General features: G+C 69.3%; 66 protein-coding genes, 1 tRNA gene and 1 pseudogene (1 of these 68 cut by a window edge). 29 read left to right on the forward strand and 39 right to left on the reverse strand.

What is annotated here, in order from left to right; translation table 11 throughout:
- Positions 1-4,119 carry the 5' portion of an Ig-like domain-containing alpha-2-macroglobulin family protein gene (locus KEG38_RS31740; RefSeq protein ID WP_272423685.1) on the reverse strand. The gene continues 1,620 nt to the left of window position 1, outside the view, so 4,119 of the gene's 5,739 nt are visible here — the first part of the coding sequence; it begins with the start codon at positions 4,117-4,119; its stop codon lies off the left edge, out of view.
- A gap of 224 nt (positions 4,120-4,343) precedes the next feature.
- On the opposite strand from KEG38_RS31740, the gene KEG38_RS31745 reads away from it, so the two are divergent.
- The 4 genes from KEG38_RS31745 to KEG38_RS31760 are packed head-to-tail and all read left to right on the forward strand — an operon-like array spanning position 4,344 to position 9,113.
- Positions 4,344-5,438: an ABC transporter ATP-binding protein gene (locus KEG38_RS31745; protein WP_276073773.1), complete on the forward strand. Its 1,095-nt coding sequence runs from the start codon at positions 4,344-4,346 to the stop codon at positions 5,436-5,438.
- Positions 5,435-6,157 (forward strand): ABC transporter permease, encoded by a 723-nt coding sequence (locus tag KEG38_RS31750; RefSeq protein ID WP_272423686.1) that lies wholly within the window; start codon positions 5,435-5,437, stop codon positions 6,155-6,157. Before KEG38_RS31745 ends, KEG38_RS31750 begins: the two co-directional genes overlap by 4 nt.
- Positions 6,148-8,106, forward strand: coding sequence for a Gldg family protein (locus KEG38_RS31755; RefSeq protein WP_272423688.1), 1,959 nt, complete (start codon positions 6,148-6,150; stop codon positions 8,104-8,106). Before KEG38_RS31750 ends, KEG38_RS31755 begins: the two co-directional genes overlap by 10 nt.
- Positions 8,103-9,113: a DUF4340 domain-containing protein gene (locus tag KEG38_RS31760; protein WP_272423690.1), complete on the forward strand. Its 1,011-nt coding sequence runs from the start codon at positions 8,103-8,105 to the stop codon at positions 9,111-9,113. Before KEG38_RS31755 ends, KEG38_RS31760 begins: the two co-directional genes overlap by 4 nt.
- Before the next feature lie 136 nt (positions 9,114-9,249).
- Here the strand turns inward: KEG38_RS31760 and xerD are convergent, their stop codons facing one another.
- Positions 9,250-10,140 carry a site-specific tyrosine recombinase XerD gene (gene xerD, locus KEG38_RS31765; protein WP_272423691.1) on the reverse strand — a complete coding sequence of 297 codons (891 nt, stop codon included), beginning with the start codon at positions 10,138-10,140 and terminating at the stop codon, positions 9,250-9,252.
- A 176-nt stretch (positions 10,141-10,316) separates the two neighbouring features.
- Between xerD and KEG38_RS31770 the strand changes: the two genes are divergently transcribed.
- The gene (locus tag KEG38_RS31770) at positions 10,317-11,237 is read left to right on the forward strand and encodes an N-formylglutamate amidohydrolase (protein ID WP_272423692.1); all 921 of its coding nucleotides are present in this window, start codon (positions 10,317-10,319) and stop codon (positions 11,235-11,237) included.
- A gap of 133 nt (positions 11,238-11,370) precedes the next feature.
- On the forward strand, positions 11,371-12,507 hold the full coding sequence (locus KEG38_RS31775) for a hypothetical protein (RefSeq protein WP_272423694.1): 1,137 nt from the start codon (positions 11,371-11,373) through the stop codon (positions 12,505-12,507).
- Positions 12,508-12,878: 371 nt separating this feature from the next.
- On the opposite strand, the gene KEG38_RS31780 is transcribed toward KEG38_RS31775, so the two are convergent.
- Together KEG38_RS31780 and KEG38_RS31785 are read right to left on the reverse strand one after the other, a co-directional pair.
- On the reverse strand, positions 12,879-13,928 hold the full coding sequence (locus tag KEG38_RS31780; protein ID WP_272423696.1) for a hypothetical protein: 1,050 nt from the start codon (positions 13,926-13,928) through the stop codon (positions 12,879-12,881).
- Positions 13,925-15,043, reverse strand: coding sequence for a bifunctional chorismate mutase/prephenate dehydratase (locus tag KEG38_RS31785; protein ID WP_272423697.1), 1,119 nt, complete (start codon positions 15,041-15,043; stop codon positions 13,925-13,927). Before KEG38_RS31785 ends, KEG38_RS31780 begins: the two co-directional genes overlap by 4 nt.
- A gap of 124 nt (positions 15,044-15,167) precedes the next feature.
- On the opposite strand from KEG38_RS31785, the gene KEG38_RS31790 reads away from it, so the two are divergent.
- Positions 15,168-15,320, forward strand: coding sequence for a hypothetical protein (locus KEG38_RS31790; protein ID WP_272423777.1), 153 nt, complete (start codon positions 15,168-15,170; stop codon positions 15,318-15,320).
- 26 nt (positions 15,321-15,346) lie between these two features.
- On the opposite strand, the pseudogene KEG38_RS56115 reads toward KEG38_RS31790, so the two are convergent.
- Positions 15,347-15,712: pseudogene (locus KEG38_RS56115) on the reverse strand (FmdB family zinc ribbon protein); the annotation flags it as partial.
- A 41-nt stretch (positions 15,713-15,753) separates the two neighbouring features.
- Here KEG38_RS56115 and smc point away from each other — a divergent pair.
- On the forward strand, positions 15,754-19,359 hold the full coding sequence (smc, locus tag KEG38_RS31800) for a chromosome segregation protein SMC (protein ID WP_272423699.1): 3,606 nt from the start codon (positions 15,754-15,756) through the stop codon (positions 19,357-19,359).
- Between the two features lie 326 nt (positions 19,360-19,685).
- On the opposite strand, the gene KEG38_RS31805 is transcribed toward smc, so the two are convergent.
- Complete coding sequence (locus KEG38_RS31805) at positions 19,686-20,717, reverse strand: DUF933 domain-containing protein (protein WP_272423701.1); 1,032 nt, start codon at positions 20,715-20,717, stop codon at positions 19,686-19,688.
- A gap of 72 nt (positions 20,718-20,789) precedes the next feature.
- Between KEG38_RS31805 and KEG38_RS31810 the strand changes: the two genes are divergently transcribed.
- On the forward strand, positions 20,790-21,266 hold the full coding sequence (locus KEG38_RS31810) for an acyl-CoA thioesterase (RefSeq protein ID WP_272423702.1): 477 nt from the start codon (positions 20,790-20,792) through the stop codon (positions 21,264-21,266).
- Here KEG38_RS31810 and KEG38_RS31815 read toward each other — a convergent pair.
- From KEG38_RS31815 to KEG38_RS31865, 11 genes are all read right to left on the reverse strand, one after another.
- Positions 21,229-22,680 (reverse strand): class I adenylate-forming enzyme family protein, encoded by a 1,452-nt coding sequence (locus KEG38_RS31815; protein ID WP_272423704.1) that lies wholly within the window; start codon positions 22,678-22,680, stop codon positions 21,229-21,231. The two genes, KEG38_RS31810 and KEG38_RS31815, sit on opposite strands and share 38 nt — an antisense overlap.
- Positions 22,662-23,735 carry an enolase C-terminal domain-like protein gene (locus KEG38_RS31820; RefSeq protein ID WP_272423705.1) on the reverse strand — a complete coding sequence of 358 codons (1,074 nt, stop codon included), beginning with the start codon at positions 23,733-23,735 and terminating at the stop codon, positions 22,662-22,664. The genes KEG38_RS31815 and KEG38_RS31820 overlap by 19 nt, the downstream gene beginning before the upstream one ends.
- Before the next feature lies 1 nt (position 23,736).
- The gene (locus KEG38_RS31825; protein ID WP_272423706.1) at positions 23,737-24,687 is read right to left on the reverse strand and encodes a 1,4-dihydroxy-2-naphthoate polyprenyltransferase; all 951 of its coding nucleotides are present in this window, start codon (positions 24,685-24,687) and stop codon (positions 23,737-23,739) included.
- Positions 24,684-26,471 (reverse strand): 2-succinyl-5-enolpyruvyl-6-hydroxy-3-cyclohexene-1-carboxylic-acid synthase, encoded by a 1,788-nt coding sequence (menD, locus tag KEG38_RS31830; RefSeq protein ID WP_272423708.1) that lies wholly within the window; start codon positions 26,469-26,471, stop codon positions 24,684-24,686. The genes KEG38_RS31825 and menD overlap by 4 nt, the downstream gene beginning before the upstream one ends.
- Positions 26,468-27,877, reverse strand: coding sequence for an isochorismate synthase (locus tag KEG38_RS31835; protein WP_272423709.1), 1,410 nt, complete (start codon positions 27,875-27,877; stop codon positions 26,468-26,470). The genes menD and KEG38_RS31835 overlap by 4 nt, the downstream gene beginning before the upstream one ends.
- Positions 27,878-28,618, reverse strand: a complete 741-nt coding sequence (ubiE, locus tag KEG38_RS31840) for a bifunctional demethylmenaquinone methyltransferase/2-methoxy-6-polyprenyl-1,4-benzoquinol methylase UbiE (protein WP_272423711.1) — start codon at positions 28,616-28,618, stop codon at positions 27,878-27,880.
- Positions 28,615-29,823 (reverse strand): hydroxymethylglutaryl-CoA reductase, degradative, encoded by a 1,209-nt coding sequence (locus tag KEG38_RS31845; protein ID WP_272423712.1) that lies wholly within the window; start codon positions 29,821-29,823, stop codon positions 28,615-28,617. Before KEG38_RS31845 ends, ubiE begins: the two co-directional genes overlap by 4 nt.
- The gene (gene aroF / locus KEG38_RS31850; protein ID WP_272423713.1) at positions 29,820-30,809 is read right to left on the reverse strand and encodes a 3-deoxy-7-phosphoheptulonate synthase; all 990 of its coding nucleotides are present in this window, start codon (positions 30,807-30,809) and stop codon (positions 29,820-29,822) included. The genes KEG38_RS31845 and aroF overlap by 4 nt, the downstream gene beginning before the upstream one ends.
- 5 nt (positions 30,810-30,814) lie before the next feature.
- Positions 30,815-31,885, reverse strand: coding sequence for a polyprenyl synthetase family protein (locus KEG38_RS31855; RefSeq protein ID WP_272423714.1), 1,071 nt, complete (start codon positions 31,883-31,885; stop codon positions 30,815-30,817).
- A 62-nt stretch (positions 31,886-31,947) separates the two neighbouring features.
- Complete coding sequence (locus tag KEG38_RS31860) at positions 31,948-32,517, reverse strand: GbsR/MarR family transcriptional regulator (protein WP_272423716.1); 570 nt, start codon at positions 32,515-32,517, stop codon at positions 31,948-31,950.
- Between the two features lie 226 nt (positions 32,518-32,743).
- Positions 32,744-34,492: a phosphoenolpyruvate carboxykinase (GTP) gene (locus KEG38_RS31865; RefSeq protein WP_272423718.1), complete on the reverse strand. Its 1,749-nt coding sequence runs from the start codon at positions 34,490-34,492 to the stop codon at positions 32,744-32,746.
- Between the two features lie 139 nt (positions 34,493-34,631).
- Between KEG38_RS31865 and KEG38_RS31870 the strand changes: the two genes are divergently transcribed.
- Positions 34,632-35,492, forward strand: a complete 861-nt coding sequence (locus KEG38_RS31870; protein WP_272423719.1) for a metallophosphoesterase — start codon at positions 34,632-34,634, stop codon at positions 35,490-35,492.
- On the opposite strand, the gene KEG38_RS31875 is transcribed toward KEG38_RS31870, so the two are convergent.
- Genes KEG38_RS31875 through KEG38_RS31895 form a run of 5 tightly spaced genes read right to left on the reverse strand, consistent with a single transcriptional unit; the run spans position 35,489 to position 42,698 of the window.
- Positions 35,489-37,465: an FTR1 family protein gene (locus KEG38_RS31875; RefSeq protein WP_272423720.1), complete on the reverse strand. Its 1,977-nt coding sequence runs from the start codon at positions 37,463-37,465 to the stop codon at positions 35,489-35,491. The two genes, KEG38_RS31870 and KEG38_RS31875, sit on opposite strands and share 4 nt — an antisense overlap.
- A 44-nt stretch (positions 37,466-37,509) precedes the next feature.
- On the reverse strand, positions 37,510-38,460 hold the full coding sequence (locus tag KEG38_RS31880) for a GNAT family N-acetyltransferase (protein WP_272423721.1): 951 nt from the start codon (positions 38,458-38,460) through the stop codon (positions 37,510-37,512).
- Entirely contained in the window at positions 38,457-39,650 is a 1,194-nt protein-coding gene (locus KEG38_RS31885) for an aminotransferase class V-fold PLP-dependent enzyme (RefSeq protein ID WP_272423722.1), read from the reverse strand. Before KEG38_RS31885 ends, KEG38_RS31880 begins: the two co-directional genes overlap by 4 nt.
- Before the next feature lie 16 nt (positions 39,651-39,666).
- Positions 39,667-40,896 carry a hypothetical protein gene (locus KEG38_RS31890; RefSeq protein WP_272423723.1) on the reverse strand — a complete coding sequence of 410 codons (1,230 nt, stop codon included), beginning with the start codon at positions 40,894-40,896 and terminating at the stop codon, positions 39,667-39,669.
- Between the two features lie 56 nt (positions 40,897-40,952).
- Positions 40,953-42,698, reverse strand: coding sequence for a M14 family metallopeptidase (locus tag KEG38_RS31895; RefSeq protein ID WP_272423725.1), 1,746 nt, complete (start codon positions 42,696-42,698; stop codon positions 40,953-40,955).
- Positions 42,699-42,821: 123 nt separating this feature from the next.
- On the opposite strand from KEG38_RS31895, the gene KEG38_RS31900 reads away from it, so the two are divergent.
- Positions 42,822-46,268 carry a serine/threonine-protein kinase gene (locus KEG38_RS31900; RefSeq protein ID WP_272423727.1) on the forward strand — a complete coding sequence of 1,149 codons (3,447 nt, stop codon included), beginning with the start codon at positions 42,822-42,824 and terminating at the stop codon, positions 46,266-46,268.
- A gap of 350 nt (positions 46,269-46,618) precedes the next feature.
- Here the strand turns inward: KEG38_RS31900 and KEG38_RS31905 are convergent, their stop codons facing one another.
- The 4 genes from KEG38_RS31905 to KEG38_RS31920 all read right to left on the reverse strand — a co-directional run bounded on the left by KEG38_RS31905 (position 46,619) and on the right by KEG38_RS31920 (position 53,711).
- Positions 46,619-48,907, reverse strand: a complete 2,289-nt coding sequence (locus KEG38_RS31905) for an Rv1355c family protein (protein ID WP_272423728.1) — start codon at positions 48,905-48,907, stop codon at positions 46,619-46,621.
- The gene (locus KEG38_RS31910) at positions 48,904-51,636 is read right to left on the reverse strand and encodes a hypothetical protein (RefSeq protein ID WP_272423730.1); all 2,733 of its coding nucleotides are present in this window, start codon (positions 51,634-51,636) and stop codon (positions 48,904-48,906) included. The genes KEG38_RS31905 and KEG38_RS31910 overlap by 4 nt, the downstream gene beginning before the upstream one ends.
- 448 nt (positions 51,637-52,084) lie before the next feature.
- A complete protein-coding gene (locus KEG38_RS31915; RefSeq protein WP_272423731.1) occupies positions 52,085-52,549 on the reverse strand; it encodes a hypothetical protein in 465 nt (154 codons plus the stop codon).
- Between the two features lie 163 nt (positions 52,550-52,712).
- Positions 52,713-53,711, reverse strand: a complete 999-nt coding sequence (locus KEG38_RS31920) for an RNA polymerase sigma factor (RefSeq protein WP_272423732.1) — start codon at positions 53,709-53,711, stop codon at positions 52,713-52,715.
- Positions 53,712-53,827: 116 nt separating this feature from the next.
- Between KEG38_RS31920 and KEG38_RS31925 the strand changes: the two genes are divergently transcribed.
- The 3 genes from KEG38_RS31925 to KEG38_RS31935 are packed head-to-tail and all read left to right on the forward strand — an operon-like array spanning position 53,828 to position 55,667.
- On the forward strand, positions 53,828-54,367 hold the full coding sequence (locus tag KEG38_RS31925; protein ID WP_272423734.1) for a L,D-transpeptidase family protein: 540 nt from the start codon (positions 53,828-53,830) through the stop codon (positions 54,365-54,367).
- Positions 54,368-54,414: 47 nt separating this feature from the next.
- Entirely contained in the window at positions 54,415-54,864 is a 450-nt protein-coding gene (locus tag KEG38_RS31930; RefSeq protein WP_272423735.1) for an EVE domain-containing protein, read from the forward strand.
- Positions 54,865-54,896: 32 nt separating this feature from the next.
- Positions 54,897-55,667 (forward strand): hypothetical protein, encoded by a 771-nt coding sequence (locus tag KEG38_RS31935; RefSeq protein ID WP_272423736.1) that lies wholly within the window; start codon positions 54,897-54,899, stop codon positions 55,665-55,667.
- Between the two features lie 345 nt (positions 55,668-56,012).
- On the opposite strand, the gene KEG38_RS31940 is transcribed toward KEG38_RS31935, so the two are convergent.
- A complete protein-coding gene (locus tag KEG38_RS31940; protein WP_272423737.1) occupies positions 56,013-56,831 on the reverse strand; it encodes a fatty acid desaturase in 819 nt (272 codons plus the stop codon).
- 86 nt (positions 56,832-56,917) lie between these two features.
- Here KEG38_RS31940 and KEG38_RS31945 point away from each other — a divergent pair, with 86 nt between their 5' ends.
- The 7 genes from KEG38_RS31945 (at position 56,918) to KEG38_RS31975 (ending at position 65,890) form a co-directional block, all read left to right on the forward strand.
- Positions 56,918-57,868: a fatty acid desaturase gene (locus tag KEG38_RS31945; RefSeq protein ID WP_272423738.1), complete on the forward strand. Its 951-nt coding sequence runs from the start codon at positions 56,918-56,920 to the stop codon at positions 57,866-57,868.
- A 4-nt stretch (positions 57,869-57,872) separates the two neighbouring features.
- Positions 57,873-58,724 carry a hypothetical protein gene (locus KEG38_RS31950; protein WP_272423739.1) on the forward strand — a complete coding sequence of 284 codons (852 nt, stop codon included), beginning with the start codon at positions 57,873-57,875 and terminating at the stop codon, positions 58,722-58,724.
- 61 nt (positions 58,725-58,785) lie between these two features.
- Positions 58,786-59,871 carry a 3-oxoacyl-[acyl-carrier-protein] synthase III C-terminal domain-containing protein gene (locus KEG38_RS31955; RefSeq protein WP_272423740.1) on the forward strand — a complete coding sequence of 362 codons (1,086 nt, stop codon included), beginning with the start codon at positions 58,786-58,788 and terminating at the stop codon, positions 59,869-59,871.
- Positions 59,868-60,974 carry an NAD(P)/FAD-dependent oxidoreductase gene (locus KEG38_RS31960; RefSeq protein ID WP_272423743.1) on the forward strand — a complete coding sequence of 369 codons (1,107 nt, stop codon included), beginning with the start codon at positions 59,868-59,870 and terminating at the stop codon, positions 60,972-60,974. Before KEG38_RS31955 ends, KEG38_RS31960 begins: the two co-directional genes overlap by 4 nt.
- 884 nt (positions 60,975-61,858) lie before the next feature.
- Entirely contained in the window at positions 61,859-62,626 is a 768-nt protein-coding gene (locus KEG38_RS31965) for a hypothetical protein (protein ID WP_272423744.1), read from the forward strand.
- Positions 62,627-62,955: 329 nt separating this feature from the next.
- A complete protein-coding gene (locus KEG38_RS31970) occupies positions 62,956-65,415 on the forward strand; it encodes an efflux RND transporter permease subunit (protein ID WP_272423746.1) in 2,460 nt (819 codons plus the stop codon).
- Between the two features lie 43 nt (positions 65,416-65,458).
- Entirely contained in the window at positions 65,459-65,890 is a 432-nt protein-coding gene (locus tag KEG38_RS31975; RefSeq protein ID WP_272423748.1) for a hypothetical protein, read from the forward strand.
- 321 nt (positions 65,891-66,211) lie between these two features.
- On the opposite strand, the gene KEG38_RS31980 is transcribed toward KEG38_RS31975, so the two are convergent.
- The 6 genes from KEG38_RS31980 to KEG38_RS32005 form a co-directional block, all read right to left on the reverse strand.
- Complete coding sequence (locus KEG38_RS31980) at positions 66,212-67,816, reverse strand: DUF1501 domain-containing protein (RefSeq protein ID WP_272423749.1); 1,605 nt, start codon at positions 67,814-67,816, stop codon at positions 66,212-66,214.
- Between the two features lie 9 nt (positions 67,817-67,825).
- Positions 67,826-68,836, reverse strand: coding sequence for a hypothetical protein (locus tag KEG38_RS31985; protein ID WP_272423750.1), 1,011 nt, complete (start codon positions 68,834-68,836; stop codon positions 67,826-67,828).
- 1 nt (position 68,837) lies between these two features.
- Positions 68,838-70,610, reverse strand: coding sequence for a hypothetical protein (locus KEG38_RS31990; protein WP_272423751.1), 1,773 nt, complete (start codon positions 70,608-70,610; stop codon positions 68,838-68,840).
- Positions 70,611-70,683: 73 nt separating this feature from the next.
- Positions 70,684-71,796: an EB domain-containing protein gene (locus KEG38_RS31995; protein WP_272423752.1), complete on the reverse strand. Its 1,113-nt coding sequence runs from the start codon at positions 71,794-71,796 to the stop codon at positions 70,684-70,686.
- Positions 71,797-71,809: 13 nt separating this feature from the next.
- Complete coding sequence (locus KEG38_RS32000) at positions 71,810-72,769, reverse strand: SUMF1/EgtB/PvdO family nonheme iron enzyme (protein ID WP_272423753.1); 960 nt, start codon at positions 72,767-72,769, stop codon at positions 71,810-71,812.
- Complete coding sequence (locus tag KEG38_RS32005) at positions 72,766-73,755, reverse strand: hypothetical protein (protein ID WP_272423754.1); 990 nt, start codon at positions 73,753-73,755, stop codon at positions 72,766-72,768. Before KEG38_RS32005 ends, KEG38_RS32000 begins: the two co-directional genes overlap by 4 nt.
- 241 nt (positions 73,756-73,996) lie before the next feature.
- On the opposite strand from KEG38_RS32005, the gene KEG38_RS32010 reads away from it, so the two are divergent.
- From KEG38_RS32010 to KEG38_RS32035, 6 genes are all read left to right on the forward strand, one after another.
- Positions 73,997-74,257, forward strand: a complete 261-nt coding sequence (locus tag KEG38_RS32010; RefSeq protein ID WP_272423755.1) for a hypothetical protein — start codon at positions 73,997-73,999, stop codon at positions 74,255-74,257.
- A gap of 109 nt (positions 74,258-74,366) precedes the next feature.
- Positions 74,367-75,221: an MNIO family bufferin maturase gene (gene bufB / locus KEG38_RS32015; protein WP_272423756.1), complete on the forward strand. Its 855-nt coding sequence runs from the start codon at positions 74,367-74,369 to the stop codon at positions 75,219-75,221.
- Complete coding sequence (locus KEG38_RS32020; protein WP_272423757.1) at positions 75,211-76,053, forward strand: HvfC/BufC family peptide modification chaperone; 843 nt, start codon at positions 75,211-75,213, stop codon at positions 76,051-76,053. The genes bufB and KEG38_RS32020 overlap by 11 nt, the downstream gene beginning before the upstream one ends.
- 59 nt (positions 76,054-76,112) lie before the next feature.
- Positions 76,113-76,547, forward strand: coding sequence for a secondary thiamine-phosphate synthase enzyme YjbQ (locus tag KEG38_RS32025; RefSeq protein ID WP_272423758.1), 435 nt, complete (start codon positions 76,113-76,115; stop codon positions 76,545-76,547).
- Positions 76,544-76,963: a hypothetical protein gene (locus tag KEG38_RS32030; protein ID WP_272423759.1), complete on the forward strand. Its 420-nt coding sequence runs from the start codon at positions 76,544-76,546 to the stop codon at positions 76,961-76,963. Before KEG38_RS32025 ends, KEG38_RS32030 begins: the two co-directional genes overlap by 4 nt.
- Positions 76,960-77,667: a lysophospholipid acyltransferase family protein gene (locus tag KEG38_RS32035; RefSeq protein ID WP_272423760.1), complete on the forward strand. Its 708-nt coding sequence runs from the start codon at positions 76,960-76,962 to the stop codon at positions 77,665-77,667. The genes KEG38_RS32030 and KEG38_RS32035 overlap by 4 nt, the downstream gene beginning before the upstream one ends.
- 9 nt (positions 77,668-77,676) lie before the next feature.
- Here the strand turns inward: KEG38_RS32035 and KEG38_RS32040 are convergent, their stop codons facing one another.
- On the reverse strand, positions 77,677-78,585 hold the full coding sequence (locus KEG38_RS32040; RefSeq protein ID WP_272423761.1) for an SGNH/GDSL hydrolase family protein: 909 nt from the start codon (positions 78,583-78,585) through the stop codon (positions 77,677-77,679).
- A gap of 96 nt (positions 78,586-78,681) precedes the next feature.
- Here KEG38_RS32040 and KEG38_RS32045 point away from each other — a divergent pair, with 96 nt between their 5' ends.
- Positions 78,682-80,112, forward strand: a complete 1,431-nt coding sequence (locus tag KEG38_RS32045) for a site-2 protease family protein (protein WP_272423763.1) — start codon at positions 78,682-78,684, stop codon at positions 80,110-80,112.
- Between the two features lie 370 nt (positions 80,113-80,482).
- On the opposite strand, the gene dut is transcribed toward KEG38_RS32045, so the two are convergent.
- Both dut and KEG38_RS32055 read right to left on the reverse strand, forming a co-directional pair.
- Positions 80,483-80,920: a dUTP diphosphatase gene (gene dut, locus KEG38_RS32050; protein WP_272423764.1), complete on the reverse strand. Its 438-nt coding sequence runs from the start codon at positions 80,918-80,920 to the stop codon at positions 80,483-80,485.
- Between the two features lie 14 nt (positions 80,921-80,934).
- Positions 80,935-81,714, reverse strand: a complete 780-nt coding sequence (locus KEG38_RS32055; protein WP_272423765.1) for a S1 RNA-binding domain-containing protein — start codon at positions 81,712-81,714, stop codon at positions 80,935-80,937.
- A gap of 217 nt (positions 81,715-81,931) precedes the next feature.
- On the opposite strand from KEG38_RS32055, the gene KEG38_RS32060 reads away from it, so the two are divergent.
- A tRNA-Lys gene (locus tag KEG38_RS32060) sits at positions 81,932-82,007 on the forward strand.
- Positions 82,008-82,012: 5 nt separating this feature from the next.
- Here the strand turns inward: KEG38_RS32060 and KEG38_RS32065 are convergent.
- The 3 genes from KEG38_RS32065 to KEG38_RS32075 all read right to left on the reverse strand — a co-directional run.
- Complete coding sequence (locus tag KEG38_RS32065) at positions 82,013-83,170, reverse strand: tyrosine-type recombinase/integrase (RefSeq protein WP_272423767.1); 1,158 nt, start codon at positions 83,168-83,170, stop codon at positions 82,013-82,015.
- Complete coding sequence (locus tag KEG38_RS56120; RefSeq protein ID WP_272423769.1) at positions 83,167-83,484, reverse strand: helix-turn-helix domain-containing protein; 318 nt, start codon at positions 83,482-83,484, stop codon at positions 83,167-83,169. The genes KEG38_RS32065 and KEG38_RS56120 overlap by 4 nt, the downstream gene beginning before the upstream one ends.
- 796 nt (positions 83,485-84,280) lie before the next feature.
- The coding region (locus KEG38_RS32075) for a hypothetical protein (protein WP_272423771.1) at positions 84,281-86,417 on the reverse strand (2,137 nt) is incomplete at its 5' end.

Raw genomic sequence — 86,417 nt, forward strand, 5'->3', positions numbered from 1 at the left:
GAGATCCCCGAGCTTCTCGGCGATCTCCGTGGTCGTGTCGCCGTAGAGCGCGACAGCCTCGGGCGAGAGCGGAACGCGGACGTCGCGCTCGACCTCGACGGCATCCTCCAGGGGCTTTCCCGACTCGGTCGCGCGCACGACGAAGCCGATCTTCGCCTTGCCAGCCTTCGGCGCCGCGACCGGGAAGCGGACCTCAACGGGCGTGCCGGGCGCGAGGTCGATCGTGCGCTTCGTATCGCCGGAGAGCGTGAGGCCTTCGAGCTTGAGCTCGACCGTGGCCGTGGTCTTGCCGATGCCCTTCGAGCTCACGACGACGGACGCGTCGAGGGCGTCGCCGGCGCGCAAGAAACGCGGCAAGGCCGGGCGCGCCATGAGCGGGCGGCTCGCGACGACGCGGTTTTCCGCGAAGCCGAAGCGATCGTCCTCAGCCGCGGTGACGGCCATGAGGCGGTAGGTCGTGAGCGTGTCCGGGAGGCGGAATTTTACCTTGGCGCGGCCCGCGTCGTCCGTGATGATCGAGGGGACGAACGTGGCGCTCGCGCGGAAGTCACGCCGCACGGAGGTGCCGCCGCCGCCGTCGCCGCCGTCGAGGCCCTTGTCGGTGCCGAGATCGCCGTACGGTCGGAAGACGCGGGCGAGCGCGGCGCGCACCTCGAGCGAGGTGACGCGCAGGGGGCGCGGGGCGCCGAAGACGCCGATCGGATCGGGCGTCTTGTACCCGACGAGCGAGAGCACGCCCTCGTCGACCGCGTAAAACGTGACCTCGGCGCGCGCAGGTTTGCCCGCGTGATCCCGCACGACGACGTCGACCTCGACGTTCTCGCCGGGCCGCGCCTCCGTCTTGTTCGGCGTGAGCGCGATCTTGAGCCTGCGCTTCTCGGGGTTCACGAGCAGCGGCGCGTACCCCATGCGGAACGCGGGCGCGCCGACGTCGGGATCCTTCACGTTCGTCGGCGCGGGCTTGGTGCGGCCGCGGACGAGCAGGACCGAGACGAACGCATTCGGGCGCAGATCCTCGGTGACCGGGATCTCGATGGTCGGCATCGCACCGGCGAGCTTGACGCGGCGCTGCGAGAGGATGCCGGCGCGCTCGACCGTCACGAGCGCCTCGGCCGCGGTGAACGGCGATTTCACGAGGAAGCGCGCCTTGTCGCCGACCTCGTAGCTCTCCTTGTCGGCGACGAGCTCGACGACGAGCCGATCGCTGTCGCCGAAGCCGCCACCGCCCGAGCCGCCGAAGACGTAGAGCGGCTCCGCAGCGCCGACGGGATTCTTTCGGGTGTCGACCGCGGTCGCGTGGACGATGTGGTAGCCGGACGCGGCAGGCGTGAGCTTGCACGAGACGGGTCTGTCGCCGGCCGTGGTCGTGACCGTGCAGCTCTCGACGACGCGATCGACGACCTCGGCCACGGTGTGCGCGAGGCCGCCGGAGGTCGCTTGCCGCGCGACGTTCCACGTGCGCGACACGAGCTCGATCTTGATCGGGACGCCCGCGACGCGCGCGCCCTTGGGATCCACGGCGAAGACCTCGGGATTGATGGGTTTGCCCGCGTCGACGAAGAGGTCTGCGCCCGTGCGGAGCGCGACGTAAAACTCGGCCGGATGCACGAGGGCCGTGGTGCTGCCCGCGATGTACTGGCGCGAGACGTCGCTCACGTCGGCCTCGGCCGTCACGCGCTCGGGGCCGCGCTGGCCCGGGAGCGCGAGCTTTGCCTCGATCGAAGCCGTGCCCTTGGCGTCGAGCTTCGTCGTGCTGCTCTGGATCTCGCCTTCCCGCGTGGTTTCGTCGGCGGTGTCCGCGTGGAACGTCTCCTCGTCGACGGTAAAACCGTCGGTGTTCGGCGGGCGGAACTCGGCTTCACCGCGGGTCACGACGACCCGCGCATCCGCGCCGGCCATGGGCGCGCCGTAGAGGTAATCGCCGCGCGCGATCCACTTGCCCTTGTCGCCGCGCACGTAGCTCGGCTTGTCGCTCTCGACCGAGACCGCGAACTCGGCGGGCCGATACTCGGCGACCTCGAAGTCGCCGCTCACGTCAGCCCAGCCCGGATCTCCTTCCTGCACCGTGGCGCGGACCGAGTACGTGCCGAGCCGGCCGGCGCGCGGGACGACGACGTCGATCGCCGTGGTGCCGAAGGGCGAGAGCGTCTCGGTGCGCGAGGCGATCTCGTCGCCGTCGGGGCCCTCGATCTTGATCTCCACGGGCAGGCCGACGGGCGTGACGGTGCCGGGGTTGCCCTCCTTGCGGAAGATGCCCTTGATGTGGACGGTGTCGCCGGGCCGGTAGATGCCGCGATCCGTGAACACGAGGCCGAACGGCCGATCGGGGCCGGGATCGACCTGCACGTCGAAGCGCCAGCTGCTGAGCGTGTCGTTCAGATGCTTGTAGGTCCAATCATTGCCGTCCTTGACGAGGATGACGGCGCGCTCGGCGCCCGCGCTGCCGCGGGCCCAGACGTTCGGCGGCAGCGTGATGAAGCCACTGTCGTCCGAGCGGAACGGGCCGATGGGTGACTCGCCGGGCTTCTGGATCGTGACCTCGGCGCCCTTGACCGGCGCCGCCGACGAGAGGCGGCTGATCCAGAGCAGCGAGCCACGCGCGGAGAGTTTTCCGGTGACCGCGAGGTCACTGACCTTGACGACCGCGGTGTTCGTGACCGCGCGCTGGTGGTTCGAGCCGGGCCAGCCGATGTACCGAATGCCGAGCGCGAGCGCGCCGCGCGCGTCCTTGCCGCCGAGCGCCTCCTCGGTCTTCACGGCGTGCCGCGAGGGCTTGTTGAGCGGCGCGTTCGAGGCGAGCTTCGAGACCTTCGCGCCGGGCAGCTTCAAGATGTCTTCGTACGAGGGCGCGCGGCCCGCGCCGTACTCGTCGTCCTGCAAGTGGATCGCATCGTCCGGCGAGAGCGGCGCGACGACGAGCTCGAGATCGTTCGTGTTGATGGAGTCGATCGGGATCTCGCGCCGCGCCGCGGGCTCGAAGACGCTGCCGTGGAGGCCGATGTCAGCCTTGGGCCAGAGGTCGTCGAAGGCCACGTTGGCGCGGTAGTCGGCCGCGAGCTTCTGTCCGTGCTCGTCGGTGAGCCCTTTCGCGACGGTGACCTTGACGCTCTTGCCCGGCGTGAACGCGCCGTAGACCGTGACGCCGGTCGTGACGTGATCGTCGTCGAGCCACGAGGGCCAGGTGACGTCGATCTTCGGCTCGAAGCGGACGGCCTTCTTCAGCTCGGCGAGCTTGACGGGCGTCGTGAGGTAGATCCCGATGCCGCCGTCGGACGCGCATTTTCCGTGCGGCGTGTCGTGATCACACGGGAGCTCCTTCACGGCGAGCGGGCCGTACGTGCGGAACTCGAACCGCTCTTCCTTCTCGGATCGGAGGCTGCCCTCTTTGCCCGCGAGGCCCTTCACTTCGAGCACGACTTCGCTGTCGAGCGGGAGCGGCGCGCGCGGGATGACCTCGACGAGCTGCTCGTTCTGCGGATCGGGGCGCTTGACGGTGAACGCCCACTTGTCATGACGCTCGCCCGCCGTGACCTTGAGCGCCTTTTCGAGCTCGCGATCGTCGATCGGTTGGTTGAAGCGCAGCGTGAACTTCGTGTCGGGCCGCAGATCTTCGCGGCCGACTTCGGGCTCGACCGAGGTGACCTCGGGCCGCGCCGTCGTGAAGCGCAGCTCGAAAGGTTTTTCCAGGGTGGATCCATCGAGTGCCTTCGTGCCGGCCGGGACCGTGACCACGAACGCGGTGGCGCGCGGCAGGCGCTTCTCCGGCACGAACGAGAGCGCGTTCGTCCCGACCCAGGCCCATCGGCCGGGCACCGCGGGCGTGAGCGACGCCGGCGGCGCGCTCTCGTCCCCCGCGAGCTCGAGCGGCCGCATGGGGCGGTTGAAGACGAGGCTCACTTCGGGCGGGTCGATCGTGTCCCCGCGCGGCGTTCCGAACACGACGGCGAAGGCTCCCCGCGTGTCGACCGTGGCCGCGCCGTCGGCGGCGCCGGGCACGAGGGTGCCGCGAGGCGCGACCTCGGGTGGGCGGTTTCCCTGCAGGCACGCCATGCCGAGGGCCATCGCGGTGACCGCGAGGAATGCGTTGCGGGGACCTGGAAACATGGCTCGCGCCGTCATGGCGCGGCTCCTTCTCGCGGGCCCGCCTCGGCCGCAAGGCCGATGAGCGGGATCGCGTGGAAACGCTGAACCTCCCGAGGGATCCCCCCGAGCCGCGAGGCGCGCCCCCCGGTCCCCAGCTGCCCAGGGCGTTCGAGTCCTGCTCGACGTCGGATCCCGACGAGGTCGGGAATCATGGGCCCAAGCTTCTGTTATAAGGGCGCCGTCGCCGGGAAACCCGGCGCATGACGAAGGCTTTTGCCGTGATCGAAATCGTCGACCTTTACAAATACTACGGGGAGAGGAGAGCGGTCGGACCGCTCTCGTTCTCCATCGAAGCCGGCGAGATCGTGGGCTTGCTCGGGCTCAACGGCGCCGGAAAGACCACCACGCTCCGCATCCTCGCTTGTGATCTGCTCCCCTCGTCGGGCTCCGTCCGCGTGAACGGGCTCGACGTCGTGGAGAGCCCACACGAGGTGCGATCGCTGATCGGCTACCTGCCGGACACACCTCCGCTCTACGGCGAGATGACGGTCCGCGCCTACCTGCACTTCGCCGCGCGGCTGCGAGGCCTGTCGAAGGCGTCCGCGGACAAACGCGTGCCCGAGGTGCTCGAGGCGACGGCGCTCGCCGAAGTGCAAGACCAGCTCATCGCGTCCCTGTCGCACGGCTACAAGCAACGTGTCGGCATCGCCCAGGCCATCGTGCACGGGCCGAAGCTGCTCGTGCTGGACGAGCCCATCAGTGGCCTCGACCCTGTGCAGATCGTGGAGATGCGTGAGCTGCTCCGCAGCCTCAAGGGCGAGCACACGATCCTTTTGTCCTCCCACATTCTCTCCGAGATCAGCGAGACGTGTGATCGCCTCCTCGTGATCCGCGACGGCCAGATCGCCGCGACGGGCACCGAGGCCGAGCTCAGCGCGAAGCTGCTCAAGAACCAGCGCATCGACGTGACGGTGCGCGGAGACGAGGAGAAGGCCAAGGAAGCCGTGAGCGGCGTGCCGGGCGTGGTGTCGGTCGAGGCGATCGACGCGACGGAGGGCGGCGAGGGCGTGAGCGCGCTCAGGATCGAGTCCGAGGGCGACGCGCGCGAGGCGGTGTGCCACGCGATCGTGACGGCCGGGATCGGGCTCCTCGAGGTGCGTCGCGGCGAGCGGGAGCTCGAGAGCGTGTTCCTGGAGCTCGCGGGCGCAGAGACGACGGACGGCGGCTCCGGGGCCGCGCCGAAGAAGAAGCGGGCCGGCAAGAGGGGCGCGAAGAAGGCGCGCACCATGGCCGGCGAGGGTGATGCCGGGGCGAAGGACGCCGCGGCGGAAAAAGAGGACGGGAGCGGGACATGAGAAATGCTCTGCTCGTCGCAGGGAGAGAGATCGGCTCGTACGGGCGATCCCTGCTCGGCTGGGCCATCGGGGCCGCGGCGCTGCTCGTCGAGGGCGTGTGGTTCAGCGCGAACGGCCTGTCCGGATCGCGCATGTCGGCCGACGTGTTGCGCGAGTTCTTCAACGGCGCGAGCGGCGTCACGATGATCGTGGCGGTGCTCATGTCGATCCCGCTGCTCGCGGGGGAACGGGAGCGCGGGACGCTCGTCTTGCTCAACACGGCGCCGATCCGGGACGTCGAGATCATCGTGGGCAAGTACCTCGCGGCGCTCGCGATGGTCGCGCTCATCACGCTGGTCAGCGTCTACATGCCGCTGCTCATCTTCGTGAACGGCAAGGTGAGCCTCGGGCACGTGGCCGTGGGCTACACGGGCATCGTGCTGCTCGGCTCGGCCGCGCTGGCGATCGGGATGTTCACGTCGGCCGTGAGCCGGAGCCAGGTGATGGCGGCAATCCTCGGCGGGCTCTTGCTCGCGGTGATGGTGACGCTCTGGCTCGTCGCGAAGGTGACCGAGCCGCCGGTGAACGGCGTGCTCTCCGGGATGGCGCTGCACCACCAGCGGCAGTTCCCCTTCATGACCGGCGTGCTGAAGCTCGAGAACGTGGTCTATTACGTGGCCGTCACGTACTTCTTCCTGCTCGCGGCCACCAAGACACTGGAGGCGCGGCGATGGCGCTGAAACCGAAAGAGGCGGCTCCGGCCGCCGAGAAGGCGCCCGAAGGCAAGGACGACAAGGGCGCAAAGGCCCCTGCCCCGCCGAGCTACGCGCCCTTCCTCGCGCCCGCGTTCGTGGGCTCGCTCGTGCTCGTCTTCATCGGCGAGCGGCTGCTCGGCAACGTCGAGACCTGGCGGCTCGTGATCTCCGCGCTCGGCGTGCTTGGCGCGGTGGTCGCGACGGCGCTCCGGTTCCTGCACGCGTCGGCCGAGAAGGATCCGGAGCGACGGAAGATCGAGCGCGCACTCTCGCTCTTCGCGGCGCTCGGGCTCGTGGCCCTCGTGATCTATTTCGCGGGGAACACCGAGTTTGGAAGGCGCACGCTCGGCATCCTCGACGCGGCGCCCGACAAACGCGCGCGGTTCGACGGGGCGAGCACGGTCGCCTGGGTCGTGTTGATCCTCGTGTCGGTCGTGCCGCTCGTGTTCGGCGAGATCGCACTCGCGCCCATGCGGCGCGCGCCCCGCGTCGAGGGACGTCGCGTGCGCGCGGCGACCGTCGCGGGCCTCTCGCTCGCGCTCGCGGTGGCCTACGCGGCACTCTTCACGTACGCGGCCGGCGAGCTCGACGCGAAGGTCGACTTCTCGTACTTCCGCACGGCGAAGGCGAGCGAGTCGACGAAGAAGATCGTGACGAGCGCGCCGGACACCGTCGAGGTGCGCGCGTTCTTCCCGCCCATGAACGACGTCGGCATGGAGGTCGAGGGCTACCTCGCGGACATCGCGAAGAGCGCGCCGAACTTCAAGTACGGCTTCTACGACCGGCTGCTCCACCCGCAGCTCGCGAAGGACAACAAGGTCACGCAGGACGCGGTGATCGTGATCCTGCGCGGGCCGACGCGCGAGACGCTCACGCTCGACAAAGAGCTGAACAAGGCGGCGGCAAAGCTGAAGACGCTCGACGCCGACTTCCAGAAGGCCCTCCTCAAGGCGATGAAGGAGCAGCGCACGGCCTACTTCACGGTCGGGCACGGCGAGCTCAACGAGGGCGCGGGCGCGGCGGCCGCCGAGGGCAGGACCTCGAAGATCCTGCGTCGCTTGCTGGAGAGCCAGAACTACGTGGTGAAGGACCTCGGCATGCCGCAGGGCCTCGCGAACGCGGTGCCCGACGACGCGTCGCTCGTCGTGGTGCTCGGCCCGTCGCAGGCATTCTTGCCCGAGGAGATCACCTCGCTCGAGAAGTACGCGGCGCGCGGCGGCAAGCTGCTCCTCGCGCTGGATCCGGAGACGAAGGGAGATCTCGCGCCGCTCGCAGCGCTCGCGGATCTCGCGTTCGATCCGACGGTGCTCGCCACGACAGACCAGCTCTTCGTGCCGCGGCGGCGCAACGCCTCGGACAAGGCGAACCTCGTCTCGAACCGCTTCTCGTCGCACGCCTCGGTCTCGACCTTGAGCCGCGTCTCGCAGCGCGCAGTCGTGCTCGTGCCCGTGGCCGGATCGCTCGACAAGAAGGCCGGATCCGAGCCGAAGGTGGACTTCGTCCTTCGCTCGTCGGGCTCCGCGTTCGCCGACAAGAACGGAAACTACGAGCTCGACGGCGACGAGAAGAAAGCGACGTTCAACCTCGCCGCAGCGGTGACGAAGCCGCTCGGCGAAGGCGTGGACAAGGCAAAAGTAAAAGGTCCGCAGGAGATGCGCGCCTTCGTGCTCGCGGACGCGGACGCACTGAGCGACCTCGCACTCGGGGTGGCCGAGACGAACCAGCTCTTCGCGGTGGACGCGGTGCGCTGGCTCGGCGGCGACGAGAGCTTCAGCGGGGAGATCGTGACGCCCGAGGACGTGCGAATCGAGCACACGAAGCAGAAGGACGTGTTCTGGTTCTACGGGACGATCATCGGGGCTCCAGCGCTCCTCTTCGGCGTAGGGCTCCTCGTGACGCGGCGGGCGCGCCGCACGGCCGGGAGGAAGGCATGAACGTAGGACGCGGCCTCTTCGTCCACGTAGGGCTCTTCGTGCTGGCATCGGCCAGCGCGGTGGCCGTGTGGACCCGCGACGAGCAGCCGAAAGCGCTCGTGCAAACCGAAGCGACGGTATGGCCCGGGCGTCCGGCCGACGTCGCAAGGGTCGTCTTCGAAGGCAAGAACCGCAAGGTCTCGCTCGAAACGAAATCCGACAAGCTCGGCGCATACTACGTCGGCACGCTGGAGCGCGAGGCGACGCCTCCGCCCGTGAACCCCGACGCAGGCGCGCCACCGCCCGCGCCCGGCGCCAAGTCGAAGACCGAGTTCGTCGGCGTGGGCGTGGCACAGAAGCTCGTCGAGTCGCTCGCGCCGCTGAAGGCGCTCCGCGCACTCGGGCGCATCCCGGAGGATCGCGCGGCCGAGTTCGGGCTCGCCGAGCCCGAAGGCACGCTCACGGTCACGATCAGCGGCGCCGAGCGCAAGCTCGTGCTGGGCGGGACAACGCCCGGCGGCGGCGATCGGTACGTGCGCGAGCCGCAGACGGGCGAGACATACGTGATCGACGGCAGCGCCGTGCGAGATCTCGACACAGCAGAGTCGCGGCTCGTGGAGCGTGAGCTTCACGGGTGGAAAGAAGCCGAGGTCTCGACAGCAGAGCTCAGCGCCGGCGGGAAGAAGCGACAAATCGTGCGCGGCGGGCCCGAGGGCAAGCGGTTCTGGGCCGATCCAGCCGCGGCCGATCAGAAGGACGAGACAGCGGCAAACTTCATGGGGAAGCTCGATCGGCTGCGGCCGACGGACTACGTGATGAGCGAGCCCGCAGGCAAGCAAGACGTGCTCCGCGTGGAGTACGCCGCAGGCGCATCGCTCGGCTTCCTCGAGCTCGTCCGCGTTCCAGCCGCAGATCCCGCAGGCAAACCGGACTATTTCGTGCGCACCGAGCGCACGCGCCTCTACGCGAAGGTCCCCGCGCAGACGGCAGAGCAGGTCGAGCAAGACCTCGGATCCATCCTCAAGTAATTGTCACTGGCAGCGTAGCGCCGGGGTTTCACCCCGGGCCCGACCAGGGGTTGTCCACCCCTGGACCCGGACCAGGGCAAGCCCTGGACCTCAGGTGCATCGACCGCGATGCGGTCGATGCAGAGGTCCATGCATGTTACGAGCGAGGATGCGCCCGCCGGTACACGGTGCGGACGTGATCGTCCGTGAGGTGCGTGTAGATCTCCGTCGTCGTGATGTCCGCATGCCCGAGCAGGGCCTGCACGCTGCGGAGATCCGCGCCTCCTTCGAGCAGGTGCGTCGCGAACGAATGGCGCAGCTTGTGCGGCGAGCTCGGCTTGGTCACGCCGACGCCACGCGCATACGCGCCGAGCAGCTTCCACACGCCTTGCCGCGTCAACGGTTTGCCCCGGGGCGACAGGAACAGCGCAGGCGTCATCGCGGCGCGCGGATGATCCTTTCGAACCGCCAGATACGCATCGAGCGCATCGAGCGCAGGTTCCCCGAGCGGCACGATCCGCCGCTTGCTGCCCTTGCCAAACGCGAACACCACACCTTGCTTGCGATCCACGTCCGCGATCTTGAGCCCCACGACCTCGCTCACGCGGAGCCCCGCCGCATACATCACGTGCAGCATCGCGCGGTCACGCAGCCCCCGGAACGACGCTCGGTCGGGCGCCTCCAAAATCCGCTCGATCTCCTCCACGGAGAGCACCTTCGGCAGCTTGCGGCTCGTCCGGGGCCGCTCCACGAGCGCCGCCGGATCGGCCGAAATCGCCCGCTCCCGCAGCAGGAACTTGGAAAAACCTCGCACCGCCGAGAGATGCCGCGTCGCCGAGCGCGCGCCGAGCCCCTGTCTGCCGAGCTCGACGAGGTACGTCGAGACAACCGTCGCGTCGAGCTCCCCCGGCGCCGTGATCCCGCTCCGTTCGCAAAGCGCGCAGAGTTTTCCGAGGTCCCGGGCATACGCCTCCAGCGTGCGCGGCGACAGCGCCCGCTCGACCCGCAGGTGATCCAGGTACGCGTCCACCCAGGCGTGTAGGTCCACGCGCCGAGCCTACCGCTGCTCTCGGCCCCGCCGAAGAAATGCGCAAAGCGCAAGGGAGGTGGCGCGGACGAAACTTGGTACATGGGGCGGACGCACGAGCGAGGCAAGAGGCCCTTCCGTGCTCCTTCGAGCGCTTCACCTGCGGCCAGACGCTTTATGGGGTATGAGTGTTCGCCGTGGTCGATCCCCGATACGACGATTGGGGGCTCCGCTCCGCCGGCGGAGCGATGCCGCCCAGCACCCAGTTCGAGGTCATCGAACCCAAAGGGGGCGAGACCCCCGTGGTCGTCGAGGTCCCCCACGCGGGCCTGTCCCTCGACGCCGAAACCCTGTCGTTCACCGTCGCGCCCGCGCGCAGCATCGCCCGCGACGCCGACCTGCACGTCGACGCCCTCTTCGAGGACGCACCCGTCGAAGGCGCCACGCTGCTCTACGCCCGGGCGAGCCGCTACGTCGTCGACCTGAACCGCGGCGAGCAAGACGTCGACCACGACGCCGTCGACGGCGGAGGTCGAGCGCCCTGGCCACGCGGTCTCATCTGGCGCCTCACCACGGACGGCGAGCCCATCCTGTCGCGCAGGCTGCCCCGGGCCGAGCTCGAGCGCCGCCTCGACCTCGTCTACCGCCCCTACCACCGCGTCCTCGAACAACTCCTCGCCCGCAAGCGCGCCCGGTTTGGCTTTGCCATCCTGCTCTGCGCCCACTCGATGCCGAGCCAGGCCCGGCGCGGCCATGAACCCGCCGGGATCGCCCGGGCCGACATCGTCCCCGGCACCCGCGGGCGGACAACCGCCTCCGCCGCAGTGATCGACATGGTGGATCGACACGCGCGGTCTTGCGGCTACACAGTGCGCCACGACGACCCCTATCGCGGTGGATTCTCGACGGGCCACTACGGGACCCCGGCGACCGGCATCCACGCCATCCAGGTCGAGATCTCTCGACGGCTCTACATGGACGAATCGACGTTACGGACGGATCCACAGGGCTTCCAGAGTGTGCGAGAATTCGCCCGCACCCTTGTCGCCCGCCTCGCCTTCGCCGAAAACCCCACGACGCTCGACGCCCTCCGGGGGTATGCTCCGGGCGGTACCTGATCGACCGCGGGCGATCCAGATGGCCTCTCCAGCGCAGAACATGGACAGCCCGGCCTCGTCGAGGACGGCAACCGCCGGGACGGCGAGCAGCGAGCCGCCGCCATCGGCACGCCGCAGCGACCCCGCCGCCACGATGGCCCCAAAGGCGCTCGCCGAAGCCGAGCCCGCCGAGGCGCCCGCAAGCGCCCCCCGCTCGAAGCCGCGCGAGCTCGCCCTCGTGGCAGATGGCGCAGCAGCCGCAGCGGAGGGCGTGGAAGCCGCCTCCGACGGCGTCGCCGTGAGCGGGGTTTCCCGCAAGGTCGTTTCTCCCGCCGAGGCCACGCCCTTCCCGGCGACCTCGGCAACGACGTCGTCTCCACCCCCCTCGCTCGCACCGCGCAGCGAGGAGCGCCCGCGCGAGACGCCGGTCAAGCCGCTGCTCGCGTCCGAGGCGCTCATGGAGGACCTCGCGCCGATCGAGCCCTCGCGGCAGGCCGCGCGGGCCTGGTGCGCCGCCGTGGGCCTCGGCTTCGCGGGGCTCGGCGCGCTTCCACTCGTGGGGGTGCGTCCCGGCGGTACGGTCGCCGCGCTCCCGTGTTTCCTGCTCGGTAGCGTCACGCTCGCAGCCGCGCTCACCCGCGTGAGTTACCGCCATCGCGGCGTGGCCATGCTCGTGCTCGGCATGCTCACGGCCCTCGTGGGCTTCGGCGGCTCCGGGCCGGCCGCGGGCATCGCCGCGAACGCGCCTCTCCTCGGCTTCGCGCGCCTGCTCGCGGCGACGACCTTGCCCGCCGCGCTGCTCTTCCGCGCCCGCTACCGCGCGTACGCCGGGGCTCGATGGCTGCTCGCCGGCGCGTTCCTCTGTGCCCTGCCCTTCGTGATCCTCACGGTGCTCCGCCTGGCCGCGCTCTCGCCGGAGCTCGCGACGGCCGGCTCGTTCGTCGCGATCGTGGTGGTCGCCGCGGCGCTCGTGGGCTTCATGGGCTCAGAGACGACGGGTGCGGGCACCTACGTGGGCCTCGGCGTGCTCTGCGGCCTCGGCGCGGAGCTCGCGCTGTCGGACCTGAGCCGGCCCGGCGCATTCGCGACGTGGCAAAACGCGACGAGCACGACCCTGGCCGCCGTAGCGTTCGGAGCCGCCACGGGGCTCTCCGCCTTGGGCCTCTTCCAGATCCTGGCGTGGCGGCTGTCCGATGACGCGCGGCGGATCGATCTGCACGCGGCGACGCCGGAAAAACCGCGCCGAAAACCAGCGCCGCCCACGACGTCGGACTGGTCTTCGTCGGACTGAGAGCTCGGAGCGGGGCGTCGCCCCGCACCCCAGCAGGGGGCTGTCCGCCCCCTGCACCCCGGACCAGGCACGGCCTGGACCGAGGGCCTAGAAACCGCGCGATGCGCGGTTTCTAGGACGGGCCCGGGGCAAGACCACGAGCGGCGTTGCCAGCCGAGGCGGCAGCGCTGCCTCAGCCTCGGGCAGACACGTCGGCGCTGCGGTTTTGACTGGCAAGGTCATCGCTGGTCTTGCCTCGGCCTGTTCGATGAACTGCGCATCGCGCAGTTCATCGACCCCGGGTCCAGCGCTTGCGCTGGTCCGGGTCCAGGGGTGGACAACCCCTGGTCGGGGTCCGGGGTGAAACCCCGGCGCTACGCTGCAGCGCACCGTCAGCGCGTCAAAAGCGGCCAAACCCACCCGCTCGACGGTGCCTGCCCTGTCGTCGCCTTCTTCGCGACGTCGCCGAGCATCCCCAGCAGAAACCGCGCGAATGACGTGTCGACCGGCATCGTGAAGGCGACGTCGTTCTCGCGCTGCGCCACCTGGATCTGCGGCACCGGGCCCATCAGCCCGAGTGACGACAAAAGCCCCATGAAGCCCGTGAGCTTCTGCAGATCGGCAAGATTCGTCGTCCCGGCCGCTGCAGACGCCGCGTCCGCGTACGTCAGCGACCCGGCGAGGTTCATGCCTGGCGGTTGGAAATTGCCGATCGTCCGCACCTTTTGCAGCCCCGTCAGGAACGGCATCTTCTGCGTCGCGGCCTCGACCGTCCCCTGCCCGCTGATGTCCCCCGCGAGCGCGAACGCCGCGTTGGGCGTGTTCAGGAGCTCGATCATCCACGGCGGCACGTCGCGCTTGATCTCCGTGGTCCGCAGCCGATCGAGCGCGCGGCGCATGCCCGTCTCGTTGCCCGTGAGTGCCGTGTGCGGCGTGAGCAACACGAAGCCCACGTTCCCTGCGGTGTACAGGTCCATGTCCGCGTACCGCGAGCGCACGAGGGGCAGGCCTGAGCTCACCTTCGTGCGCGCCTCGGCTGCGCGGTGGATCGAGGCGACGTCGAAGTTGCCCTGGACCACGGCGCAGAAATCGGCGCCCTGCATGGCGTAGATCCCGCCGTAGAGCCGCGTCACGTCGCGCGATGCGACGAAGTTCGACTCGGGTCCGAGCGGCAAGACCGCCGTGATGATCGAACCGACGTCCGGGCCCAGGCTCGACTGGAACATCGCCGCTGCGTCGAGGTAGCCGAGCATCACGGGGTTACTCGGCAAGAGCGCGACGGGATCCCGATCGATCACTGCCGGATCGACCTGCCGACCGCCGACGAGGACGACGTTCTCGTTTCCGCCCCCGCAGCCGGAGGGACCGAGGGCGAGGAGTGTGGCGGAGAGGGTGAAAGCAAAGAAGCGCGCCGGGCGGGCGCGACGAGCCGCAAAGGTCATGACGTTCGACGACGATCCTCCGCCTCGGGCGTTCGGTACGTGGGCCGCTCGAGCGGGAAAGAGCCCACGATCTTGAGCATCTTCGCCTCTCGCTTGATCCCCTCGAGGGCGGCGACGAGGTTCCTGTCGGTCACGTGGCCGAAGACCTCGACGTAAAACACGTACTCCCAGCCCTCGCCCGGCACGGGCCGCGACTGGATGCGGCGCAGGTTGCAGCTCCGCTCCTTGAAGTGCTGGAGGATCTCGTGCAGCGCGCCCGGCTTGTCGTGCACGCCGAACAGGAGCGCGGTCGCGTCGGAGCCCGAGCGCGGCGCCGGCAGGCGCGAGACCACGCCGTACCGCATGCGCACCTCGCCTTGATCGCCGATGTTCTCCCGCGCCACGCGCACGGGCGTGTCTGGAGCGAGCGCCCCGCGCGGGACGATCGCGGCGCTGCCGTGGTTCTCCGCGGCGAGCTCGAGCGCGACGAACGGCGAGCGCACGTCGGAGACCGCCGTCCGCGGGTGGTTCGACTCGAGGTACCGGACCGTGGCCCCGTGATCTTGCGGCGTGACGTGGATCTTCTCGACGTCGCTCGGGTTGCCCGTGGCGTTCGCGAGGACGAGGACTTGCGAGAGCTCGTGCTCGCCGACGAGCTTCAGGTCCGCGGCGGCGATGCCCTGGATGGTCGGGAAGATCGGACCGTCCTCGAGCGACTCGTAGGGCACGACCGCGAACTCGGCGCGCTCGCGGGCGACCTCGTCGAGGGCGCCGAGGACGGTCTCGCCGCGGACGAGCTCGGCGCTTGGGCCGAACTGCTCGCGCGCGGCCATCCAGCCGAAGCCCCCTTCCGAGCCGAGGAACACGACACGCGGCGCCACCTCGAAGACGCGGCAGGCGGCGTCGATGGCGGCGAAGGCCGTCCGGACAGCACTTTGCGGAAGCGGCGGCTCGGCCGCTCGTTCGAGAGCGAGCAAGTGTTGCCCGTCTGCGATGGGCGCAAAACGAGCAGTCCCGCTGCGCAGCTTGATGATGTCCTGGGCGACACGCGCGCGCCGCTCCAGCTGGCGGAGCATCTGGTGATCGATCTCCGCGAGCTGCGCACGAAGCTCATCGAGCCGCTTTCTCTCGTCCATACCCCGACAACCTAGCATTCCTCGGACCGACGCGGGGCGGCCTTACCGTACACGCTTCAGGGCTCCGCTCCCGAAAGGAGCTCTGCACCCGAGCCACGCGCGTCGGGACGAGAGGCCCGCCCGCGTGGGGATCGCGCCGGATCAGGACGTGGCTGCGGAGGACGTCGAGGACGTGCTCGACGAGCTCTCCGAGGACGAGGTCGACGAGGAGGAGCTGCTCTCGGAGCTACTGCTGCTCTCGGACTTGGACGACGACTTGTTGCTGGACGAGCTGTAGAGGTCGGCGTACCAGCCGCTTCCCTTCAGGATGAAGCCCGTGCCACGGGAAATCTGCCGTCGGGCGGTTTCCTTGTGGCAGCTTGGGCACTCCTTGAGGGGATCTTCACGAATCGACTGCTCGGTTTCCCACTCGTGAGCGCAGGACATGCAGGCGTACTCGTAGGTAGGCATAAAGAATACCTCGCGGAATTTCGCCGTGCAGGTACGGCTTCGTTGGACGCCTGTCAAGGCGCCGGGCGACTGCCAGCCATTCTGGCCACCCAGGCGCCTGGTGGCTAGCCCTTTCGTCTCCACTGCGGACGTCTGACGCCCCGAACATCTGAACACCTTGCCGCGCCCCCCCGGCGGGTGTAACCCTAGCCCTGCGCGATGCGTGGCGGTACGTGGCATTATGTGACGCCATGTGACCGTCCCATCGCCGGTGACGTCGGATGCGTATTCGGAAGCTCGAGATTGCCGGCTTCAAGTCGTTCGTCGACCGGACGGTGGTCCATTTCGACGTCGACGTCGTGGGCATCGTCGGCCCGAACGGCTGCGGCAAGTCGAACATCGTCGACGCCATCCGCTGGTGCATGGGCGAGCAGAGCGCCAAGCACCTGCGCGGCCGGAGCATGGCCGACGTCATCTTCAACGGGTCGGAGTCGCGCGGGCCGCACGGCATGGCCGAGGTCACGCTCACCTTCGACAACACCGACCCCGAGCTCGCCCAGCAGCTCCCGCTCGAATACAAGGACTACGCCGAGATCGCCGTCACCCGCAGGCTCTACCGCGACGGGACGAGCGAGTACCTGATCAACAAGACCCAGGTCCGCCTGAAGGACATCACGGACCTCTTCCTCGGCACGGGCGTCGGCACGAAGGCGTACTCGATCATCGAGCAGGGCAAGATCGGCCTCATCGTGTCGGCCCGAGCCGAGGATCGGCGCATGCTGATCGAGGAGGCCGCGGGCATCACGAAGTACAAGGCCCGGAAGAAGCAGGCCGAGCAGAAGATGGAGCAGACGCGGCAGAACCTGCTGCGCATCGGCGACATCGTCTCGGAGATCTCGCGCAGCCTCTCGTCGCTCAAGCGCCAGGCCGCGAAGGCGGAGCGCTACATCGCCTACCGCAAGGAGCTCGAGGACCTCATGCTGCACGAGGCCTCGCACAAGCTGCTCGAGATCATCGTGCTCAGGCAGCGCGAGACGATCGCGCGGGCCGAGTACGCCGAGAAGGTCCTCGCCTCCCGCACGGCGCTCGCCGCGCGCGACGCCGAGCTCGAAGTGCAGAGGCTCGCCGCGCACCAGACCGAGGAGCAGGCCGAGAAGGCGCAAAACGCGGCGTTCTCCGCCGACAACGACGTGCGCACGTTCCAGGCCGAGCTCACTCGCGCCAAGGATCGGTTCAAGCACCTCGAAGAGCGCAGGGCCGCGGCGACGGTCGAGCAGCAGGACCTGGAGAAGACGATCGCGGATCTGCGGGTCGAGCGCGCAGAGCTCGAGAAGCAGCTCGAGAACGTGGCGTCCGAGGAGCAGCGCGAGAACCGCGAGGCGCTCGAAGAGCACGAGCGGCTCGAAGAGGTGCGCGCGGGCGAAAAAGAGGCCGAGCAGGAGGCCTCGCGGCTGCGCAAGCAGGCGGCGGACGCGGCGGCGAAGGTCGCGGCGGCCGAGGCGATGCTGACGGGCTACGAGCGGCGCTTCTCGGACATGATGGTGCGCCGCGAGAAGCTCGACGACGAGCACGGGCGGCTCGTCTACGAGCTGGAAGAGCTCGAAAAGAAGCGCGAGGTGCTGGCAGCGCAGGTCGCGGAGCTGGCGGCGCAGAAGAAGACGTCGATCGAGCAGCGGGCCACGCTCGAGAACGAAGCGAAGACGCTGCGGGAGCAGGCGGTCGCGAGCGATCGCAAGGTCGAGCAGGCGAAGAACGAGCACAACCAGAAGCGCAGCCGTCTGCGCGCGCTCGAAGAGATCCACGCGCGGCTCGAAGGCGTGGGCGCCGGGCCGAAGAGCCTGCTCAAGACGAAGGATCCGTCGATCGTGGGCCTCGTGGCCGATCGGATCGAGGCGCCTTCCGAGCTGCTCCCCGCCTTCGCGGCGCTGCTCGGCGACAAGCTGCAAGCGATCGTCGTGACGAACACGGAGCGCGCGTCGGCGCTGCTCGGCGATCTCGCGGCGAAGAAGCAAGGGCGCGCGACGCTCGTGCCGGCGCGGCCGCGGTACGTGGCAGGCGGGCCGACGTCGCTCCCGTCGGGCGAAGACGTGGTGGGTCCGCTGTTCGAGCGGCTGCGGTTCTCCGCGGAGGACGAGCCGCTCGTGCGAGCGCTCGTGGGCGACGCGGTCGTCGTGCGCACGGCGGAGGCGGCGATCCGGCTGGCGACGTCGGGAGCGACGGTGACGCTCGTCTCGCTCGACGGGACGGTGGTTCGTCCGGATGGAACCGTGAGCGGCGGCGCGGGCGACGCGGTGGCGGCGGGGATGCTGGAGCAGAAGCGGGAGATCCGCGAGCTGCACGACGTCGTGGCGAAGCTCGGCGATCAGGTGACAGCGCTGCTCGAAGCGCAGACGGCCGAGCGGCAGCGGATCGCGGAGCTCACGGCGGCCGTGGACAAGGCGCGGAGCGAGGCACACACGAGCGAGATCGCGCTCGTGACGGCCGAGAAGGATCTACGTCGCGCGGAGGAGCAGCTCGCGGCGTCGCAGAAGCGGCGCAGCGCGGTCCAGCGGGATCTCGAAGAGATCATGGGCGCGCTGGAGAACGCAGGCGGCGAGCAGGAAGAGGCGCGCGAAAAACTCGAAGAAGGTCGGCGGCTGCGCGAGGAGGTCGGCGGGAGGCTCGCGACGAGCGAGGAGCTCGCGGCCGAGTGGAAGGAACGCGTGATCGCGCAGCAATCGGTGGTGACCGAGCGCAAGGTGCGCCTCGCGCGCGTGCGCGAGCGGGCGACGGCGGCGCGCGCGACGGTGGAGCGTTTGGCGCGGTCGTGCGACGAGCTCAGCGGGCGGATCGCGCGGCTCGACGGGGAGCGGACGGACTGCGCGGAGGGCGCAGGCGTCGCGGCGGCAACGATGATGCTGTCGCGGGAGAAGCTCGACGACGCGGTGCAACGGGCGCAGAAGGCGCACGCGTCGCTCGAAGATGCGCGGCGCAGGCTCGACGAGGCGCGGCAGATCCTGGCAGCGAAGGAGGCCGATCTGAAGGGCCTCCGGCAGGACCTCACGGACGCCACGGAAAAACTCCGGCAGCACGAGATGGCGCTCGCGCGGCTCGACATCGAGGAGAACCACCTCATCGATGGCGTGCGCGAAAAGTTCCGTGGCCTCTATCTGCCGACGGTCGTGGGCGACTACCACAAGCGCGCGCCGGTCGATCAGCAGCACCGGGCGCGCATCCAGGAGCTCGGCGAGCTGCTCGATCGCATGGGTCCGGTAAACCTCGACGCGATGCGCGAGTACGCCGAGGCCGAGGAGCGGCACAAGTACTACGCGCAGCAGAAGGACGATCTCGAGAGCGCACTCTCCGATCTGGAGAAGGCGATCGCGCAGATGAACCGCGAGTGCAAGAAGCTCTTCAAGACAACGTACGACGCGATCAACGCGCGCTTCAAGGCACTCTTCCCCAAGATGTTCCGCGGCGGCGCGGCGGAGCTACGGCTCACGAACCCCGAGGACATGCTGGAGACGGGCATCGAGATCCTCGCGCAGCCGCCAGGCAAGAAGCTCGGCAACATCGAGCTCATGAGCGGCGGCGAGAAAGCGCTCACCGCGGTGAGCCTCATCTTCGCCATCTTCCAGTTCAAGCCCTCGCCGTTCTGCGTACTCGACGAGGTCGACGCGCCGCTCGACGAGGCGAACGTCGCTCGTTACAACGAGGCGATCCGCTCGATGACGGCGCACTCGCAGTTCATCCTGATCACGCACATCAAGCGCACGATGCAGTCCGTGGACGTGCTCTACGGCGTGACGATGCAGGAGCCAGGCGTGTCGCGCATCGTGAGCGTCAAGGTCAACGAGAACGCGAAGTCCTCGAAGGACAACCCCGCCGAGGCGGTGGCGGTGGCGTAGCCGCTGCGCCGGGGCTCTGCCCCGGGCCCCGCGGGGGCTGTTCGCCCCTCGACCCGAACCAGGGCAAGCCCTGGACTCGGGTTGGAAGAACTGCGCGATGCGCAGTTCTTCCACAGGCCGGTGGCAAGACCAGGGACAGCGTTGCCAGTCACGGCGGTCTTGGTTGGCAGGGTCGTCGCTGGTCTTGCCTCGGCCTGTTCGATGAACTGCGCATCGCGCAGTTCATCGACCCTGGGTCCAGCGCTTGCGCTGGTCCGGGTGCAGGGGCGGATAGCCCCTGCTGGGGCCTGGGGCAACGCCCCAGCGCAACGGCCCCAAGAAGAGACTCAGGTCCCGGCGCGGAAGTGCACGACATCGCCGTCCTTGACGATGTAGTCCTTCCCTTCGAGCCGCATCTTGCCCTGGGCCTTCAGCGCGGCCTCGGTGCGAGCGATCTCCAGGTCCTCGGGCCGGTAGATCTCCGCGCGGATGAAGCCTCGTTCGAGATCTGAGTGCACCTTGCCTGCGGCGCGCTTCGCGTTCGTGCCGCGACGGATCGGCCAGGCGCGGCATTCGTCGGGGCCCGCGGTCAGGAAGCTGATGTAGTCGAGCAGGCGGTAGGCCTCGCGCACGAAGACGTTGCGCGCGGGCTCGCCGAGGCCGAGTCCTTCGAGGAAATCTTTCTGCTCCTCGGCTGGCAAGGCCGCGATTTCCGCCTCGATCGAGCCGCAGAGGGCCATCTTCACCCACTGCTTGCCGTGCTTCGTCTCGCGAAGGTGCGCGCGGGCCGGGTCGTTCCATGCCTCCTCGGAGAGGTTGTAGAGCGTGATGAGCGGCTGCATCGAGAGCAGCTGGATCCCCGGGCCGAGCGCGCGCAGCTCCTCCTCGGAGAGGTCCAGCGTGCGTAGCGGCTCGCTCTTCTCGAGGTGCTCGATCATCTTCGTGTTCACCTCGACCTCGGGGCCCTTCTTCGACTCTTTTTTGAAGCGCTCCTTGCGCTTCTCCAGCGTGCCGAGGTCGAGCAGGAGCAGCTCCTCGTCGAACGCCTTCTCGTCGCGCGGCGGGTCGGACGGCGCTGTGAGCGAGGGGTTTTCGAAACCTCGCACCACGTGCACGATCACGTCGGCATTGCGCATGCCCTGCAAGACGGCGGGCGGGAAGGCGCCGCCCGAGCGGGTGCCGCTGCCGACGTCGACGAACGTGATCTCTGCGAAGGTCGTCTTCTTCGGGCTGAAGATCGAGGCGAGGAAGTCGACGCGCGCGTCGGGCACCTTGATGTTGCCGTAGGCGATCTCGCGATCCGCCTTGCCGCCAGGCGCGAGCGCCCGAAACACCGTCGTCTTGCCTGAACCTGGGTAACCGCAGATTCCTACGTGCATCCTCGCCCCTCTTTCCGAAGTCCCCTGCTTCGAGCCGCGCGACGATACCACGCTTGCGGTAGGCTCCCGGCCATGTCCGACCGACCCCGCCTCCCCGCCGACGAGCTCGTCCACGCCACCACCGTCCTGCATGCCGAATCGCGCCCCGTCCGCTTCCAGGACGTCGACGCCGCCGGGATCATCTACTTCGCCCGCGTCCTCGAGTACTTCCACGACGCGTTCCTGAGCCTTCTCCGACGCGCGGGCATCGACCTCGCGGCCGTCTTGCGCGAGGGCAAGTGGGGGATGCCGCTCGGGCACGCCGAGGCGGATTATCTGGGACCGATGCGGTTCGGCGACGACGTGGTCGTGGAGGTCGTGAAGCTCGTGCTCAGCGAACGGTCGCTGCACGTGGGGGCGCGGGTGCGTTCGACCGAGGGGCGCGTGCTTGCGATCGGGCAGGCCGTGCACGTGTGCATCGATCGGGAGACGTTCCGGTCGAGGGGCCTCCCCGAGCAGGCCGTGGCAGCGCTCACGGCCGTCGGGGCACAGGTGAAAGGCGCGGGCTGAGCTCGCGGATGGCCCGGGCGCGATCGAGCTTGCCCGAGGCCGTGAGCGGCAGGGATTCGACGGCGGCGACGAGGCGCGGGCGCTTGTGGGGGGCGAGGCGCGCCGAGGCTTCGGCGACGAGGGCGGCGGCGCGGGCTGGGTCGGGCGCGTCGAGGGCGAGGCCCGCGGCGACGATCTGGCCCCAGCGTTCGTCCGGGACGCCGAAGACGACGGCGCGCGTGACGCCGGGGAGCGCTTCGAGGGCCTGCTCGACCTCGGCGGGGTAGACGTTCTCGCCGCCGGTGACGACGAGGTCGGTGCGGCGGGCGTGGACGAAGAGGCGGCCTTGTTCGTCGAGGGCCCCGAGGTCGCCGGTGTCGAAAAATCCGTCCACGGTGAGCGAGGTGCGAAGGGGCTCGCCGGGGCCGGCGAGGTAGCCGCTCATGAGCATGGGGCCGCGTACTTGAATGCGACCGACGTCGCCGGGAGCCGCGAGCGTGCCGTTCTCGAGAACGGTGCGCACGTCCACACCAGGGAGCGCTTTTCCAGATCCTGGCTCGGTGGTTCCAGGGGCGCGGAGGGGCTGGCAGGTCACCTGCGAGCAAGCTTCGGTGAGGCCGTAGGTCGTGAGGGCGAGGACGCGGCGGGCGGCGGCCTCTTCGAGGAGCGCGGGGGGCGCGCCGGCGCCGCCGACGAGGACGAGCCGGAGCGTGGCGAGGGTGCCGTCGCGGTCGGCGTCGAAGAGGGCGCGGAGCATGGTCGGGACGACCGAGAGCAGGGTGACGCGCTCGCGACGGATGGCGCGAAGGACGGCGTCGGGGTCGAAGCGGGGTTCGAGGACGATGGGCCGTCGGGCCTCGATGCAACGCGTCACGATGGAGAGGCCACCGACGTGGGCGAGGGGCATGCATGCGAGCCAGCGGTCGTCGGGGGTCCAGCCGAGGTTCTTGGCGCTGGCCGTGGCGCTCGCGACGAAGGCTCCGCGGGAGAGGACGGCGCCCTTGGGGCGGCCCGTCGTGCCCGAGGTGTAGAGGATCGCGAGCGGCGTGGATGGGGTGGAGGTTGTCCGTGAAAATACGCCAGATTTCGGAAGGTTGTCGCTTCGGATGAAAGGCTGAATCTGAAGATCTGGGCGCGCATCTTCGGTGATGACGCGCACCTCCGCATCGGTCAGCCGCGGGTGAATCGGAACGAGGGCGACGCCGAGCTCGATCAGGGCGAGGATGGTGACGACCGTGCCGACGTCACACGTCGTTCGCAACGCGGCGCGGCATCCAGGACCGAGTCCCTGCGCCGCGAGGGATGACGCGACGCATTCCACCTGGGCCGCGAGCTCGCCGAACGAGGTCACGCGGCCGTCCTCGATCAGTGCTGCCTGACTCGCGACGCCGGGCTCCCGGATCGCTTCGAGCACGCTCAGTCCGTCGTGATCCATCGTGTTCGGGCCTCCTCCGAGAAGCCGAGACCCGGAAGCGCCGCCTCCCGGACCGTGCCCGGTCGTCCCCGCTGGGGAATCGCCATCGCCGGATAGGCCGACAGCCCCGGATGGGGTTCCAGACCACAAGCGAGCGGCGGCTTAGGCAGGGCACGCGCGAGCTCGGCGGCCGCGGCGAGGCCGACCGGACCGTCGGCGAAGTGCGTGACGACGAGATCGAGGCCCGCCGCGGCGCCGATCGCGGCGACGGCGAGCGCACGATCGAGGCCTCCGAGGGCGGCGGGCTTCAGGATGAAGGCGGCGCACCCCTCGGCGCGCGCGAGGCGCTCGGCCATGCCCGGGAGGAGCAGGGACTCGTCCGCGGCCCAGGGGACGGCCGCGGGGCCGAGCTCGGGCAGAAGGGCGGCCGGGACGGGTTGCTCGACGTACCGAGGCGCGACCTCGGCAAGGCGGGCGAGTTTTTCGTGGGCCTCAGCCACCGTCCAGGCTCCGTTCGGGTCGAGGCGAAGCTCGAACGGCAGCGGGAGGCTTTCCCGCAAGGCCCGGAGCGCGGCGAGCTCCTGCGCGAAGCCGGCCTCGTCCCGGGCGCGGAGTTTTACCTTCACGGCGTGGAGGCCCGCTTCGGCGACCCCGCGGGCCCGCTCGACGAGGTCGGGCGCCGAGGCATCGAGCAGGGCGTTCGTGGGCACGGCGTCGAGGCGACCCACGCCGGCGAGGCAGGCCGCCACGGAGAGGCCGCGTCTCCGGCCGACGACGTCGAAAAGGGCCGTCTCCAGGGCGAACCGCGCCGCGGGGTACGGGGCGAGCGCACGCTCGACGGGCGCCATCGCAGCGGCAACGGCCTCGCGCGGCGGGCGGTCGTCGGCCGTCGTGGCGAGCTCGGGAAACGCTTCGCCAAGGACAACGGCGAGCACCGACGCGACGTCCGCGCTGAACGGGGGCAACGGGGAGGCTTCGCCGATCCCGAGGCGCTCGTGCTCGTCGCGCATGCCGAGGCGCACGAACTGGCGGTTCGGGCCGTACGCTGGGTGCGCGGCGCCGCCCTGGATCCGCACGCTACGCTCCCCCGACCACGAGCCCGACGCTGAACAGGACGCCAAACAGCAAGAGGAGCATGGCCGTCCGCGCGAGGACCGCATTCAGCGGGCGGCCTTCCCGTGTCGCGAGGGCCCGGAGCAAGCCGAGGCCGAGGGGCAAGGACACGAGCGGCAAGAGCGCCCACGGCGAGCGGCCGAGGCTGGCCACGCAGACGACGGGCGCAGCGTAGGAGGCAGCGAGGAGCGCAGCATACTCGAGGATGCCGGCGCGGCGGCCGAAGCGAACGGCGAGCGTGCGCTTGCCAGCCTTCACGTCGGTTTCGCGGTCGCGGACGTTGTTGACGACGAGGATCGCGGTGGCGAGCGCGCCCACGGGCACGGCGGCGAGGAGCGCGAGGGGCGGGACGCCGCCGACCTGGACGAAGGCGGTGCCGCAGACGGCCACGAGGCCGAAGAACAGGAAGACGAAGACGTCGCCGAGCCCGTGGTAGCCGAGCGGGTACGGTCCGCCGGTGTAGGCGATGCCGGCGAGGATCGAGGTGATGCCGATGGCGACGATGGGCCATCCGCCCACGGACGCGAGGTAGAGGCCGGGGAGCAGGGCGAGCGCGACCGTGACGGCGAGGCCATTGCGGACCTGGCGCGGGGTGAGCAGGCCCGTGGCGGTGGCGCGGGTCGGGCCGAGGCGCTCCTCGGTGTCGGCGCCTTTTTCGTGGTCGAAGACGTCGTTCGCGAAGTTCGTGGCGATCTGGATGAGGATCGAGCCGAGCAGGGCCGCGAGCGCAGGGAGCGCGCGGAACGAGCCACTCGCATAGGCGACGGCGCTGCCGACGGCGACGGGGACGACGGCGGCCGTCAAGGTGGCGGGGCGGCAAGCGAGGACCCAGGCGCGGACCGAGCCCGGGCGGATCGAGGGCGCGGAAGCGGCGGAAGGCAAGGACCCGAGGGTCGCGGTCTTTTCGGGGCTCATGAGAGATCCTCGCGGGCGAGCGCGGCGGAAAGCTCGGTCCGGAAGCGGGTGACACGCGCGCGACCGTCGTCCGGCGGGACCACGGCCTCGATCAGCGTCGCGCCAGCCGTCCGGAGGGCGTCGGCGAACGCACGGCCAAGGGCGTGCTCCGACGCGACACGGGCGAACCGAACGCCGAACGCGGCCGCGGCGGGCGCGAGATCAACGGGCTCGTGCATCGTGAAGTACTTATCGAAGCGATCGACATCGACGGCGCGGGCGATGGGGAGGCGCTCGAAGATGCGGCCGCCCTGGTTCTGGACGACGACGACGACGAGGGGGACGGGAGCACGGCGCGCGAGCGAGAGGCTCGTGAGGTCGTGCAGGACGCTGGTGTCGCCGAGGAGGAGGACGACGGGCCGACCAGCGACGCTGGCCGCGCCGGCGGCGGAGGCGACGAGGCCGTCGATGCCGCTGGCGCCGCGCTGGTGGAGGACGCCGAGGGGGTTCGTTCGAGGCGGGGCCCAGAGGTCGACGTCGCGGACGGGCAAGCTGTTGCCGACGGAGAAGAGCGCGCCCGCGGGGGAGGCGGCGACGACGATGCGGGCGACGGCGGCCTCGGTGAGGTGGACGGCGGGAGCGTGGGCCTCGGCGAGGGACCAGACGAGGGCGTCGGCGCGGCGGAAGCTCTCGGCCCAGGCGCTCGGCGAGGAGCGGCGCGGAGGGCCGAGGCGCGCAGCGAGGGCGCGGGCCGTCTCGGCGGGATCGGCGAGGACGAGGGCCGTCGCGTCCTGCGAGGGATCGTTCCAGCCGTGGGGCGCGATGACGTAACGCGCGGCGGTCGGGTGTTTTCCGATGTAGTCGGCGTACCCCTGGGACGTGGGGGGCGCGCCCAGTTCGATGAGGAGATCGGGCGCATGGCGCTCGGCGAAAGCGCAATCGCGCAGGAGGGCGTCGAAGGAGGCGCAAGAGACGACGTCCGGCGCGGCGGCTCCGAAGCGGGCCTGGCTCGTGGTCTCGGCGAGGAGGGGGAAGCCGGTGGCACGAGCGAGCGCGACGGCGGCTTCGCGCAGCGGGGATTCGGGGCGATCGACGGGCGCGGGGCCACAGACGATGAGGCCTCGTTCCGTGTGGGAAATGCGCGCGGCGAGGTCGTCGAGGGCCTCGGGCGGCGCCGTGATCCGGGGCGTGAAGACGCGCGTCGTGCCGCGGCGAAGGACGTCGGCGAGGCGCGTGGCTCGATCGGGATCGGGCCACGGCTGTGAAGGCTCGAGCGGCTTGCGGAAGCGCGCGTTCACGTGCACGGGGCCGGGATCGGGGCCGAGGGCGCGGGTCGCGGCGTGGATCGCGACGCGGGCCGGGGCCTCGCGCGGCGCGCCGGGATCGGGAAGGCCGAGCTCCACGAAGAAGCGCACGTGCGCGCCGAAGAGCTTGGTCTGGTCGATGGTCTGCGGCGCGGCGACGTCGACGGCCTCCCAGGGCCTGTCGGCCGTGACAAGGAGGAGCGGGACGTGGCTCTGCGAGGCCTCGATCACGGCGGGCATGAAGTGCGCACCGGCCGTGCCTGACGTGCAGAGCACGACGCTCGGAAGGCGGGTCACGCGGGCTTGTCCCAGCGCGAAAAAGGCTGCGGCCCGCTCGTCGACCGCCGTGTGGATCTGCAGGCCCTCGGTGACGTCGGCGGCGAGCGCGAGCGGCGTGGAGCGGGAGCCCGGACAAACCACGACATCACGCACGCCGGCCGAGGCGAGCGCGGCCATGAAGGTCTCGGCCCAGGCGAGGTGATCGTTTCCGTTGGTGTTCATACGATCCCCAGGGCCACGAGCATGGGCGCTTGCTTCGCGCGGGTCTCGGCGTACTCGGCGGGCGGATCCGATCCCTCGACGATCCCGGCGCCCGCGTAGAGCCAGGCCTCGTCCTCCGAGACGAGTCCGGCGCGGATGGCGACTGCGAAATCACCATCCCCGGCGGCGTCGAACCATCCGACGGCGCCCGTGTACCAGCCGCGCGCGTCGGGCTCGTGCGCGGCGATCCACGCGGTCGCGCGATCACGCGGCGTGCCCGAGACGGCCGGCGTCGGGTGCAAGGCCTCGACGAGCGCGAGCACATGCGTGTCGTCATGAAGGGCGCCGCGGATCGGCGTCCACAGGTGATGGACGTTGGGCAGGCTGCGGATCGTGGGCGTCTCGGGTACGTCGAGCGAGGCGCAACGAGGGCCGAGCACGGATGCGATGGACTCGACGACGAGCGCGTGCTCGCGTCGCTCCTTGGGGCTCGCGAGGAGCGCACGCACGAGAGACGCATCGCCTTCGCCACGTCGCACCGTGCCGGCGAGCCCGTCCGTGCTGAGGACGCGGCCACGACGCGAGATGAGCCGCTCGGGCGAGGCGCCGAGGAAGACACGCTCTCCGCGCTGCACGGCGAACCGCGTGGTCTCGGCGTAGGCGTCGGCGATCCGCGCAAGGACGGCACGCGCGTCGAGCGAACGAGTCGGACAGACGCGGCTCGCGGCGACGGGGACGACCTTGTCGATCTCGCCCGCACGGATGGCGTCGAGCGCCTCGCGCACGAGCGAACAGAACGCCTCGCGGCTCGTCCCTTCGATCTTCGCGCCCTCCCCTGCCCCATGCGAAGGCGCATCCTGCGCAGGCTGCGCCGCGGCCACGAAGGCCGCCTCGATCGACGCGAGCTCGGCTTCGATGGAAGAACGCTCCGATGCAAGGTCCTCTTCGCGGACCAGAAGCCAAAGCCACGCCTCGCCTGCGCGGGCCACGTAGATCCACCGCGGAAGGGAAAAACTCGCATCCGCGAACGACGTCCACGGCGGCTCGTGATGCGCCTCGGTCCGGAAGGACAAACCCCCGACGAACCGCGGCCCCGGCGCGCTACCGGCATCCGCGTCACGCTCCTCGCGCAGCGACGCGAACAGCTTCCGCGCCGCGCTCGTGACCTGCACGAGCCGCTCGGGTCCGCTCCCCTCGACCCGCGCGATCTCGCCGAAGCCGACGATGCCGAGCGGCTCCTCGTCGTCGCGCGGAGGGGCCTGGAACAGCACGATCGGCGTGGCGGACGCGCACGCAGCGACGAGCCGGGCCGCGGGCACGACCGGCGCGGGGGCCACGACGGCCACGATCTCCCCGGCCGATCCCGCTCCTCTCCTCGTGGCCCGCGAGAGCCGCGCGAGGAGGTCTGTCCCGAGGCCCGAAGACACCTATGCCTCCTCCCGCCGCGCCCCTTCCCCGAGCGGCGTGCCCACGAAGAGATGCGCGACGCCGAACGTGAGCGGCGAAGCTTCGAGCACACGGAGCCCCGCCTCCTCCATCATCCGGCCGAAGACGTCGGGCGGCGGAAACGCCTCGATCGAGCGCTGCAAATAGCGGTACTCCTTCGCCCCCGAGAGCGCCGCGCCGATGCGCGGGACGATCTCGTGCACGTACGTGCGCGCGAGCAGGCCCATCACGCCGGCCCGAGGCTCGGAGAGCTCGAGGATCACGACACGCCCGCCCGGTCGCGTGACGCGCGCCATCTCGCGGAGCGCTTTTGCGCGATCGGGGACGTTGCGGATCCCGAACGCGATGGCCACGCCCTCGACGCTCGCGTCCTCGAACGGCAAGGCCTGCGCGTCGCCGATCCGCAGCGTGATGCGACCTTCGAGCCCAGCCGCGGCGAGCTTGTGCGCGCCCTCGGCCAGCATGCCGCTCGACGGATCGAGGCCGACCACCGTCACGTCGGGGTATGACTTCGCGATCGACATCGCGAGGTCCGCGGTCCCCGTGGCGAGATCGAGCACGCGTGCGCCTGGGCGCAGCGCGAGCGCCTCGACCGCGCGGCGCCGCCAGCCTTGATCCATCCCGAGCGAGAGGATCCGGTTCAGGAGGTCGTAACGCGCCGCAATCGCGTCGAACATCTCGCCGCTGCCCGCGCGCGGAGCCTTCGTCGACACCTCGCTCATCGTCCCACCTCGCTTCGCGACCCGTTCAGCGCGGGCGCCGGATCGGCCTGCACGTTGTGCTTGCGCTCGTGCAAGCGCATGTGACCTCGCTGGATCCCCTCCCCCGCGAGCGCGCGAAGCGCCGCGAGGTTCGACGCGAGCCCGACCGATGCGAGCGCCACGGCGAGCTCGCCCGCGTTCGATGCGCCCAGCATGTCGAGCGCCGCGCGCACGCCCGGATGCGCGCTCGACAAGCCACCTGCCGTGCCCACCGCGAGCGGCAGCTCCGCCTCGCCGACGAGCCCGCCGGGCTTGCGCTTCCACGTGCTGAGCGGCCGGTATTGCCCGCGGTGCGCGGCGAACGCGTGCGCGCCCGCCTCGATCGCCCGAAAATCCTGCCCGAGCGCGATCGCGGCCGCGTCGAGCCCGTTCATGAAGCCCTTGTTGTGGGTGACGGCGCGGAAGACATCGAGCTCGGCGAAGCGACTGGCGCGCGCGATGCCGTCCGCGAGTTCCGCTCCGCCCACGTCCTCATCGCGCACCTCCGCGCGCACGCGCACGAGCCGCCGAAGCGGCAAGTTCGTGAGGATCCGAAGCCCCATCGTGCCGCCCGCGATCTCGTGCACGGTGGGCGCCATGGCCTCGGCCACCGTGTCGACCGTGTTCGCGCCCATGCAATCGCCCACGTCGACGTGCACGTGCAGCACGATCACGCCGAGCGCCTCGTCGAGCACCCGCACGTCGAGATCACGCACGCCGCCGCCACGCGCCACCATGCGCGGGATCGACGCATCGCCGAGCGCGACGAGCCGCGATCGCGCTTCGAGGATCCGCGCACACGCCGCCGTTGGTTCGGGCACGTCGTCGAGCTGGATCTGGGCCGTCATGATCGGCGCATCCGCCTCGCCGAAGAACCCGCCCGACGCGCGCACCATCCGCGCCGCGTTCGACGCCGCGGCCACGACGCTCGGCTCCTCGACGGCCATGGGCACGAGGACATCGCGACCGTTGATTACGAAATTCAGGCCCACGCCGAGCGGGAGCGCATGCGTCGCGATCACGTTCTCGCTCATGTGATCGGCCACGGTGACGTCGAGCGATCCGCCCCGCGCGAGGTGCGCGAATGAGGCGTCGTCGACGGCGCCCATCTCCCGCAGCACGACGAGGCGCGCCTCCGGTGAGCGCTCGTAGAACTTGCTCAGGCGGCTCGTGATCGCGCGCTTCATCGGGCCCCCTCCGCCGAGACGAGGCGGCCGAGCAGCGAGCCGAGCTCGCCGAGCGGCACCGCCTGCGGGCCGTCCGAGAGCGCCGACGCGGGATCCGGGTGCGTCTCGATCATGAGCCCCGCTGCGCCCGCCGAGAGCGCCGCACGACCGAGCGGCGCGACGAGATCTCGCCGGCCGAGGCCATGCGAAGGATCCACCACGACTGGCAGCCGATGCACGTACCGGAGGAGCGCCACGGCCCCGATGTCGAGCAGGTTCCGCGTCGAATCGTCGAAGCCGCGGATGCCTCGCTCGCAGAAGATCACGCCCTTCGCGCCGTGCGAGAGCAGATACTCGCCCGCGAGCAGCCACTCCTCGATCGTCGCGGCCATCCCGCGCTTCAAGAGCACCGGCTTCTCCGTCTTGCCGATCGCCTTGAGCAACGAAAAATTCTGCATGTTGCGCGAGCCGACCTGCACGAGATCCGCGTACGCCGCGACCGTGGGGACGTGGCCCTCACCGAGCGCCTCGGTCACGACCCGCATCCCGGTCGCATCGGCCGCGCGCCGCACCCATTCGAGCGCGACGTCGCCGTGGCCCTGGAACGCGTACGGGCTCGTCCTCGGCTTGAACGCGCCGCCGCGGATGAACGAGATGCCGAGCGACGAAAGCACCGAGGCCGTCTCGTGCACCTGCGCCTCGGATTCGAGGCTGCACGGGCCGCACATGAAGACCGGTTTGTCCGTGCCGATCTTCAAGCCGCCGACATCCACGACCGGGCCCTGCGCCGAGACGAGCGGGTGCGCGGGTTTCGGCGTCGTCACCTCGGCGACGCCGTCGATCCGGGCGAGATCCTCGGGATCCGCCGGCTGCGAATGCGGCGCGATGACGTAATGCACGGCGCCGCCAGACGTACTGCGCTCCACGCGCGAGACCCAGAGCCCCCGCCCCGTCAGCTCCCTGAGCACGTTCGCCGCGTCGGCGCCGCTCTTCAAGGACACGATCATGGCGCTTACCTCCTGCGCTCGGGCGTCGCGCGCGCGACGGTCACGAGCGCACTCTTGGCGACTCCATCCGGGATCGAAGACAGCCCCGCGATGGCCTCTTCGCAAAGCTTCCGCGCGAGCGCGAGGCACTCGTCGACCACGCCCGACGAGCGGAGCTGCGACGCCACGCGACCGCCCACCTCGGGCCCGACCTCTTCCCCCGCGCACACCGCCTCGAGCAGCGGCACGAGCTCCGGGCAACGCTCGAGCGCGCAGAGCAAGGGGTACGTCATCTTCCCCTCGCCGAGATCCGCGAGCAGCGTCTTGCCGGTGGCCTCGGGATCACCCGCGACATCGAGGACGTCGTCGACGAGCTGGAACGCGACGCCGAGCTTCTTGCCGTAATCGACGAGCGCCTCGCAGCCCTCGTCGCTCACGCCGCCGGCGCGCCCGCCCGCGAACATCGCCCAGCGGAAGAGCGAGGCCGTCTTGCCATCGACGATGTGGAAGTAGTCGCTGACGCTCGTGTCGAGCTTGCCGCGACGCGCGAGCTGCATCGACTCGGCGATGACCATCTCCTTGATGACATCGAGCATGCGCGCGAGGACCTCGGCGCTGCCGGCGCGCTGGATGCGGCACAGGGCCTCGACGAGCAACCAGTCGCCGCCGAAGATGCTCGCGGCGTTGCCGTAGATGACGCGCGCCGCGTCGGCGCCACGCCTTCGCGCGCCGACGTCGACGACGTCGTCATGCAGGAGCGTCGCGTTGTGCACGAGCTCGACGGCCACGGCGTAGGCGCGCGCCGCGTCGTTGAAGCCCTTGCCCACGTGCGCCGCGAGCGCGACGACGATGGGCCGCAGGCGCTTGCCGTCCTGCGAGAGCAGGTGCCGCGCGCTCGCCTGGGCCGGCGTCTCCGCTCCGAGCCCCACGGCAGCGATGGCGCGATCGACCTCGTCGAGGTCATGCGCGAGAAAGAGGCGGAGCTCCGCGAGCTTGCCCGCGAGCGGATCGAGGCCGTGCTCCTGGCAGCCACGCTCGAGGGCCCCGACGACGTCGTGATGAGGGACGCGCTGGATGGGATACGTTGCGATCGACATGGGTTCTCCCGCCGGGGCACGGCATTTCCGCTCCGTCCCCGAACCGAAGGGTCTCGAGATGGCTAGGCCCTGCGCTTGCGTGAAGCCACGCGAAGCGGAAAACGGATGAGGTCGCCGAACGGCGAAAAGTCCACGCGGCGCGATCGAATGAAGCCGTCGAGCGCGGTCTCGGCGACGATGACGAAGGAGAGCAGCCGGCGCACGCGATCGGCGCGCTGCTCGGCCCCCGGCAGACGCGGCCGGGCCTCGAGCATCGCCACCGCGCGTTCGAGCCGCGCCCGCACCGACTCGGCGAGCAGACGCTCGCGCTCGTCGAAGACCTTCGAGATCATCTTCCAGAAGTCCGTCTCGGCCTCGAAGTACTCCTTGCGCTCGCCGGGCCGGAACACGCGCCGCACCACGCCCCAGCGCTGGAGCTCGGTGAGCGACATGCTCACCGCCCCTGCCGACAAGCTCAGCCGCTCTCCGATGACGGCCGCAGGCAAAGGCTCCGCCGCGATGAACAGGATGGTCCACACGCGCCCGAGGACGCGACGAAACCCCCAGTGCTCGATCACGTCACCGATCGCCTCGGCCGCGATGAGCTCGGCCTCGTGGCCGTCGTCCTGTCTCGGGGTTTCGCGCTCGGACATGGCAGAATGAACTTTCAAAAGATTTTGAAACTGCAAGTAGCGATAAAGGACGATGAGGTCAAGACGGGGCGCAGACATTTCGCGCGCAGCGCAATGCGTCGTCGTGACGGCGCAGTGTGACGACGCAACGCAAAAGGCTCGGGCAGAGGTCCACGCAGAGGATGGAAACGACGCGGCCCCGACGTCGTCGCCGGGGCCGCGGGTGCGGATGCGCGGAGAAGCCGCGTCAGGTCTTTAGGTGCGAACGAAGCGTGCGGTGCTCGTTCCAGATCCCCTCGGGCATCTTGCCCCCGAACGATCCGAAGAACGCCTCCTGATCGGCGAGGTCCGCGAGCCACGCCTCGCGATCGATCGAGAAGAGCTCGCTCATCGCAGACTCCGGTAGATCGAGCCCGCTCGTGTCGATCTCGCCCTCGTTCGGGAAGATGCCGAGCGCCGTCTCGTGGCCCTTCGCGCGGCCGTGGACACGATCGTTGATCCAGCGCAGCACACGCAGGTTCTCGCCGAAGCCGGGCCAGAGGATCTTGCCCGCGTCGTTCGTGCGGAACCAGTTCACGTGGAAGACCTTCGGGAAATGCGGGCGGCCGCGCCCCATTTCGAGCCAGTGCCCGAAGTAGTCGCCCATGTTGTATCCGCAGAACGGGCGCATCGCCATCGGGTCGCGGCGCACGACGCCGACCTTGCCCGTGGCCGCCGCCGTCGTCTCCGAGGCCATCGACGCGCCGAGGTACACGCCGTGCGCCCAGTCGCGCGCCTCGTACACGAGCGGCGCGAGCTTGGCTCTACGGCCGCCGAACACGAACGCGCTGATCGGCACGCCCTCGGGCGCCTCCATCAACGACGAGACGCACGGACACTGCTTCGCAGGCGCGCAGAAGCGGCTGTTCGGATGCGCAGCGGGCTCCTTGCTCGCGGGCGTCCAGGCCCTGCCCTGCCAGTCCGTGAGCTCGTCCGGCACGTGGCCGTCCATGCCCTCCCACCACGGATGCCGATCGCGCGTCATCGCCACGTTCGTGAAGATCGTGTTGCGCTGGACCGTGGCGAGCGCGTTCGGGTTCGTCTTGCGGCTCGTGCCAGGCGCGACGCCGAAGAAACCAGCCTCGGGGTTCACCGCCCAGAGCCGACCATCGGGGCCGACGCGCAGCCACGCGATGTCGTCGCCTACGGTCCACACCTTCCAGCCCTGCTGGCTCGCGGGCGGGACGAGCATCGCGAGGTTCGTTTTGCCGCAGGCGCTCGGGAACGCGGCACAGATGTACGTGACGTTCCCAGCGGGATCTTCGAGCCCCATGATGAGCATGTGCTCCGCGAGCCAGCCCTCGTCGCGCGCCATGGTGCTCGCGATGCGCAGCGCGAAGCACTTCTTGCCGAGCAGCGCGTTGCCGCCGTAGCCCGAGCCGACGCTCCAGATGAGCCGCTCCTTGGGGAAATGCGCGATGAAGCGGCGGTTCGGGTCGAGGTCGCCAAGCGAGTGCAAGCCGCGGCAGAAGTCGCTCGACGTACCGAGGTGATCGAGCGCGACCTTCCCCATGCGCGTCATGATCCGCATGCTGGCCGCGACGTAAGCGCTGTCCGTGATCTCGACGCCGACCTTCGAAGCGGGCGAGCCGACCGGGCCCATCAGGTACGGGACCACGTACATCGTCCGTCCGCGCATCGAGCGGTCGAACAGGCGGCCCACCTTCTCGCGCGCGTCCGCGGGGGACATCCAGTTGTTCGTCGGTCCGGCGTCCTCGGCCTGATCCGAGCAAATGAAGGTAAGGTGCTCGGTGCGCGCCACGTCGGACGGATGGCTCCGGTGAAGGTAACACCCGGGGTACGCCGCCTGGTCGAGCTCGTGCAGCGTGCCGTCCCGGAGCATGGCCTGCACGAGGCCGCGATACTCTTCCTCGGAGCCATCACACCACACCACGCGGTCGGGCTCCGTCTGGCGGGCCACCTCGTCGACCCACGCGGAAAGGCTCTGATTGTTCATGGCGCGGTAGAGTAGCCCCCAGGCCAGCGAGACGCTACCGGGTGACATTCCGCTCAGATCGCGGCCACCTCGCCCGATGTGACGAGGGCGTGCGCGCTTTCACGAGCAAGAAGACCGAAGTGCGGTACTCTCGCCCGCTGTGCGACGCGTCGTCGTGCTTCCAGAACGCGGCAAGCTCATCGTCGCCACGGACCTCCAGGGTCACGTGGACGACTTCGAGCGCATCACTGCCATTTTCGAACGCGCCGCCCGCGAGCCCGACGGGGCCGTCCTGGTCGTCACCGGCGACCTGGTACACGGGCCCGAGCTCGCCGAGATGGATTGGCCCGACTACCTCGGCAGCTACTACGAAGGCGATTCGCCGGCGCTGCTCGAACGAGCACGCGAGCTGCAAAACAGGTACCCGGGCCGCGTGCACTATCTGCTCGGCAACCACGAGCACGCGCACGTCGGCGGTCCGATCGTAGCGAAGTTCTTCCCGGACGAAGCGATGCGGCTCGAGGAGCTGCTCGGCGACGAAGGCACGCTGGCGATGCGCGCCTGGTTCCGTACGTGGCCGTTCGTCGCCGTGGCCCCGAAGGCTCAGCTCGTCATGCTGCACGCGGCGCCGCACGCGCGCATCCAGAGCCGCGACGATCTCGAGAACCTGTCGCTCGACGGGTGTACAGGCCTGACGCTCGAAGAGATGGCCGCCCGCGGGACGCTCGGGGCGCTCCTTTGGGCTCGGACGACATCGTCCGAGCGCGCCTGGTCCTTCCTCCGCGCCATCCATTCGAACGCGCGCGTCGCCGTGTACGGGCACGACGTCGCGCGGACGGGCTACGCGATCGATCGCGAGCCGATGCTCTGCGTGTCGACGAGCTTCGGCTGCTTCGACGGGGACAAGATGTATCTGGAGTGGGATCTCGCGGAGTCGGCGACGAGCGCCGAGGACGTCGCCCGCCGAGGCCTCCGGCTCTTGCACCCGGGGGCCCCAGCGGTTCACCGGGTTGCGTTCTAACCCTTCGCCGGCGCGGGCGTCGCGCCGCGCGGCGGGGGGCCGGCCGCGGGCGAACGCTTGTTCCACACGTACGCGCCCACCGCGAGCGCGAGCAGGACGAGCTGCGCGGTGATCGTCTCGAGCGTCGGATAGAAGCCAACGACGGGCACGCTCGGCAGGCCGACCCGGTGCGCCGGCACGACGCCCGCCATCTGCAGCGCCGAGAGGCCCTGGCCGATGAAGACGACCGCGAGGCCGTAGAGCAGGTAGCTGGAGATGCGGAAGAAGACCTGCGGCGGCGCGAAACGTCCAGCCCGCGTGTACATCGCCACGATGATCACGAGCACGACCGCGCCGACGGCCGCACCCACGACGGCTGCGAGCGACGAGGCGTCGGAGGCGAGCAGGGCCTGGTAGAAGAGGACGGTCTCGAACGCCTCGCGGTAAGCCGCGAGGAACGAGACGCCGAAGAGCGAGAGCGCGGCCTTGCGCGGCGAGATGTGCTCCTTGAGGAAGCGCATCCAGCGCTGGACCTCGCGTTTCGCGAGCAGCGAGTAGCTCACGTAGAAGAGCACGGCCGTCGCGAGCAGGGCCGTGATGCCCTCGATGAGCTCGCGCTTCGCGCCCGAGATCGTGACGAGCCGGAGCGAGAGGATGAACGTGAGCACGCCGAGGAGGATCGCCGCAGCCCACCCGGCGTGGACGTAACGCTTCTTGTCCGAGTGGCCCGCCTGCGCCGCGAGGCCGAGCAGCGCCGCGACGAGCAGCGCGGCCTCGACGCCCTCGCGCACGACGATGCCGCCGCTCGAGATCGCCGTGGACACGAAGCTCGTCCGCTTCGCGCCTTCCTTGAGCCTCGATTCAGCGGCCGTGAGCTCCGCGAGCGTCCGGCCGATCGCCGCACTGAGCTCGGCCGGCGTTTCGCCCCGATCGAGCGCGGCGCGCATGCCCATGTAGTGGTCCTCGATGCGCGCCACGACGCCGGCGTCCATCGACTTGAGCTGCGCCTCGACCGGCTCGACGCCTTCGAGGTAGCTGTCGATGATCTGCCCCTTCGCGCCCTCGCGATCGCCACGCTGGAGCGCGACACGCGCCCGATCGAGCTTGGCCCGCGCGAGCGCGAGCGGCGAGCGAGCCGCGCGATCCTCGTAAGGCGCGCGCTTCCGCAAATCCGCGAGCACCGCGGAGACACGATCCTGCGCCACGCCCGCGGCGAGCAGCTCCGCGCGCAGCGACGCATCCGAGCGGGTCGCAAGCTCCGCGAGCGCGTACGTCGGCGAGCCGTCCGCGGCCGCCTCCGTGTGCCGCAGCGAGACCACGTAGAACGCGACATCCCATCGCTCGGCCTCGCTGAGTTGCGAGAACGGCACCATCGCGGTGCCTTGCACGCCGAAGCGCACGGTGCTCGCCACGCGGAACGGCGTCATGCCGTCGGCCACGTCCGGATCCCAGAAGTTCGCGGGCCGCGGGTTCAGCGTCGCGGCCTTCGGCGTGTCGCCGCGGCCTTGCTCGCCGTGGCACTCGGTGCAGTGCTTCTGAAAGATCTCACGGCCGCGCTCGGCGTTCGGGGCCGTCGCCGGCGCCTCCGCGAGACGGAACGCGCCGAGGATCGCCGTGCGCGCATCGAGCGTCGCTGCCGTCACCTCGCTCGCGGGCGCCTTCTTGTCGACGAGCCCGCGCACCTTGCCGACGAGCGACGGCAGATCCACGCGCGGCGCATCGGCGGGCAGCGCGGGCTGGATCCGCCCGGCGATCTTCGCGCCGTCGTCGAGGAGCGAGAGCTGCTCGTCGTACTCGCCCTGGTTCGTGATCGCGCCGTGCTCCACGGCGCCGCCGTAGTCCGCGCCCACGTAGCCGAGCACGTGCACCAGGCGCTGCGCCTCGACCTCGGGGGGATCGCCGTAATCGGCCCTCGCGAGGGGCGCGGCCACGAGCACCAGCGCCGCCGCGAGCAGCGCAACGAGTGATCGGAGACGGGCGAAGATGACAATCATGTTCAACAAGGGTACCGGAACCACGAAACGTTGCAAGGGCTGGATCAGAAGTGATCCAAGGACGAGAAAAACGTTTGGCCGGGATCGATGCTGGGAAGGGGCCCGCCGAGCGCGCGGACCATGGCGATCGCCGTGGATCGGTTCCGCGCGACGAACGGTTTGCCTTCGAGGTGCGGCGGGAGCCAGCTCGCGACGTACGCGGCGCCCTCGGCGAGCGCGATCCGCCGGATGGCGCCGAGGACGTCTTCGCGCGGGATTCCAGGCGCGGCCCACTCGTCGACCCACAACGTGCGGGGCGGCGGTTCGGCCCCGTCGTCGCGTTTGCCGTCGTGGAGCGCGGCGAGCACGTAGCCGACGTCGCGGCCGTCGCGACGAAGGATCCAGCCGAGATCGCCGTGGTTGCGGAAGCGGAAGTACCGCAGGATCTCGAGCGTGCGCGCGGGTCGCACGAACGAGGGATCCCAGGACGCGTCGTACGCTTCGAGCATCCAGCGCTCGTCCTCGGGCGTGGAAGGACGCGCGTCGAGCGAGGTCTCAGTGGGGAACGCGGAGACGGTCGCCGTGTGTTCGAGCGAGGGCAAGGTGACGAAGCCGAGTCGCTCGTAGAAGCCGGGATCGATGTCCGAAAACAGAAGCGCGAGCGCGACACCGTCGTCCCGCGCCTCGTCGAGCACGGCGCGAAGAAGCTCGCTCGCCGCGCCCGTCCCGCGTGCTTCGGGCCGCGTGAAGACCGCGCCGATGCCCACGCCCGGGGCCTTGCCGCCGCCGGGCACACTCACGGAAAGGCCGTATCGCTTGATGCCCGCGACGAGCCGCCCGCTTTCGTCGAGCAGGCCCGTGTACCGCAGGATCGCGGGCCCGGCGCGGCGGAGCTGCGCGCGCTGGCCCTCGATGTGCGCTTGGAGCGTGCGGCCGCCCGACCAGATCACGTGCGTCTGCGTCGCCGCCTCGGCGACGCGCGCGTCATCGAGGTGGGGCACGTACGTGCGACTCACGACGCGACCTCGCGGCGGATCTCCTCGGCGACGGCGATCGTGCCGCGATCGATCTCGTCGTCCGTGAGGTAGGGCGCGGGGCCGATCCGCACGAGATCGCCACGCGAGTCGACGAAGACCTCGCGCGCCCGCAGCCGCTCGACGACGTGCCCGGCGCCCGGAGATCGTACGGCGACAAAAGGTCCGCGCCGCTCGTCCACCCGGGACGAGGCCACGCGATCAGCAAGCCCCGCCGCGTCGAGCTTGGCGAGGATGCGGCGCGTTTGGCGGAGCGAGATCGCGCGAAGCGCCGGAACGTCGAGCCCGAACGCATCCCAGTGCCGAAGCACCGCGTCCGCACGATAGACCGGCGTGGGATCGAACGTCGCGCCGGAGAACCGCGCGCCGCCCGGCCCGTACCCGACGGTCCCCGTGCGCTCGCCGTCGAGCGCCGAAAAATCCGCGAACCAGCCGGTATCCGCCGGCCGAAGTTTTGTGTTTGCGGGGGACCGCAAGAAGCAGATCCCCTCCCCCAGCGCCGCGTACTTGTAGCCGCCGGCCGTCACGAAGAGCGCGTCCTTCGCGGGTCCCCACTCGATCGGCACCACGTTGAACGCGTGGTACGCGTCGACGAGCGGGATGGCGCCGACCTCCACCGCGCGCGCTGCGATCTCCGCGATCCGCGGCACGACGAAGGCATCCTCGAACAGCACGGCCGAGAGCGCGACGAGGCTCGTGCCAGGCACGATCGCTTCGAGGAACCGATCCACGAGCGCCTCGCGATCCGCCGTGTCGACCCACGTCACGCGAAGACCGTCCTCCGCGAGGCGCGATAGTTGGCGGTGCAACGAATGGAACTCGGACCGCGTCGTGACCACGCGCGGCGCCGAGGCGAGCGGGAAACACGAGAGCAGGCGCGTGACGAGCTCGTGCGTGCTCTTGCCGAAGGTGATCGCATCCCCCTCGTCGAACCCGAGCCGCCCGAGGATGCGACGCCCGACGGACTCCATCTTCGGGAAGACCGCGCGGTACCACTTGTCGTCCACGAACCGCGCGGCGTCGTCGAACGCCTCGAGCATCGCCGCGCGCGCGACGTCCGGCCACGCCTGGTGCGAGTGGCCCGTGAGGAGCACCCGATCACCCTTCAAAAAGTGGCCGTACGCCGCCCGAAACGCGCCGAGATCCAGCGCGCGCCCCGCCTCGTCGCTCATGCGCCTGCCTCCCCGATCACTTGCGCGCGTATGACACGGTCACGTTCGTGTTGACCGAGGTGTTCTGCTTCTCGGTCTTGCCGCCCGCGTTCACCTGCACCTCGAGCGTCATCGAGCTCTTCACGGTCATCGACCCGCCCGACGGCGCGACGTCCTTCGTGTCGAGCACGCTCGTGCCGCTGCCCTGCGACTTGAACGCGACGAGCCGCGCCGACGCGCCCGGCGGCATGCCCGGCGGCGCCACCGTGTCCTTCGCCGCGAGCTGCTTCACCGCGACGTCCAGCGTGAGCACGTCGCCCTTGCGCTCCTTCAGCGTGAACGTCGAGACCTGCAGGAGATCCGCGCCATTCGCCGTGAGCCGGCCGATGACCTCCCACTTCGCGCCGCTGCCCACGGCCTCGTCCGGCAAGGGCGCCATCATCGACTCGATCGACTGCGTCATGCCCGTCATCATCTGCTGCGCCGCCTGCGGCACGGCCTTCGGCATGCTCATGGTCACGTCGTGGACGCGGCCCTTCTCGTCGACGAAGTAGCGCATCCCGAGCCCCTTGATCGGCTCGAGCTGCGGCCGCAGCGCCTCGGCGATCTTGGCCTGCTCCGGCGCCTTCGACTCGACCGCGACGTCCTTCAGCGTGCCCTCGATCGGCCAGTCGCTCCCCTTCTTGTCGCCGGTCGAGAAGTCGAACGTCATGACCATGCGCGGCATCTTCGTGGGCGGCAGGTTCATGCCCGCCGCGCTCATGCTCATCTCGAGCTCCATGCCCATGCGCAGCGGCTTCGACGTGCCCTTCACGAGCGCGTAGGACGCGACCGATCGCGGCTCGCCGCCCGCCGCGAGCAGCCGCACGACCGGCCGCCCGCCCGCCGGGACGAGTTTGTCCGCGGCGCCCTTCGGCAGAATCCCGTTCGGCGCGTCCGGCACCGAGGTCTTCGCGGCGACGTCTGCCGCGGGCTTCGTATCGCCCTTCGGCGCCGCCGCCTTCGCCTCGTCCTTCGGCTCGGTCTTCGCCTTCTCGTCAGCCTTGGGCTCGTCCTTCGGGGCCTCGACCTTCGCCTCCGCCTCGGGCTGCTTCGCCTCTTCGGGCTTCGCTTCGGCCTTCGCCTCGGGCTTCAGCGCGTCTGCCTTCGCCTTCGCCTCGTCGACCTTCTCCGGCGCGGGCGCCGGCGGGGTGTCCTTCGATTCACACGCGAAGAGCGAAAACGCGAGCAGGCCGGCGAGCGGCAAGCTGAGGAGCGACCTCGACATGACGAAAAACCCTCCAGAGCCGGCCCGACCGAACCTCGGCGGCGGCCGAGCCTGCTTTATCCCACTTCCACGCGCGCTTCCACTTTGCCCACGCGCGGCGAGCCCGCGCGGATCGTCACGACCCCGCGCCCCCGTACGATCCAGCGCACGCGCCCGCGCCGCGGACCGCCGCCCGTCCGCGGAAAACCGGGCGAGCTCATCGCGTCCACCGCGCCCCAGCCTTCGAGGTGCCCAACGGCCGCCTCGCGTTCGCCCGACACGAGCGTCACGCCCTCGCCGAACGAAATCTGCGCCCGCACCACGTCGTTCCAGGGAAGGCTCCGCGCCGACGAGAGCACGAACGTCGGCAAGAAGCCGAGGTTCTCGACGACGGCCGACACCTCCCAGAGATCCCCTTCCAGACGCGTCGCGCGCGCCTCCACGAGCCGCGGCCGCGGCGCGAGCGAGGCGAGGCGCAGGAAGAAGCGCGATTGCCGCTCGCAGAGCTCGCCGAGGCGATCCGGCGGCGGGTTCCAGATGCCGAACCGCGGATCGTGCCCGCCGATCTCCACCGGCCCGAGCTGCGGATGCACGAACGGACGCCATGCGCCGACGATCCGCTTCTGGTTGTGCTCGCGATCCCACGCGGCCATGCGCATCGTGTCCTCGCGCGTGCGCCGCTGGTAGTTCCAGACGAACGGCCGCAGCACGGGCAAACCCACCTGCTTCCAGAAGTCCCAGAGCTCGCACACCATCGAGACCGTGCCTCGCTGCATGTACGCGTAGGAGCTCAGTTCACCGCGCAGAGGCTTGTCGGGCTCGTAGAGGAACTCCTCGAAGCCGCTCACCATGGGGTAGCCGGTGATGTCGTCGGCCCAGCGCTCGAGCGTCCGGTAGAGCGTGAGATCCGTGGGATCCATGCGGTTGTCCGGCTGCTCGCCCGACGGGCGGATGAACACGCCGCCGAAGCAGTGCAGGTTCACCCACGCGAAGATGTTCGGGTGCTTCGAGGTGAACTCGACGACCGCGCGCGACTCGGGCTCGCTCGTGGCGTACGCGCCCGCGCCCTTCTGCTGCGGCTCGGGCGCCCAGCCATAGGGAAAGTTGCGGTTCATGTCGACCGCGTTGTCCGAGAGGTAGTCCGGCGCCGGGATCGAAAAACCGTCCCAGTGCTCGATCGTGCCCTCGGGATACACCGTGTAAAACGGCCCCGCGTCCTCGATGCGTCGCGGCAGCATGAGGTCCGGATCCTCCGGCGAACCGACGAAATCTCCCGCCGGATCGAGCCTGCGCATCGAGAGCGCGAGCCCGTCGCCATCGACGTCGCCGCTCTTCCAGAACGGCGCGCCCTTGCCGAGCCGATCGTCGCGCGGGTTCGATCGCACGTACCCGCCCGTGCGGAGCACGCTCTCCGCGCCGTCCGGGCACATGCGCGGCAGCACGTAAAACACCACGTCTTCCCGCAAGAGCGCCCCGAGGTGCGCGGGCAGATCGTGCAGAGGATCGCTCGGACAAACCAGGTTCCGGATCACGTCCTCGGCGACGGCGAGAGCCACGCTCGACCCGGCGAGCTCGACCGCGTGCATGTTGCCGTCCACCCACGCCGCCGGCCCGTCTCCCTCGGGATCCCGCCCGATCGCGAGCAACCAGATGTCGCGTCCTTCCAGCGTTTTTCCGATGCTTTGGAGCCGTACGATCTCGGGAAAACCTTCGGCCCAGGCCCGCACCTGCCGCGTGAGCTCGTCGTACGTCACGTACTTCGCGCGAAACCCCACCGACATCGCTTCGAGCCGCGCGCGCGCCTCGCTCGGATCCTTCGACATGTCTGCACCCTTGCAAACGGATCGCCGCCTCGCAAGCGCGCGAAATCCTTCCGCTCGAGACGATGGTAAAAACGTTGCCCACATCCGTCGTTCGGGGAATCATCACGATCTAGAGGCACACCCTTGCGCGCGCGCGCCGAATTCCTCGACGGACTCCTCGAGCTCCACAGGTACGAAGATCGCAGCGCGCGCCGCAGCGTCTTCCGGCAGAGCATCGCCTCACTCGCGATCGAGGCCTCGCTCGACGGCCCGCCGCCGCTCGATGGTCTCTCCGCAGAAGCGCTGCTCGCAGGCATCCGCGTCGCGCTCGCCGACGGGCTCTTCGATGACCTCGGCTGGCTCGCGCCCGCGGCCGCCGCCGTCGCGCTCTACGAGATCGCCGGCGCCTTGCCGCTCGGTCCCGAGCGACGCGAGATCGGAAGGCGCGTCCTCGCCCAGCTCTACGACGGCAGCGCCGCCACGTTCGTCGCGCTCGCCACGCGCATGGCCCTCGGCAGCGCCCGCGCCCTCGCCGGCGCGCCCGTGCGCGCGCGCATCGCCCTCGCCCTGCAGCTCCCGAGCAGCGTCGACGTGCCCGTCGATCCGCTCGCGCTCGCGCTCGTCTCCCGCCGCGACCTCGCGCGCGACTGGGTCGGCAGCGCCTCCACCGGCTCGCTCCCCGAGCGCCGCCTCGCCGCGCGCCTGCTCGAACGCGCGGCGCGCGAGGCCGTCCGCCGCGCAAGCCAGGGCGACGACGACGCCTTGCGCCTCTTCCGCGGCCTGAGCGCCGACGCACCCGCTTCCTCGAGCCGCGCCACCGCGCCCGACGTCGTCCTCGAGGCCTACCACCTGCTCCTCGCCGATCGCGAGACGCTCGTCTGGCGCCACGTCGCGGCCGCGCGTGGCTTGCTCTCCGGCGCGCTCCCCGAGCTCGAGCGCGAGATTCGAAAAAACCTCGCGCCGAACCTCACGCCCACCGAGTGGCGTCGCGCCGCGACCTCGCTCGTCGCGAGCATCGCCGTCGATCCGGAGAACAACCTCGCCACGAGCCGCGATCTCCTCGCCTCGGGCCTCTTGCGCGAAGATCCCGGCCTCGCGATCGCCATGGTCTGGGGCCTGCCGCGCGCCGCCGACGCCGAGCCCGAAGCCGCCGAAGCGCTCCTCGAAGCGATCACCGCCGTTCACCCGATCGCCGTCGCCGACAGCGTCGCCGATCTCCGCGTGGAGCTCGGCCCCGCGTTCGGCACGCGCGCTCGCGCCGCATGCGTGCAGGCCCTCGCCGTGAGCCTCGCCGCCCCGCAGACCGATGACGGCCTCACGGCCCTCGGCCAGAGCATTCTCCGCGATCTCGAAGGTCGCGAGCCCTCCGAGCTCGCCGCCACCGTGCGCAGCGCCGTCGACGCGTTCGTGGAGAGCGGCTCGCGCGAGGCCCACGCCCGCGCCCTCGGCGCGCTCGATCTCGCCGCGAGCACGCTCGACGCCCTCGACGCCCTCGACGCAGGCCCGAGTCCCACGCCCTCGGCGCGCGGCGGCCTCCCCATCAAACCGAGCGCCCTGCCGCCCGGCCTTCCGCAGACGAACCTCTCCCGTCGCGCCGCGGCCCGCCTCGTCCGCGAGCTCGATTCGAACCTGTACGAGTCCGGCGCGCTCCGCAGCCTGCTCCTGCTCGAACGACGCGGCTCCGGCACCGACGGCACCGCCCAGGGCCTCGACGCCCTCGACGATCGCATCACGCGCTGGCTCCTCCGCATCGAGGCGCAGTCCCCGCCCGAGGGCACGCCTCCACACGCCACGTTTCACCAGCGAAACCTCCGCGCCCTGCTCCACGTCGTCGACGGCGAGAGCACCGACGGCGACAGCGACGGCGACGCCGCCCGCAGTCGCGGAAAACGCCGCCTGCTCGATACGTGCGACGTGCTCTCGAAGCGCCTCACCGCCGAGCCCGGATCGCCCCTCCGCCGCGCCGTCGTCGCCACCGTCGCCCGCGCCTTCGACGCGCTCGTCCGCACGCACGCCGCCGACGCCGCCGACGTCCTGCTCTTCGCCTGCATGCGGAGCGGCGATCCCGAGACGCTCGCGATCCTCGCCGAGGCGAGCGTGCACCCCGACGTCCGCCAGCTCCTCGCCTGCCACTCGCGCTTCACCGACGCGATCAACGCGGCCGCGGCCGATCGCGGCGCCGAGGAGCGCATGGACGCGGCCCTCGCCGCGCTCGAGTCCCTGGTCACCGAGCTCCCGCAGGGCGCCTCGCAGCGCACCGAGGCCTTGCGCACCGCGCTCGCCCGCCTCGCCCGCGGCCTCGACGCCGTCCGCGCGGCGCGCGCCCTCGCTCCGCTCGCCGAGTCCGCCACGAAAGAGGGTTCTCCCCTCGTCTCCCTCGAAGACGCGCTCGTCGCGCTCGCGCGTCTCACAGCTTCCGCGCGCCGCCGCTTCGGCGACGGCGAGAGCGACGAGAACCCGCACTCGACGATCCTCGGCGCCCACGCGCTCGCCCTCGCCGCCGGCATGGCCCGCGAAGGCGGCGCCACATCCGAGCTCCAGGCCGCGATCGAAAAACTCGTCGCAGCCGCCCGCGCCTCCGTCCCTGCCCCGATCGCGCTCGTCGCCTCGCTCGTCCTGCCGCGTCTCTGCGTGCTCCCCGGCCAGCGCGCCGGCACGAGCGCGAGCGAGCCCGACGACCTACCCACGACCGATCTCCCCCTGCCCGCGTGGCTGCCGCCACGCCGCACCATCGGCGGCTACTTCGTCCACCGCCGGCTCGGCGGCGGCGCGATCGGCACGGTCTTCATCGTCACGCGCGCCGAAGAGCGGCACGACGCGAACGCCGAACGTTTTGCCCTCAAAGTACCCGACTACGACGCAACAGCCGCGCGCAGCGTCTCCGAAGCGGAGTTCTTGAAGCTCTTCCGCGACGAGGCCGGCGCGCTCTTGTCGCTCCCCGATCACGCGAACCTCCCGCGCTTCGTCACGTTCGACGCGGGCGCGCGGCCGAAGCCGATCCTCGTGATGGAGCTCATCGAGGGCGTGCGCTGCGATCAGCTCATCGACAGCCGGAGCCTGACGATCCAGACCGCGCTCGCGCTGCTCGACGGCGTCCTCGCGGGCCTCGAAGCCATGCACTCGGTCCGCATCGGCCACCTCGACGTAAAACCCTCGAACATCATCCTGCGCGGCGGCAAAGGTCCAGTGCTCGTCGACTTCGGCCTCGCAGGCCGGCACATCCGACCCGGCTGCGCCACCGCAAACTACGGCGCGCCCGAGGTCTGGGACATCGTGCCCGAGGGCGCGACCGCGACGCCACTCACGGCCGACATCTACAGCTTCGGCTGCCTCGCATACGAGGTGCTCACCGGCGACACGCTCTTCGACGGTCCGAGCGACGTGGCGCTGATCTCAGCGCACCTCACGCACGACGGTCTGCCCCCGAAGATCCGCCGTCTCTCGCAGGGTCGGCTCGCCTCGGTGGGCATGTTCCTGTTCCAGTGTCTGCGCCACAACCCAGAGCAACGCATGACAGCCACGTCCCTGCGCGCCGAGCTCCGCCGCATCGCCCCCGAGATCCTCCGCCTGCGCTGGCCGATCGCGGACTAGCTGGGGCTAGGGCTGGGGCCGCCGCGCCGGGGCGCTGCCCCGGACCCCGCGGGGGCTGTTCGCCCCTCGACCCGAACCAGGGCAAGCCCTGGACTCGGGTTGGAAGAACCGCGCATCGCGCGGTTCTTCCACAGGCCGGTGGCAAGACCAGAGACCGCGTTGCCAGTTGAAAGGGCAGCGTGGCTGTCTTGATGGGCAGGGTCGCTCGTGGTCTTGACTGCGGCCTGTTCGATGAACTGCGCATCGCGCAGTTCATCGACAAAAGGTCCAGCGCTTGCGCTGGTCCGGGTCCCGGGGCGGACAGCCCCGGGTGGGGCCTGGGGCAACGCCCCAGCGCAGCGGCCCCAGGCCTACACGAACGTCAGCACATCCTCGACTGGCTTCCGGAGCGACCGCGCCGTGGGCGGCTCCGCCTTCGAGAGCCGGAACAGGAGGATCTCTGCGTGCCCTGCGGGCACGTCGAACACCCGCAAGAACCGCTGCCGGAGCTCTCCGAGCTGCTCGCGCACCTTCGGCTCGAGCCCCTTGGCTCCGCCCCGTTCGAGCCGTGCGAACAGATATAGCATCGCCGACCATGGCTGGAGCGCGATCCCCTGCGCCGTCGCATCTAGCCACACGCGCTCGAGTGCTCGCCCGCCCTCGAAGTACGAGCGCGACGACGTCCCCGGAAACACCACGAGCGCCATCGCGGACGACGACACGACCAACTGCCGGGCGGACTTCGCGAGCGCCCCGCCGCCGCCCATCTTTGCCGCGAATTCTACGGCCTTCCACGTGGTCGCGAGCCGCACCGCCGCGAGCGCCGACGGCGGCACGTCGAGCGTGAGCACGTCGAGCCCGTCTCGCGTCCGGAGCGCCTCCTCCTCCGTCCAGCGCAGCTCCGCGCCCATCTCCTCGTTGTGCTTGCGCGACAGGAACAGCATCCGATCGGCCTGCCCGAGGATCTCCCCGATCTCGGCGATCGCTGACCGATCGGTCACGAGCAGGAGTTTTCCCCCGCGCACCTCCGCCGCCTCTGCGAGCCGCGCCGCTGCGTACTCCGAGAGCGCCGCGCCCGTGCCGGGCTTGCGGTTCGTGGATCGCGCGCCGATCACCGCGCAGAGCGGATCGACCGCGTACGACGAGTCGTCCACGCGGAACACCACGTCACATGCGGCGCGCGGATCGTTCGCGTCCGGCGCATCGACGACCTCGGCCGACAGCCCCATCGCGGGCGCGGCGAGCACCATGTTCTCCACGGCCGCGCCGAGCGCCACGAAGCTTGCGGTGTTCTGGAAATCGTTCAGCGACCGGCCCCCGTCCGGCGACACCTTGCACCGCACCCGCCCGCCCTTCGCGACGAACCGCCACGGCTGCGCGTTGCCGCCCGAGGGCGCGAGCACGCCGAATCCCACGAGCCTGCGCACGTCCTCCCGCGTCACCGTCCGCTTGTCGGCCGGCCGCGCGAGCGGCGGCGCCTCGGGCGCCGGGAGCGGCTTCCGCACGAGCGCCTCCTCCAGCGCTGCGTCGACCAGCACCTCCGCCTCGCGCCCGTCCTTCACGAGGGCGTCGAGGTCCACGAAGTACCGCCCCGATCGCGTCAACTCACCGAGCAGCACACGCCGCGCTGCGTCGGTCGACACTGCGCCGCCGAGCATCGTCCCCGAGGCGAGCTGCGGCCACGACGTCGTCGTCTCCTCGACCTCGAGCAGCGACGCCCCGAGGCGACCCTTGAGCGCGTCCGGCCCGATGATCCGGAGCACGATGGCCACCTTCTGCGCCTGCGTCAGCCCCTTGAGATCCGCCGCCGACAGCCCCCGCAGGAGCGAATGCAACACGGGCCGATCCGGCTCCTGATCGAAGCGCTCGACGTCGAGCATCCCCCGATCGTTCGTCTCCATCAGCACCGGGATCCCGTGCGCCCGCGCCCGCTCGCGCAGAAACACCTTCGTATAAAGGTCGTCGCACTCCTCGATCACGAGATCGAGCTTTCCGCCCTCGTTCAGGAACGCCTCGACGTTCTCCTCGGTGATCCCCGTCCGGATCACCTCGACCCGCACATACGGATCGATCTCCGCGATCGCGCGTGCTGCAATCACGCACTTGTGCAAGCCGATCTCGTGCACCCCGGCGCGCAGGCGGTTCATGTTCGAGAGCGCGAGCTCGTCGAAATCCGCGAGCCTTAGCATCCCGCCCACGCCTTCGAGCGCGAGCGTCACCGCGCTCGCCTGCCCGACGGACAGCCCCACGACGCCGATCCGTTTGTCCCGGAGCCGCGCTTGCTCGTCGGGCGTGATCTTGTATCGATTGCGTGAAAAACGGAGCTCGCGATATTCGGCCTCGCCGAGCACGTGCACGAGCCGCCCGCTCCACGGGTAATGGACCCAGGTCCCGCGCTCCTCCGGCGGACCGTCCCCGAGCGCCGCCCGCACCACCTCGTCGAGCGCTGCGCCGCGCAGCCTCTGCTTCGGCGACCGCGTCGCGCAAAGCTCGGTGAGCTGCTCGACGTACCGATCGTGCACCTCGCGGACTTGACCCCCGGCGACGAGCTCCTCGACTTTGCGGCGATCCCACGAATCGGCGAGCGAAAACAGCGCCGGCTGGTATGTCCCCTGATCCACGCCCGCGGCCAGCGCCGCGAGCCGCTCGGCGAGCTTCATTCCTTCCCCTGCTTCGGCTTGTACCGGCCGATGGCCGTGAGCTCGTAGACGTGCTCCAGAAACTCCGGGAGGATCTGCGCCGATATCGCCCAGCAATTGCCCGGCCCGAGATCCAGCATCTTGCAGCGCTCGATGTGCTCGCCGTCCGGGTGCTCGTGCATGTACACAAAGCTCGACTTCCCGCGATTGCGATAGAACTGCCGCGCCTCCTCGATCAGCGGCACGAACGCGGCCCGCCCGCCGCGGCCGAGCTCGTAGAGCCGAACGCAATCGAGCAGCCGGAACAGATTCGTCCCCGTCTCGCCCGTCTCCACGATCGCCGCTGCCACGGGCACGCCCGCGCGCCGCGCCGTGAAGAACGTGCGCTCGCGCCCCATCCCCGCTTCCTTCCAGAGCCGCGCCGTCTCCCCGAGATCCACCCGCTCCGGCACGAGATCGAGCGCGTCGAGCAGCGCCGCCGTATGCGTCTTGCCGAGCTCGTCGAGCAGCCACGCCGTCTCGAAAGGTGCCGCCGGCCCGACGTCGAAGCGCTCGCCCGAGACCGTCTCGCTCGTCCCGGCCGATTGCAGCTCGAGCAGCCGGAACGGCCGGATCGCCGCGAGCCCCTGCTCCACGTACGGCCGCGCGAAATCGAGGTGCGCCATCGACCACGGCACCTCGCCATCGATGAACGCGAGCGCCCAGGTGAAGGCCGGATCGAGCTGCGGATACTCGAACGCCCGCAGATAGATGTCGCGCAGGATCTGCCGCACGTGCGCGACGCCGGGCGCCTTGCCCGGCCGCTTGGCGAGCTGATGAACGAGCCAGCTCCCGCCGTAAATCTTCGCCACCGACAGCGATGCCTCGATCCCGCGCTCCGACGGCCACACGGCCTGGCAGATGATCCGCGGCGCTGCCGCCGCCCGCGCGCCGAACTCGAGGAACGTCTTCTTCAGCGGCTCGAATTGATCCGGCGTTTTACCGGACAAATTGAAATATCCCGATTGCTGCAGCAAGCTCCACATCGACTCCGGCGTCTCCGATCCGCCGAGCGTCTTTTCGTGCAGCTCCTGGCTCACGAGCCGCATCCACGGCCCCTCGTCCTTCGTCGTCCGCGGCCCCACCTTGACCCCGCACCGCGCCTTCCCGCCATTGCGCGCCGGGAGCACGTACCGGACCTCGCCGTGCAAGTGCAGCGGCGCGTCGTCTCCCACGCAGACCTCGATGTCCGGCATCTCGAGGCCCGGGAACACGAGATCCTGGTCGGCGTCGACCTCGAAGCACAATCCCGCGAACGAGACGTCGAGCACGGGGCGCCCGGACACGACCACCTCGGGCCATATCGGATGCTTGAACGACGCCGTGACCGGGCGCTGCACCTTGCACCGACGGAACCATCGGTGGCGCACCCGCTCGATCCGCGTCGGCATCGGCGTCGTCACGCGCCCGTCGGCCTCGAACTCGGCCTTGTCGAGGTGGATCCGGTGAATCGAGTTGTACCCGCCGAGATCGATGACGTACGGCGGCGCGCCCCAGCTCTGCGCCGATTTCCACACGACCCGCGTCTCCTCGCGCGTCTCGATCTTCTCGGCCTTGACCGGCACCTCCGACCCCACGACGAGCCCTTCGCTGCCCGCGTGGATCAGCGCCCGCAGGATCGCCCGCACCCGGCCCGGATCGTCGATCTGCTCGCGGACGCGCGACAGGCTCCGCGCGAGATCCGCCTGCCCGACGACGCAAAGCTCCTGCAGGAGGCCGAGGATCTTCCGGCCGAGATCCCGCGTGACCCGCTCGAACTGCACGCTGACGATCACGCTGCCCTGCGGCCCCGTCGGCTCGATCGAGACCACCACGCCCTCGACGGGACCCACCGCGCCCTTGCCCGAGAGCATGTACGCCGTGACGCGCCCGCCGAGCCGCGGGATCAGCCCGTCGCCCGGGGAAAACCACACCGCCGAGGGCGAGAGACGCACCACGGACGCCGGCAGGATCCAGCGCCCCTCGGTGAAAAGTGCGACCGCGCACGCCCCCTCGCGCAGCCGATATCCCGGCCCCGCCTCGCCGCTCACGCGCCGGAAGCGGACCGACGGCGGGCTCACCGAAGGCGGATTCTCCGTGTAGTCCGCCGAGCGCGGCGCCTCCGAGGGCCGCGGCGGACGCATGTCCGACAGGCGCCGCGACGGGAACCGCACCGACGGCGCCTCCCCGAGCAGCTCGTCCTCGCGCATCCCGAGCGCCGCGCGCCCCTCGGCCGTCAGGCGCGGCAGCCGCACCGACCCCTGCCCCTCGGAGAGCACCTCGTCGTCACGCCCTGGCACCCGCTCCGATGCCGACGGCGCGATCGACCGCGGGAACCTTACTGACGGCGGCGGCTCCGCAAGCCCCTCCTCGTCGCTGCGCATCCCGAGCGGCGGCCCCGAGAGCGGCCGCGGGAACCTTAGTGAAGGCGGCGGCTCGCTGAGCCCCTCGTCATCGCGCGGCGGCCCCCACGACGAATGCCGCGCCTCCGGCATCGGCCGTGGAAATCGCACCGACGGCGGCGGCTCCGTCAAATGGTCCTCGTCGCGCGGCGGCCCCCACGACGAGTGCCGCGCCTCTGGCATTGCTCGTGGAAATCGCACCGACGGCGGCGGCTCCGTCAAATGGTCCTCGTCGCGCGGCGGCCCCCACGACGAGTGCCGTGCCTCCGGTATGGCCCTCGCAAACCGCACCGACGGCGGCGGCTCGCTCCGGCGCTCCTCGTCCAGCATTCCGAGCGCCGCTCGCCCCTCCGCGGTAAGCCGCGGAAAACGCACCGACGACGGTCCGTCCGACAACGGATTGACGCTCGGCGGGGCGGGTGACTCCGTCGTCGAGACGGGTCGAGGCTCACCGCCTGTGCCTGGCGCCCGTTCGCTGCTCACCCCGCACCCCCTCGGGGAGCCCTCGAAGCACGGAAGCGCCGACTCTTCGCGTCAAGCAAGGTGCGATGCCTCCAGCGGTCTCACGTTCGGGCAGCGAAAAGCCTCGGGGCCCGACCTCGGGTCCGACATTCGTCAGTAGCCAGAGCGCGCTCACACGCGTTCGAGCCACGGACCAACACCCGTTTTTATCGAACGGCCCCGACAGCGTCAAGACCGTCGTCATGCGCTTCCGGTGTAATTATCAACACCAAGGCATGATCGGGTTCGTCCCCTGGTCGCTCGAATTTCCGCGGAGTCAGCCTTCGTCGGGCATCGTCTTCGACGGCCCGCCGGCCTTCGCCTTCTTGAGCTGCAACCGGAGCGTCTGGACCGCGGTCTTCATCGCAATGTGATACCGCGGTGGAACGTCGAGATACGTGAGCGCCTGATTGATGTGCTCCGGCGGAAAAGCCGCATACGCATCATGGTAAAACCATCGGAGCGCCGTGATCACACCGCGGACGAACGACGAGGCCGTGACCGTCGCCACCTTCGGCTCTTTCTTGTTCGGCACGTAGGACGGTGACGCGCGCAGCTCGTCCACCCGCATTTTCAAGCGTTTGCGTTGCGAGGCCGTCGGCGCTCCCCCGTCCGTTACGATCAGAATGGATGCATACGTGTAGTGCTGCATCCAATCCTCCCACTCCTCGTCGGTGGGCGCCATGGCGTTGTGGACGAGGACGAAGTAGTCGCCCACTTTCTGGAAGGCCAGGTTCTTCATCCAGATCGCTCCAGCCGCACCGCCGACGCAACGCTACCGACCACTCCTCGCCTCGGCCAGCGTACAGGAGGGCCGAAAGCTTGGCAAGCAAGGGCGAGGCCTCGCGGGTTTCGCCGGACAAGACGCGGTTCGGGCCTGAAGGCCGGCAAAAACGAACCCCGGCTCACTTCTTCAGGAAGTCATCGTCCCCCTTCTTCCGCTGCTTCGGGACGGGCTTGGCCTTCTCGTTCTCCGTGCCCCGATCGAGGAGCTCCGGATCGAGCTTCGGCTTCACGCTCGTGGGCACGGGTTTCGGCGGCGGAGCGACCTTTTTCGGCGCCGGCGCCTTCTCGTCGACCTCGCCCTTCGTGTCCCGCTCGGTCGACGTCGGCACCGGCGGCGGTGTCGTGAGCGCCCGCCGCGCCTGCTCGCGCGCGGCCTGCACCTCGGGCGCCTGATCCCCCGTGGGATCGAGCTGCTTCGCCGCGTCGAGCTCTTCCACGCAGATCCGGTACGACCCGCGCTCGCACCACCAGAGCGCGTCCGCCCGGAGCGCTCTCGCCCGATCGAGCGGCGTATCCGACGGCGCGGGCACCCGGTCCGGCAGCGGCAGGATCGCCTCCTCCGGATCCCCTCCGTCCTGGGCCACCCGCCAGAGCACGACCGCGAGGACCGCGAGCGCCGCCACGGCCGCGAGCTCCGCGAGCCATCGCTCCTTCATCCAGCGCCGCATGCGCGACACGCGTTGCCGCACCCGCGCCGCCGGGACCTGCTCCTCCTCCGCGATGCTCTCGAGCTTCTCGCCCTCCCCTTCCCGCGCCATCCAGGTGAGCGTCTTCTTGGCCTCCTCGGTCGCCGGGGCCTGACGCTCGGCCCAGCGCATGAGCGCCTCCTCCTCGACCGGCGGCGGGCTCGCCACGAGCTCCGGCGGATCCCGCACTTCCTCGCGCGCCGTGCGCCGGTGCGCGTCCGCGACCTTGTGCCGCGCGATCCCGAGCAGGTACTTGCGCAGCTCCGCGCCGTTGTCCGGGCGGTTCTTCGCGGTGAGCGCCTCGCAAAGGACCGTCTGGACGATATCGTCGGCGTCCGCGGGCGACACCCTGCGGCGCACGAAATCGAGCAAGAATCGCCGCAGCTCCGGATCCGCCAGCGACTCGGCAAGCCTCGGTTCGTCCATGGTCATCGGAGCGCTCATCGCCCCCTCATCGGAGAACGTACCCGGAGTGTGACAGCCGAAAAAATGTTTTTTTTCGCGTGGCCCGATCGTCACGCTCGCCCGGAGATCCCCGACAGCGGGGCATGAACGCCCTCTTCGCGCTGCTCATGCTCCCGACGGTCCTCTTCTCCTCCCCGCTCCCCGGCGCGCCGGCCGCAAAGCCCAGCAAACCCGCGGCGGACGTCGTGTCGCTCGTCCGCGTCGACAAGAGCGAGCACCGGCTCGAGCTCGTCGCCCAGGGCGGCCGCGTGATCAAGACGTACCAGGTCGCGATCGGCAGCGGCGGCGCCGGTCCCAAGCGCTTCGAGGGCGACAAGGTCACGCCCGTCGGCACCTACCGCGTGAAAGGCCGCTTCAAGGGCCTGTTCCATCAGTTTTTGAACGTGACCTACCCGAACGACGAAGACCGCGCGCGGTTCGCCGAGCTCAAGCGCCGCGGCGAGGTCCCGCCCGGCCGCACGATCGGCTTTGGCATCGGCATCCACGGCGTGGGCCAGCGCGACTGGAACGGCGTGCACAAGCAATCGGACTGGACGCACGGCTGCATCGCGCTCGACGACGCCGAAATCGACGAGTTCTCCCGGCTCGTCCCCGACGACACCACGCTCGTGATCACGGACTGATTCCTGTTGTTGGATCGGGGAGTCGGGCTGTATGGTCCCGACGAACCATGACGACGGAGACGCATTACTGGCTCGTCAAGAGCGAGCCCTACAAATACTCGTTTGCCCAGCTGCTCGCCGACAAGCGGGCGGTCTGGGACGGCGTGCGCAACTACGAGGCTCGAAACAACCTGCGCGCCATGAAGAAGGGCGATCTGCTGCTCTTCTATCACTCGAACGAGGGCAAGGCCGTCGTCGGGATCGCCCGCGTCGCCCGCGAAGCGTACCCGGACCCCACCGCCGAAGGCGAGGACTGGAGCGCCGTCGACATCGAGCCGGTCGTCGCACTCAAAGCCCCCGTCGAGCTCGAGGTCATCAAGAGTGACCCAGCCTTGACCGACATCGCCCTGCTCAAGCGCTCGCGCCTCAGCGTCGTCCCCGTCTCCGCCGAGCACTTCGAGCACGTGCTCGCGCTCGGAAAAACAAAGCTCCCCGCCCGGAAAGCGCGCCGGACTTGACGAAAGGCCCCCCACGGGGCGACGCTGCGCGCGTGATCCGCCCCAGCCTGCGCTCGCGCCCCGCGTTCGCCGCCCTCGCGCTCCTCGCGACCTCCCTCGTAGCCTGCTCCAACACCCAGGTGACTTCGACCGTGACGGGCGAGCCCGTCTGCGCCGATTTCACGCTCGGCGGGGCGAACAACAAGATGCGCGGCGGCCTGCGCCAGCCAGTCCGGGTCACCGTGCTCGACGACGACGATCAGATCGCGCGCGTCATGATTCTCGGCAAGCGCGCCGAGGGCGATCCAGGCGCGCGGCTCGTCCTGCCGGACGCGAACGCCGAGTACAAGGTCGAGTGGGCGCAGTGCGGCAACGAGCGCGCCTCCGTGCCACTCCGCGCAGGCAAGACCCCCGAGCGTGACCTGACGACGTACGAGTGCGGCGAGGCCAAGGTCTACAAGACCGACCCGCTCGTCACGAAGAAGGGCGATCGCGCCTCCCACGCGTTCACCTTCCAGCCCCCGCCGAACGCCGCGTGCTGGACCGACGAACGTCCCACAGAAGAGCCCCCGAAGCCCGCCCCCGAAGCCGCCCCGCCCGCCGAACCAGCCGACGCAGGCGCCGAAGACGCCGCGACCGACGCAGCGACCGACGCCGCCCCGGCCGACGCGGGCACGGATGCCGGCAAGCCCACGGGTGCGACGGAGAAGCCAGCCGACGGCACGAAGGACAAACCGGCCGAGGCCCCGAAGACGGAAGCCCCGAAGCCCGCCCCGGCGGCGCCCAAGCCCCCCGAGGGCCCGAAGCCTGCGACGACGCGGTGACCCGCTCGAAGCCGTTGCGCTGGGGCTTTGCCCCAGGCCCCACCGGGGCTGTCCGCCCCTGGACCCGGACCAGCGCAAGCGCTGGACCCGGGGTCGATGAACTGCGCAACGCGCAGTTCATCGAACAGGCCGAGGTAAGAGCAGCGACGATCCTGCCAGCAGCGCTGACGTCTCGACCGATGACGCCGACGGCGTGAAACACACCTTCGCGGTCTTGCCACCGGCCTGTGGGAAGAACTGCGCATCGCGCAGTTCTTCCCCCTGAGGTCCAGGGCTTGCCCTGGTTCGGGTCGAGGGGCGAACAGCCCCCGCGGGGTCCGGGGCAGCGCCCCGGCGCAACGGCCTTCAGCCTGGCGGCGGCGTGATCGGCAGACTCGGCTGCAGCTTCGCGGGATTGAACATTCCTGCGCGCTTGTGGTGGTTTGCGTGCATGTAAATGCCGAACCACAGCCAATTGCCGATCTTGTAATAGCCGTGGTCGAGGTTGACCGGCTTGAAATCGTTGCTTGGCGAGAATGCGTTGTGCGTCGACCAGTTGAAGTGCACGAGGTGGAAGAAGCCTATGATCGACGCCGGCACGAACAGGAAGAAGAAGCCTACCTTCCCGAGGAACAGGAACCACGTCGCGATCAAGAGCAGGTTCGTCCCGTAACTCACGTACGCCCGCAGCCGCTCGTATCGACGGTTCTCGGGCGTGTCGCCGTACAGATCGAAATAAATCTGCTGGAGCTGATGCTCCACGTTCACGATCGTGTTTACCAGAAACTTGAAGTAGCTCGGTAATACCGGGTGTGGGTCCTTTGCGACGTCGTCCGAGTATCGGTGGTGCCGCTGGTGGATCACCTCCCAGGAGGCGAACCGCGTCAGCACCACCATCCCGCAGAGCTCCCCGACGATCCGGTTGATCGGCCGCGGGAAGTTGTTGTGCGTCGCGTTGTGGATGAACACGCTGCACAGGATCTGCAGGTGACAGGCCAGCGGCAGCACGAGCCACAGACGAGCGTCCCAGGCTGGCGCGAGCCCTTGGAAGCCCGTCGTCACCATCACGGCGACCAGCGCTCCGCAGAGGACCAGGTAAAAGCCGTCGTACCACAAGTAAAAATAGCGGTTTCGACGGAGCTGGGTGAAGGGTAAGGACGTTAAGGTCGAGACGATGGCTGTCACGGCGTTCTGAACGTATCGGTTAACGCAAATCTGTCCGTTCGTCCATGATTGTCGACTGACCGGGACGGATGGTAGAAGGCGGAGCCGTGTCCTCTTCGCTTACTGACCGAAGCCCCTGGCTGGTGAAGCACCCGGCCGAATGGCGGCAGATCGGCATCGTTCTGGCCTACCTTGGCGTCCTTGCCTCGATGGTCTTCGTGCCGGCCTGCCGGAACGTCTTGTTCCTCGCCGCGGCCTGTTATCTGAGCTTCCTCAACACGGTGGTCATCCACAACCACCTCCACCAGGGCATCTTCCAGAGCCGCCGGCTCAACATGCTCTTCCGCGTCGTCTTGAGCTTCGGCGCGCTCTACCCCGCCTCCGCGAACATCCCCTCGCACAACCTCGTCCACCACCACTTCGAGGATGACGGCAAGCCCGACTGGGCCGCGCCGACGCACGTCTCCTTCAAGTGGAACCTGCTCAACCTGATCCACTTCCCCAACGTCGCTGGCCCGAACACCTTCGCGGGCGTCTCGCGCTGGGCCCGCATCAAGGGCCGCGAGGAGTTCGTGCGGCAGTACCTCGTCGAGCAGGTCTTTGCCTTCGGCCTCACCGGCGCCCTCCTCGTCTACGACGTCTGGACGACGCTCTTCTTCGTGCTCGTCCCGCAGCTCTACGGCGCGCGCTGCATCCTGCGCATCAACCTCATCCAGCATGATCGCTGCGACACCACGAGCGAATGGAACCACTCGCGGAACTTCGTCGGTCGCGCCTTCAACTGGGTGATGTGCAACAACGGCTACCACACCATCCACCACAACCGCGCCGGCCTGCACTGGTCCGCGCTCGCCGAGGCGCACCGGCGCGAGGTCGTCCCCCGCGTGGATCCGAGCCTCGACGAGCCGAGCATGGTCCTCTACCTGCTCCGGACCTACCTCCTCCGGCCCTCCCGTCCCCTGATGCGTGACGTCGCCAAGGCGGAGACGGAAGGCCCACAGATCGACCTCGCGCCGCGGGAGATCCGCCGCGCCGAAGCCGAAGCCGCGAGCGCGTAAAAGGATGGGAAAGCCCCTGCCCTACGAGCTCATGGGCCTCTTCGTCCTCGGGGTCCTGTGGGTGAACACCCTGCTCGTCGTCGCCGCCGCGTACAAGGAGATCGCGGCCCTCTCCGCGCTCGCGCGGCGCTTCGTTCCGCTTGGCCCGAAAACCGAAGGCACGGGCCTCCTCATCGGACGCGTGACGCGCGGCGACGGAGAAGGCCGGGCCCTCGCGGCGCACGGGATCCCGCAGGTCGGAAGGCTCGCACGTGGTGACGAACCCGTCGTGCTCTTCGAGGACAGGCCCGCGGAAGGCGCGTCCTTCGGCGGCGCGATCGAGGCGGAGGGACGCGCTGTCGAGATCCCGCCGCGCACGGGCCCCGGCGTCGAGGTCTGGCACGGCCCGGACGCGCTCCGTGCCGCCGCCGCCTGCCCCTCGCCCGAGGCCTTCGACGCGGCCCTGCCCGACGCCCGAAAAGCCCGCGGCTTTTCCCGAAAGGTCACGGCGCACATCCCCGAGGGCAGCGCCCTCTACGCCTTCGGCGCCCTCCGGAGCGACGGCCCGACGCCGCGTCTCGCGCCCGCCGAGGACGGCACGCTGATCCTCTCGACGATCGATCCACGATCCTTTTGTCGTCAAAAGACCCGCCTCGGCTGGCTCTTCCTCGTCGGGGTCCTCGCGCTCGCCGCGGGCGTGACGGCGCTCGCCCTGCACGAGCCTTTCGTGTCGACGACGAGCAAGCTCGGAGGCGTGCTCGGCCTCGCGTTCTTCCTGCTCGTGCAGCCCGCCGGCACCGGCCTTCGCGACGCGCTCGCGCGCCCGAGCGTGGCGGCTCTGCGCGGTGAATGGCGACGCCCCGGACGCGCCTCCTGATCCGTGCGCCCCCTGCCCAGCGCCCTCCCGCGCACGAAATTTGCCGCTGTCGCCTGCTCGAATGGCGATCATCGAACAGACGTGGACGTTCTTTCCGGGGCGCTCGTATAGCCAGGACGAGCTCTCCGAGGCGCTCCCTCGGTGGCTCGATGGACGCGCCCTCGGGCTCGCCCGCCAGCTCTTCCGCAGGAGCGCGGTCGAGCGCAGGAACCTGGTCATCGCCCCGCACGAGCTCCTCGCCGTCGGCCGCTCGTTCTCCGCGAAGAACGAGCTCTACCGCACGACCGTCCGTGACGCCTGCGGCGCGCTCTCGCGGCGCATCGCCGAGGGGACGACCGAGGACGAGCGCGAGAGCATCGACCTCGTCGTCACGGTCTCCTGCACGGGATTCCAGATTCCTGCGATGGACGCGACGCTCGTCGCGGCCCTCTCGCTCTCGCGGAACGTCCGCCGCATCAACCTCACGCAACACGGCTGCGCGGGCGGCGCGGCGGCGCTCGCGATCGCGCACGAATGGCTCGCCGGCCACCCCACGGCCCGCGCGCTCGTCGTGTGCGTCGAGCTCTGCTCGGTGACGTTCTTGCCCGAGGATCGGAGCGAGGAAAACCTGGTATCCGCGGCGATCTTCGCCGACGGCGCCGCCGCCGTGCTGCTCGCGGGCGAGCGAGCCGAGCGGCAGAACGCGAAGGCTCCGGCGCTCCAGATCCGCGACACGTTCCGCGAGCTCTTCGCCTGCACCGAGCACTTCATGGGCTTCGAGGTGCGCGAGGAGGGGCTCAAGATCAAGCTCTCGCGCGACGTCGTCCCCTTCGCCGAGCGTGGCTTGCCGGACGTCTTTGCGCGGGCGCTCGCGCGGTTCCACGTCGAAGACCCGAGCCAGTTTTCGTTCGGCGCGGTGCATCCGGGCGGTCGGCGCGTGCTCGAGGCGCTCGAGGATCACGCGCGTTTGCCGAAGAGCGTGACGCGCACGAGCTGGGACACCCTCGCGCGCCACGGCAACATGTCCTCGGTCACCGTGCTCGTCGCGCTCGACGAGCTCCTGCACGAGCACGCGCCGCTCGGGCCAGGCGCACTCGGGCTCGTCACGGCGTTCGGCCCAGGGTTCTGCACGGAGATCGGCCTCTTGGAGACGACCTCCGGGCGATGAGCGAACGACCTCCGCTCGGCATCGTGGGAGGCGGGCTCGCCGGCCTCGCCGCAGCCATCGCGGCAGCCCAGCGCGGCCGCGAGGTGCTCGTCTGGGAGAGCGGCGTGATCGGCCGCGACAAAGTCTGCGGCGAGTTCCTCTCACCCGAAGCCGAAGAAGACCTCGACGCCCTCGGCTGCGGCGACCTCGTCTCCGCGCTGAAGCCCGCCCATCTGCGCGCCGTCGCCCTCTTCGGCGCAGGTGGCGCGCGTCTCGATCTGACGCTCCCCGGCCACCCCGCACTCGGCATCACGCGCGCAGCCCTCGAGGCCTTCCTCGCCCGTCGCGCCCGAGAAGCAGGCGCCACGGTCCTCGAACGCACGCCCGTCCGCGCCATGGCCCCCAAGCCGCCGCGCGCACTCGAAATCCAGAGCCAGGCCGGCACGCATGCCGTGCGGAGCCTGGTCCTCTCGATGGGCAAACGCTCCACGCTCGACGCCCCGCTCGATCTGCCACGCGCGAGCGCCGCGCGCCCAAGCTTCGTCGCGATCAAGGCCTACTGCGCGCCGACGCCACTCGAAGCCGACGTCGAGCTCTACCTCGTGCCCGGCGGATACATCGGCGTGAACCCCGTGGAAGACGGCCGCATCGGCGTGTGCGCGCTCCTCGAAGGCAACGCCCGCCCCGTCTGGCAAACCCTCGAAGACCACGCGACGCGCCACCCCGCCCTCGCGCGGCGCCTCGCATCCCTGGGCGCGCCCACCCAAAAACCCCGCGGCCTCGCCCGCTTCGGCTTCGGCGCCCAAGCCGTCGCACGCGCCTGCCCCACGACCGGCGTCCCCCTGCTCTTCGCCGGCGACGCAGCACGTCTCGTCCCCTCCTTCACGGGCGACGGCATGGCCATCGCACTCCGCAGCGGCCGTCTCGCCTCCCTCGCAACCTTCTCGCCAGACCCCATCCGCGCGTACACGCGGGCATTTTCGCGCGCCTTCGCAGCCCGCTTCCTCGTCGCCGGCGCGCTTCATGGCCTCTTGCTCCATCCACCCGTGTTCGAGCTGCTCGCTCCACTCGTGGGCCGCGCGCCGAGGCTCGTAGACATGCTGTACCGCGCGACGCGTGGGTAGTCTGAAGCGTGGTCGCCGGGGTTTCACCCCGGGCCCCGACCAGGGGTTGTCCACCCCTGGACCCGGACCAGGCACGGCCTGGACCGAGGGTGCATCGACCGCGATGCGGTCGATGCAAGGGGATGGGGAGTGGGAAGCGCAAGGTGAAGCGCATGGCGAGCCCCCCGGAGGGTCGTGAGGCGCATCGATCTGCGTGTGCAATGCCCCGCGAGGGTCAGGGAACGCTCGCCGATGCGATCGTGGTGCCTTCGAGGGGGTCTTTTGTAGGAGGACGTACCGGTGGGGGGTACCCTCGGAGGGTCGTCGGGCGCTCGTCGTTGCGGTGGGTGAGGCTCCGGAGGGCATCACGCCGGTTCGATTTGCGTCGTGCGAGGCTCCGCCGGGGTCACGGTCGCAATCGGAAGCGCGTCGGGGGCCTCGTGAGGCCACGAATCTCACAAGACGGAGCCATTCTCGACCCCTCCAAAGGGGTCTTCACCGCTCGATGTTGCGTCCCCCGACCCTCCGGGAGGCACGACGCACGCAACGTGAAGCGTTTCGACCCCCTCCGGGGGGCCCGTGGAACGCTTGCGCTTGCATGGAGGGATGCCCGTCGAGGGGCGTCGAGCGCGTGCAGCCATTGCCGCCACCGCCCGTTCGTCCCGGAACCGAACGTTTGTCCAGGTGCTTGACCCCCCCGTTTGTCCGCGGTACGAGTGGACCTCGGAGGCCGGCGCTGAGCGTGCGCACCTGACCTGGATCGCATGAAATGCTCGCGTCGGCCTCCACCTGTTCCCGCGTGGATGACGGTATCTTTCGTCTCCGGGTGGACGAGGAGCACGCGGTCCCCCCCAACGCACACGGGGATGGACATCCGGTGTGGACGGCTGGTAAGGTCGCCCGCCATGACAAGACTCCTCGAATCCAACTCAGTGATTGCCCTGCCGCGTCTCGATGCCAATCAGGCCATGGTGCTCGCCCAGCAGCTCACGGCCGCGGCGCTCGATGAGAAGGGCGATCCGCGCCCTCTTCCGGAAGCCGTCGAGGAGGCGCTCGGCGACGTGAAGGAGGACCGCGCGGCCCTGCAAGACGTGCTCGGTCCCCAGGCACAAGGCGACGTCCGGGCCATCGACAAGCTGGAGGACAACGCCATCGCGGCGCTCATCCTCATTCTCGCCGGCTGGTCGCGCGTGCGCGGGCAGCTCGACCTCGGCGACATCGCCGTGGAGGTGGGGACGCACGTCGGCGTCGAAGACGGCCTCGGCTTCATCAACATGCGGCCGCGCGACGAGTATGGGATCGTCGATACCAAGCTGAACACGATCACGCGGGAAAACCTCGATGGGAAGCTCGAAAAGCTCGGCCTCGGCCCGCTGCTCGCCCACCTGCGCGAGGTGCACGAGCAATATGGGAAAGCACTGGGAATGGTGCACGCCGTGCCCGGAGAGGAGCGCGCCGTCGTGCGCCCCCGCCTCGATGCGCTCACGGATTCGCTGCGCCATTACGTGACCGCCGTGCTCGGCTCGGTGCAGCGCAAGAAGCCAGCCACCAAGGAGCTCGCCGACGCGCTCCTGCGGCCCCTCACCACGTGGCAGGCCGATCCGGTGAGGAAGGCGCCCAAGGAGGAGGGCACGACGGGCGCCGCCACGGGCTCGTCCGCGGATCAGGGCTAGAGCGTCGAACAGTTCGACTGTTCGACGCTCTGCGAGATCGCGTAGCGATCTCGCCTCGGGGGGTGAATCGTCCGGGCTTTTCCCGGACGAGAGGGGGGTCGCGAGGCGTCCCCCACGGGCCAAAAGAGCTAGAACATCGAGCAGTTCAACGAACTGCTCGATGTTCTAGGGCTCTTGCGGTTTGGGGGTGAGGATCCGCCAAGTTTGCACTATACCGGCGCTCTCACGATTCCCTTGCTCCCCCGAGGTTTGCCCTGAGCGCCGCCCCTTCCGCCCCGCCGCCGCCCGGCCGTTCGTCGCCCGAGCGCCTGTTCGACCGACTCGGCCGCGTGCAGTTCGAACGACCGCTGCTGCCGCTCCTCGTCGCGGCGGTGCTCACGATCGTATCCGTGGTCCTCGCCCTGCGATTGACCATCCAGACCGGCTTCGAATCGCTCCTGCCCTCCTCCCGGCCGAGCGTGCAGGAGCTCAACCGGGTCGCCGCGCGCACGGCCGGCGTCTCCACGCTCTTCATCGTCCTCGAAGGCGGCCCGGACACGCCCACGTCAGCGCTCCGGCAGGCAGGCGACGCGCTCGTGCCCGCACTCGCAGCCGTGGGCCCGCCCTGGGTCGGCAGCGTCGAGGACGGCGTGCACGAGGCGCGCGCCTTCCTCTCGCCCCGCGCCGGGCTCTACGCCGACACCAAGGACCTCGAAGGCCTGCGCGACGACATCGAGGCCCGGTACGCCTACGAGGTCAACAAGGCGACCGGCACCTTGCTCGACGAGAGCGAAGAGCCCCCGGCCCTCGACGCGGAGAGCATCAAGAAGCGTTTCAAGCTCGGCACGGAGGCCACGCCGGATCGGTTCCCCGACGGCTACTACCAGTCGAAGGACGGCAAGACGCTCGTCGTCGCGGTCCGCTCCAAGGTCATCGGCAGCGATTTCGCGCGGGGTAGCGAGGCGTTGCGCCGCATCCGCGAGGCCGTCGATCGGGTGAACCCCGCCTCGTTCCACCCCGAGATCCGCTACGGCTTCGGCGGCGATCTCCAGACGGGCATCTCCGAGTTCGCCGCGATCAACGCGGACCTCACCGAGGTCGGTCTCTTCGGGGCCGCGCTGCTCGCGGGCGTCGTGTTTCTCTATTACCTTCGGATCCGCACGCTCTTCGCCATGCTGATCACCATCGGCATCGGCGTCGCGTGGACCTTCGGCGTCACCGAGCTCCTGATTGGCCATTTGAACATGGCCACGGGCTTTCTCTTCACGATCGTCGCGGGCAACGGCATCAATTTCAGCATCATCTACATGGCGAGGTACCTCGAAGCGCGCAGGGACAAGGTCCCGCTCGCCGAGGCGCTCGACCTCGCGCGTCGGGAAACCTGGCGGCCCACGCTCACCGCGGCCGCCGCGGCCGGCGCGGCGTACGGCTCGCTCATCGCCACCGAGTTCCGGGGCTTCCGCGATTTCGGCGTCATCGGCGGCGTCGGTATGCTCCTCTGCTGGATCGCGACCTACCTCGCGTTGCCGAGCATCCTCACGCTCATGGAGCGGCTCCTCCCGCTCGATCGCGAGGCCAAAGGCATCTGGGGCCGCATTCAGCGCGCCACGCAGGGCGGCATCGCATTCGGCCGTCCGTTCGCAGCCTTCGCCCAGCGCGCCCCCCGCCTGCTCACGGTCCTCGGCGTCGCCGTGGCCCTGGCCGGCGCCATCGCGGCCGTCTTCTACGTGAAGAGCGACCCGATGGAGTACGACCTGCGCAACCTGCGCACCGACGCGAGCCGGCGGGCCGAGGAGATCCGCCTGAGCCAGCTCGGCGAGCAGATCACGGGGTACGTCGGGACGGACGGCATGGCAATCCTCGTGGATCGCCCCGAGCAAGTCGAACCTTTGCGCGCGGCGCTCAACGCGAAGCGCGACGCCGCCCCGCCGGGGGAAAAACCCTTCGAAAAGGTCCACGCGCTCCAGGACTTCGTGCCCGCGGCGCAGGCCGAGAAGATCCCGATCCTCGAAGAGATCAAGCAAAAGGTCCTCAAAGCGCGGCGCCGCGGCGTCATCTCGGATGACGATTGGAAGACGATCGGAGAGGTCCTGCCCCCGGACGACCTGAAACCGTTCGGCATCGAGGACCTGCCTGCCGGTCTGGCGCGGGCATTCACCGAGACCGACGGCACGCGCGGCCGTATCGTCTACATCAGCCCGACCGCGGGCGCGACCGTGGACGACGCCCATTACCTCTTCCGCTGGGCAAATTCGTATCGACGCACGGTCCTGCCAGACGGCAGCGTGATCCTCGGCTCAGGCCGCGCAGTCATTTACGCCGACATGTGGACCGCGGTGATCGACGACGTCCCGCCCGCAGTGCTCCTCTCGCTCTTCGGTACGATCCTGGCAGTGCTGATCGCATTCCGCCGCGGCAAGCCCTCGATGTACGTGATCGCCACCTTGCTCGTCGGCATCGGATGGATGGCACTCGCGCTCGTCGTGATGAAGGTGAAGCTGAACTTCCTGAACTTCATCGCATTGCCGCTGACCTTCGGCATCGGCGTCGATTACGCGGTGAACATCGTGCAGCGGTACACCCGCGAGGGCACGGGCGGCGCGATCGCCGCGGTGCGCGAGACAGGCGGCGCGGTGGTGCTCTGCAGCCTGACCACCGCGCTCGGCTACATGGCGCTCGTACGATCGGATAATTTCGCCGTGCGCAGCATGGGCGTCGCCGCAGTCATCGGCGAGGTCACCTGCCTCTTCGCCGCCGTGATCGTCCTGCCCGCAGCGCTCGTGTGGATGGATCACCGGAAACGAGCGTAACAGCGCACTTCCCTTCGGGGCCGGCTCGTTTTATCGTGGCGCCGTGGCAAAATCCGAGGATCGAGGTGGGGGCGCATCGGAGGGCAGCGGATCAGGGCTGCGCTCCGCAGCGAGCCTCCTGTTCACAGTAGCGCTGCTCGCAGCAACGGGCGCGGCACTTTACAACGTGTATGGCGTGAGCGTGGAGGTCGAGGCACTCGCCTCGGAAGCCGCGTGCCAGGGCCAAGCCCAGCCATGCAAGGCCCAATTCACGTTCTGGGAGCGCTCGCCGATCGCGCACACATTCACGATGCAGACGCCAAGCGGCGCGCACCCCGTGACGTGCCAGCGCGCATACATCCTGTTCGGCGCCTATACCTGCAAGAGCAAGGACGGCACAGCAACCGCGGAGCCAAGCCCGTCCGCATCGGCGTCGGCCGCGACCTCGGCGAAGGCGCCGGCCAAGGCGGTGCCTGCGAAGGCGAAGGCGCCGTGAGCGTAGCGTAGCGCCGGGGTTTCACCCCGGACCCGACCAGGGGTTGTCCACCCCTGGACCCGGACCAGCGCAAGCGCTGGACTCGGGGTCGATGAACTGCGCGATGCGCAGTTCATCGAACGAGCCGGGTCAAGACCGGCGACGACCCTGCCAACCAAGACAGCGACGCTGACGGTTCAACCGGCAACGCGGTCCCACCGGCCTGTGGGAAGAACTGCGCATCGCGCAGTTCTTCCCCCTGAGGTCCAGGGCTTGCCCTGGTTCGGGTCGAGGGGCGAATAGCCCCCGCGGGGCCCGGGGCAGCGCCCCGGCGAGGCGGCCTCAAACGAGAAGCGCGCCCTCGAATTCGCCGTAGCCGCCGGGGATGAAGAAATCCTTGCCTGGTTCGAGGCCGAAGGCGCGGATCACGGTGGCTGCGATGTCCTGCGATGTTGGTGGCCGCGTCGCCTTGTCGCCGCCCTCCTCGATGATGTTGACGGGGGCGCCGAGGGGCGAGCCTTGCGCTGTTTCGTCGTATCCGCCGAGCATCTGGTTTCCCTTCACGCTCCCGCCGACCAGGATGCCGCAGGTGGCTGGGTGATGGTCGGTCCCGTCCTGCGGGCTCCGTGCGAATGTGCGCCCGAAATCGCTGTAGATGTAGACCAGCGTCTCGTCGAGCAGCGAGCCTTGCCCCGAGGATGCGGGCGTGAGTTGCATCTCGATGAGCACCTGGGCGATGGCTTCGAGTGCGATACGCAGGTGGCTCGTCTGCGCGCGCGCGCCGCCCGAATAATGCACGTCGAACCCGGTATTCCCGATGCTCGACGCGCGCAGCGTCACGCTGGTCACGAGGTTCGACTTGAGCAGGCGCAATGCGAAGTCGAACGAGCCTCCCGAGAGCACGTTCCCGCAGACGTCGGCGGGTCCGATGCACGCGGTCTGGAAGGGCCCGCCCGCATAAAGCGGGTCGGCTGCCAGGAATTCGAACCCCTTCGTTTGATCGAGCACGGTGAGCACGTCGCGCGCCACGGTCTTGCTGACGCCCGCGTACGTGTCGTGGATCTGCCGATAGAGATCGTCCGTCCCCTTCGTCGAAATGCCCTTTCGCTCGCGGATTGCTTCGAGCACCGCGCGATCCGTGATTGTGAGCGGCAGCGTCTCGCCGGTGGGTGTGCCGTCGAATGCCATTCCCTCGACGTCCGTTCGCGTGCGCAGCCCGTCCCATGCGCTGTTGCGACGATCCGAGATTGTGGACTCGACGAGCGAGAGGCTCGTGAGTGAATATGGCGTGGCGAGCGCGGGCAGGTCGTACGCGGCCGGCAACGTGCCGCCGAGCGTCGCGTTTGGAACGGGTCTGTCCGGGAAATGCGCCGCCATGTAGTTCGCGATCACGGCCTGCACGCTTGGCGCGCGGAACGATGAGCCCGCGACGCCGCACATGCTCGCGACGATCCCGCTCCCGTGGGATGCCGTGCCCTGATCGGCGCCGACGAGCACGCAGGTGCGGTCATAGAGCTTGTACTTCGGATTGACCCACGAATAGCCCCACGGACGATAGTTCTGCGTGCCGCCGGAGAGCGGATTCGAGCCTGTCGTGTCGGCGGGATTCGCGTCGTTCCACCCGACGGGGCCGCGCAGCTTGCGGGTCGGGTTCGTGGAGCCGAGGTCCGCGGCCGTCCCGTCGAAGTTCCGCACCTGCTCCTTGGAATACCCGAACGGGTGCATGCCGCCGTCGGGCGGCTGGATGAACTTGTCGATGCCGGCGCCCGTGAGCGGGGTGAAGAAATGCTCCCAGTTGCATCCGCCGTCGAGCCAGATGCAAAGGAGCTTCGTGGGGCCGTTCGGTGGCGGCGCGGCGGACGCGCTGCGCACGGCGAAGCGGCCGAGGAGCGCGAGCTGGGAGGCCCCGAGGGCGGCGAGAAGGAGTTTTCTGCGGCTCGTTTTCATCGGGGCCTCTCAGTAGAAGATCCAGTCGGGGTGGCGAATGAAATAGGAGCACGTGCCCACGTAGGCGTTGCGCGCGTCCTTCTCCATTTCGAGGGGGACGAACACCGTGGAGAACACGCGGTCGACGTCCGCGTCGGTCGCGTCCACGGCGTGGAAATGCAGGTACCAGGCGCGAATGACCGACTTCACGCTCGCCGCGTCGGCGCTGCCCGTTTGGACCGAAGCTCCGGCGGGCAGGAGCGCCGTATTGCCCGACTTGTCGAGCGCGAGCCCGCACCAGCGTTGCGCGAGCTGCGTGATCATGCCGAGGAAGCTCGGGGAAACCGTGCCGTCGGCCTTCATCTGGTTCGGCGCCGAGCCGCCCCCGAGCGCGGCGAAACGCTCGACGGGCAAGTTTTCATAAGGCGCCGGGATCGAGTCCGGAGACGTGAACGGATACAAGTCGTCGTTCTGGCTCGTCTTGTGCGGGATGTCGAAGGCCGACGCGGCAATGTAAAAATCGTCGTCCGACAGGCCGAGCTGCTGGTAGAGGGCGCGCCCGACGTCTTCCGCGGAGAGCCGGGTGATGCGGCGGGCCTCGATGGACGGGAGCGGATCGGCGGTCCGGGATTCGAGGTTCGTCACCCATTCGCGGATCTGGGCCATGGTCATCTTCGTGGATCCGCTCGCCGCGATCTCGGCGAACGGCGGCCCCGCGATGGGCATTTGCTTGAACGCGCCCGTCCCCTTCCCTTCGAGGAGGCGAATGAGCTCGCTTCCGTCGGGTTTGCCCGGGACGACCACCGCCGGGTTGTAGACGACGAGGGATTCGAACGCCTCGATCGACGCGAAATACCCGCGCGCCCCCGTGATGTGGCATCCCTGGCAGGACGGGGCGAGCGCGTCGAATACGGCCTGGTTTCGCGCCCGCTCCTCGGGCGTCGGTCCGCCGCAGGTGTTGCCCTCGTCGCCGTCGCAGCTCGCGGCCCCGAGGGCGACGACGAAGGGGGCGACGATCTTGAAAAGGATTCGTTTTCGCATGTCAGTGCCCCCTGCGGAATGACGTGGATTGCGTGAGGGACTTGATGAAGGGCCGCACGAGCCGACCGTTCGCGATGAACGAGGCCGTGAGCGTCTCGAGGTAGCCGTTCTCCGCCGCCGGATCGATGTCGCGCCCGAGGATACGCTCGTGCACGCGCCGCACCACGCACCGATCGAAGGATCCTGCGGCCACGATGAGCTTGGCGAACCCGAGTGGCCCCACGGTCCCGTCGCTGGTCTGCCCGAGCAGGGTGAACTCCGGCGGCAGGAAATCGAGGAACAGCACGTAAGGATTGGCGTTCGCCTCCTCCTCGGTGGCGGGCGTGAGCAACGAGCCCGGCAGGTACCACTTGTTCCATTGCGCGAACGGCTCTTCGGCGAACGGCCATACGCCCGTGCGCCACGCGGGATCCCATTGCCAGTTGCCCACGCCGGGCATGTAGTACAACGCGCCCCAACCCTCGAACGCGTGGCGGGCCTTCGCGTACCGCTTGAAATGCGCCGCCGCGGTGTCGATCCGGGCGTGGCAATGCTGGCAAGGCCCTTCGCGGCCGGGATCCGTCTCGTACACGTTGAACGGGATCTCCCCGCCCGGCGGCAAGAGCTGCTCGCAAGCGAGGGTCTCGAGCGCGCGCGCCGCGCGCAGGCGCTCACGCGGATACGTATCGAGGAAGCCGAGCGAGGTGAGCATGCCGGCCGAGGGAAACCCCTTCGAGGTGCCCGGATCCTTGCGCGGATCGAACGTGTAGTCGCGCTCCTTCAGGAAAAACGCGTTTCGCGCGGAGATCGAATACTCGCGCCACGCCTTCGGATCATTCGCCTCGTGGAGCGGATCCACGGCCGCGCCGCCGAAACTCGCCGGGTTCCACCAGCTTTCGTCGGTGAGCACGTCGAGCCCGCCGCCGGCGAGGGATTGATTGATGTGGGCCGCCTGGACCTCGGTCGGGCCGACGGAATAATCCGAGAGGATGAGGTCGGTCGCGGGCCGATCGTGCCAGACGATGTGCGCGAACAGGCGCGCCGGCTCCTCGGCGAGCAGGCGCCGCTGGCCGTCCGGGTTTGCCGGGAGATACGCGCCCCAGCCGGGATAGGTGCCGGGGTCGTGCCAGCAGCTCACGGCATTCTTGCCGCATCCGCACGTGCCCTCGGCCCGCTGATTGCATTCGATGTCGACCGGCGAGCCGTTCGGTTTGATCTGGCCGATGTTCGTGGTGTTCGCCGCGCTCCCGACGAGCGTCACCGTCGTCCCCGGCGCCCACCAGGCCTCGACCGTGGTCTTCGCGCCGCCGGCGGCGCACGCCACGTCCTCGGGGACTTCGTCGCGGAAATAACGAAGCGCGCCCTCGTTCGCCGTGCCCGGCTTGCACGCCGTCAGCACGCGCTGCTGCTTGGCGCCATACTCGGGGGCATCGGCCGTGCGCGGGATCAGCGGGATGTTGAACCACTTGCGCGCGTGCTCGAAGGTGATGTCGTAAAACCGCGGGTCTTCGAGGGCCTCGTCAATGAAATCGTCGACATAGGCGAACTGCGCCTCGGGCGTCGCCCGTGTGAGCAGCTCTTGCATTCGCTCGACGGTCGGGGGCACGCCGAGCAGCGCGATGCTGGCGCGCCGCATCAAACGGAGCGGTGTGAGCTCGTCCTCGGGCTCCTCGCGCACGGGCGTGACGCCGTCGCCCGGATCGACCGCGCAATCGGCGTTCGACGAGGAGGAAGCCGGATCCCCCTGGGAGCATGCGACGAGCGCGACCCCGAAAAGGAATGTGTACCTTCGCATGTTGCAGCGCAGCATACGGGCGGCGCGGACATCGGGACAAGAAAACCGCCTCGATCCCCGCAGGGGCGCTCACTCACTCGCCTGGAAGGAATCGTGGCGCGCGCAGCAAGCTGCTCGTCGTCTCGCCGGTCTCGTTCGCAACCCGGGTGGTCATGTAGTACAGGCATGACGTATCGACCGTGAGCTGGTTGATGGCATCCGGCGACGTGAAGAGCTCCACCACCTCGCCCCCGGTCTTGGGGACACGGTTCATGCTCCGCGCCTTGCCCCTGGCCCAGTACAGGTAGTCCCCGTCCTGCGCCATTCCGGCCGCGAGATCGCTGTTGGAGACGAATGTCCACTCCGTGAGGGTCTTCGCCTCACTCCCGTCCTTCCGGGTGCGCACCAGGCGGACGGGGCTCGCGTTCGTTGTAATCCAGAAGAGGAACATCGAATCGACGACGAAATGCGTGGTGGCGGCGCCCTCGACGAAGAGGAGCGCGCCGCCCTCCTTCGGCGTCGCGTGAAAGCCCGACATCGACCAGAGCCCGCTGGCCGACCAGTACAGCTTGCTCTCGTCCGCGATCATGCGCGGCACCATGTCCGGCGTGAGCTCCTCGTCCTTGGCCAGGGTCTCGGGCGTGCCGCCGGACTTCGAGACCCGCCGCACGGCCTGACCCACCGGCGTGATCCAGTATGCGAACGACGCGTCCACCGCGATCGACATTGAGCCCACCTGGTTATCCGCGACGAGGCTCGCCCCGCTCCCGTCCTTCGAGGCGCGCATGACCCGATCGCCGTCCAGGAAATAAAGCGAATTCGCGTCCGCGACGAGGGACTCGGTCCAGCTCGCCGCCGGGACCACCGTCTCGATCGCCCCACCGGCCTTGGGCACGCGCAGCACAGCGCCGTCGGTGCCGTAATGGGTGAAATACACGTGGTCGCCGTCGGCGAGCAGGCCGGAGAGCCGTTCCTTCCCGCTGACGAGGACCACCGGCGCCTCGCCTGCCGTGCAGTGCGGGGCCTCGCACACGCCCGCGTTGCATTGCCCGCCGCCGCAACACGCCGCCGACGTGCGGCACGTTTCGCCCACGGCCGCGCAGACCTCCTCGCTCCTGCGGCTCTCCGGCAGGTCCGTCCGCGCCCCGCAACCCGCCCCGACAACCCCCATGGCGAGTACCGCCGCCGCCACCTTCCCGTTCATCATGAAAGCTCCCGCGCTAAAGATCCTTGCAACATCGAACGCCGGTCGAATAATCGAAGTAATCGAACGGATGGGCCCGCACCATAGAGGCACAACCGTCCTTTTTCGAACGCGCGTAAAATCCGCCGACGAATGTCCCCTCCGGGTCGTCGATCCACTCGTCGATATTGCCGACCATGTCGGCGATCGCGTCGCCTTCCCACCGGCTCACGCAGGCCCGCGTCTCGCCCGTCCGGCGGAGGAGCGGTTTGTCCCCGGCCTTCACCGTGTTGAGGCGCGGATCGCTGTGACCGATGCTCGGATTGCCGTGCAAGAGCCCCGCGGGGTGCGCCTCGCGGAAGATGTTGCATTTGCCCGGTTCGTACGTGTCGCCATAAGGGAAGTCGCGATCGTCCTCGCCCCGGCAAGCCGTCTGCCACTCCGCGAGCGAGCAAAGGCGCTTGCCCGCGTTCTTGCAAGCGAGCGCGGCGAGCGGCCCCGTGAGGTAGCCCTGGGGGATGCGGCTCTTCTTCGAGACCGCCTTCGGCTCGAAGTTGCGCTGCGATTGCCACGGCGGCAGCGGCGGCAGCTCGATCGTGCGCGCCTCGACGGGCCCGACGGCGAGGCGCTCCTGCTCCCACAATTTCTGGATCGAGAGCGCCTGCTTGCGGGCGGGCACGTAATAAGGGGAAAGATCCTGCCCCGTCTCCGCGTCGACCAGGCTCGCCTCGTACCGATCGACGCAATAACTCTTGTTCACGCGCACCATGTCCGGCGGACACGTGGGCGTCGCCGGCTCGACGAGCGCAAAATCGTCGGGCCGCTCGGGAAGCACAACGGGAGCCGAGGCGGGCGCGGAGGCGGAGGCGGAAGCGGGCGCGGCAGCGGAGGCGGGCGCGGCAGCGGAAGCGGAAGCAGGCGCGTCTCCGGGCTTTTCGTCGTCGCAAGCCGAGAGGAGGATCGAGCCGAGCAGGGCAATTCGGACCAGACGGTTCATTGAAATGCATGCCCCCACGGATCACGACCCGAGGGCTCCGGGCAGAGGTAACGTCGGACCACGATCCAGTGGTGCATCGGATAGAGGATCGTGTCTTCCTTCATCGACAAACCCATCCGGCTCGTGTGCGCGCCGGGGAACGGCTTCTTCGGGTAGAACGGCACGATCCCCGAGAGCGCCTCGTACTCGTCCATGAGCCCCAGCAAATGCCCCGCCTCGTGCGCGATCACTGGCAGCGACCAGCCGCTCCGCATGGACCAGAAATACGGCGTCCGCCCGCACGTCGTCGACAGCGGCAACGTGAGATCGACCGGCACGCCCTCCCGCGCCGCCTGGTCGTGCGGCAAGAATGTAAAATCGTACCGCACCGGCAATCCATATCGATCGGCGTCCCGATTCCAGTACCTCTCCGCCTCCTCGGACCAGCGCGCGAGCAGCGCCTCCATGTTGCGACGCGTCGCCGGCGCCCGGAACTCCCCCGATTTGGGACACGCCTCCGTCGTATTCGATCGGGAAAACGGCACGCCCCGGCACACGACCTCGCCCTCGTACCGCTCTTTCCCTTCGCAATCCGCGAGCTCCAGCGTCCCGCCCTCGCGCGGCAGCACCACGGCGAACGTCGCAGACACCTCCCAGCGCCCTGGCGCGCCCCCGCGCGGCCCCAGCCGCCGCACGTGGTAATGCATCGGCCCGAAAAACAAACGATAATGCGGCATCGCCCCGCGGATCGTGCGCTCGCCTTCCTCCACGTCGCCAAAAAAGACCTCCCGCGGCGACGGCGAACAGGTGTACGCGTCCTCCGCGAGGGTCGTCGCGAGCACGTCCCGAAACGTCGCGCGCGCTTCCGCGCCGAGCCCCGGCGTCATCGACACGAGCTCCTGCGCGACGTCGTCCGTCGGCAGAAATCGCGCGTCGAACCGCGACGCGACGCATCCCGAGGTGAAGATCGCGCCGAGGACGACGAGGGTTGCGATGTGGACCTGCATCGCCCCTTGCCATCCGGCGCTTTTCCTTGCTTCGCCCCTTCCCATCGGGCTACCAACATGGCTCCCGAGGGTGCTGCTCGGCAATCCGGATCCGGAGGACGGGCATGCACGTAGGTGGGAAACCCCGACACCCCGGGGGGAAACGATCATGGCGGGGGGAGGTTTCGCACGAAGCGCTCGAAGTCGCGACTTCCTCGGGGTGCCGACCCAGAAAAAGAAACGCTTGGAACGGAGATTGACCATGAACATGAACAAGATGATGGCGTCGCTTGCGGTGGGCGGGATGATCGCGGGCCTCGCGGCGTGTGGCGGCAGCCAGGCGCAGCCCGAGAACGCCGACAGCAAGGCGGGCGCCGAGGCGGGCGCGCAGGCGTCGTGCAGCGGCCAGAAGGCCGACGGCGCGGCGCACTCCTGCAAGGCCGGCGCCTGCAGCGGCAAGAAGGAAGGCGAAGCCGCGCCTGCCGACGGCGCCGCCCCCGCTCCGGCCGACGCGCCGAAGTGATTCGAGCGGCCCCCCGCGCCGCTTGAGCCCGAAGGGCCGCCGCTTCCACCTCAAGCAAGGTGGCGCGCGCGGCCCTTCGTTTTTACACCGCTTCTTCGGAGACACCGCGATGACCGCACCCGACCGCATGCGCCTCGGCCTCCCCGACCTCGGGATCGGCGTGGGCCTGCGACTGCCGCACTACGAGGAGATCTTCGAGACCCGTCCCAAGGTCGACTGGTTCGAGATCATCAGCGAGAACTTCCTCGTCCCCGGCGGCGTGCCGCTCGCGAACCTCGACCGCGCCCTCGCCCACTACCCCGTGATCCAGCACGGCGTCACGCTCTCGATCGGCGGCACGACACCGCTCGATTTCGAGTTCCTCCGTGATCTCCGGACGCTGCTCCGCCGGACGAAATCTCCGTGGGTGAGTGATCACCTCTGCTGGACCGGCACCGCCACGCTGAACACGCACGACCTCCTGCCCCTGCCCTACACCACGGAGGTCATCCGCCACGTGGCCGCCCGCGCCCGCATCGTCCAGGACACGCTGGAGGTGCCGCTCGTCCTGGAGAACGTGTCGAGCTACCTGACGTACACGTCGAGCGACATGACCGAGTGGGACTTTCTCACCGCCGTCGTCGAGGAGGCCAACTGCGGCATCTTGCTCGACGTCAACAACATCTACGTCTCGTCGCAAAACCACGGCTTCGACCCGCGCGTGTACGTCGACGCCGTCCCGGCCGAGCGCGTCGTGCAGATCCACCTCGCCGGCCACACGAACTACGGCGACTACATCATCGACACGCACTCGGGGCCGGTGATCGATCCGGTCTGGGACCTCTACCGCCGCGCGATCCGCCGCGTCGGTCCCGTCTCCACGCTGATCGAGTGGGACGAGGACATCCCCCCGCTCGCCATGCTGCTCGCCGAGGCCGAGAGGGCGCGCGTCGTCCGGGAGGAGGCCCTGTCCCATGCGAAGTGATCTCGCCTCGGTGCAAGCGTTCCTCGCGAGCGTGATCCCCGGCCATGCGCCGATCCCCGAGGATCCGGCCCTCGCCGAGACCGCCGCGCGGTTCGTCACGGGAAACGGTCGCCTCACGCCGGCCGCGCAGGTCGACATCTACCGGCGCCAGTTCTGGCTCCGCCACCGCGAGATCCTGCACGACGATTTTCCGGCTCTCGCGCGCCTGCTCGGCGAGGACAAGTGGAACACGTTCTGCCGCGACTTCCTCGGCGCCCATCCTCCCGCGCACGCCGCGTTCGAGAAGCTCATCGAGCCCGTGCCGGGCTTCGTCGCGACCTGGTCCGGGCTCGAAACGCAAGCCGAGCGCACGTTCGCCGCGGATCTATCGCGCTACGAGATCGCGCTCCTCGAGGTGCGCACCGGGCCCGACGCGCCGCCGCTCGATCCACAAAAGCTCGCAAGCCTGCCCGAGGACGCCTGGGAGCGCGCGCGGATCGTGCTGCACCCCGCGATGCGCCGGCTCTCGTTCGCCTACCCCGTGCACCGCCTCCGCAAGGCGTGGCTCGTCTCGGGCGAACCGGCCGTCTTCCCCGACACGCCCTCGCCCGCGCACATCGCGCTCTACCGCAACCGCGAGCTCGTCACGCACTTCGAGGAGCTCGAGCCCGAAGCCTCCACGCTGCTCGACCTCCTCGCGGAGGGCGTGCCGCTCGTGCCTGCGCTGGGCCGCCTCGCCGAGCCCTTGCCCGAGGATCGGCAGGCCCACGTGGCGGCGAGCGTCGGGCGCTGGTTTCAGCAGTGGACGGCCCTCGGCATCGTGGTCGACGTCGACCTCCCCTCATCTTCGTAGTTGCAGAGAACCCCGACCATCGGACACGGTAGGAGCCACGTACGGGGGGCAACGTGCCGATGAGGGAGAGCGTCCACCAGAAGACCCTCGACATCCGCACCCGCGGGCGGGGTCTCTACGACGTCACGAGCGCGGTCGCGGCCGTGCTCGACGACGCGGGCGTCACGATCGGCCTGTGCTCGCTCTTCCTTCAGCACACCTCGGCGAGCCTGGTCGTGCAGGAGAACGCCGATCCGGCCGTGCTGCGCGATCTCGATCGCTGGATGGCGCGCGTCGCGCCCGACGGCGCCGGCTACGAGCACGACGCCGAAGGCCCCGACGACATGCCCGCGCACATCCGCGCGGCCATCACGAGCACGAGCCTCACGATCCCCGTCACCGCGGGCAAGCTCGCGCTCGGCACCTGGCAAGCCATCTACGTCTGGGAGCACCGAACGAGCCCGCACACGAGGCGCCTCGTGATCACCTTGCTCGGCGCCTCCGGAGGCCCATGAACGCACGTACTTCGATCTTCGCCCGCGCTCTCCTCGTCCTTCCTTTGCCCATCGCGCTCGCCGCGGCGCTCGTCTCCGCCTGCGCCGGCAGCCTGCCCGGGAGCCTCGAAGAAGGCCGCTTCGCCACGTGCGAGTCGAACGCCGACTGCACCGCGCGTGACGCCGGAACCGAGGCCGGCATCTGCTGGAACCTCCGCTGCGTGCAGTGCCTCTACGACACGGACTGCGCCGCGGGCTCGTACTGCGCCGACAACCTCTGCAAGACGCTCGATCCGAAGCCGGCCGAGGAGAAGGACCCGACGGACCAGAACGCGAAGAACATCGACGAGTGCATCAAGGCCTGCACCGACAAGGAGTGCATCGACACGTGCAACGCGCGTTTCCCCGACGCGAAGAAGAAGCGGAGGGGGCGGTGACGCTCGCGGAGACGGCCAAGGGCATCCTCGACACGGCGCGCATCAGCGTGCCCACGGTGGTCGACGCGGCGATGGGTCGTCTCGACGCCGAGACGTGCGACGAGCGGCTCGCGTGGTGGTCGCGCAAGCTCTTCGCGGACGCGGAGATCAGTCTCGTCGTGCGTGGTCGCGAGCATCTCGGCGACGGCCGCGAGACGTTCATCGTGATGTCGAACCACCAGAGCCTCTACGACATCCCGGCGCTCTACCGCGCGATCCCGGATCGAAGGCTGCGCATGGTGGCGAAGGCGGAGCTCTTCGACGTGCCGGTCTGGGGTCACGCGATGAAGGCCGCGGGGTTCGTCCGCGTCGAGCGCGGCAACCGCGCGCAGGCCGTCGACGCGCTGCGCACATCGAGCAGCATGCTGGAGGAGGGCTCGCTGCTCTGGATCGCGCCCGAGGGGACACGCAGTCCGACGGGGATCGTGGGGACGTTCAAGAGCGGAGGGTTTCACCTCGCGCTGGAGACAGGCCACCGCATCTTGCCGGTGGCGATCGACGGCACGCGCGACGTGCTGCCCGCGCGTGGGACGATCGTGCGCAAGGGCAAACGTGTGGTCGTGACGATCCTGCCGCCGATCGATCCGAAGGCGTACGGCAACGAGCGCCGCAAGGAGCTCACGGCCGCGGTGCACGACGCGATCGTCGAGGCGATGAGCCGCTAGACCTCCCCGCTAGGGCTGCGTCTGCGCGGTCTTCTGCGGGCTCGGGCTCGGGCTTCCGGTGTTTTTTTCCGGACGCAGGCGCCACGGGTTCACGGCGTGGCGGCCGGATCCCTTGGGCAGCGCCTCGCCGTCCTTGGGCGCGGGCGCGCGCTCGGCGAGCAGCCAGCGGAAGAACGCGTCGGCCCACGCAGCGCCGCCGGGGGCATCGGGGTGGATGCCGTCGGCTTGCCGCGAGATCGGGCCGGCGACCGCGTCCGAGTCGAAGAAGCGACAAGGCGAGGTGTGCTTGCGGAAGATCTCGATGATGCCCGTGTCCTTGCGCCAGAGCGGCGGCGAGACCCACACGCACGGCCTGTCTCCGACGATCTTGACCAGCCGCTCGACCGCGTCCGTGCGCGCGGCGGGATCGGTCAACGTCACCTCGTTCGCGCCGAGGTTGATGATCACGAGATCGGGGTGGTAGTCGCCGACGAGCTTCGCGAGCTTGAGGTGCCAGCTCGTGGTGTACGAAGCCTGCTCGGAGCGGACCTCGTAGAGCGCGCCGACAGCCTTCATCTTGGGCCGAAGCGCCTGCGAGAAGCCGGCCATGAGGAACGAGTCGCCGATGTGCAGGACGACGGTGCGAGGCTCGATCGGCAACGCCGTCTCGGGTTTGACCTCGTTCGCCGAGCCGGCAGATGCCGCCGCATCCGCGGCCGCGGGCGCTCCTGCATCCGCCGCCTGAGCCGTCGTCAGCGACTCCCCCGAGGCCTTCGCGGGGGACGTCGAGGTCGGAGAAGGCCCTGCGTCGTCGCCCTGCACGTGCGCGCGAGGGGCCGGCGTGGCAGGCTGCGCCTCTGGCGGCGCTGCCGAGGCGCACCCGCCGACGAAGGAAAGAAGCGTGAGCGCGAGGAGCGGAACGAAGCTCGAAGAGCGCATCGGAGGTCCCAGAGCTCCGCACTCTACGGCACACTTCGTCCGAGCCGCAAAGAATCGGCCCGCCTTGGGCGGGCGTGCACTAGGATATTCGAGGGCATGAATTTCAGGCTGTTCGGCATCGACGTCGAGGTCCAGGCGAGCTTCTGGTTCAGCACGGTGCTGCTCGGCATCAGCTTCGTGGACCTGTCGCGCGGCCCCGCCGGGCTCGTGCCGCTCGCTCTGTGGGCGTTCGTCGTGCTCGTGAGCGTTCTCATGCACGAGCTCGGGCACGCCCTGGCGATCCGGCGGCACCGCATCCAGCCGGAGATCTCGCTCTTCCTGATGGGCGGCGTGACCCGCTGGCAGCAAGTGCTCCCGCTCCGGCGCATCGATCACATCTTCATCAGCCTGGCCGGCCCCCTGGCCGGGTTCGCCTTCGCGGCCCCGTTCTTCGCGCTCGATTACTGGCTCGACCACCACGCGTCGGCCGCAGTCGTCGCGCGTGTCCCCTCGCTCGTGCGCTTCACGATCACCCTCTTCATCTACGTGAACGTGCGGTGGGGCCTCATCAACCTGCTGCCCGTGCTGCCGCTCGACGGCGGGCACGTGCTCGAGCACGCGCTCGGTCCGCGGCGCATCCGCCTCGTGGCGGGGCTCTCGATGCTGGCGGGCTTCCTCGTGGCGCTCTACGGCCTCCGCACGCACAACATCTTCCTGGCGATGATGTTCGGCATGCTCGCCTTCCAGAGCCTGCGGCGCATGCAGATGCTCGGCCCCAGCGAGGCCGAGGAAGATCCGCGGCCGCACGCACCGGCGCCGGACACGGAGCCCGCGCTCTCGGGCGAGCTGCTGTCGCTCCTGCTCCGCGCTCGGCAAGCCGTCGCAGACGAGGACCTCGGCCGGGCGCGGAACCTCGTCCAAGAAATTTTCTCGTACGAGCAGCGCACGGGCGAGCCGCTCCCACCGCGCGCGCGCCGCGAGGCGTTCGAGGTGCTCGGCTGGGTCGCGCTGGCAGGCGATCACGTCGACGAAGCAGCACAACGCGTGGCCGAGGCGCGCAAGCTCGGCGAGGTCGATCCGGCACTCGTGGGCGCTGTTCACTTCGCCAAGCGCGAGCTCAACGCCGCAAGGCGCGTGCTCGAATCCGCGCGCGCGACCGGCGACGATCGCAAGGAGATCGTCGGTCCGCTCGTGCAAATCCTCCTCGAGCAGGGCGAGGTCGCCCGCGCCGCGGCAATCGCCTACGACATCGTCGACTCGCTGAGCGAGGACGACGCGCGCAAGATGGCGAAGCTCGCCTTCGACGGCCGCGCGTTCGACTGGTCGGCGCGGCTCTCGGAGGCCGTCTTCGACCGGCAGAAGAGCGCTGAGGACGCCTACGAGGCAGCACGCGCGCACGCGCAGGACGGCGCCTACGAGCGCGCGCTCGACATGCTGCGCAAGGCCGTCGAGGCCGGCTTCAGCGACCGGAGCCGCGTCTGGTCGGACAAAGCGCTCGAAGCGCTACGCGCACGAAGCGGGCTCGAAGCCGTCGTCCCGCGTCCGTAAGACTCCCGTCTTCGCATCTGGGAGGCGCTGCGCTGGGGCTTTGCCCCAGGCCCCACCCGGGGCTGTCCGCCCCGGGACCCGGACCAGCGCAAGCGCTGGACCCGGGGTCGATGAACTGCGCGATGCGCAGTTCATCGAACAGCCGAGTCAAGACCAACGACGACCCTGCCAACCAAGACAGCCGCGCTGCCATTTCGACTGGCAACGCTGTCCCACCGGCCTGTTGGAAGAACTGCGCATCGCGCAGTTCTTCCACAAATGGTCCAGGGCTTGCCCTGGTTCGGGTCGAGGGGCGAACAGCCCCCGCGGGGCCCGGGGCAGCGCCCCGGCGCGACGCCTCGCGATGAGACCCATGCTCAGGGAACAAGTCTCACCGCCCCGTCGAACCGTACCCGCCTTGGCCTCGCGCCGTCTCGTCGAGCGACTCCATGACGACGAGCTCGGCGCGCGCCACGGGACAGATTACGAGCTGCGCGATCCGCTCCCCGCGCCGCACGACGAACGGCACGTCGCTGTGGTTCACGAGCAGTACCATCAGCTCGCCGCGGTAGTCTGGATCGATCGTCCCCGGCGCGTTCAGCACCGTGATCCCGTGCTTCAACGCGAGCCCCGAGCGAGGCCGCACCTGCCCCTCGTACCCTTCCGGAATGGCGACACGCACGCCTGTCGGCACGAGCTTGCGCTCGCCGGGACCGATCGAGACGTCCTCGACCACGGCGGCGCACAGATCGAGGCCCACGGCGCCTGCGGACTGGTACGCCGGCAGCGGCACGTCTGCGCCGCCCACGCGCACGCATGCGATGCGCACGGATGCTCCGTGGGTCACTTCTTCTTCTTCGAGAGCAGATCGCCGAGCGTGCCGAACCCGCGCGGCTCGGGCTTCTTCGCGGCGCCTTGCGGGGCCTTCTTGCCGTCGGCCTTGGGTTTGTCCGTCCCGGTTTCAGCCGCCTCGGCGCTGCCTCCGTCCTTGAACTTCTCGAACGAGCTGCGCTCCTCGTCGCGCGCGACCGCGGTGACCGACAGGCGGATCTTGCCCTCCTGATCGATGTTCACGATCTTTGCCTCGACCTCCTGGCCGACGGTGAAGTGCTTCTTCAGGTCCGCGCCGCGCGGCGTGCCGGTCTCCACGGTGGGGATGAGCCCGCGGCCGCTGCGGCCCTGGGTGCCTGCGATCTGCACGAACACGCCGTAGCGCTCGACGCCGGTGACGCTGCCCTTGACGCGCGCGCCCTCGACGAGGACGGGGGCCTGGCCCTTGGCGCCGAGGCCGATGGAGGTGGTGAGCGCCTCTCCTTCGGCGTTGCGGATGAAGAGGGGGCTCAAGCGGACCTGGCCGGTGCCGCGATCGATGGCGGCGACGGTGGCGCTGACCTTGTTGCCGACGGCGACGAGCAGCTTGCCGTCGGGATCGGTGAGGTCGATCCGTTCGAAGTAGCCCTCCTGCTTGCCGCCGAGGTCGGCGAAGACGGCGTTCTGGGCGACGACGACGATGGTCACGTCGAGCTTGTCGCCCACATGAAAGCGGCGTCGCTCCTGGCGACCACCGCCCGCTTGCTCGAACAGGGCCCCGAAGGACTCCGACGTTTCCCGGCGCTCGGACATGGTGGACCGCCTCTTAGCGCGGCTGCGTCGGGAAGGCGAGGGAACGGATACGGAGGCAAGGCGCGGAGGTGAGCATGGCGACGTGCGTGAGAGTAGAGGCGGAGGCGGGAGAGGGTGGACGGAGGGAAGGATCGTTTCCCGCTTGTCGCAGACGGGCCGGATCGTGCTAGGGTGCCGGCCGCGATGCACCGGAGGGAGACTCTCGCCGGGACATCCAGGGTCGATAGCTCAGTCGGTAGAGCTGCGGGCTTTTAACCCGTAGGTCCAGGGTTCGAGTCCCTGTCGACCCACCACCTAACTAGCCGGAACGGCTGGACTTTTTGGTCCCCACCCCCGGCTGTTCCAGTATTTCTCCACGGACTGGCGAGGGAGCCGGCCCGTCGAGCAGCTCGATGGCGCCCCGCTTGGCGCTCGGCGACAGGTGCATGTAGCCCATCGTCGTCGAGACATCGCGGTGGCCGGCGAGCTCCTTGATCGCCATCACGGTCGCCCCGCGCATGGCGAGGTGCGAGCAGAACGTGTGGCGGAGGATGTGCGGCCCCTCGAGCACGGCGAGCCCGGCCCGCCGCGTCGCCTGCCGCATCCAGCGGGCGATCGTCTTCCCCGTGATCGGCTTGCCGTCGTCCTCGCAGAGCACGCGCTCGCTCCGGAGGTGGCGGTACGCCTTGAGGGTTGCGAGGAGCCGCTTCGTGAGATCCACGGTGCGGCCGCGCCCGCCCTTCGGGGTGGACTCGATGCCCTTCCAGTCCGCGCGCCGGATGTGGAGCTCGCGGCGAACGAAGTCCACGTCGTTCCAGCGGAGCGAGATCATCTCGCCCCGGCGGAGCCCGGCGTCCGCACCCAGGAGCACCAGGAGGTGCGCTCCCCAGCCGACCATCGTCGCGCCCTCGACCAGCCGGTCGAGGTCATCGAAGTCGAGGAAGGACTTCTCGGGCTTGGGCGCCTTGAGCAGCTCGATCCGGCACGGCATCGCGTGGATGACCTCCCACGACACCGCCACGCGGAGCAGCTTCCCCAGGACGGACAGGATGTTGTTCACCGTCTTGGCCGAGCGGTGACCCAGCCGCGCCTTGAACCGCTGGACATCCTCCGTCTTGATCTGGTCGAGCTTCTTCGAGCCGAAGTCGGGCTCGAGGTACAGCCGCAGGATCCTCTTCTTCGCGTCGATCCCGCTCGGCTTCTGCCGGTTCGCCTCCGCGTAGCTCTCGATGAACCGCGGGGCGAACTCCGTGAGCGTGGGCACCTCCTTCTTCTTGGGTTCTTCTGCAGGGCGGGAGAGGGCCTCGCGCAGGAGTTCGTGTTCCCTCCGCTCCCCCCAGCGCTGGGCCTGCGACTTCGTCGCCACGGGTGCTCGGCGGCGCTCGCGCACCTCCTCTCCGTTCGGCAGATTGACGCAGATATCCACTTCCCAGCCTTCTCGTTGCGACCGCTTGTACGGGCGAACTTTGACCGTCATCGTCGGGTCCTTCCCGGCGATGGCGCTCGTCTTCCGTCGAGCCAGCTTAGCAGGTTGTCGCGATGGAACAGCACGCGACGGCCCAGGCGAACGACGCCGGGAAGAGTGCCTCGCTCAGCCATGGCGTAAACCGCCTTCCGCGTGGTGCGCAGGAGAGCGGCAACCTCGTCGGGCGTGAGCAGTATGGGCAGGGGCCCATCGGGGGTGCTGCTGGTCGAAGCAGATCGATCGCTCGCAGATTCGGCGTGTGCCCGGTCCGGGTGGGTTGTCCCCGACTGGCTTCTTCCGGGGCGCTGGCGTCGTTCACCGGCCATGGCTCACCTCCCCTGCTCGAGGTGTACCGGCCAGCGGGAATGGCTGCGTTGAAGCTGGGCCTGGGCCGCCGTCGCTGGCGGCTTTCGGTATCGTCGACGTCCGGTGTGTTCTTGTTCTTCTCGTCGCTCGCGGTCGCGCCTGGACGCGAGCGAAGCAGCGCCGAGCGCGAGCGACTGCGAGGCGCCTCGATATCCGCCGCGCCTCGAGGACGCGAAGCTTTCGTGTTCGGCGTATCGCAGCCTTTCCCCTTGCAGCCGTGGCCGTGGGAGCAAAGGCCAGGATCCCTCTCATGAAAAGTTCGTTCCTCTCCGCCGAAGAGATGTCCTCGTCCTCCGAAGGCTCCTCCTTCCCTTGACGCCGGAGCCACTCGATCTCCTCGTCATCGAATCCGCCATCGAAGTTTGTCGTGACCGTGATGTTCATTTACAGCCTCGGGTCAGGATGGCGAAGCATAAGAGGAACGATTGCTGGTGCAAGAAGAATTCGACATGCGAATGTGCGAGTAGAACCGCGTTCTTCTGCGACGGTCTTGTCCCGTGAGACTTCGTGTTCGGCGATAGTTGAGACCTGGCCGCGAGAAAAAAAAGACCCACGGACCTCGCAGCCTCCGGCTGGAGGCCCTCCATCCTTCCACCGGCGTTCAGGCCGGTTAACCTCCCCCACTATAGATTGGGAGGGCACCGGTTAACCGGCTCGACGGGGAGAGCACGAGTCCCTCCGCAGCCGTCAGGCTGCGGCAGGGACATTGGTTCTTTTTTTTCCCGACCGTCCTCCAACCTGAGCGACATCATGCGCTCAAGAAGAAGGGCCCGAGGCTCCAGCCGATCCTGCTGTAGCGTTCAGGCTGTGGCCGAGAAGAACCTCGATCTCTCGCCAGAGACCGGTCCGCCCATACTTCTTCTTCGCCTTCGTGATCGCGACCTTGCTGACCCCGAGCAGGTCCGCGAGATCCTTCTGCGTGATGATCCCCTGCCGTCCAGCGGCACGCTCGTTCATCAACGCATCACGGGCTCGGAGAAGAAGCTCGGGCTTTCGCCCAAGCAGTTCGTCCTCCGTCTTCCGGTCGATGACGAAGTAGGGGATGTCGACGTTCGAGAAGAAGTAGATCGTCTTCTTCTTGTACGGATCGTAGGGCCGGAGGCGGAGCATCGACTGGGCGTACTCGGCCTGGTGGAACGCCCAGAAGACCGAGAAAGGTCCTCGACGGAACCTGCGTTCGATGAGACGTGTGCCATCGTCGGCCACGATGTAACCGTCCGAGGAGTCCTGGTTCGGTGAAGGAACGAGCCGGTAGTCGAATGGCTCCTCCCAGGAGGCAAGCGGCTCCGTCGAGATGTAGGCCCTCGCCCTTGCCTCGATCTCCAGCGGGTGTAGTTCGGGGGCGCCGAGGACGAAGAGCGCGTCGTAGTCCTTCAGGCTATTCTCGCCGCGGTTCGACCAGAAGTAAGTCACGTCCTCTTCCTTGACGCTCTCGAGGATCCGCTTCTTCACGTGGGGCTTGGCAGCGAACAGGTGCTTCTGCACGATCACGGCGATCTTGTGGCCCGGATTCTCCGTCTTGTACTTGTCGACGATGTCCATCAGCCGGTTGATCGATGGGCTGTTCGGATCCCCGAGCGTGCTGGCCGGATACCTGTAGTCGATCGTCTGAATGATCTTTGCGGTCTGTTGTGCTTCGACGTGAACGTGCAGGAGTGGCCGGTCAGGAAACATGTAGGCGTAGAGCAGTTGATCGCAGGTCGCGTCCAGGATGACGATGGGCACTTGTGGCGGGACCGGAGGAATCACCCGCTGCCCGGCAATGATCCCGCCCCTCGACTCGCTTGACGGCAGGACGAGAACACAGGTCGGTCTTGCCCCGGTGTCGGCTGCCAGGGCATCTGCGAGTTTGTGGAGCTTCGCTCCGAGCCCCTGCCCCCCGATGAACTCTAGCTTCTGAATCAGGTACGCCGTACTCATCGGATCAATCCGACAAACGTGAGCGTCCAGGTCCTTGTTCTGCCTTTCGCGCTCGCCACCTTCTGGCTGTCCGGCGAGAAGACGGGCAGCGGCTCGGATTTGTTCTTCTGCTCGGGGAAGACCGTCGACGAACACATAGCCGAGCTCGCGCAGCAGCACGCGAAGCTCGATCCGGCGACGGTTGGGAGGCGGATCCTTGAGCAGATCGGAGACGACCTCGAAGAGCTGTGTAAATGCCCTGGCCGAGAGCTCGCCGAGGGCGACCACGTCGGGCGCTTTCAGGGCGGACAAGATCTGATGGATCTCGTACGGCTCCAGCGTGACCGCCTGAAGGACTTCTTTGACAGGCGACTCGTCGATGACGACGATCTCGCGGCCCTCGAAGAGATACTTGTCGTCGTTGCGCAGGCCCAGTCGAGCGTGCGAGGCGAAGAGCCAAGATTTCGAGGGTCGCCAGTTCTGGTACTTGCACGTGTGACGGTCGGGGCACAACTTGCAGCCCATCCGTTGCTCGAAACGCCCGAGGCCGAACATCTGGAGCGGCTTGATGCGCTTGTCGAACTGGGAGCAGAAGCCCTCGTCCTCGCGGGAGGGGCGCTTCTCGATGCCGGCATTGCTCATCGCTGCTGTTGTTGTCGCGGGAGGAAGTGGAACCACGCCGAGCAGAGGCGTGCTCAGGTAATCTGCCACGGCTCCAAGAAGTCTGTTCCGCTCGCCAAACCACGTGACGCTCCGATGCTGAAGAAGCTGGGCGGTGATGTGGCTCTTGCCCAGCCCACCAGGGGCATCGACGAGCACGATCGGTGCTGGCGCGGCGCTCGGGGCGAGCGCCTTGTTCAGGGCGTGGTAGAGTAGGGATGGAGCGCCAGGCGGCATTTCTGCCGCGGGTTTCTCCATCCCTCTCACCGAACCGGACGTGCAAGTTTCCCTGCATCCGGCTCTCCGTGGCCTGGCTTTCCCAGGGTCGTCATCG

This window comes from Polyangium jinanense, assembly GCF_028435265.1.
Classification (GTDB): Bacteria; Myxococcota_A; Polyangia; order Polyangiales; family Polyangiaceae; genus Polyangium; species Polyangium jinanense.

Excerpts from the sequence above, each read along its gene's own strand:
- KEG38_RS31995 (WP_272423752.1), bottom strand. The coding sequence starts at position 71,796 with ATGATGAACGGGAAGGTGGCGGCGGCGGTACTCGCCATGGGGGTTGTC.
- KEG38_RS31825 (WP_272423706.1), bottom strand. The coding sequence starts at position 24,687 with ATGAGCCCCGAAAAGACCGCGACCCTCGGGTCCTTGCCTTCCGCCGCT.
- KEG38_RS32000 (WP_272423753.1), bottom strand. The coding sequence starts at position 72,769 with ATGAACCGTCTGGTCCGAATTGCCCTGCTCGGCTCGATCCTCCTCTCG.
- KEG38_RS31990 (WP_272423751.1), bottom strand. The coding sequence starts at position 70,610 with ATGCGAAGGTACACATTCCTTTTCGGGGTCGCGCTCGTCGCATGCTCC.
- KEG38_RS31950 (WP_272423739.1), top strand. The coding sequence starts at position 57,873 with ATGGGAAAGCCCCTGCCCTACGAGCTCATGGGCCTCTTCGTCCTCGGG.
- KEG38_RS32005 (WP_272423754.1), bottom strand. The coding sequence starts at position 73,755 with ATGCAGGTCCACATCGCAACCCTCGTCGTCCTCGGCGCGATCTTCACC.
- KEG38_RS31925 (WP_272423734.1), top strand. The coding sequence starts at position 53,828 with ATGAACGCCCTCTTCGCGCTGCTCATGCTCCCGACGGTCCTCTTCTCC.
- bufB (WP_272423756.1), top strand. The coding sequence starts at position 74,367 with ATGACCGCACCCGACCGCATGCGCCTCGGCCTCCCCGACCTCGGGATC.
- KEG38_RS31845 (WP_272423712.1), bottom strand. The coding sequence starts at position 29,823 with ATGAAGCGCGCGATCACGAGCCGCCTGAGCAAGTTCTACGAGCGCTCA.
- KEG38_RS31930 (WP_272423735.1), top strand. The coding sequence starts at position 54,415 with ATGACGACGGAGACGCATTACTGGCTCGTCAAGAGCGAGCCCTACAAA.
- aroF (WP_272423713.1), bottom strand. The coding sequence starts at position 30,809 with ATGATCGTGTCCTTGAAGAGCGGCGCCGACGCGGCGAACGTGCTCAGG.
- ubiE (WP_272423711.1), bottom strand. The coding sequence starts at position 28,618 with ATGAGCGAGGTGTCGACGAAGGCTCCGCGCGCGGGCAGCGGCGAGATG.
- KEG38_RS31905 (WP_272423728.1), bottom strand. The coding sequence starts at position 48,907 with ATGAAGCTCGCCGAGCGGCTCGCGGCGCTGGCCGCGGGCGTGGATCAG.
- KEG38_RS31980 (WP_272423749.1), bottom strand. The coding sequence starts at position 67,816 with ATGAAAACGAGCCGCAGAAAACTCCTTCTCGCCGCCCTCGGGGCCTCC.
- KEG38_RS32065 (WP_272423767.1), bottom strand. The coding sequence starts at position 83,170 with ATGACGGTCAAAGTTCGCCCGTACAAGCGGTCGCAACGAGAAGGCTGG.
- KEG38_RS31755 (WP_272423688.1), top strand. The coding sequence starts at position 6,148 with ATGGCGCTGAAACCGAAAGAGGCGGCTCCGGCCGCCGAGAAGGCGCCC.
- KEG38_RS31855 (WP_272423714.1), bottom strand. The coding sequence starts at position 31,885 with ATGTCGATCGCAACGTATCCCATCCAGCGCGTCCCTCATCACGACGTC.
- KEG38_RS32055 (WP_272423765.1), bottom strand. The coding sequence starts at position 81,714 with ATGTCCGAGCGCCGGGAAACGTCGGAGTCCTTCGGGGCCCTGTTCGAG.
- KEG38_RS31775 (WP_272423694.1), top strand. The coding sequence starts at position 11,371 with ATGGCCCCAAAGGCGCTCGCCGAAGCCGAGCCCGCCGAGGCGCCCGCA.
- KEG38_RS32040 (WP_272423761.1), bottom strand. The coding sequence starts at position 78,585 with ATGCGCTCTTCGAGCTTCGTTCCGCTCCTCGCGCTCACGCTTCTTTCC.
- KEG38_RS31915 (WP_272423731.1), bottom strand. The coding sequence starts at position 52,549 with ATGAAGAACCTGGCCTTCCAGAAAGTGGGCGACTACTTCGTCCTCGTC.
- KEG38_RS31785 (WP_272423697.1), bottom strand. The coding sequence starts at position 15,043 with ATGGACGAGAGAAAGCGGCTCGATGAGCTTCGTGCGCAGCTCGCGGAG.
- KEG38_RS31865 (WP_272423718.1), bottom strand. The coding sequence starts at position 34,492 with ATGAACAATCAGAGCCTTTCCGCGTGGGTCGACGAGGTGGCCCGCCAG.
- KEG38_RS31885 (WP_272423722.1), bottom strand. The coding sequence starts at position 39,650 with ATGAGCGACGAGGCGGGGCGCGCGCTGGATCTCGGCGCGTTTCGGGCG.
- KEG38_RS31955 (WP_272423740.1), top strand. The coding sequence starts at position 58,786 with ATGGCGATCATCGAACAGACGTGGACGTTCTTTCCGGGGCGCTCGTAT.
- KEG38_RS31920 (WP_272423732.1), bottom strand. The coding sequence starts at position 53,711 with ATGACCATGGACGAACCGAGGCTTGCCGAGTCGCTGGCGGATCCGGAG.
- KEG38_RS32025 (WP_272423758.1), top strand. The coding sequence starts at position 76,113 with ATGAGGGAGAGCGTCCACCAGAAGACCCTCGACATCCGCACCCGCGGG.
- KEG38_RS32010 (WP_272423755.1), top strand. The coding sequence starts at position 73,997 with ATGAACATGAACAAGATGATGGCGTCGCTTGCGGTGGGCGGGATGATC.
- KEG38_RS31815 (WP_272423704.1), bottom strand. The coding sequence starts at position 22,680 with ATGGATCACGACGGACTGAGCGTGCTCGAAGCGATCCGGGAGCCCGGC.
- KEG38_RS56120 (WP_272423769.1), bottom strand. The coding sequence starts at position 83,484 with ATGGCCGGTGAACGACGCCAGCGCCCCGGAAGAAGCCAGTCGGGGACA.
- KEG38_RS31895 (WP_272423725.1), bottom strand. The coding sequence starts at position 42,698 with ATGTCGAAGGATCCGAGCGAGGCGCGCGCGCGGCTCGAAGCGATGTCG.
- KEG38_RS31875 (WP_272423720.1), bottom strand. The coding sequence starts at position 37,465 with ATGATTGTCATCTTCGCCCGTCTCCGATCACTCGTTGCGCTGCTCGCG.
- menD (WP_272423708.1), bottom strand. The coding sequence starts at position 26,471 with ATGAACACCAACGGAAACGATCACCTCGCCTGGGCCGAGACCTTCATG.
- KEG38_RS32030 (WP_272423759.1), top strand. The coding sequence starts at position 76,544 with ATGAACGCACGTACTTCGATCTTCGCCCGCGCTCTCCTCGTCCTTCCT.
- KEG38_RS31780 (WP_272423696.1), bottom strand. The coding sequence starts at position 13,928 with ATGACCTTTGCGGCTCGTCGCGCCCGCCCGGCGCGCTTCTTTGCTTTC.
- KEG38_RS31750 (WP_272423686.1), top strand. The coding sequence starts at position 5,435 with ATGAGAAATGCTCTGCTCGTCGCAGGGAGAGAGATCGGCTCGTACGGG.
- KEG38_RS31965 (WP_272423744.1), top strand. The coding sequence starts at position 61,859 with ATGACAAGACTCCTCGAATCCAACTCAGTGATTGCCCTGCCGCGTCTC.
- KEG38_RS31890 (WP_272423723.1), bottom strand. The coding sequence starts at position 40,896 with ATGTCGAGGTCGCTCCTCAGCTTGCCGCTCGCCGGCCTGCTCGCGTTT.
- KEG38_RS31860 (WP_272423716.1), bottom strand. The coding sequence starts at position 32,517 with ATGTCCGAGCGCGAAACCCCGAGACAGGACGACGGCCACGAGGCCGAG.
- KEG38_RS31960 (WP_272423743.1), top strand. The coding sequence starts at position 59,868 with ATGAGCGAACGACCTCCGCTCGGCATCGTGGGAGGCGGGCTCGCCGGC.
- KEG38_RS31760 (WP_272423690.1), top strand. The coding sequence starts at position 8,103 with ATGAACGTAGGACGCGGCCTCTTCGTCCACGTAGGGCTCTTCGTGCTG.
- KEG38_RS31910 (WP_272423730.1), bottom strand. The coding sequence starts at position 51,636 with ATGCTGGACGAGGAGCGCCGGAGCGAGCCGCCGCCGTCGGTGCGGTTT.
- KEG38_RS31810 (WP_272423702.1), top strand. The coding sequence starts at position 20,790 with ATGTCCGACCGACCCCGCCTCCCCGCCGACGAGCTCGTCCACGCCACC.
- KEG38_RS31805 (WP_272423701.1), bottom strand. The coding sequence starts at position 20,717 with ATGCACGTAGGAATCTGCGGTTACCCAGGTTCAGGCAAGACGACGGTG.
- KEG38_RS32020 (WP_272423757.1), top strand. The coding sequence starts at position 75,211 with ATGCGAAGTGATCTCGCCTCGGTGCAAGCGTTCCTCGCGAGCGTGATC.
- KEG38_RS31985 (WP_272423750.1), bottom strand. The coding sequence starts at position 68,836 with ATGCGAAAACGAATCCTTTTCAAGATCGTCGCCCCCTTCGTCGTCGCC.
- KEG38_RS32045 (WP_272423763.1), top strand. The coding sequence starts at position 78,682 with ATGAATTTCAGGCTGTTCGGCATCGACGTCGAGGTCCAGGCGAGCTTC.
- KEG38_RS31745 (WP_276073773.1), top strand. The coding sequence starts at position 4,344 with ATGACGAAGGCTTTTGCCGTGATCGAAATCGTCGACCTTTACAAATAC.
- smc (WP_272423699.1), top strand. The coding sequence starts at position 15,754 with ATGCGTATTCGGAAGCTCGAGATTGCCGGCTTCAAGTCGTTCGTCGAC.